Below are 115,343 nucleotides of genomic sequence, written 5' to 3'. Positions count from 1 at the left end.
ACGGCGTTACGCGGCCGACGCGGCTGTGTCACTCGGTCCGTGCCCCGTTCCATGGCCGGCTCGGCCGGTCCGCGTGGTGCAGCCGCCTCGGCCGGCCCCTCAGCCCGTACGGCGTTCCGTGGCCGTCGCGACGAGGCCCGGGGGCCCGACGGGGGCGGGCGGTGGCCAAGCGGACACAGCGGGCGGAAACCCGACCTTCACGCTCAGCCCGCCCTCGGGTCGCGGCCACACCTCGACCGTGCCGCCGTGCGCGGTGGCGACCGCCTCGACGATGGAAAGGCCGAGGCCGAGGCCGTCGCACTTGCGTACGCGTTCGGCTCCGAGGCGGCGGAACGGCTGGAAGAGCCAGGCCACCTGGTCCGGCGGGATCACCGGACCGCTGTTGGCGATCCGCAGGACGGGCCGCCCGCCGTCCATCCCGGTCCACAGGCGGATCCAACTCTCCTCGCCCTCCGGGTGGTTGTGCCGTACGGCGTTGTCGGCGAGGTTGACCACAAGGCGCTCGATCAGCTGCGGGTCCCCGAGCACGGGCGCGGGCGCGAGCTCGGCCACCACTCGCGGCCCACCCTCCGGCACCCGCGCCCGAACGATCGCCGCCAGATCCACCAACTCCCGCCGCTGGAGCCCCCGTTGACTGCGCGCCAGCGTCAGCAGCGCGTCGATCAGCCGCTCCTGCTCCTGCCCCGCGGCACGCACCCGCAGACATGCGGCACGCAGGCTCTCCAGGGAGGCGTCCGGATCGGCGAGCGCGACATCCACGATCGCCTGCTGGAGGGTGAGCGGAGTGCGCAGCTCGTGCGAGGCGTTGGCGACGAACTGCTTCTGCGCCTCGAACGCGCCCTCGACCCGGCCCAGTACGGCGTCGAAGGTGTCGGCCATGGCTTTCAGCTCGTCGTCGGGGCCGGGCACGGCGAGCCGCTCGTGCAGGTTGTCGGCCGAGATACGGCGGGCGGCGGCCGTCATCGTGCGGAGCGGCGCGAGCACCCGTCCGGCCATCAGCCAGCCAAGGGCCACCGAGACCACGGTCATCACCCCGAGCGCTACCCCCGACTCGACGAGGAACTGGTGCAGTTGCTCGGCGCGCAGCAGCGAAAGACGCTCCGCGACGTACGCGGCGACCTTCGGCGGGGCGGGGCCTGCGGGCTCATCGACCCCGCCCAGCGACGGCTGCCCGTACGCGCTCCCCGCGAGCGACGGCTCGGTGGTGGCCACGAGTACGTAGGTGAAGGCCAGCAGGGCCGCGCCGGCCACGGCGAACAGCGCGCTGTAGAGCAGGGTGAGCCGCCACCGGATGCTGTGCGGCCCACGCAGGCCACCGGAGAACACGGAGCGCAATCGGTCGGGAATCCCGCCGGCAGTCGCTCGCACTCGGTCGGAAACCCCGCCGTCAGCCGCGCGCACTCGGTCGGGAATCCCGCCGGCAGTCGCCTTCATCGGATCCGGTACCCCGCCCTCTCGACCGTCTCGATGACCGCGGGCTCCCCCAGCTTCCGCCGCAGCCGGCTCACCGTGACCTTCACGGTCTGGCTGAACGGATCGGCCGCCTCGTCCCAGGCCCGCTCCAGCAGTTCCTCCGTCGAGACGACGGCGCCCCCGGCACCCAGCAGCATCTCCAGCACGGCGAACTCCTTGGGACTGAGCGCGAGTCCGGTGCCGCCGCGGGTCGCCTGCCGTCGCGCAGGGTCGAGCCGCAGCTCGCCGCGGACCAGGACCGGCGGCAGCGCGGGCTGCGAGCGGCGCGCCAACGCCCGTATGCGCGCCACGAGTTCGGTGAACGCGAACGGCTTGGGAAGGTAGTCGTCCGCCCCGAGGCCAAGGCCCGCGACCCGGTCGGCGACCGTCCCGGCCGCCGTCAGCATCAGTACCCGCGCCCTGCTGCCCCCGGCGGCCAGCGTCCGGCACACCTGGTCGCCGTGGACCCCGGGCAGGTCGCGGTCGAGTACGACGACGTCGTAGCCGTTGACCTGGGCGCGCTCCAGCGCCGTAGGACCGTCGAACGCGAGGTCGACCGCCATCCCCTCACGGCGCAGCCCCCCGGCGACGGTCTCGGCGAGCTCTTCGTGGTCCTCGACCACCAGCACACGCATGCCGGTCAGTGTGCACGCGCGGCGGTTACACAGGCATAAGCCCGGCCGTTCCCGTGCCGTAACCGCCCGCGGGGTTGTGTGGACCAGGCAAAGCACCCGGACCACGACAGGAGAAACCCCATGCCCGCACTGGCGACCCCGCCCCGGCGTCTCGCCCTGGCCTGCGCCCTGATCACGGCCGTCACACTCGGCACGGTCAGCGCGTCGGCGGCCACGGCGACCGAACCGTCCACCCCGCCCAGCGCCTCGCCCGGCACCGAACGGCCCCCCGCCGGAGCCGGGAGCGTCGGGGTCGCGTACACCCCGACCGACAACGCCCCGGGCGACGTCGACGAGGCCAACCTCGCGTTCGCCGACTGCATGCGCGACGAGGGTCAGAAGCAGTTCCCCGACTTCCACGCGTTCAAGGCCAAGGACGGCTCGATCGGCCTCCAAGTCAAGATGGAGCACGGCGAGTTCCCCGCGGCCGCGAAGGAGTACCGCGCCGCGATCAAGAAGTGCGCACCGCTCCTGAAGGAAGCGGGCATCACCTTCCCGGCCTCGCCCGGCCTGCCCGGTGTCCCCGACCTGCCCGAGCGCCCGGGCGCCCCCGAGAAAGGCGAACGCAAGCACGTCGAGCCCGGTACTCCCGGAGACCTCCCGTCACTCACCGGCTCGGTCGAGAACGCCTGACCATCACTGAGGGGGAAAGGGGTGTGGCCCCGGACGGATCAACTCCCGTCCGGGGCCACACCATTGACGTACAAGCGCCTCAATTGACGTACAAGCGCCGCGAAGGACTACGCGTCCAGCGACGTCATCACGTGCTTGATGCGCGTGTAGTCGTCGAACCCGTACGCCGAAAGGTCCTTGCCGTAGCCGGACTTCTTGAACCCGCCGTGCGGCATCTCGGCGACCAGCGGGATGTGGGTGTTGATCCACACGCAGCCGAAGTCGAGGGACTTGGACAGGCGCATCGCGCGCGAGTGGTCCTTGGTCCACACCGAGGAGGCGAGGGCGTAGTCCACGCCGTTGGCCCACTCGATGGCCTGCGCCTCGTCCGTGAAGGACTGGACGGTGATGACCGGGCCGAAGACCTCGTTCTGGATGATCTCGTCGTCCTGCTTCAGGCCCGACACGACGGTCGGCGCGTAGAAGTAGCCGACCTCGCCGACCCGGTGGCCGCCCGCCTCGACCTTGGCGTGGGCGGGGAGGCGCTCGATGAACCCGGAGACCTGCTTGAGCTGGTTCGGGTTGTTCAGCGGGCCGTACAGCACGTCCTCGTCGTCCGGCTGCCCGGTCTTCGTGTCGGCGGCGGCCTTGGCGAGCGCGGCCACGAACTCGTCGTGGATGCCCTCCTGGACCAGCACGCGGGTGGCGGCCGTACAGTCCTGGCCCGCGTTGAAGAAGCCCGCCACCGAGATGTCCTCGACGGCCTTGGCGATGTCGGTGTCCTCGAAGACGACGACGGGGGCCTTGCCGCCGAGCTCCAGGTGGACCCGCTTGACGTCCTTGGACGCCGACTCGGCGACCGAGATGCCCGCGCGCACGGAACCGGTGATGGAGGCCATCGCCGGCGTCGGGTGCTCGACCATCGCGCGGCCGGTGTCGCGGTCGCCGCAGATGACGTTGAAGACGCCCTTGGGGACGATGGAGCCGATGATCTCGGCGATCAGGACGGTGGAGGCAGGGGTCGTGTCCGACGGCTTCAGGACGACGGTGTTGCCTGCCGCGAGCGCGGGGGCGAACTTCCACACCGCCATCATCATCGGGTAGTTCCACGGCGCGACCTGCGCGCAGACACCGATGGGCTCGCGGCGCACGATGGAGGTCAGACCCTCCATGTACTCGCCGGCGCTGCGCCCCTCCAGCATGCGGGCGGCGCCCGCGAAGAAGCGGATCTGGTCCACCATCGGCGGGATTTCCTCGGACCGGGTCAGCCCGATCGGCTTGCCGGTGTTCTCCACCTCGGCCGCGATCAGCTCCTCGGCCCGCTCCTCGAACGCGTCCGCGATCTTGAGGAGCGCCCGCTGACGCTCGGAGGGGGTCTGGTCGCGCCAGGCCGGGAAGGCCGCGGCGGCGGCTGCCATCGCGGCGTCCACGTCCGGCTGACCGGACAGCGGCGCCGTCGCGTACGCCTCGCCGGTCACGGGGTTGACGACCTCGGTGGTCCGCCCGTCGGCGGCGTCCCGGAACTCACCATCGATGTAGTTGCGCAGACGACGCAGCTCGGTGCTCACTGCCGGCCCTCCAAGTTCAGATGTCCATCGGCTTCGGCTTCAGGTGTCCATTCGCTGAGACACCCACCCTAATCCGTGCACCCACGTTTTCAACACCCCTGACGCCGCCAGAACTGCGAAATCCGCAAGACACGTACCCGTAAACAACGAATTTCATCGCAGCGGCCTTGCGGAACTGTCGAGACGTCGTGCACAGTGAAGCCGTGGCCAGTCGAAGCGCAGACCCCAGGGACTCCCGCGAGTCCAGGAACGGCAGTCCCTCGTTGGACACCGTCTCCCTCGCCATCATCGAGCAGCTCCAGCAGGACGGACGCCGCCCGTACGCCGCGATCGGCAAGGCCGTCGGCCTCTCCGAGGCGGCCGTGCGCCAGCGCGTCCAGAAGCTGCTCGACCAGGGCGTGATGCAGATCGTCGCCGTCACGGACCCGCTCACCGTGGGTTTCCGGCGGCAGGCGATGGTCGGCATCAACGTGGAAGGTGATCTGGAGCCTGTGGCCGACGCCCTGGCCGAGATGCCGGAAGTCGAGTACGTGGTGATGACCGCGGGCTCGTTCGACCTCCTCGTAGAAGTCGTCTGCGAGGACGACGACCACCTGCTGGACGTCATCAACAAACGCATCCGGGCCCTCCCCGGCGTGCGCTCCACCGAGAGCTTCGTCTATCTGAAGCTCAAGAAACAGACCTACATGTGGGGAACCCGATAGCCGTGAGCACCAAGGACCTCAGCAAGACCGCGTACGACCACCTGTGGATGCACTTCACCCGCATGTCCTCGTACGAGAACGCGCCCGTTCCCACCATCGTGCGTGGTGAGGGCACCTACATCTACGACGACAAGGGAAAGCGCTACCTCGACGGTCTCGCGGGTCTGTTCGTGGTCCAGGCGGGCCACGGCCGCACGGAACTCGCGGAGACGGCGTTCAAGCAGGCGCAGGAACTGGCCTTCTTCCCGATCTGGTCCTACGCCCACCCCAAGGCCGTCGAGCTCGCCGAGCGTCTCGCGCACTACGCGCCCGGCGACCTGAACAAGGTCTTCTTCTCCACGGGCGGCGGCGAGGCCGTCGAGACCGCCTGGAAGCTGGCGAAGCAGTACCACAAGCTCACCGGCAACCACACGAAGTACAAGGTCATCTCGCGCGCGGTCGCCTACCACGGCACCCCGCAGGGCGCCCTGTCCATCACCGGCCTGCCGGCCCTCAAGGCCCCCTTCGAGCCGCTGGTCCCCGGCGCGCACAAGGTCCCGAACACCAACATCTACCGCGCCTCGATCCACGGCGACGACCCGGTGGCGTTCGGCCGCTGGGCCGCCGACCAGATCGAGCAGGAGATCCTCTTCGAGGGCCCGGAGACCGTCGCCGCGGTCTTCCTGGAGCCGGTGCAGAACGCGGGCGGCTGCTTCCCGCCGCCCCCCGGCTACTTCCAGCGCGTGCGCGAGATCTGCGACAAGTACGACGTGCTGCTCGTCTCCGACGAGGTCATCTGCGCCTTCGGCCGCCTCGGCACGATGTTCGCCTGCGACAAGTTCGACTACATCCCGGACATCATCACCTGCGCCAAGGGCATGACCTCGGGCTACTCCCCGATCGGCGCCACCATCGTCTCGGACCGCATCGCCGAGCCGTTCTACAAGGGCGACAACACCTTCCTGCACGGCTACACCTTCGGCGGCCACCCGGTCTCCGCGGCCGTGGCACTCACCAACCTCGACATCTTCGAGCGCGAGGGCCTCAACCAGCACGTGCTGGACAACGAGGCGAACTTCCTGCAGACCCTGCAGAAGCTGCACGACCTGCCGATCGTCGGCGACGTCCGCGGCAACGGCTTCTTCTACGGCATCGAGCTCGTGAAGGACAAGGCCACCAAGGAGACCTTCACGGACGAGGAGTCGGAGCGCGTGCTCTACGGCTTCGTCTCCAAGAAGCTCTTCGAGTACGGCCTCTACTGCCGCGCCGACGACCGCGGTGACCCGGTCATCCAGCTGTCGCCGCCGCTGATCTCCGACCAGTCGACCTTCGACGAGATCGAGGGGATCATCCGTCAGGTGCTGACGGAGGCGTGGACGAAGCTGTAAACGCCGCACAACTGATCAGCTGATCAACATCGGCCCCGGTGCCGTCCGTTCGAGTGAGAAACGGCGGCCCGGGGCCGTGTGCTGTCCGGCCTCCCGCCGCCGAATACCTAGCGTGCCCAGTGACCGATCGGCCCTGCCTTCGTTCCCCCGTCCGGGGGACTTGGCACGGTATTCAGATCTGAACCGAGGTGTACGCGATGGTGGCCCCGCCGGACAACGACGTGCTCTGGGCACGCGCCCTGCACGTCAAGCACAACGGCTCGCCCGCGCTCAGCGGTGTCTCGCTCGGCGTCCGGGAGGGCGAGATCCTCGCCGTCGGCGGCCCGCGCGGCAGCGGCAAGACGACGTTGCTGCAGTGCCTGTCGGGCCAACTGCTGCCGGAGCAGGGCGAGGTCTGGTTCAACAGCACGCCCGTGCACACCATGGGCCCGCTCACCCGCGAACGGCTGCGCCGCGACCGCTTCGGCTGGATCGACCCGGCGCCGGTCCTCGTCCCCGAGCTGAACGCCTGGGAGAACGCCGCGCTGCCCCTGATGCTCCGCGGCTGCGGACGCCGGGCCGCCAAGACCGCCGCCCTGGAGTGGCTGGAACGCCTCGACATCGGCGGCTGCGCCCGCAAGCGCCCCCACGACCTGCTCCAGGCCGAGCGCCAGCGCGTCGCCGTCGCCCGCGCGCTCGTCCCCTCGCCCACCGTGCTCTTCGCCGACGAGCCGACCGCCCCACTGCACCGCGCCGACCGCGCCCATGTGCTGCGTACGCTCACGACGGCGGCCCGCTCGCACGGCATCACCGTGGTCCTGGCCACGCACGACGCGGACACCGCGGCGCTCGCCGACCGCACGGTCTCGCTGCTCGACGGACGGCGCGTGAACACCGTCCATCTGCCCCCGGTCACCGAGACGGAAGGCCGGGCCGCGTGCTCGCTCTCCGTCTAGCCCGCGGGGCCCACCCCCTGGTCCAGCTGCGCCGGCTCCTGGTCACCGCCGCGTCGGCGGGCACCGGCTTCCTGCTGCTGTGCACGCTGGGGTACGCGATGGCGCATCCGGACGCCTCGGCCGCCTCGGTGCTCCGCCTGATCTGGTGCGTCGCTCCGCTGGCCGCCACGGTCTACTTCGCGGTCGCGGTCGCCCGCACCGACCCCGGCACCCGGCCGCGCCCGGGCCTCTCGGCGATCGGCCTCGGCCCGGGCCGCCTGATGGCCATCTCGGCGGTCACCACGGCCCTGTCCACCACCCTCGGCTCCATGCTCGCCCTGCTGTTCTTCCTGCACCTGCGCGGCGACCTGACGGGGATGCCCTTCGACGGCGCGGCGGCGGAGTTCCTCGCCGCGGACCGGCCCCTCCCGCTGCCTGGCGCGCTGACCCTCCTCGCGCTGGTGCCGCTGGCCGCTTCGGTGGCGAGCGCGGTGGTACTGCGTCCGCAGGGCGCGACGGCGGGCCGCGGAATCGCGTGGCTCACCGCACGCGCCGGCGTGGTGGGCAGCGCTCCGGCACGCGGCGCCAGACGCACGCCCCGGCACGCGGGTGGCGCCCGCGCGACGCTCCGCACGCCCGGCGCGCACGACGGCTCCAGCGCTGAGGAAGGCGCGGAGGCATACGACCAGAACGGGGGCGGGTACGACGGTTCCAGCACCCCCGGGACCGTCGCAGCCGCCTTCGAACACTCCGCCACCCACGGCGACCTGAGCCCGTACGACGGAGACGGCCCGGACTCACACGAGGCGCCGCACGGTTCCGGCCGGCCCGCCCGCCTGGGTCACCAGGGCACCCCGACCCACGACCTGTCCCTCCCCCAGCTCCCTCCCGTTCCCCAGACCGCCCCCGGCGGCCTCCCCTGGGGCGCCGCCACGCTCGCGGCGGGCCTCGCCGTGGAGACGTACGCGAGCCGTTCGGGTCCCGCCCCCGGTCTCGCCCTGCCCGGCGCTTTCGCGGGCGGCCCCGTCGGAGTGCTGGTCGGCTGGGCGATGACCGCGGTCGGCCTGGCGCTGGCCGGGCCGGCGATCACGTACGCGTGCGGGCGGCTGCTCCAGGCCGTACGGCCGGGCGCGCTGCGGCTGCTCGCCGGGCGGGTGCTGCAGGCGGAGGCGCGGCGCATCGGGCAGCCGCTCGGCGTGGTGTGCGCGGTGGCGTCGGGCGGCTACGCCATGGCGACGCTGTACACGGGCGCGCGCCCCGACTTCGGGCCGCTGACCACCCTCGGCGTGCTGGTGGTCGCGGGATGCACCGTCCTGACCCTGGCGACGGCCGCCGTAGAGGCGAGGCAGGCGCGCGCGGACACCACGGCGGCGCTGCTGCGGATGGGGGCGCCCGTCACCATGCTCCGGAGCGCCGCGGCCCTGCGCGTCGGCGCGCTGCTCGCCGCGTTCGGCCCGTTGACCTGGGCGGTCACCGAACTCGCCGCGCTCCCCCTGGTCCACTGACCGTCCGCGAGCCGGCCCACCGGCCGTCCGCGGGAGAAAAAGTTCGCGCCGAGCGATGAGTTCCGCGCGGACCCCCGGTCTATCCCTGCGAACGACACCGCAGCGCCGTACCGCACCGATGGGAGACCTGGACATGTACCAGCAGATGATCTTCGTGAACCTCGCCGTGAACGACGTCGACACCTCGAAGAAGTTCTTCACGGAGATCGGCTACACGATCAACCCGCAGTTCTCCACCGACGACTGCGCCTGCGTGGTGATCAGCGACACGATCGTCGCGATGATGCTGAGCAAGCAGCGCTACGCCGACTTCACGAAGAAGCAGATCGCGGACTCCACCAAGACCAGCGAGGTCCTGCTGTGTCTGAGCGCCGAGAGCCGCGAGAAGGTCGACGAGCTCGTCGACGGCGCGATCGCGGCGGGCGGCTCGGCCTCGGGCGAGACGCAGGACCACGGATTCATGTACGGCCGCGCCTTCGACGACCCGGACGGCCACACCTGGGAGGTCATGTGGATGGACCCGGCGGCGGTCCAGGGCTGAACCTCGTCACGTCGCACCAGGTCCGGCACGCAGCACGGGGGTCTGCGTGCCCGGTGACGGGGCGATGCCTAACATGGCGGCGTGCAGCCGACCCCCTTCCATGCTTCCCACGACCGTGAGATCGAGTCCCTCGCCGAGTTCGACGAGGTCGTCTCGATCCACGGTTCACTCGCCCAATTCCGTGTCCAGGCAGTCGATCTGACGGACCGTACGACGGAACTGCTGTCCCTGGACGCCGCGGGCGCCGTCTTCCTCGGCTGCCCGATGGACCCCGACGCGGCGGCGAAGGTGCGCGCCGCGGGCGCGCTGGTCTTCCCGCCCGTCCCCGGGCTGCCCTTCGACCCGTACCGGGGCCTGCTCCACTCCCCCGACGAGCTCTTCGAGAGGCTCGACGCGGGCTACGAGGAGACACCGGACGCCCGCGCGTACGCCTGGTTCCAGCAGACCAAGGCCGACGGCGACATATTCGCGTCGATGCTGCGCTCGATCCACGACGACTCGGTCTCGGACGCGCTCGACGAACTCCTCGTCGGCGCACGGGTGGTGGGGGTGATGGGCGGCCACGCGATGGCGCGCGGCACGGAGGCGTACGAGGGGGCGGCGCGCCTCGGCCGTGAGCTGGCGCGCGCCGGTTTCACGGTCGCCACCGGCGGCGGCCCCGGCGCGATGGAGGCGGCGAACCTGGGCGCGTACGCGGCCCCCTTCGACGACCGGATGCTCTCCGAGGCCCTCGAACTCCTCGCGCGGGCGCCGTCGTTCACCCCCTCGATCACCGACTGGGCGCGCGCGGCCTTCGCCGTACGCGAACGCTGGCCCTCCGGTGGCCCCTCGGTGGGCATCCCCACCTGGTTCTACGGCCACGAGCCACCGAACGCCTTCGCCGCGCACATCGCCAAGTACTTCGCCAACGCGACCCGCGAGGACGGCCTGCTGGCCCGCTCGAACGCGGGCGTCGTCTTCCTGCCGGGCGCCGCCGGGACCGTACAGGAGATCTTCGACAACGCGACCCCGAACTACTACGAGTCCCGTGGCGAGCCGACACCCATGGTGCTCGTGAACCGCGCCCACTGGACCGAGAAACACCCCACCTGGCCGCTCCTCCAGTCGCTGGCACGGGAGCGCGCGATGGAGTCCCGAATCGCCCTTGTTGACCGTATCGAGGAGGCTCCGGACGCCCTCAAACGTCTCGGTGGTTAACGACAAGGTAAAGGCAACGCCTTGGCAGGGCATATGCATTGACAGCACTTAGCTGGCGCTTATAAACCAGTGAGGCTACTGGGGGCGAAGTTGTCGCAGCAAAACAACAGAACGCCCCTCTAACCCCCCGCAGTTGCGCATCCCGTGAAGGGCAATCGTGTCCATATCTCGCCGTACCGCACGTTCTGTGCGAATCCTCGGTGTTGCTTCAGCGACGGCCGCGCTCGCGCTCGGTGTCGCCGGCAACGCAATGGCCTGCAACATTAAGGACTTCTCCGCCGTCGCCGAGTGCGACGACAACGGGAAGGGCATCATCACCGTCACCGACGTGGACCCCTCGGGCGTCAAGGCCACCGTGTCGGTCTACCTCGAGTCGAACGGCGCCGACGCGAAGCTCGTCGGCGAGGAGACTGTGGTCGGCACCCGCGAGGGCGCCACCGTCTCGTTCTCGGAGGACTGGCTGCCCAAGGCCGAGTACCGCGTCCACATCAAGGCCGAGAACAACTCTGTCGACGAGGACATCGAGCCGAACCTGGTCGCGCCGGCCGAGGCCTGCACGACCACGGAGACTCCTCCGGCGTCGGAGACCCCGGAGCCGTCGGACACACCTTCCCCGTCCGACGAGCCCTCGGACTCGGCGACCCCGTCGCCCGCCGAGAGCACCACCCCCGCGACGACGGGCAGCAACGCCCCGTCCCCCGCGGCCGGTGAGTCCAACCTCGCCGAGACCGGTGCGAACTCCAACACCCCGGTGATCGCCGGTGTCGCCGGTGCGTTCGTCCTGATCGGTGGCGGAGCAGTGTTCTTCGGTATGCGCCGCCGTGGCGCGACGAAGGCCTGATCCTCACATCGCACGAACGTGTGGCCCGTCCCCTCTCCGAGGAGGCGGGCCACACGCCTGTCGTCGTGCGGGCGCTACCCGAACGTCGCCCGCTCCAGCCAGAACTCCAGCAGCTCCCGCTCCCCCAGCACCTCCAACCGCCCGCCCTCCAGCGGCAGTCGGCGGTAGAAGCCCAGCAGTACGTCGGTCAGCGGCCCCCGCAGCGCGACAGTCGCCTTCTCGTGACCCCGCCGCCAGACGACCCCCTTCTCGGTGAGCTCGACGACCCACTCGGCATTCAGCTCGGGGTTCGTGTCGGTGGCGTGGAGGTGAATGCTGCGACCGGGGCCGCGCAGCTCCGCCGCCGCGTCGTGCGGCTGAGTCCGCTGCACGTACTCCACGATCCCCAGCCATTCGTCGATCGCGTCGGCGGCCACATCCGGTTCGACCTCGTACGGCAGCCCGGCGGCCAGCGTGGCGTCGGCGCGGTGGATCGCCAGCTCGTGCGTCATCCGGCGCGCCCAGAAGCCGGAGTCGTGCACCCCGGCCCACGCCCACACACGCGTGTCGGACCCCGCCTCCCGCAACGTGCGGACGAGCATCTCGCCGGTCTCCGCGAGCCAGGCGTCCAGAGCGGCGGGATCACCCTCGGCCTCCGGGCCCCCGGCCAAAGGCACGCCCCCCTCGGGGACGTTCTCCTGCGCCCTTGTACGGACGAGGAGTTCGACCCAGCGCAGCGCCCCGCCCGTATGCCGCAGGAGCTGCTCCAACGACCAGTCGGGGCAGGTCGGCACGGTCGCGGACAGCTCGACACCGTCCGAGGTCACCACGTCCCTCAACTGCCGCACCTGTAGCTCGATCGCATCGCAGTAGCGGTCATGCCCGAGTGGTCCGAGTAGCGTCATGAGCCGCACCTTATGCGGCGGGTGACTCCTCGAGTACGGCAATTTCGGCGGCGCCGGGCGGTCAGCCCAGGACGACGATCTCAGCCGCGTCGAACTCGACCCCGACCCGGTCACCGGGCTCCGGCGCGTCCCTGAGCGTGCACGCCGCTTCGAGCCGGGGCGCGCCCTCCGGCTGCAGCTGTACGGCGACATGGGTGCCCCGGAAGGTGCGTGCGGCGACGGTGCAGCGCAGCCCCTCCGCCGCGTCCACCAGCCGTACTCCCGCGGGCCGTACGAGCAGCGTGCCCGGCCCCTGCGGGGTGTCCTCCGGCACCGGGACCTTCCCCCACGGAGTGTCCGCCACCTCCCCGCTCACCCGTGCGTCCACCACGTTGTCGAAGCCGAGGAAGCGCGCCACGAACTCGTCCGCGGGGTGCTGCCAGACCTCAAGTGGCGTACCGGACTGGGCGATTCGTCCGTCGCGCATCACCACGACCCGGTCGGCGAGCGCGAAGGCCTCGCCCTGGTCGTGCGTGACGGCGAGCACGGTCGTACCCAACTCGCCGAACAGCTCCCGCAGTTCGACGACGAGACGTTCACGCAGCGAGCGGTCGAGCTGGCCGAGCGGTTCGTCGAGCATCAGCAGCCGGGGACGCGGCGCGAGGGCACGCGCGAGCGCGACCCGCTGCTGCTCACCACCGGAGAGCGCGGCGACGGCCCGGTGTCCGGCGCCCGGCAACCCGACGAGCTCCAGCAACTCCCGTACGCGTACGGCCTGTTCGGCCTTGCTCGCGCCATGCATCCGGAGCCCGAACCCGACATTGCCGCCCACGTCCCGCTGCGGGAAGAGCTGGTGGTCCTGGAACATCAGACCGACGCCCCGCTTGTGTGCGGGCACCCCCGCCTGGTCGCGGCCGTCGAGGAGCACCCGGCCGGCGTCGAGCGCCTGGAGCCCGGCCACCGCCCGCAGCAGCGTCGACTTGCCGCTGCCGCTCGGCCCCAGCACACACACGATCTCGTGCTCGGCGACCCCGAGATCGACGGCGTCGAGCACCGCCCGCCCGCCGAAGCGCACGGTCGCGGTCTCAAGGCTCAGCAGCATCTAGAACTCCCCGGTCCGGTCGGTCCGTACCCGCTCCAACAGCAGCAGCGACACCGCGCACACCACCATCAAGATCGTCGAAAGGGCCATCGCCTGGCCGTAGTTGAGGTCACCCGCCCGCCCGAGCAGCCGGGCCACGGCGACCGGCAGCGTCGGGTTGTCGGGCCGCGCGATGAAGACGGTCGCCCCGAACTCGCCAAGGGACACCGCGAAGGCGAACCCGGCCGCGACCAGCAGTGCCCGCCGCACCATCGGCAGATCGACCTCGCGCCACACCCGCCACGGCGACGCCCCGAGCACCGCCGCCGCCTCCCGCAGCCGCCCGTCCACCGCCCGCAGCACGGGCAGCATGGTCCGTACGACGAAGGGGACACCGACAAGGGCCTGCGCCAGCGGCACCAGGATCCAGCTGCTTCTGAGGTCGAGCGGCGGTTCGTCGAGCGCGATCAGGAACCCGAACCCGACGGTCACCGCCGACACCCCCAGCGGCAGCATCAGCAGCGCGTCGAAGCCGCGCACGAGCCGGCCCGCACGCCGGGTGAGCGCGGCGGCCGCCAGACCGCCGATGAATACGGCGATGGCGGTGGCGGCGAGCGCGTACTGCAGCGAGTTGCCGATCGCCTCGATCGGCGCGACCAGGAAGATGCCGCTGTCGTCGGAGGTGAGCGCTCGGTAGTACCCGAAGTCGGGTGCGTCCAGGGACCGTTGGACCAGCACGCCGAGCGGCAGCACGAGCAGCACGGCGATGCTCGCGAGCACCCCGGCGAGCAGTGCCCACTGCCCGGCCCCGCGCGGCCGGCGGGCGGTCGTCTCCGGGGCCACCAGGCGCAGGGCGGTCTCCCGGCGCCGTACGGTCCTGGCGTGCATGGCGAGGATCGCGCCCACCGCCACGAACTGGATGATCGTCAGCACCGCCGCCGTGGAGAGGTCGAAGATCTCCGAGGTCTGCCGGTAGATCTCGACTTCGAGCGTCGAGAAGGTGGGGCCGCCGAGGATCTGCACCACACCGAAGGAGGTGAAGGTGAAGAGGAAGACCATCAGCGCGGCGGCGGCCACGGCCGGGCTCAGCGCCGGCAGCGTCACCTTCCGCCAGGCCGCGAACCGGGAGGCGCCGAGCATCCGCGCGGCCTCCTCCTGACGCGGGTCGAGCTGCGACCAGAGCCCGCCGACGGTGCGGACGACGACCGCGTAGTTGAAGAAGACGTGCGCGAGCAGGATCGCCCAGACGGTGGTGTCCAGTCGTACGCCCCACAGCTCGTCCAGGAGCCCGCCCCGGCCGACCAGCGCCAGGAACGCCGTACCGACGACGACCGTCGGCAGCACGAACGGGACGGTCACCACCGCGCGCAGGACCTGCTTGCCCCTGAAATCGAAGCGCGCGAAGACGTACGCGCCGGGGAGCGCGATCAGCAGCGTGAGAGCCGTCGACGCGAGCGCCTGCCAGGTGGTGAACCACAGGACGTGCCGGATGTCGGACTGCGCAAGCACGTCCCAGATCCGGCCGAGCTGCCAGACCCCGTCCACCTTGAGACCGCGGGCCACGATCGCCGCGACGGGGTAGGCGAAGAAGACGCCGAAGAACGCGACGGGCAGGGCCATGAGCCCGAACCGCGCCGCGTCTCCGCGACGGGACTTCCTACGCGCGCGGGGCGCTACTTCAGTACGAGCGAGGTCCACGACTTGACCCACTGGTCACGGTTGGCGGCGATCTTGGCGGGGTCCATGGTCTCGGGGTCCTTGGCCTGCGGACCGAACTCGGTGAATTCGGCCGGCACCGTGGCCCCCTCGACCACCGGGTACACGAACATGTTCAGCGGCATGTCCTCCTGAAACTTCTTGGTGATCAGGAAGTCGATGAGCGCCTCGCCGCCCTTGGTGTTCTTCGCGTTGCTCAGCAGCCCCGCGTACTCGACCTGCCGGAAGCAGGTGCCGGTCGCGACGCCGGTCGGCGCGGTCGTCGGCTTCGGGTCGGCGTAGATGACCTCGGCGGGCGGCGAGGAGGCGTACGAGACGACGAGCGGCCGGTCCGCCTTGGCCTTCTTGCCCCCGGCCGAGCCGGAGAACTCCTCGTTGTACGCCTGCTCCCAGCCGTCGACGACCTTGACGCCGTTGGCCTTGAGCTTCGTCCAGTAGTCCTCCCAGCCGTCGTCCCCGTACTTGGCAGCGGTCCCGAGCAGGAAGCCGAGGCCGGGCGAGGACGTGGAGGCGTTCTCGGTGACGAGGAGGTTCTTGTACTCGGGCTTGACGAGATCGTCGAAGGACTGCGGCGGCGTCAGCTTGTGCTCGCTGAAATAGGCCTTGTCGTAGTTGACGCAGATGTCGCCGGTGTCGATGGGCGTGACCCGGTGCTCGTCCTCGTCGACCCGGTACTCCGGGAGGATCAGGTCCGAGCCCTTGGCCTCGTACGACTGGAACAGCCCGTTGTCGAGCGCGCGGGACAGCAGGGTGTTGTCGACGCCGAAGAAGACGTCGCCCTGCGGATTGTCCTTGGTGAGGATCGCCTTGTTGACGGCCTGCCCGGCGTCGCCGTCCTTGAGGACCTTGACCGTGTACCCGGACTCCTTCTCGAAGGCGCTCAGCACGTCCTTGGAGTAGGTGAAGGAGTCATGGCTGACGACGGTCACGGTCTTGGAGTCACCGCCGCTACCGGAACCGGACTCGGTCGAGCCGCACGCGGAGAGCGTGACGAGCCCCAGACCGACCACGACGGCCGTGATCGTCTTCTTCTTGCTCACTGAAATTCCTCCTGGGATGACCAGGAAGAGACGCGGCCCTGCCCGGGAACCCCTGAGAGTTCCCGGGCAGGGCGCAACAGCTTGAGTATTGACCGAACTTCCTACCCAGAATGACCTGGGCAAGGTTCTGAGGGTCTGCGGCCCACCGGTTACCCGGCTACCGCACTCTCAGCGCTGTGGCGCTCCCCTGTCGGAATATGAAGATGTGGATTCTGCGGTTGTTCCCAGCCAGGTTACCGCTCGGTGGCCGCGAGCTGACCGCACGCCCCGTCGATCTCCTGACCGCGGGTGTCCCGGACGGTGACCGGCACCCCGTGGGCAGCGATCGCCTCGACGAACGCCTTCTCGTCCTCGGGCCGCGAGGCGGTCCACTTCGAGCCCGGCGTCGGGTTCAGCGGGATGAGATTGACATGCACGGGCTTGCCCTTGAGCATCCGCCCGAGCCGGTCACCACGCCAGGCCTGGTCGTTGATGTCCCTGATCAGCGCGTACTCGATGGACAGCCGGCGCCCCGACTTCGCCGCGTACTCCCAGCCGGCGTCCAGCACCTCCCGCACCTGCCACCGTGTGTTCACGGGTACGAGGGTGTCGCGCAGCTCGTCGTCGGGCGCGTGCAGGGAGATGGCGAGGCGGCACTTGAAGCCCTCGTCGGAGAAACGGTTGATCGCCGGGACAAGCCCGACGGTCGACACGGTGATGCCACGCTGCGAGAGGCCGAGCCCGTCGGGCTCGGGGTCGGTCAGCGCGCGGATCGCGCCGACCACCCTCTTGTAGTTGGCGAGCGGCTCACCCATGCCCATGAAGACGATGTTGCTGAGCCGCGACGGACCACCCGGGATCTCGCCGTCCCTGAGCGCCCGCATACCGTCCACGATCTGGTGCACGATCTCACCGGTGGAGAGATTCCGGTCGAGCCCGGCCTGCCCGGTCGCACAGAACGGGCAGTTCATCCCGCACCCGGCCTGCGAGCTGATGCACATGGTCACCCGGTCCGGGTACCGCATCAGCACGGACTCGACGAGCGTGCCGTCGAAGAGCCGCCACAGCGTCTTGCGCGTGGTCTCCTGGTCGGTCGACAGATGACGCACGACCGTCATCAGCTCAGGAAGCAACGCCTCCTGAAGCTTCCCGCGCGAGGCGGCCGGGATGTCCGTCCACTCCTCGGGGTCGTGCGCGAACCGCGCGAAGTAGTGCTGCGACAGCTGCTTGGCACGAAACGGCTTCTCACCGATCGCGGCAACCGCCTCTTTACGCTCGGCAGGCGTGAGATCGGCGAGATGCCGCGGCGGCTTCTTGGCTCCGCGCGGGGCGACGAATGTGAGTTCTCCGGGCTTAGGCATGGCTGTACCAGTGTCGCAGACATACGGAGAGGGACTCGCCGCCCTGTGGACGACGAGCCCCCAACCGATAAAACCGCAGGTCAGCCGGACCCGACGAAGATCACCAACAACAGCCACACCACCGGAGCCGTGGGCAGGAGCGAGTCCAGCCGGTCCATGATGCCGCCGTGGCCCGGCAGCAGCGTGCCCATGTCCTTGATGCCCAGGTCGCGCTTGATCATGGACTCGCCGAGGTCACCCAGCGTGGCGCTGGCCGCGACCGCGAGGCCGAGGAGCAGGCCCTGCCACCAGGTGCCGTCGTCGATCAGGAACTCCATGCACAGCGCACCCGCCGCCATCGCGAAGGTGACCGCTCCGAGCAGGCCCTCGCGGGTCTTGCCGGGGCTGATGCGCGGCGCCAGCTTGTGCTTGCCGAAGCGCCAGCCGATCGCGTACGCGCCCGTGTCGCTGACCACGGCGAGGAGCAGGAACGTGAGCACCCGCCGCGAACCGTCGTCGGCCGTGAGCATCAACGCGACGAACGTGGCCAGGAACGGGATGTAGAAGGCCGCGAAGACCCCGGCGGTGACGTCCTTCAGGTAGCCCTCGGGGGGCTCCGTCATACGCCAGACCAGGACCGCGAGCGCGGTGAGCGCCATCGCCACCCATGCGCCCTCGGCACCCCGGACGTAGCCGGAGACGACCATCGCGGCACCGCCGAGCGCCAGCGGCACGAGAGGCGCCTTGATGCCCTTGCGCTCCTCGAGCCGTGACGTGAGCTCCCACAGCCCCACCACCACGGCGACCGCTATCACGCCGATGAACACGGCCTTGACGATGAACAACGATGCGACGATCACCGCACCGAGCCCGACGCCTACGCCTATGGCCGCGCCCAAGTCGCGTCCCGCGCTCTTCTTCTGCGGTGCGGGGGCGGGCTGTGGGGCGCTGGGCATGGGCTCCTGCGGCTTCTGCGACGAGTCCCCGTGGGGCGCCGTCGCCGGTGTGTCGTCGCGGAACAGGGGACCGCTCAGCCGAGCGGCCCCCCGGTCGTCATCCTGGTCTCCGCCGTGTGCGGGTACGTCGGGCACGATGGGCATGGGGCGAGTGTGCTGCGCGTCATACGCATCGTACGTGGGACCCGCCGGGGCAGCCCCCTGGACAGGCCCCTGGTCGGACGGCCCCCAGTACCCGGCTTGTGGCGGCGCCCCCCAGGAAGAGTCGTTCATCAGACCTCGAGCAGCTCCGCTTCCTTGTGCTTGAGGAGCTCGTCCACCTGGGCGGCGTACTTCGCCGTGGTGTCGTCGAGTTCCTTCTCCGCACGGCGGCCCTCGTCCTCGCCGACCTCGCCGTCCTTGACCAGCTTGTCGATGGTCTCCTTCGCCTTGCGGCGCACGGAGCGGATCGAGATCTTGGCGTCCTCACCCTTGGTCTTGGCGACCTTGATGTACTCCTTGCGGCGCTCCTGGGTCAGCTCCGGGAACACCACCCGGATGATGTTGCCGTCGTTGCTCGGGTTGACACCCAGGTCGGAATCGCGGATCGCCTGCTCGATGTTGCGCATCGCGCTCTTGTCGAACGGGGTCACCACCGCCATACGCGGCTCGGGCACCGAGAACGAGGCCAGCTGGTTGATCGGCGTCAGCGCGCCGTAGTAGTCGGCCACGATCTTGTTGAACATCGCCGGGTGCGCACGGCCGGTGCGGATCGCGGCGAAGTCCTCCTTGGCGACCACGACGGCCTTCTCCATCTTCTCCTCGGCCTCGAGGAGGGTCTCTTCGATCACCACTTGCTCCTGCGTGTCTTGAGTAGGCCCGGCAGCTGTTCCTCGTAGGGGTGGCAGCCGGCTGCGTCGCGTCTTATTCCTGCACGGTTCCGGACCGGCAGGACATTGTCCATCCCCCGGTCAGGGCTCGTCCCCGGTCAGGCCCGGCTGCTGTGTTCACCCACGAGTGTGCCGATCTTCTCACCCTTGACGGCCCGTGCGATATTGCCCTCCGCCAGAAGCTCGAAGACCAGGATGGGCAGCTTGTTGTCCCGGCACAGCGTGATGGCGGTCATGTCGGCGACCTTGAGGTCGCGGGTGATGACCTCGCCGTAGCTGAGCGAGTCGAACTTGACCGCTTCGGGGTTGGTCTTCGGGTCGGAGTCGTAGACCCCGTCGACACCGTTCTTGCCCATCAGCAGGGCCTCGGCGTCGATCTCCAGGGCGCGCTGCGCGGCGGTGGTGTCGGTGGAGAAGTACGGCATGCCCATACCGGCGCCGAAGATGACCACACGGCCCTTCTCCAGGTGCCGTACGGCGCGCAGCGGGATGTACGGCTCGGCGACCTGCCCCATGGTGATGGCGGTCTGCACACGGCTGTCGATGCCTTCCTTCTCCAGGAAGTCCTGGAGGGCCAGGCAGTTCATGACCGTGCCGAGCATGCCCATGTAGTCGGAGCGCGCCCGGTCCATGCCGCGCTGCTGGAGTTCGGCGCCGCGGAAGAAGTTGCCGCCGCCGATGACGACCGCGATCTGGGCGCCGTCGCGCACGACGGCCGCGATCTCGCGAGCGATCTTGTGCACCACGTCGGGGTCGACGCCCAGTCCTCCGCCCCCGGCGAACGCCTCGCCGGAAAGCTTCAGCATGAAGCGTCCCGTGCCTTTGCCGTCGTCGGTCTTCTCGCCCTTGTCGGCCTGCGTGGTGGTCATGGATCTCTCGCCTCTTTACGTGTCACACATACAAAGAAGGCCATTGCCGGTGGGGTGTTGTTCGCATCCCATGCTCGGCAATGGCCTCCTCGTCAGATCTGCTGTCGTCCGACACACGCGCGCGCGTGCCCACGTCCGCGGACGACTGCTGTCGACCCTAGCAGCGGGGTCGGGCGTCGATCGCGGTACGGACTCAGATGCCGACCTTGATGCGCACGAAGCGCTTCAGGGTGACACCGGCCTCGTCCAGAACCTTCTGGACGGACTTCTTCGGGTCCAGCGCGTACGGCTGACCGAGAAGGGTGGCGTCCTTGAAGAAACCGTTGACGCGACCCTCGACGATCTTCGGCAGGGCGGCCTCGGGCTTGCCCTCGGCGCGGGTGGTCTCCTCGGCGACGCGGCGCTCGGTCTCGACGACCTCGGCCGGAACGTCCTCCTTGGAGAGGTACTTCGGCGCGAAGGCGGCGATGTGCTGCGCGACACCCCTGGCGAGCTCGGCGTTGGCCTTGTCCAGCTCGACCAGGACACCGATCTGCGGGGGCAGGTCGGGCATGGTGCGGTGCATGTACGAGGTGACGTACGCGCCGGCGAACTGGGCGAAGCGGTCCAGGACGATCTTCTCGCCCAGGTTGGCGTTGGCCTCGTCGACGAACGCCTGGACCGTCTTGCCGGCCTCGATCTCGGAGGCGAGCAGCGCCTCGATGTCGGCCGGGGAGGTCTTGACGACGTGCTCGGCGATCTGGTTCGCGACGGCCTGGAACCTCTCGCCCTTGGCGACGAAGTCCGTCTCGCACTTCAGCTCGACCAGGACACCGGAGGAGTTGTCGTCGGCGATGATGGAGACCACAGCGCCATTCTCGGCGGAGCGGCCCTCGCGCTTGGCGACGCCCTTCTGGCCCTTGATGCGCAGCGCCTCGACGGCCTTGTCGACGTTGCCGTCGGCCTCGTCCAGCGCCTTCTTGCAGTCCATCATGCCTGCGCCGGTGAGCTCACGGAGCTTCTTGACGTCGGCGGCGGTGTAGTTCGCCATGATTCCTGGAATCTCTCTCGAAGTCTGAAGATCTACGGGCCGAACGGCGGGGGCTTGGTGTGCCCCCGCCGTTCAGAACCCGAAGGGGTGAGGGGTCAGGCCTGCTCGGCGTCCGCGGCGGGGGCCTCGTCGGCGACCGGGGCGTCGGCGGCGGGCGCCTCGGCGACCGGAGCCTCGGCAGCGGCCTCGGCCGGCTTCTCGGCCTCGGCCTCAGCGGCGGGGGCCTCGGCAGCGGCGGCCTCAGCGGCCGGAGCCTCGGCGTCGTCCGCCTTCTTCTCGCCCTCGAGCAGGTCGCGCTCCCACGCGGCGAGCGGCTCGCCCGCGGCCTTGTCACCCTCGGCGGCCTTGCCGGCACCGGAACGGGAGATGAGGCCCTCGGCGACGGCGTCGGCGATCACGCGGGTGAGCAGGGTGACGGAGCGGATCGCGTCGTCGTTGCCCGGGATCTTGTAGTCGACCTCGTCGGGGTCGCAGTTGGTGTCGAGGATGGCGACGACCGGGATGTTGAGCTTCCGGGCCTCACCGACCGCGATGTGCTCCTTCTTGGTGTCCACGATCCAGACGGCGCTGGGCACCTTCTGCATCTCGCGGATACCACCGAGGGTCTTCTCCAGCTTGGCCTTCTCGCGCGAGAGCACGAGAAGCTCCTTCTTGGTGAGACCCGACGCGGCGACGTCCTCGAAGTCGATCTGCTCGAGCTCCTTGAGGCGCTGCAGACGCTTGTAGACGGTCGAGAAGTTGGTGAGCATGCCGCCCAGCCAGCGCTGGTTGACGTAGGGCATGCCGACGCGGGTGGCCTGCTCGGCGATGGCCTCCTGCGCCTGCTTCTTCGTGCCGACGAACATGACCGTGCCGCCGTGGGCGACGGTCTCCTTGACGAACTCGTAGGCGCGGTCGATGTACGACAGCGACTGGAGCAGGTCGATGATGTAGATGCCGTTGCGCTCCGTGAAGATGAAGCGCTTCATCTTCGGGTTCCAACGACGGGTCTGGTGACCGAAGTGGACGCCGCTTTCCAGCAGCTCCCGCATCGTGACGACGGCCATGGCCGTTCTCCTTGGTGTTCTCGGTTGTGCCGCGCGTGCCGGACGGCACTCGCGCCTGACGCCCGCTTGCGCCTTGCCACTAGGGACCGAGAGGCGCTGACACCGGCTGTTTGATGGCCTGCGTGTCGGGGCGTGCGAAGTCGACCCGGTCACCCGGATCGCCACCAGAAGTGTACGGGACCTGAGAGGCACCGGGTGACGCCGCTGTCCACAACCGGCCGGTGCTCCACAGATCCCGGCCATGATCCGCCCGATGCGGGACGGTTCTCGCATGCGAGCGAAACGATGTCTGCGTACGTGGCTGGGCCTGCTGCTGGGTTTGACGGTGACCGTCCTGGGATCCCTGACCCCGTCCGCCCTGGCACGTACGACCGGACCCGCACCACCGGGCCCCACCGGACCACGGGAACCTTCAGTCCCTCCGGCAGCCGATCCGGCGGTCCCGGCCGTGGCCCGCGCCTGGCCCGTGGGCATACGTCCCTCGGTCGTACGGGGCTGGGAACCGCCGGCGACGGCATACGGCCGCGGTCACCGGGGCGTGGACCTCGCGGCGGCTCCCGGCACACCGGTACGGGCCGTCGCACCGGGCCGGGTGTCGTTCGCGGGCAGGGTCGCGGGACACGGAGTGGTCTCGGTGGAACTGACGGCCACGGGCACACCGCCGCTGCGCACGACATACGGTCCGGTCCGGGCAACGGTGGAGAAGGGCACCGAAGTCGCGGCGGGCGAGGTACTGGGCACCGTGGAGCCAGGCAGCCCCCACTGCCCGACATCGTGCCTGCACTGGGGCTTGCTCAGAGGAAAGACGTACCTGGATCCACTGTCACTGCTCCCACCTTGGCTATTGAGCAGGGGCCCGTCGCGCTTGCTGCCGGTGGCTGGGGTGAAGCTGTAACCGCTCTAGCTGTGGGCATGCGTGCCCATCAACCGTCCCCGCTGTGGGCATGCGTGCCGCTAGGGGCGGCGCCCATCCCAAGGGAGCGGCACCCCGCAAGCGCCGGGCTGCGCGACCCACCCCGACCCCAGCCCCCACCCCGGGTGCGCAGAAACAGCGACTCAGCCCCGAACGCCCCGCAGAGCCATGGCAACCGCCGCGTCAGTAATGGAGCCCGGATCCTCCGCCGCCCCCAGCTCAATCCGCCGCACAGCGGCATCCACCACACCCTGGAGAAGCATCGCCGCCAGCCGAGGCTCCGCATGCCCCAGCTCTCCGAGCGCCTCGACGATCATCGCGACAAGCCCACCATGCGCAGCCCGGATCTTCTCCCGGGCCCCGGCATCGAGCTCGCTCGCGGAGATGGCCACCACGGCCCGGTGCCGCCGGTCCCCGACAAGGGCCAGCTGCTGCCGGACATAGGCCTCGACCTTGGCCTCCGAGGTCTCCGCCCGCTGCATCGCGTCAGACACCTCCGCCGCCCAGACCGGAAAGTCGACCTCGCACAGCTCTTCGACAACGGCGGCCCGCGACCGGAAGTACTCATACACGGAAGACCGCGCAAGCCCCGTGCGCTCGGCGAGAGCGGGGAAGGTCAGCGCCTCCGTCCCACCCTCGGACAGCAGGGACCGCGCCGCGTCCAGCAGGGCGGCTCGCTGCATCGACCGGTGCTCGGCCACGGAGGCCGCTCGAATCCTTGGCACGACCACCACTTTACGGACGGACCGCCCCGGACGGCAGCCACTCCGATGACCCGACGATCCGAAGCGACGACGAAAGAGGGACAAGACAACGCGAAGCCGCAGCCGAAAAGGGACAGGAAGGGAGCCGGACGAGGGCGGAAACTGGCCACCCCAAAGACGCGACAAAGGCGAAGTAAGGGCGACAGCGAGGGCGACGGCAAGGGCAAGGGCAAGGGCAAGGCAGAGACGATTCAGCGCCCTCCCCCGTCGACGTCAGCGCCCGAAACTGGCCAGCTTCGCCCGCAGCTGAAGCACCGACTTCGTGTGAATCTGACTCACCCGGCTCTCGGTCACACCCAGCACATTGCCGATCTCCGCGAGCGTGAGTCCCTCGTAGTAGTAGAGCGTGACCACGGTCTTCTCCCGGTCGGGCAGCGTGTTGATCGCCCGCGCCAGAAACCTCCGCAGTTCCCGGTCCTCCGCGACCTCCACCGGATTGTCCGCCGCGGTGTCCTCAAGGGTGTCCATCAGACTCAGCCGGTCGCCACCCTCGCCACCGACGTGCAGCAACTCCTCCAGAGCCACCACGTTCGCCAGCGACAACTGGCTGAAGACCGCGTGGAGTTCCTCCACCCCGATCCCCATTTCGGAGGCCACCTCACCCTCCGACGGGGTGCGCCGCAACCGCGCCTCCAACGTCGCGTAGGCCCGCTCCACATTGCGCGCCTTCTGCCGCACCGACCGCGGAATCCAGTCCAGCGCCCGCAGTTCGTCGATCATCGCGCCCCGGATCCGCGTGATCGCGTACGTCTCGAACTTGATCTCCCGCTCGATGTCGAACTTCTCGATCGCGTCGATCAGCCCGAACACCCCCGAGGACACGAAGTCCGCCTGCTCCACATTGGCCGGCAGACCGACACTCACCCGCCCCGCGACGTACTTCACCAACGGCGAGTAGTGCAGGATCAACTGCTCCCGCAGCCGCTCGTCGCCCGTCGACTTGTACGACCGCCACAGCTCGTCGAGCGTCGAGGGAGCGGGCGGGCGCACGCTGCGGCCTTCACGGGCGGCTGGGGGGATCGCCGCCCGGTCGGACCCGGAGGTGTGCTGGGGCATTCGTCGCCTTGTGCCGTTCTGCCGTGAACTGGGGATGCCTGGGTGAGCTGTCGGTCTGATGTCGAGTTGCCTGTCTGCGCCGGAAACCCCGTGAGCGTAGCGTGACTGGAGCGTCGCAGTGCGCGAAGGGCGGGGGATCACCCCTGCGCAGATACGTTCCGCTGGGCGCCACCCGGTGTCCCGATGATCGCCCTGCGTAACCATCGGGAAACGCCAACTGCGGGAATTGCCAAGGCTGTCGGCGTTCGCCCGGACGGCCGAACACGCTCGGTCAGCACCCGCTCCGATCACCGCGGACGGAGATCATTGCCTGGCGTGTCAACTTCCAGCCGTCGCCGGTTCGTTCGACGAATCCAAGTGCTCGGAGTTCGTACAGTCTCCCGACCGCCTCGTCCGTCGTGATCCCCGCGCCCCGGGCGACCTCCTGCGCTCCCACCAGGCCGCGAGCCGGCAGCGCGGCCAGCACCCGCCCCGCGCCCGGGTCGAGCAGGTCGCGCGGCAGCACGGGCCCTCGCCGGTCCGGTGCCAGCTCTCCTATGTCGCCCACCAGCTCGGCGACTTCCGCAGCGTCGGAAACCAGGACCGCCTCCCCACGCAACAGTTCGTGCACCCCTGCCGACAGCCCGCTGGTGACGGGGCCAGGCACCCCCATCGTGAACCGTCCGAGCCGCTGCGCCGCACGTGCCGTGACCAGCGCGCCGCTGCGGTACGCGGCCTCGACGACCACGGTCCCCCGGGTGAGCGCGGCGATGACCCTGTTCCTGAGGATGAACCTGCTCGGAGTGGGGTGATCACCAGGCGGCAACTCCCCCACCACCAGCCCCTGTTCGGCGATTCTGGTGATCAACTGGGTGTGCCCGCGCGGGTAGGGCCGGTCGACACCGCAGGCCAGCACGGCGACGGTGGCGCCGCCCGCTCCGAGGGCCCCCCGATGGGCGGCGCCGTCCACGCCGTAGGCGCCGCCCGACACCACCACCCAGCCCCGCTCCGCGAGCCCCGCGCCCAGCATGGCCGCCATGTGCGCGCCGTACTCGGTGCAGGCGCGCGCTCCGACGACGGCGACGGACCGCAGTGCCCATATCCGCAGACTGGGCAGCCCTCGCACCCAGAGCCCGGTGGGCCGGGCATCGCCCAGATCGTCGAGCTGCACCGGCCACTGCGGTTCACCAGGGCAGATGAATCTCACCCCGGCGTCCTGCGCCTGGGCCAGATCCCGCTCGGGCCGCATCCCCGCGGCCCGCCCCCGCAGCCCCTCCCACCGCCTGACACTCGCCCCGGGCAGCGGCTCCCGTTCCGCCACGAGCCGCCGCGCCACCTCTACGGCTCCGAACTCCCGCAGCCACCGGCCTCCGAGCTCGTCACCGGGTTCGATGACCCGCGCGAGGGCGACGCGGGCCATACGGTCGTCGTAGGTCATGCCGGTGAACCGATCATCATTGGCACCCCTCGGGGGATCCCGGTGCGCAGTTGCAGGGCCAGGGCCACGTCCCCGGCGTCAGGCCGGTCGTGTCCCGAGAGGTCGGCGACGGTCCAGGCGACACGGAGCACTCGGTCCAGGCCGCGCGCGGTCAGCATCCCTCGCTCCAGGCCGCGCTCGGCTTCGTCCATCGCTCCCGGCAGTGCCTGCCAGCGACTGCGCAGCTCGCGTCCCGGCACCTCGCTGTTCGTGTGCCACGGAGTCCCGGCCAATCGCGCGGCGGAACGCTCGCGGGCGGCGCTCACCCGGTCGGCCACGGTCCGCGTCGACTCGCCCACGGCGCCGACCGCCGTCAGTTCGGCGCGGGTGACCGGCTCGACCTCGACCCGCAGGTCGATCCTGTCGATCAGCGGCCCGGAGAGCCTGGCCTGATACCGGCGGACGGAAGAGGGCGGGCACTCGCACATGTCGTTCGCCACGCTGAAGCGCCCGCAGGGGCAGGGGTTGGCCGCGAGGTTATGGGGGTCCTTCATCTCTGTCCGTTGTCCATCTTGAATGGTGCCCCCACCCAGACGTACCCCCACCAGGCAAGCCCCATCAAGAGCCAGTGCGAGGTGCTCCGTCCTCACTCCTGTCACTTACTGTGATCAATATCAGGTGGGTCCGATGGACGTCCGGAACAGGCCTGCCACGGTCAGTGCCAGCTCAGGCCCTCTCCCGCTGTGTCATCGCGGGGCGTTAGCATCCGCAGGTTCTGACACTCGGGGGAAGGGTGATGAATGCTTCCGTTATGGACACATACGTGGCTTGATGCCTGGTGGGCGAGGATTATCGACTTCCTCGAACCCGACAAGACACTGATCTACCAGCGGTGCGTGCTGATCTCGCTTGAAGATCCGGAGACGGCCCGGATGCTGGGCAAGCGCGAAGGCGTCACGCGGGATGCCGTCACAGAGCGGATGTACACAGACGCGTACGTCACCTTCACCACCAGCCGGTGCATCGGCGAGGCCCAGACTGAGTTCGACAAGGCACTCACCGACTTGGCGGACATCAGGGACAAGCATCGCGCCGCAGCATCCGAGACGGAATGGAGTTGGTGGGCGGCCTGTCTGCTGGTGATTTGCCCCAGCATCGTGATGCTTGCCATCGGGGGGCTGTTGGCGCTGGCCGTGGCGGTTGCGGTAGCGGCGGCCGTGCTGTTCACCTTGTTCTGGCGGGGTTCGACGGTGTGGTTCAACCTGCGGCAGTCGCTGGTCGCGGCGGCCTGGGGCGCGGTCTGGCTGGCACAGAGGGTGGAACTCGGGGTCAACGCCGCGGGCTGGGGTGAAGTGCTGGAGGCGCAGGGGACCCGGCCGGTGGTTGCCCAGGTGGTCCGCCAAATGCTCGGTGACGACCCAGACTCGCTCTTCATTCCGGGCAGCTACGAGGGCCTGCGGGCGCTCCGGGCCCCCGGATACTTCGTCGACAACGAGGCCCTCCAGCAGCTGCAGCGCAAGGTCGCGCACATCGAGTACGGCACCATCGCCATCTGCGGCCCTCGGGGCGCAGGCAAGACAACGCTGCTGGAACGGTGCGTCGACGAGGCCGACTTCGGTGTACTCGCCCAGGCGCCCGCCACGTACACCCCGCATGACTTCCTGCTCTCGCTGTCAGTTCGCCTGTGTGCGACTTACATACGTAGCGAAGGCTACGAAGTCCCCGAGTTCACGCGGCTGTCGAACGCGCGTCGGCTGCTGCGCCGGGTCATCTCGCGGGTGAGGCGGTTGGGACGGTGGGGAGCCTTCGCCCTCCCCTCCACCGCGCTGGTGGTGTTGGGGCTGTCGACCTCCGCCCGTTCCCTGTACTCGCAGTACGCCAACTCGGTAGCAGACTTCGTTCGGACGCACGTCGACCCGCTCCGTTCGTATTCTGTTCAGACCTGGCAGGGGCATGGTGCTATCGCAAGTGTGCTGGCCATCCTCGCGGGGCTTGCATGGTGGAAGTCGCGGCATAGTTCGTGGCTACCAAGCCTATTAGGGGGTCTATGGACGCTCGCCGGTACCCCTGTCGGAATGCTCTTGGCGCTCGGGTCCATCGGAAGCATCCTCCTAGATAAGCAGGTCCAGCAGCAGGTGCGCTACATACAGCCGGGGACCATGGTCAGCGCCGGACTGTTGATGGTGGCGTGGATTTATTTCCTGAGGTTCCGCGATTCAGGCAAGGCGTTTCAATCGGGCAGATGGCGCGTCTACCTGGAAACAATTTTCGGTCCTCTGGCCTTCGCCAGCGGAATCGCCCTCCTGCTGTACCTCGTTCGCAACCCGCAAACGTACCCAATCCTGGCGGACACTGAGAATCCCTTGCGGCTCGCAGGCGCGATAGCTGGCGTGCTCCTAGCGAGAGCGGGCGGCTGGCGCCCTCGGCCGACGGAACCCGAACTGGTGACCCGATGCCGTAACCACCTCTACCGTCTACAGACGATCCAGACGTCTTCGAATGGGCTGTCCACCGGGACCTCGCAGGTACTGAGCCTGGGTACCTCGCACACCACGTCCGTCTCCACGGTCCCGCCAAACTTTCCGGAACTCGTCGAGGAATTCCGCGATGTACTTAACCGCATCGCGAAACACAAGGCTGCACAGAATAGAGTCGTGGTGATTGCCATTGACGAGCTGGACCGTCTGGGTTCTTCCGCGCAGGCGCTGGCCTTCCTCGGTGAGATCAAGGCAATTCTGGGCGTGCCTCACGTTTACTATCTGATATCGGTGGCTGAGGATGTCGGGGCTTCCTTCGTCCGCCGGGGCTTGCCTCACCGGGACGTAACGGATAGCTCTCTTGACGACATCATCCACGTGCAGCCAAGCCTGCTTAAAGATTCACGTGCCATTCTCGCCAAGCGGTGCGACACGCTGACTACCCCTTACGTGATCCTGGCTCATTCTCTGTCCGGTGGCGTATTGCGTGATCTCCTTCGATACGGGCTCCAGATCCGAGAAATGCAAGAAAAGACACAGTCTTTTGAACTGACCGAAATCTCGCGGCACGTCATCCTGGATGAACTGTCTGAAACCCTCGCGGGTTTCCGAACTCTGCTGAGCAAACAACAGTGGACCCGGGATACGAGCGGCGTACTTGGCGCCTTCCGTACACTGGGGGGTTACCTGCGCGAACCGTGTCCCTGCACGGAGTTCGACCTCCAACTGGCCCTGGAGCAGTTCGCCTTCTATGCCGCCGGGGACAGGCCGGGTCCCATCGCCCATCATGAACTGGGCGATGGTGCACGCCAACTCATCGATGAGGCCTCCGCGTACGCCCATTTCTCTCTCACCTTGCTCGACATCTTCAGCACCGAGGGGCTCAGACGCCGCACTCACCAGGCCGCGGAGCAGGGGCCGGACGGAGACCCGGAACGGCTGGCCGAAGCACGTCAGGAACTCGGGATATCCCCCTACAGCGCCCGCCCGCTGATCGACAGCATCCGAAAGGCCTGGTCGTTGCCCCTGGGACCGTCCGCCAGCAGTCGCCGGCCACGATCACGAGCGAGGAACTGCCCGCTTCATCCCGAGCGGGATGACCGCCCGCAGGCGCCCGGCCGTGGGGAGCACACATGAGGAATGCGCTGTTCGGGTGTGACCGAGCGCTTCAGTTGGCCAGTTGAGCGCCTACTACAAGGAGCTGACGCCCCTGCTCGACCCCCCACGCCAACCGACTCGCGCCACGATCGACACCACACGCCCAACTCGCGCTGAAGCGCTCAGTCAAGAGCTGCGAGTCTGGGCCCTTACGGGCGGATGGGGTCTGCGGTCACGGCTTCCTTGACGTAGGAGGGCAGCACCAGGCTGGTGCGCAGGGCCTCCGCGACCACAGCGTGCAGGTCTTCACCCTCGACGCCGGCCGGGGCGGCGTTGCGGATCCGGGTCCATGCCTGCGTCGCCCGCACTGCGAGCGCGAGGACCGTGTCCGGGGAGACAAGGTAGAGATGGGACTCCGCCGCGGGAACGGCCAGGTCGCTCACCATCCCGCGAGGGGAGACGACGAGGCTGATACTGTCGCTCGGCGCCTCGTCGACCTGCTTGTCGCTGGCCAGCTGACGGAGCTGGCTGTTCGACTGCCTGATGTACTTCAGGCTGACGCCTCCTTCGGACTTCTGCTCGCTCTTAGCCTCGACCGTGAGCCACCAAGATGGCCACAGCCACGCCGCGTCCGTACGTCCCTGACCTGTCGGCTTAAACGAGCGGGCCCCCAGCAGTTCCCCGAGGGAGACCAGCCCCGCCTCGTACTTCACGGAGTACTGCTCGCGTAGGTTGGCCAGCATCTCGTTGGCGAACAAGTCGAACTTGGCGGCCGTCTTTAGCTTCGAGGACGACCGGTAGGCCTCGGCTACGGCTGCTACGGCCTCGGTGTCCAGGGCGCCGAGTTCTGGCGCGGCGACCGCGTGCCCCTCGATCTCCCGCAGCCACGTGGTGCCGAAGGCGGCCTTGCGTGCCCGCTCCAGCAGTTGCTCGGCCCGCGCTGTCGCGCCCGGGGCGTCTGCTGCCAGCCGGGCCCAGACTGATCCGAGGTAGGCCCACATCGCCTGGTAGGGGCGCAGCTCTCTGCTGGTCAGGAGATCGAGGACCTGCACCGCGCTGCGGGAGGCAGTGTCCCAGTCCTCTTGCCAGGCGGCCTGCCAGGCGTTGACCTCATGTTCGGCGCTTGCGGCCAACATGCCCACGTAGGCAGGGGCTTGTTTGGCGCACTCGGAGCGGCGCTCGACGATGTCCGGCTCGGCGTCCTGCTGCCACATCTGGTCACGATCGAGGGCGCTGCGTGCTAGGGCGATGAGATCAGACGGGGGTACTTCACTGTTGTCGCGGCCGAAGGCGATCTCGGCCTGGAGCTCGGGCGGCAGTCCCTCGCGGACGTCGAGGCGGGAGAGAAAGCGCTGGAGTTCGCGTCCAGTGACGATGACAAGTGCGAAGTCGCGGGGTCCGCGGGTGCAGCGGCCGGCGCCCTGGATGACGCGGGTGCGGACCCGCTCCAGGGCCACGCGGCCGGCGCGCAGTCGGGACTGAAGGAACTTGTCCTGGAGGTGAAGGGCATCGGGGAGGTCGTGCATCAGGATGATGTTGCACGACTCGTCGGGGAGGTCCATGCCGTCGAACCGGCTCGGGGCGAGCAGCATGCCCCGGTCGGCGGTCTTGAACGGTTGGAGGCCGTCCAGGGTGTCGCCGGGTCGGAATCGTTCCGCCTGTGGCACCCCCAGGGTGTCGGCGATCATCGTGGCCGACTTTCCGTCGGGTGTTAGCACCACGCATTTACCGCGCAGGCCGATCAACCGGCCGACCAGGCCACCCTTGTCCGCTGGATTGGCCGGCGCCTCGCCAGGACCGGATTGCGCGGCGGGCTGGTGGGTGTCGGCCGAGTGCAGACCGCCGGGGCCGAAGGGGTCGTTGGTCGACTCCGCCAGGTCGGGGAAGACGAAGAAGCGTCGGCCGCTGCCGATGCTCTCCCACTCCGGGGGCGCCGCGATCCGGGTGATCGTCGGGCGGCCGAAGGCCCGCTCCAGCTCGCCGCCTTCACCGAGGGTCGCCGAGAGGTAGATCCGCTGCTGCGGGCCCATGAACGGGGTGTGGGCGAAGGTCGGCGGGATCATCGGCCGGATGTACCAGCCCTGCGGGCTGACGTAGAACAGGCAGGCACGCAGCTGCGAGCGGACCATCTTGAACCGGTACCAGGAGTTGCCGACCAGGGTCGACAGGACCCTGTCCAGCTCGACGGCGTGCTTGGCGACGGTCGGCACCGGCACAAGCCGTACTTCCGTGCCGCCGTACGGGTCGGTCAGCCGGGACACGAGGTGGGGGTCGAGGTCGTCGCCGAACACATCCAACAGCGAGGTGAACTGGCTGGCGGTGGCCGGGATGTCCACTGCCCAGGCATCCGCTACGAAGCCTTCGGCAGCGTGCGCGTCGTCGAACAGCAGGCTCTGCGCGTCCGGAAAAGCCGGGTTGGTGTTGAACACGTGGCTGTAGACGGTCACGGCCACAACCTCGGCGCCCGCGTAGCGCGCCAGGTCCCGATCGTCAAAGTCGGAGCGCGAGCCGATAAACAGGGCGGCGGGGATGCCTTGGGCCCGGGCGGCAGCCCAGACCTGGTGGGCGAGCTGCTTGGTCGGGCAGGCGTAGACCGAGCGATGCTTGTAGTAGCGCCGCCTCCAGTCAGCGATCAGCAGGCCAACCAAGGTCTTCCCGGAGCCGGTCGGGAGCTCCAGGGCGACGTCGGACTTGTTCAAGAGTGAGGGCGAGGCGTAGGCGCGCAGCATGTCGGCCTGGTGCGACCACAGAGCGCCGTGGCTGGTGGTCGTTCGCGGGAGCACTCCGAACAGTGCCTCCGGCGTCGGCGGCGCCGTCACCTGCTTCGTCCGCTGCCGGAACCGGACCGGCTGCTTGCTGTCGTCCACGCTGACCCCCTCAACGCCGGATGGCCGACGCACACGTACTGCTCGACACAGTGATCGTAGTCCTGTATCCCTCAGCCACCGGCGAAACGTACCGACCGATCAGGGCAGTCAGTCGACGGCAAATCGAAACTTGGTGTCCGTGCGCCTCTTCAACACCGCAGCCACGACGGGTGCTTGACTGCGGCGGCGGGCACGCGAGGGCTGGGAGCAAAACCGAACGCTCAACCGGCCAACTCAACAGCTCACTGGCCAACTGAAGTACTCAGTCACATCGGGCTACGGACCCAGCGGCGCCTCCGACGTCCGGTGAGCCGTCCGGCAATCGATCGATTGCCGGACTTCCCGGACGAGGGGCCACGGGTGTCCGTTTCGCCCCAGCACGTTCGTCCGGAAACCCGTCCGGGAAAGGTGCCGACTCTCCGCGGTTCCCGGACACGATTGGCGGAAGATCAGCAGGTGACGAACAGCGCTACTGCCACGTACGAGGACGCCGAGGCGGTTCAGCGGCACGCGTGCCCCCGGTGCGGTGTCTCGGCCGGGTCTCCCTGCCGTACGAACAACGACACGGTTGCCCCGACCTATCACACAGCCCGGCATGTACTCGTGCCGTCGCTCCGCAAGGGCCTGGGGGTGAAGACTCCGAGGGACCGCCGCCCCGGCAAGCCGTGGATGCCCGGCCCCGAGGTGGATGCGCCGGTACTCGCCCCGGTCCGCGAGCGCGGCGACGCGCTGCGAATCGGGTACGCGAGGTGCAGCACTCGCGGCCAGGAGCTCGGTTCGCAGCTGGACGCGCTTAATCCGGTCTGCAACAAGGTGTTCTCGGAGAAGGTCAGCACCCGGCAGAAGACCCTGCCGGAGCAGGAGACCGCCATGGCCTACGCGGCCGACCTGCACCAGACCACCGGTCAGACGGTCATCTTCGCGGTGACCGAGCTGGACCGGCTCGGCCGCGACGCTGCCGAGCTGATCGCCTCGGCGGACCGGATCGAGCACAGCGGCCTGATGCTGGAATTCCTCGACGGCCCACTGAAGGGCGTCTACGACCCGAGCGGGCCCGGCAAGATGCTGTTCCTGCTGTTCGCGGGCATCTCGGAGTCCGTACGCGAAGGCATCCGGGAGAAGACCCTCGAAGGGCTGGACACGGCCGTACGCAAGGGGAAGTTCGGGGGCCGGCCGTCAGTGGTCACCGGGGACATGCTGGTCATCGCCCTGCACCGCCGAGACGTGAAATCCGAGAGCGTCACCGAGATCGCGCGGACGCTGCTCCAGACGGAGGGCAAGAACAAGGGCAAGCCGGTCGGCCGTACCGCGCTGTACCAGGCGTTCAAGTCCCATGACGATGCCATGCACGAAGGAGCGTCGAAACCTTAAAACCGCAGGTCAGGCACGTGTCGGTGGGCACATTAGTTTAACCGGTCCGGGTGAAACCTGGTAATGTACTTCATGCAGGTGGTCAGGGAGGAATCTCTGTTCGCCCGCCCAGCCTTAGGCCCCGCCGCGCGCGGGGCCTTCGTGCGTTTAGGGCCACCACGTTCTTTGGTGCACGACCTTGTGTTCGACGCGGGCCCACAGGCGTTCGTTAGCCCGCTTCGCCCGTGCGTCTGTATCCGCTCCGCTCTGAATGCGGTGGTAGAGGAAGGCGACGAGGTCCGCGGCCTGCAGGAGCCGGCTTGCCTCCGAGGACGCGAAGTGCATGGTGTCGACCACTGTGGTGATCTTCCGGGCCTTGTAGCCCCAGGTGCCGAAGGTCCGGTAGTGGCGGAGTTCGCGGCGGTACTGCTCCTGCCCGTCGCACTCGTCCGCGATGATCAGTGCGCGTTCGTCATGCCTAACGGCGTACTCGTCCACGCGTTCCAGAAGATGGGTGAGGACGATCGAGTGCGGGTGGTCGTGGCCGCTGCCATAACGTCGCTTCAGGCGCGCGAGGTCAACTCCAGAGACGATGATCTTCACGTCGTGATCGGCGATGGCCTGCAGTGCGTTGTTGTAGATGCCGATGCGCGCCCGGGGTTTGGAGGCGAGGCGTTCCCATGCATTCTTGCCCTGGAATATGTCGTAGCCGTGGAGTTCGGTCTCGGCCCGGATCCCGCCGAAATCGTCTCCGGCTGTGAGGACAACCTCGTCGAGGGCTTCCGCCAGGGAATTCGCTTCGGCGTCGGGGCACAGCAGTGCGGCGAGGAAGTACAGGCCGCGCGAATGGCTCTCATCGACGTAGGTCAACAGCACTCAGCAAGGTTAAAGGTTCTCCGAGGGTTCCCCGGACGTAATTTCCTGGCAGCGGTGTGGCCTTCGGCGTTTGCCGAAGGCCACGGGTGTGCGATGTGTGCCGGGTGGATGCGGTCAGGCTGCGAGTACTTCCTGCAGTTGGCGGACGGCGGGCTCGCGGTGGTGCTGGGCCGGGATGGAGCGGTACAGGTCCATGGCCCGGCTGTGGGTCAGGCCGGTGCGGTAGTCGGGGGGCAGGGCGGCCAGGGCGGCGGTGGCCCGGCGGCATGCCTGGTCGGTGTCGCCGTCGCGTTGGGCGCACGCTGCTGCGTCGATCTTGAGCAGGGTGCGGGTCATGCTGCTGGTCGGGGCGGACAGTACGAGCGCCCGGTCCTGGCTCTCCCGGGCCCGCCCGGTGTCGCCCAGGGCGGTCCATGCGTGGCTGAGGTGGACGTGGTGCTTCTGTTCGCAGTGCCCGAACCAGGTGTCTGCGAGCTGGCCGCCGTCGAGGCGGTCCATGAGGCGGTCGGCGTCGGCGAGGGCGCCGCGCGCCTGGTCGGTCTGCCCGGACAGGGCGTAGGCGCGGGCGGCGACGGCGGCGGCAAGGGTCGCCGCGGCGGTGGGTGCGGTGCCGGCGGTCTGGCGGGCGCGTTCTGCGAGGTCGGCTGCGGCTTTGGGGGCACCGTAGTTGAGCGGCACCATCGCTTCCCGGGCCAGCACCCAGGCGTGCAGCTGCTGGTCGCCGGATTCGGTGGCCGCGCGGGCAGCGGTGTGGAACCAGCTGCGGGCTTCTCTGCGGCCTCCGAGGTCATGGAGCACGATGGCGGCCATGCCCGCCATCTGACCGGCCGTCCGGCACAGCCGGGTACGGGTGGCCACGGGCTGGGGCATGTCAAGGAGCGGGCGGATTTCGGCGAAGTCCGCGACCAGGTCGGCGAGGACGCGGGTCGGGGCCTGGCCCTGGTAGCCGTAGCCGTAGCTCTCGGCGGCAGCCTCCAGATCGGATATGTCAGCCGGGGTGAAGCCGGTGAGTGCCTGGTCGAAGGACTGGCGGGTGTCGGACAGGGCGGCGATCGCCGATCCGGTGAGACCGGCAGCGAGGGCGCCGCGCAGGAGCTGGCGGCGCTTCATAGGGTCGTCTCCATCATCGGGCTCCGTGCTGGTGGTCCTGGCGGTGTCCTCCCAGGGTCGCGCAGCAAGGCCCAAGAGGACACCGGGAATCCGAAGACCGTCGGCAATCCGCTCGATGGTTTCGAACGCGGCCACCGTAGCGTCAGCGCGGGCGACCTTGCTGACCCTCTCGGCTTTCATGCCGCACGCCTCGGCTAACCGGTTGAAGCTGATCTTGGCTTCGTTGGCCATGGTGAAGACCACCGCGAAGTTGCGCTCGCTCAGCGCACGCCGGAACACCGCATCGGTCAGCAGGTGGCGGGGCAGTTCGGCCGGCGACGGCGGATAGGCCACGGTGTCCCCCGACTCTCCTGATGTGACGGCCTGTCGGCTCAAACGGTACCCACGGTGGGGGTCCCACCGTGGGGTTACTGCGGGCCCCGCTGATCGGTTCACTCAACGGGTGTCCTGCGGGAGTAAGGCGATCCCCTCGGGGGGTCTTCCCTTTCCCGCATGGACTCAACCGGCGTGGCCCACGGGCGTCGTTCCCCCGTGGCGCCTGGCGGGCCGCGCCGGCCCTTGTTGTCGTCCCCCTGGTGACGGTCCTGGCGGTCCGTAGCGCCAGGGGGGCGGCTTCCTCCCCCTCGTGCCATCTGGGAGTTGAGCCGTCGTCATGAACTGTGGTCGTCCCCTCTCTGTCGTTCCGGCAAGCGTGTCCATCCCGGTGGCCGCCCGGACCGTGCTGGGGGACGCGCCGCCCAGGCCGGTGTCACCCGTTCGGGCGATGGCCATAGACATCGCCGCTGATCCGGCCCTGGTGATCCGTATCCGGCACGACGTGCGGGCCGCGCTGCGGGCCTGGGGCCTGGCCGAGCTCGCGGACGACATGGCGCTGATGGCCAGTGAACTGGTGGGCAACGCCCTGCGGTACGCGGCTTCGTCCGGTGTCGGTGTCCTTTTGAAGGTGCAGGGCGGCTTCGTGCTGCTGGAGGTCACCGACGCCGCCGACCAGGAGCCCGCCGTGCGCGCGGCGAGTGCCGTCGACGAGAACGGCCGTGGGGTGTTCCTCGTCGATGCGCTCGCCGAGGCGTGGGGCAGTCGGCCGAGGCCGGGCGGGGGCAAGGTCGTGTGGGCGAGGCTGGCCGTGCCGGTGCGCGTGCGGCCGGGTTTCTGGTGCGAGCTGACTGCCGCCGAGGGTGGCCGGTCCTGGCTGGTGGGGTCCTTCGACGCCTCCGGTCACCGGGCGGCCGAGGGGTGGATCCGGGTCTCCGCGTACGCCTATCTGTCCGCGCTCGGACCGCGCAACCCCGCTGACCTGGACGGCTGGCTGGCGGTCATCGAACGGGACGCCGCCGGCGCGCTCACCGGCGGCCACGGCTACGAGTGCACGATCGAGTACGCCGAGACCACGGTGGCGTGGACGGCGCGTCCGGTGCGGTTCCTGCCGCTGGCGGACCGCTCGGCCGGATCGCTGCCGCCGTGCGCCGAGATGTTCCCGCCCTTCACGCGGCCCCGGCCCGGTTCCGAAGGGGCGTCGTGATGGCGGCCGTTGAGTGCCCCGGCCGCCGCTCGATATTGCTGCCGACCGGCTACGGGGTGCGGTGCACCGCTCGCTGGGGCGACGGCCGCGGCTTCGGCCTGGGCGGGCACACCGCCGCCACGGCGGAGGGGGCGTTGGAGTGGATGCGCCGCCGCGTGCGCGAGGCCGCCGAGCAACTGGACACGCCCGCCCCGGCCTTGGCCGAGCGGTGGCTGGCCGACCGCGTGGAACAGGACCACGCGGTCGATGTTCTCAAGGCCGGCGCCGGGTACGACCTGGACCTGGTCAGCGATGGCGTGCGCTACGCGTTCCGGGCCCGGGTCGAGTACTGGCCCGAGGTGACCGTCGCCGCCGACGGGCCATAGACGGCCGCCCCGGCGGGAGGCGGAGTGTTCCGTTCCCCGCTCCCTCCCGCCGGGGTGGCTTCCAAATCTGCGGCCTGTTGGCCGTGCACGTCCCAGAGCAAGCCGACCAAGGAGGGGTTCGTGAGCACTGCCGCAGTGAGCACACCATCCGGTGCCGTCCCGGGCATCGGTGAGGTCTTCGGCTTCGCACAACAGGAAATCCGGCATGCAGCCGCCGAGCTGTGGCCGCACGCCGTGGTGGACCTCGACGAGCACGTGCCGAGCGTCACCGGCTACGTGAGGCGCGTCCGCGTGGACGACCGTCCCCTGTTCGCCAAGCACTCCTTCCTGGGGGTGTCGCTGGTCTCGCTGCTGCGGGGAGCGTGCGGCGACTGGGTAGAAGTCCGCGCGGCCCAGCAGGTGTATGTGTCCCAGCCGGGTTCGCTGATGGAGCGGGAGGCCGCGCAGCTGCGGCTGCTGGCCGAGGTGGGTCGGCCGCGGGTGTGCGCGGTCGCCGGGGTCAGGCGCGGGGTGCTGTTCACCGAGCCGGTGAGCGGCCCCACCCTGGCCGGCCTGCTGCTGGACCGGTCGCAGGAGGCGGCCGACCTGCTGGGCCGTACGTTCGCCGAGCTCCGTCGGCTGCACCAGCCGCTCACTGCCCAGAGTCTTGGCCCGTCCGGGGTGATCGGTGAACGCAGCATCGCGGGGACCTTCCAGCGCAAGTTCAACGGCATCAGCGGCCGGACCTATCTGGACCGGCTCGGTGCCGAGCGGTGCGAGCCCGGCCAGCGCGAGGAGGTGGCCGGGGTGCTGCGGCAGGTGGTGGCCCGGCTGCACCGGCTGCGGGCCACAGTGCTGCCCCAGGCCCGCCAGGTGCTGGCGTACGGAGACCTCAAGCCGGAGCATGTGGCCTTCCCCGACGGCACCGCCGGGAGGCCGGTGTTCATCGACCCCGGCCTGTTGCTCGCCGGAACCTCGGTGGACGCGGCGAAGCTGATCAGCCGCACCGTGCTGCTGCTGGCCGCCGCCCGGCCCGGCCCGCAGGTCGGCAGTGAGGCGGCCGACGGCATCCACGGCTTCGCCGAGAGCAGGATGCGTGGGCTGTCCACCAAGTCCCGCCGGGGCTGGCTGCGGGAACTGCTGGCGCTGTGGCTGATGGACAGCGTCAACATCCTGACCACCTACCTGTCGGCCCCGGCCGCGCTGCCGCTGCCCGGCCAGGGCACCGCACTGATCGGGCGTGCGGTGGAACTGTGCCGGATGGCCGACCGGATCAGCACCGAGCTGGCCGACCGCAGCGACGCGCGCAAGGTGTGGGAGCAGGCGCTGGCCGAGGCACAGGCGGTGATGTCATGACCCCGGACCGGGTGGGGTCGGTGGGCGTCGTCGGGGCGGGGGCGGTCGGTCAGGCCGTGGCCGCCGCGCTCGTGGCTTCCAGCTTCTCCCGCCGTCTGCTGGTCGCCTCCCGCACCCGCGACCAGGCCGCCGCCATGGCCGCCGACCTGGAGGACATGCGCCAAAGCAGCGGCTCGCCGGTGCAGCCCTCGGCCCACGAGGCGGCGGACCTGGTGAGCTGCCACGCGATCGTCATCGCGGTCCGTACCGCCTTCACCAACACCCGCACCACCGACGTGCGGATGGGCGGCGCTGCGGCCAACGCCCCGGCGATCCGGGCCCTGGGCGAGGTTCTGTGGGGCTACGAAGGCACTGTGCTGGTGGTGACCAACCCCGTCGACCTGATGACCCGGCTGTTCGCCGAGACCTCCCACTGTCCGCGCGTGTTCGGGATCGGCTCGAACCTGGACTCCGCCCGCTACCGGCTGACCCTGGCCCGGCTCCTGCAGGTCGAGGCCGAAGCCGTGGACGGGCACGTGATCGGCGAGCACGGTGAGGGCGCCGTGGTGTGCGCGTCATCGACCACCGTCAACGGCCAGCCCGTCGCCGTCCCCCTTGCGGAGGTACGTGCAGAACTGCGTACCCGGCCCGGCCGGATCAGCGCCGGCGTCGGCCGGACCCGCTCCGGACCCGCCGGGGCGGTGCTGTCCACCCTGCGCAAATCCCTCGGCCTGGCCGACGGCATCGAGGAGCTGACCGCGCCTCACCGCGGCGACTGGCTGGGAATTCCGTTGCGGTTCACCGCCGGGGAGCCCATAGCGTGCCTGCCTGCTCTCGATTCCGGCGAGGACCGTCAGCTGAGCGCTGCCGGTATCAAGCTCCGTACCGCCTACCAGGCGTTACGGCTGTCCTGACCCACCCACTCAACATGGAGAAGACCTTGTGAGTACCCCAACCGCCACCCGGCTGCACGCCGCTGACGCGAGCGTGACCGTCCTGAGCAACACCGCGTCCGTCTCCGACTGGTCCCGCCGCTACTTCGGCCCGTGGTGGAACGCGTTCGAGGTGCCCGCCGAGAGCATCTGCACCGGCCCCCTGGTCGTCGCCGACGTCGACAGCTCCGCCTACGTCGACCTGGCCACGCTGGTGGACGCCTGCCCGCATGAGGAGGTCACCTACGCCAGGGCCAAGACGCTCCTGGCCCGCGACGGGGCCGGCACCATCACCGCGATCTCGCCCGAGGAGGGGCTGGCCTACCGCTCCGAGCCTGAGTCCGGCCGTCTGGCCATCGCCGGACGGGCTGCCGAGCCCGTGGCGCTGGCCGCCGCGCGGATCGCCCGCGAGATGATCCGGGCGACGCTGCTGCGGGAGGGGTGGACGCTGCTGCACTCCTCCGCCGTCGTCCGCGACGGCAAAACGCTGCTGACGTTCGGTTCCAAGGGGGCCGGGAAGACCACGACCGCGCTGCTGCTGGCCTCTCACGGCTTCGAGTTGCTGGCCAACGACCGGGTGTTCGTCCGCCCCGACGGCGGCGGCGAACTGCAGGTGCTGCCGTGGCCGTCGGCGGCTGCCATCGGGCTGGGCCTGCTGGACGCCCTCGGCCTGTACGACGTCGTCCGTGACCGGCTCAAGGCCGGAGAGCACCTGCACCCCACCCAGCACCAGGACGTCACCGACGCCCTTCTCGACGGACGGCGCGAGCCGCTGTGGGAGCCCGGCGGCAAGCGGGAGAAGAAGGTCCAGGTCTTCCCCGACCAGTTCACCACCTGGTTCGGGATGACCCTCGCCACCGGAGGCCGGGCTGCCGGTCTGCTGTTCCCGCGCATCGACCCCGCCGCCGTACCGGCGCTGGTCGACGGGGACCGGGCCCTGGGCGAGGGCGACTTCATGAGCGGCGCCACCGAGGACCGCTACCCGGACATCTTCGGCCTGGCCCAGGGCATCGACGGCGGCGGCAACAAGCTGGCCCGCGCCACCGTCGCCGACCGTCTCGCCCAGCTGCCGCACCACCAAGTGGTCCTGGGCCACGACACCGCGGCCAACGCCGACTTCCTCGCCAAACTCGCCGACCACCTGTAGCCCCGACGCACGACAGCATGTGACGGGCCCCAGCGGATTCCTGCTGGGGCCCGCCGCATGTTCGCCCACCACCTTTGGCGCCGTGTATCAGCGGACGTAGTCGGCCGCGTCGTGGGCTTTGCGGAGCTGGTTGCTGAGCTGGGTCGCGGTGGCCGCCGCCTCTGCGATGCTCTGCCCGGCGGTGGGAGCGTCGGAGTCGCGGGTCATCCGGGGCAGCGCTCCGGCCTGCTGGATGAGGATCTTCGACGCGTCGTCAACCAGTTCCTGCAGCCAGGCGAGGGACTTCGTCAGATCGCGCGGCCGGTCCCATTCCGCCCTGCCCTCGGCCAGGTCCTCCGCCACCGTACGTAAGGACTTGGCGGCGTCCTTGAGCAGGTGCGTCGGATCGTAAGTGCCCACCGGCTTCCCCTCGTTCGTGATCGTCAGATACCCAGGGTGCCCCATCAGACTTCGTCATGGATGGGATTCCGGCCGCCCAGGCGTGGGCTGGCCAGCCGGTTACGGACGCCCCGGGCGCGGCGAGAAGAATCCTTGATCGCTGCTAGGACGCGTCTCCAAATGATCTTTAGTGGTGGATCATGGTCAGGTTGTGATAGCTCTCCATGAACTGTCCGATGCTGAGTGGGAGTTCGTCCGGCCGCTGCTGCCCGCATCCGTCATACGGACTGGGGTGTCTTGTTGAGGTTGCTCTGGGGTTCAGAGTTCGAAGCTGGCGGGTCGGCCGTCGAGTTCGCCGTAGGGCAGAACGACGCGGTCCGGAGCTCGTGATCACGCCAACTGACGCGACTCCGCCCGTTGCACAAGGCCGTGGCCCTATCGTGCGGGTACGTGGATGAAGACGATCTGCCGCGGTCTCGCCGAGCTGAAGATGAAACCCGAGGCGAGACCGGGATGAGCAGAGCAGAAGGGGGAATGGGTGTCCGCCCCGCCGTCGCTCGGGCCTGTCGCACGCCTGCGGGAACATAACGAACGGGTCCTGAAGCTGCGTCAGCACATCCGGGAGGTGAACCTCCGGCAGCGCCTGATGCACGGCTTCGGTGCTGGTGTCGTGCTCTGTGTGCTCGGCGTCGCCGTCCCTACAGCGCTGACGTGGCGGCGCTTCGACATGGCACCCTTCAACACGGTGCTCATTCTCCTGGGCGTTGTATTTGTTGTTGGGTTCTTTGCGTCCTCATGGATAGAAACAGTCAGACACGAAGGCCCACGGCCTGGGACCTCTGGGGGTCGGCTGACTCGCGAGGAGCTGGAGCTGAGTCTCGAGATCGCAATCGAGAACCGGCTCATCGACGCGACCCCGCTAGACATCCCCATCCGCAACAGGCAGTTCGCCTACAGCGAGTCCATACCCGAGGAACTGGATCAACTCCGCAAAGAGAGCCACCGTTACCGTCGGCGGCACAACTTCTTCCAGCTCCTGATCATCATCGGTTCGATCGCTAACGCTGGGGCGCAGTCCTTCAGTGACACCACCGAGCCACTCAAATCGATCATCATCGGCCTGACCATGCTGGTCGCCGTCTGCGCGGGCATCACCGGGTACTACAAGTTCCGCGAACGCAGCTTCAACCTGCAACAGACGGCGGACTCGATCGAAGAACACGCCAACGCTTTCCACCTCGCTCTGCCGCCCTACGACAGCGCCGACCCTGCGGCCAACCTTGCACTCCTCACTGCCAAGGTCGAAACCCTCCGGGTGGAACAAAGACGCCGAGAACAACAACTTGACCAACCGCCGGAAACGCGCGACCCGTCCGGCTGATCCCCAGCCTCAGCAAAGCCCACCAGGGAAGGCCATCGAACGGTGTCGGCGGCCAGCCTAGGCAGCTTGTCGGTGTTGTCGCTTGGCGGCACTGCCACGTGAGAACCTCTCGCCGCACCAGGCGAAAGCCCAAGTACGGCCAGAAGGAGGGCCCGCCCGACGCGCCGAGACCACGCTCCCCCGCACTCGGCCCCGCGGCTCCACGTCACCCGAGCGAGCAACACCGGGGCCGACCATCTGACTTACCGCACGTGCGAGTGAGCCGACGGCGGAGCGCCGGACCGTCAATACGCAATGCGGCTACGAAGATCACTGACAGTTCGTGATCTTCGAAGGGAAGCGCCTTGCGCCTCACCCCCACCGCTCTGACCGCCGCCGTCGCCCTCGCCGCACTCGGTTCGCTGATCGCCCCCACCGCCTACGCCTCCGCAGCCGAGCCTGGGGACACCGTGGCCATGCCTGTACGCGACGCCCTCAAGGCCCTGCCGATCAGGAGCGAGGACCGCACTGGCTACCAGCGCAGCAAGTTCCGCCACTGGGTCGATGCCGATCGCGACTCATGCAACACGCGGCAGGAAGTGCTTCTCGAAGAAGCAGTCACTGCCCCGGAACACGGTGTGAACTGTGCGCTGACCGGGGGGTCTTGGTACTCCCCATACGACGACAAGTACTTCACCGACGCCCGCGCACTCGACATCGACCACCTCGTTCCGCTTGCCGAAGCCTGGGACTCGGGAGCTTCCGCCTGGAGCGCGGCCGAGCGGCAGGAGTACGCCAACGACTTGGACGACAGCAGAGCGTTGATCGCGGTCTCCGCGACCAGCAACCGCAGCAAAGCCGATCAAGACCCTTCGACCTGGCAGCCGCCCGCAGAAGGCTACCGCTGCCAGTACGCCACGGACTGGGTGGCGGACAAGACCAGGTGGCGCCTCTCCATCGATCGCACCGAGGAAGCCGCACTCTCCGAAACATTGAGCCACTGCCCAGACGTGCCGGTGGAAGTCACACTCGCGCGGTAGCTCCAGGCATGCCGGGCCCCTTGCCCAACAAGGCAAGGGGCCTCGGAACGCACCGAATTACTCCTCGATGTTCGACTTTGGTCCTTCCTGACGCTGGAGCGCGTACGGCACGAGGCCACAGAACCGTGGCACCGCGGGAATTGTGCGCACTGATGCATCCGGTCAGTTCAACGGCCACCGCAGCTAGTGGGTGGCCAAGGGCTCCGATTCGGCGTCGGAGCCGTTGTAGCGCCGCCAGCCCATCTTCGGCACGGTGGACATCAGGACAGTCCGCACACTGCTCATCCCGGTGTCCCAGTCGATCTCCTGGCCTTTGTGGTCCTTCTCCGGCCAGAGCTCTTGCGGGATCACGGGCTGCGCCTCGCCGTCGGTGTCCACGATCCACGCGATGACGGGGATGGGCCACACGGCTTGCGGGGCCTCTTTCTCCTGAGCCAGGCACCACTCCTGTACCCACCCCTGGCCCGGCACGACTCCGACCTGCTGGGCGCAGCTCCGGAGGCTGACGAAGCCCTCGACGGAGCACGCGTCCCGCAGCCGTTTGTTGTGCACGACTTGCGGCTCGCCCTCGGGACTCCACGACTGCACCAGCCGGTCCACCAGGCGACCGTTCTCCCCCTTGTACGTCGCCTTGTAACCGGTTGGGCTGATCTGGTCGGCCACCGTTCCCCTCCCACGCTCACGCCCTCGCACCGAGTGAAGGCTCGGGGAACATCATGTCCACGCTCGGACGACCGCTACGCCCGTACGCCAGATCCGGCCGGTTCCCGACCTGCGGCGAAGCGAGAAGCCGCAAGCCCCATCAGCAGTCCTGAGGCGGCGGAATCGGCCGGAACGGGGGGGGAGATGATCGGCCTGCGTGGCCTGTCGCCGCAGGTCAGAACCTGTACGGCGGCCTGTCGGCGGCCTGCCGGGAACGTACCAGTCCGGCAGGCCGCGGGGCAGGTCAGGAAAAGGCGTCCAGAGCCCGGTTCACGTCGGCCAGGCGGTAGCCGGTCGGCTCGCCGGGCAGGTTGCGCAGCCGGGTCGACGACAGGTCGACGCCGGCCTCCGTGAGGGCCTTGCGCAGGTTGCGGCCGATCATGGCCAGCCGGTCGTCGCGGGCGTCCCATTTCCCCCACCGGGCGGGGTCGTCGGCGTTCAGGTGGTCGGCGAGCTGGGCCACCGTCAGGGCCTCGGGGTTGCCTTCGGCGCGGAACGCTTCCCGGACGGTGAGCAGGATGCCGGGTACGGGCTCGGGGCTGGTGTCGGTGGTGCACAGGTCCACCAGGTCCCGGTACTGGTTGATCAGTCCGGCCTCGGTGAGGGTGTGGGTGAGGTCGGGCAGTCCGGCGGCGGCGCGTTCGGCACCGACCGTGTTCGCGTATGCGTCGGTGACCTCGCGGACCTGGTAGCGGATGGGCCGGTTGGGCATGCCCGGCAGGCCCTGTGCGTAGATCTGTCCGGCGTCGTTGACCTCGGTGTGGGTGGCGGCCTGGATGAGGTCGGCACGGTAGCCCTCGGCGACGGCGCCGCCACCGAGCAGTTCGGTCACATCGACGCGGCGGCAGGCGCCGAGCAGTTTGGCGGACAGCTTGGGGCCGATGGCCTGGCTGAGGTAGTCCTTGGTGCCGAACTGGCTTCCGGCGTAGAACCAGATGGCCTCCTTGCGGCCGAGCAGGAGCCCGCGGATGAGCAGGGCCTTGTTCTCGTCGCTGAGCTGGGGCCACTCGTCGACGAACACGCAGATCGCCGGGTGCTCCGGCGAGACGCGCCACTTGTTGCCCCAGCCGTAGCGGGCGCGCTGGCGGGCGCGGGCCGAGCACCACTTCAGGAGGAACTGCAGGACGGCGTTGATCTGCTTGTCGTCCATGCAGGCGCTGAGCGTGATGGCCGGCCCCAGGGCTCCGACGCCGGTCCCGGCCGGGTCCAGGTTGAATGCGACGGCGTCGCGGCAGGCGGTGACGACCTCGGCCAGGGCGAGCATGACGCCGGACTTGCCGCCGCCGGAGTCGGCGACCATCAGCAGCATGAGCCCGGCGAGGCTGAAGACGAGCGGGGTGCCGTCCATGGCCACCCCGAGGTCGGCGGTGTCCACGACGGACTTCGACAGCGGCGGCCGGTACGGCAGCGGGCCGACCACCTCCGGCGAGAACGGGTTACGCAGGATCGCGCGGACGAACGCGCTGTCCCCGGCCTCCGGGTCGCCTTCGACCAGCAGGCCGTTGCGCCGCAACCGCAGCCGGGTGATGAGTCCCTTGTAGGTGTCGTCGCGGTTGAGCTCGTCCGGGCTGCCGGTGTCGAACTGGATGTAGAACGACCAGCCCCAGGGTTCCTCGGCGGTCTTGACGACCTCGGCCAGGTCCCCGCCCTCGTCGCGGATGGCCGCCGCGAGGACGGCGGCGGCCATCCGCTCGGAACGGGCCTCGCGCAGCGACCGCACCGGCGTCTCGTCGTCGTCCAGGCCGTCGTCGGTGCTCTCCTCGTCGTCCGCCATGGTCGGCTCCGTGTGGCCCTGACGGGGGGATGGTTCTTCGAGGTGGTAGTCGGCGGGCGGGTCGAGTTCCGGGATCTGCAGGTCGGCGGGGACGGTGCGGGCGGTGAGCGGGACGGGATGGCGGGTGAGCCACCATCCGGCGCCCAGCAGGGCGGGGCCGGTGACCACGGCGGTGACCGGTGCCATGACGGTGACGGTGGCCAGCACGCCGAGGGCGGGCACCACCACGAACGTGAACCGCACGGCGCCCTGGGTGCCTCGCCACCGGTCGATCTGCTCAGGCGTGGGCTGGTCCGGGCGGAACGGCATCGCGTGCAGGACGACCAGGCCGTTGCGGCGGCGGTCGGCCTCGGCTCCCAGGTCCCGCAGCCGCGACTTCTCCGGGCTGCTCAGCCCGTCGTCCACGGCCTTGTTCACCAGCTTGTTCATCCGTTTCAGGGTGTGGTCCCGGGCGTCGCGGGCTTCGTCGCGGCGCTCGGTGTAGTGGTCGTACTGCTTCTTGACGATGCGGCGGCGGATCTCGTCGCGGCTCATGTAGCGCACGGCGGCCCAGTGGACGGTCAGGGCCCACACGTGCCGGACGCCGGGCAGGGTGTGGCCTGCGATGACGCGGGCGGCGGTGGCGGCGGCGTGGGCGATCCGGTGGGCGGCCTGGCGGCGTCCCCGGCCACAGGCCCGGGTGTCGCCGCCCTCGGCCCCGGGAGCGTCGGCCCGCTCTCCGTCTGCGTGGGAGCCGGGTTCGTCGTCGACGAACTCGCCCTCGTACACGATGACGTCGGGCAGCAGCTCGCTCTCGTCGTGGTGGTCGGTCATGGTCGTGCTCCAGAGAGGTTGCGGCAGGCAGGGGGGCGGGGGCGCCCGCGGCCGAGGGCCGGCCGCGGGCGCGGGGCGGGAGTTACCCGCCGAAGATCCACAGGCCGACGTTGTTGCCGGTCAGGGTGGCGGCGCCGACGACGACGCCCATGAAGCCGAGGGTGGTGCCGTAGCAGACGGCGACCAGCGAGCCGCCGGCCATTTCCTTCCAGTCCTTCGGCTTGCCACGGGCGGCGAAGAGCTTGATGACGTACCAGGTCAGGCCGCACAGGCCGATGCCGGCGCCTCCAGCGGAGACCGGGGTGACGGTCGAACGCGGCGGGTTCGGGGTGGCCTTGGCGCCGGCGACGCCTTCTGCGGCCCGCTCACCGGCGACATTCATGCCGTGCCGCAGGGCCCCGGCGATCTCGCCGAGGATGCCGGTGGAGTTGACGGTGACCAGCAGCATGAAGAAGAAGACCAGCGCGAACGTCTTCTTGTTCTTGAGGATCTTGTACTTGAACCCGGCGACCACCGCGACGGTGGCCATCGCGCCGAACAGCAGGGCGCCGAAGGAGGCGTTGGCGGTGGTGTTGTCGAAAATGTTCACGGTCAGGCTCCGGTGAGGGTGTGGACGATGGCGTCCCAGGAGACGATCAGGACGCCGCAGACAGCGGCCCAGATCGCAGGGCGGGTGAGGATCCAGCCGAGGCCGGAGCGGGCGAACTTCCACAAAGCCCGGCTGACGGCGGTCGCCACGGACAGGCACAGGCGGCACAGGTCGCCGAGCAAGCCCCCGGCACAGCTTCCGAGCCAGAGGGATCCGGCCACGCACAGCACCACCCCGGCCGGGGCGAAGACGGCATAGGCGACGCCGCCGGCGCTCAGGGCATTCGCGACCCAGCGGGCGGGGGTGGTGCCGTCAATGGGCACCAGCGTGGCCAGGCCGATGCACAGCAGGTTCCGCTTGATCTGCAGGCGCCCCCAGTCCACGGGGTTGCCGTCGGCGTCGAAGCGGTTGGTGCGCTCGATGACCAAGGCGGCCATGTCGGCCCAGCCGAAGCCGAACAGCCCGGAGATGGCGCTCTCCACCCCGCGGCTGGCGACCTCGGTGACGTCCCACCCGATCGGGGCCGGGTCGGTCGGCGGAGGAGGAGGAGGCGGCTGATGACCGGTCACCGCGCACTTGTCGGCCGCGTCGTTGGCCACCCCGCACCCGGTGCGGACCGGGCAGCCCGAGCAGCATCCGCCGGTGCCTCCCGCCAGCGGGTCCTGCGGTTCCTTGCGCAGCCACCACGGCTCGCTCTGGTCAGTCCCGTCCGGGCTGGTCGTCTTGTGCGGACCGGGCATCACCGGTCACCTCCGGGTGTCTCACCGAGGGCGGCCAGCAGCGCGGCACGGACGTCCAGTTCGTCGGCGCTGCGCTGGTCGCACGCGTCACTGTCGGCGTCGCCGGAGCCGTCGTCGGCGGTCCTGGCCGTCCGGGGCAGGAGGATCACCACCAGGTCGAGGTGGATGTCGTCGCGGTGGGTGCGGCGAAGGCGCCACCACCGGAGGATGCGCGAGAGCATGGGGATTCCTCTTCCGAGAGGGGCGCGGGGCCGGTCGCTGTAGGAGGTGGAGCGGCCCCGCGCGCTGGAGGGGGAGAGCACGGGCGGGAGTACTCACCGGCCTATTCGTGCTCACGTTCGATTCTGGTGGGTGGGGTGATGTTTTACCAGCCGTTTCGGTTCACGGGGTCGGCGGCCTGAGCCGTCCGAGGGCTTCCAGGGCGGCCTTGGCGCGCTTGTCGTCGCAGCCGACCTGGCGGGCGGTGTAGCGGGCGGAGAGCAGGGGCTCGTCCGGGTCCAAGGCCCGTACGCGCTCAAGGAGTTCGTCGTCCGTCAGCGTCGGGCGCCGGGTGCGGCCGGCCTTCGCCACCGCCGCCTTCGCGCTCGTCCTGCGCTTGGTGGCCGCCGCCGTCCGGGCGGGCTTACGCGCATGCTCGGCTGCTGGCTCGGGGGCTCCCGGCGGTGCCGGTTCGGCCTCCGGCTCCGGCTCCTTACCGGCGGCGGCGGGCGGTCCGGCGGGTGCAGGTGCGGCGGCGCTTACGGGCGTCTGCTGCGGTGCGGGTACGGCGTCGGAACGGGCGCCGTCACTCTGGTGGTCGGGGGCCGGTGCGGGCGCGGGTACCGGCGCGGGTTCGGGTGCGGTCCCGGGGCTCTTACCGGTGGGGCGGGCAGCGCGTTCGTATCCGGCGGGCCGGCCGGGCACGGCGACCGGTCCGGGCGCCGCTTCGGCCTCCGGCTCCGCCTGCTGGCCCGCTGCGGCGGTCGCCTCGCCGCGTGCGGGTACCGGGGTGTTCACCGGCGTCTGCGGCGTTGCGGGTACGGCGTCGTCGTCGGGGTGGCCGTGGAGGTTGTGGGGTGCGGGTACCGGCGCCTGCTGCGGCGCCGGTGCGGCACCGGTCCCGGCGCTGTGCTCGGTACCGGCGGGGAGTGCGGGGACGGGGTCGGGGGTGGCGATGCTGAGGGCGTCGGCGGCGTAGTCGTCGAACGTCTCCTCGCGCTCCAGCTCGACCACGGGGGCCGGGGTCGAGTCGGCCGGTGCGGAGGCCGGGGCGAGGGGGACGCCGAACTTGGTGAGGCGGAGCGGGAGGAGCTTGTCCATGGGGGCCTTGCGGCGCCAGCCGCGGCCGTAGTCGGCCCGGAGCCGTGCCCGGTAGATCAGGCGGTCGGCCTCCAGGCTGAGGGCCTGGCGGTAGTCGCCGATCTCCCAGAGCTTCATCCGCCGCCACACGGAGAAGGTGGCGATGGGAGCCAGCAGCCAGCGGGCCAGGCGTACGGACTCCATGTGCCGGTTGGCGGTGAGGTCGGCGATCCGGCCGACAGCGTGCCGGGCGGCCTCGATGATCACCACGAAGAGGACCGGGATGGTGGCGTGCATCCCGGTGCCGACCGGGTCCGGCCACGCGGTGGCCGCGTTGAAGGCGATGGTGGCGCCGGTCAGCAGCCAGGCGCCGTGCCGCAGCAGCGGGAACGGCATCCGCAACCAGGTGAACAGCAGGTCCAGGGCGAGCAGGACGACGATCCCGGCGTCGATGCCGACCGGAAAAACGGTGGCGATCTCGCCGAAACCTTTGGCCTCGGCGAGGTTGCGGACGGCGGCGTATGAGCCGACGAAGCCGATCCCGGCCACGGCGAGAGTGCCGAGGCCGATGACCGCGCCGACGGCGAGGGCGGCCTTGCGGCGGGCGCCGGTCAGTTCGGACAGGGCGGCCCGCCCGGCGGCCGAAGCCGCCGGGACGGACGCGGGGGAACTGGGTGCGTGGGTGGTGGTGTTCACCGGGTCGTGTCTCCTGCGGTGGTCCAGGTGCCGGCGAGTCGGCCGGCGGCTTCTTCGGCGGCGGCCGGGTCGAGGGCTTCGGTGATGCGGGCGGCGGTCTGCTGGGCGGCGGTGGCGCCGTGGCGGGCGGTTTCGGCCTCGGCGACGTGGTGCTGCCAGGCGCGGGCGGGGCGAGGGGTCATCAGCCGCGCCCGTCCTGGCGGCGGCGCTCGGCGTCGGCCCACTTCCAGCCGGCGCGGTCGGCGCGCTCGGCGCCGCCGCGGTGGTGCCGCTCACGGCGGCGGGCGGAGCGGACGGCCTCGCGGCGGACGGCCTTGTCCGACGCGCTCTCCTTGCCGCTGTACTTGTCGGCGGCCAGCTGGCGGTCGTTGCCGCCGCTCAGCCATGAGAACGACAGCGCCATCACGCACCTCCGGCGGTCAGCGCGGTGAGGTGGATGGTGGCGCTGCCGCAGAAGCCGGTGGCCTCCAGGTAGGCGCCGGTCGGCCGCAGCCCGGGGGCGTTGATGGCCCGGGCCAGAGAGGTGATGAGGTCGGCGGGCAGGGGCTGGGCAACGTGCACGGCGACGTCGGCCTGCAGGGGGGCGGCGTCGCTGATCAGGTCCATCAGGTGGGCGACCAGGTCGGCGTCGTCCAGCGCGGGGCCGGAATCCGGGACGGGCGGTACGGCGGTGGGGATGGTGGCGACCACCATCCGGGCCAGCCCGGCCCGCAGGTACAGCAGAGCGTGCACCAGGCCGTCGGTGTCCATCTCGTCGAGCGGAAGGCCGATCAGCCAGGCCAGCAGATCGCGGCCGGATTCGACGGCCTCGACGCGGCGGGCGGCCGGGGTGGTGGCGGACAGGCCGTTCCAGGCCAGCCGCAGGTACTCGTCCAGGGAGGGGAGGTCGGGTTGCGGCAGACGGCTGACGGTTGTCTGGCGTTCGGTCAGCTCGCGGCCGGGAGTCGAAATAGGCTGGGACACAGCTCGTCTCCTCGTTGCATGAGGAACGGGTCAGGCCCTCGACCGGCGGTTGCATCGCTGTGGTCGGGGGCCGCTGCCGTTGTTCGGGCATCACGGGCACCACCCCCTCAGAAATTCCCTCGGGGGATTGGCGCTCCCTCAGTAAAGCCCCATCCCCCTCGTGGGGTCAATAGATCCCCTCGGGGGATTGCTTGGGGTGACGAGGGGGCCTAATGTCTCCCTCATGAAGAAGCCCGATCCCCTCGCCAACGCCGAGTTCCGGCGTGTGGCGCAGGCCATCCGCGGCCGCATCCGCGATGGCACCTACCAGCCGGGGCAGCGTCTGCCTGCGGCCCCGGCCCTGGCTCAGGAGCTGGACAGCAACCGCAGCGCCGTGGAACGCGCGGTGCGGGTGGTGGCCGCTGAGGGCCTGCTGACCACGCGGCAGGGGTCGGGCGCGTACGTGTCCCGGATCATCCAGACGATCACCCGCGACGGCACCGCCCGCTACCAGAAGGCCAAGCGCGAGGAGGCCAGCGGGCCCGACGGCGCCCCGGCCCGCGGCGCGTTCGAGGCCGAGCTGCGGCGGATGGGCCTGGTGCCTCGCAACGTGCCCAGCGTGCGGCGCGAAGTCCCGCCGGCGGAGGTCGCCGAGATCCTGGGCGTCTCGGCGGACGAGGTGAGCGTCGTGGTCCGGGACCGGCGGATGTACGCCGCCCCGGCCGAGGCGGCACACAACGACCTCGGCACTCCGGTACAGATCGCGACCACGTACATTCCGCTGGACATCGCCGGGGGGACGGTCCTGGAGGACCACGACACCGGCGCCGGCGGCATGATCAGCCGACTCGCCGAGATGGGCCACGAACAGACCAGGATCAGCGAGCGGATCAGGACCCGCACCCCGACCCCGGAGGAGGCGGAGTTCCTGACGCTCGACCTGGACAACCGTGTCTACCAGCTCACCCACATCGCCTGGACCGCTGCGGGCCGGGCAGTAGAGGTGACGCTCCACATCCTTCCGGCCAGCCTGTGGGAACTCAGCTACAGCTGGGACATCGACAGCTGACCGGATCGCCTCCGGCCAGCCGGAGGCAGGCCGGGCCCCGCCCGGTGCCGCGCTTCAGCAAGAGGAGCGCGACCAGCGCCGGGGAGGCAACTGCGGCCCGACACCATTTGAGCCACCACGCTTCGGCGCGGTGAATGGTGAGTACCGAGTCGAGAACCACCGAGTCTCAAGGAGAACGGCACATGCCGAGCACCACTACCAGCGGCGGCGCGATCCTGCGCGACGCCACCGACCGCTACCGAAGGGCCAGCCGGGAAGAAGCCGGCGCCCACGGTGCGTACGACGCCGAGACCAAGCGGGCCGGTGGCGCCCCCCGCTCCGAGGTCGACGTCCGCCGGGACGCCGCTCCGGCCGACGTCGCCGCCGTTCTGGGCATCGAGCCCGGCACCACGGTGGCCGTGCGGGCCCGCAAGATGTTCAAGGACGACGAGCTCGTGCAGCTGGCCGACACCTTCGTCCCCACCGACGTGGCCGAGGCCGCAGGCATCGAGCAGCTGGACACCGGCGTCGGCGGAATCATCAGCCGCATGGCCGAGGCGGGCTTCGCCCAGGCCGAGGTCACCGAGGACGTCACCCAGATCGCGGCCGACGCCGACCAGGCAGCCGCCCTCGGGGTCGACGCGGGCACGCTGCTGCTGCAGATCACACACGTCGGGCGTACGGCCGAGGGCCGCGCGGTGGAGGTCACCAAGCACGTCCTGGGCCCGAATTGGACCCTGCGTTTCTCTGTTCCCGTCGCCTGAGCGAGTGGCCCACGCCACTACGCCCGCGGCTCCTCGGCTGCTACCGGGGAATCGCAGGGGGCGGGTGCACAGACAAAGAAACGTGCACACCAACTGAACACCAAAGAAGCGGGCCCCCATCCTCGACAGATTCGGGCCCGCTTCTCGTGAAATAACGGCGCTGCAACACCATCGCGAACCTGTTGCGGGACGGCAGGCTGCTACCCGCCGTCCCGCGCCGCGATGGGCTTGCCTCGCCGGGAGAGCGCCATGCCCAGCCAGGAAGAACCTGCCCGCGCCCCACGCTTCCGCTCCAACGGTAGCAACCGCCAACCGGCCGTCCGTACCGCTCTGCCTCGTGGTCACACAGCCTTGCCACCGACCGCCCGGAGATGACTGCCCATCTTCGGGGCGACCAGGTCGGCCAACGCGTTTACCGAATCCTGGAGTTCAGAGACTTCCCGAATCATTTCCTCATCAGCGATGTCCGCTAGGGGGACCTCACTCACCGAAGCGATGCTCTTGAAGGTGCTCATCAGCACCTTCCGCACACGCGCTCGCTGCTCATCTGCCTGGGACTTCGGGTCAGCCTCGATGGTCGCCTCGATGAGCCGCTGGACTCCCTCATACGCTTCAGCGACTGCTTCGGGTGTGGCTTGGGGGTCCTGGGCCACGGCGAGATGTTCGACGGCCTTGGCCTTAACCTCTTCGGGAAGTTCAACGACCCGGCCGGCGGCAGTCTTAGCCTTCCCGCCCTCGGCGACATGGCGTACGTACTCGGTTCGCTCAGCACGGCGGCTCTCGTTCGCCACGACCTTCTTCAGCTCGGGATCCGAGGCAACCGTGCGAGCCAGGTTCGCTCGCAGGTCCACATCGTCCTCCATACGATCCACCAGCGCCTTGCGGGCAGCATCAGCTGTCTTGGCATCGCCAAGGATGGCGGTCCGCAGCGCAGCGGGATTGTGTGCCACCTTCACGGCCTCGGTGTAGCTGGTGCCTGCCGCCTCCGCCTGCTGTGCGATGCTCTCGCGCCTGCCAGTGGTTTGCTCGAACCTCGTGAAGTACTCCCCCCAGAGTTCGGCAGCGGGGAGTTCGACATCGAGGCCCGGGACAAGCTGATCAAATGCAGGGACCACTCCGGCCGTCGCTGCACGTTCCCATGCCCGGTAGAAGCGCATGACTCGTGGCGCGCTGGTACCAGCCAGGACAGCGAACCTGTTGGCCGACACCTTCCCTTGATCATCCTGACCGGTGCGCTCGTTGCGATCAGAATGATCTTGCTTGTCCCGGTACCCGCCAGTACTGGCACCCGGCCTGACGCTGCGCGCGACCATCAAGCCGAAGGTCCAGCCACCTGATCGGGCATAGGCACCGAAGTGCCGGGCGTCGCGGGCAACCGGGCCCTCCTCGGGGTCCGCACCAAGAAGCCGCCCCACCTCCGCGCGCATCGTGTCCATCTGCTCCCGGATGCGCGCAACGCCCTCATGAGGATGGCGGATCTGGAGCAGGATGCGCACGTTCTCGGTTTTGGCTCCCAGACCAAAGGGTGGTTTGGCCTCGATGAACTCGGCGAATTCCGTGAATGGTTCGTCCTTGTTGACGCCGGAGGGGACCTTCTGCCACGTCCCGTCCGTCACCACCGCGGCAAGCAGTTCCAGGAACCCAACCGGCGTGCCACCATTGCGCTCCAAAGACTCCCGGAGCTGGTAGACCTGCTGCTGCTCGTCGGTGAGGTAGTTGTTCGAATCGATGCGGACGGTCATGGTCCTCTCCTACTGAAGGGCAAGAGCAGCGCGGAACCGCCTGCTGGCCTTCTCCACGGTATTGGCTTCTCCGGCGGCACAAGACACTTCGTTCACGCGCGCCGTCGCCTTCATCACCGCGTCCTGGTAGCCGGAGGACCCCGGCTTCACTCCGCTGCGGTACAGGTACTGGTTGATCGCCTCGGAAGTCTTGGCGTTGAAGTCGGCGATCTCCTGGCGCTCCGTCTTCGGGGCTCCGGCGACGGCTTCCGCGTCGGATTGAGGGCGCGGTGCCGGGACAGGGGGGTTCTGCTTGAGCATGACGCCGGCCAGCTCGATGGCCCGCTTCAGCGTGGTCACGGTTTCGGCCGAGTCGACGGCGCGCTTGATGTGCTCGACCATCAGCGTCTCGTCCGCGTCCATGTCCACTTCGTTGCTGGCTGCCCTGGTGTCCGTGGCGACGGCGGATTCGATGAACGAGAGTTCTTCCTGAACCGGCTCGCTTCCTTCGGACTTCTCCTGTTCCTCGCGCTCCTCGAAGATCTTCACGCCTTCGTCGTTCTGTTCGCGCAGCAGATCCAGGAAGCCCTGCATCTTCGGGTCGTCCGGCGCAACGATCACGCACGATTGCTCACGCGGCGGCATGTCCTTCCAGACACGCAGGCCTCGGCCGACGAGCTGGCTCAGGTGGCCGCCGTCACGATAGTTCGTGAGGATGCCGACCACGGTGATTTGTGGGCAGTCATACCCGATGAACGCCATCCTGACGGTCACGAGAAGGTCCATCTGCTTGACCTTGAAGTCGGCCAGCTCTTGCGGGGCGTTGGCGTCCGAGGACACTGCGAGGGCTACGCGGAGGTCCGGGTAGCGCTGCTGAAGGTACTTCTGGACCTTCTTGGCGTCGGCCTGCTGCATGCATGAGATCAGTCCGCGGTACGCAGTATTGAACTTCTGCTTGTCCCGGACGGCCCTCACCACGTCGTCGACAAGGGGCTTCCAAACCTTCTCGTCCCGTAGGACAGGAATCAGTTCGCTGCCGTCGTCTGACAGGTTGTATTCGAGGAGGGTGTCACCGGCACCCGTGTCCGGGGCTCCGAGGGTGCGCTTGGCCACCCGCGCATTGGTGCGCTGCATCTCGAACTTCCGGAGGTAGCCTTCCGCGATGCCGTTGGCGTAGCTGGCCTCTGCATGGTGGATGAGCACCCGGCGCCGGGGGTTGGTCAGGTGCGGCTCGTAGTCGGCCAGGATGAGGGGCTGGTTGTCCGCCCGGTTGGGTGTGCCCGTCAGCAGCAGTGCGTGGCGCGAGAACTCATGCATCTGTTTGATGAGTTCTCCGGCCTTCGTGCCGCCGCCCTCTTCGTCCTTCGAGTCGCCGCAGAATTGCGCTTCATCGGCCACGAGGAGAAAGCGCCCCTCGTGCCGGCGTGCCCATTCCAGGAATACCGATGCGTTGGTGACCAGGGCGCTGTACGTCGAGACGAAGCCGCTTCCCGGCTCGCTCAGTGGCGTCAGCGGCTTCTCTTTGACCTTGTGGCGGATCTTGCCGAGGCGCTTGGTGGCATCGAACAGTGTGCACAGGCCGTGCATGCTGCCGGTGCGCTGGTACATCCAGCCCGTTTCGCACTGCTCGGCGAGGGAGACACGGGGGACGAAGATGGCCACGTGGTCGATCAGGTCCGCACGGAACAGACGAGTGCCCGTTCCCTGGTAGGCGAGGGTCTTTCCCGATCCCGGGGAAGCGAGGACGACCGTCAGCTTCTCGTTGGCGTGGATGCGATCGAAGACCTGGTCGCTCACTTCCCGCTGGAACGGCCGCGGGTCGAACTCGTCGGTGTAATGCACCTGACGTCCTTTTCTCCTGTTGCACAGCTCGCACAGAGCCTGCCCGTTTTCGATCTCGGTCCGGCCGCCATCCGCCCAGGGGACCATGTGATCGGCTTGCCATCCGTCGCCCAGGGCAGCGCTGCACCGCTGGCACCGCCCCTCGGCGAGGTCGAACAGGATGTTGCGCTGGGACTGGCTGAAGAGTCTCTGCGGATCGCGCTCGACCACGTACCCCTACCTTCCGTATGGAGTAACGGACCTGACGGTTCGAAGGATATCGGCGGGGTCTGACAGTCCCCGGCCGTTAGCAAGAAGTCGAGCCTGTCGACACCGCAGGACTGCAGCCCTACAGCGCAGGAGCGCGTTGAGGCCCGCGCCGAAGAAGTGACACGGCCGCGAGACTGCGGGGGCGGTCAGGCCATGAGGCAGCACACGAAAACCCGGGGCACAGCCCCTGGCACATGACGCGGAACGCAAGACCCCACAGCGAAGTCCGGGAGGTCCGACTTTGCCGGTCGGCCCGCCGCCGGAGCCGCATCCGAAATGGCCGATCCAGGGTTGTCCGTTGTCCGCACAGCTAACGCCACCGCTTCGTAGGCACAGCCACACCCAACTGGACCTGCGGCAACGCGGCCTGGCGAGCCCTCAGCAAGTCGTCTAGACGATTCCCCGAGGGGATCACTTGACCCACACGGGGGAACCCTCTTTACTGGGGAAGCACCGATTCCCCGGGGGGATTTACACCTCGGGTGACGTTGACTGGCATGCCCTCATCCGGGCCGGTCAGAGTGACGTAGTGCCCGAGACGGCCGACGAGTTTGGCGACGAGACGGCCGTCCCGGGCCCCGCATCCCGCTTCACGAGACAGGGAGAGCTCCATCATGCCCGAGCATCGGAGGAGTCCGGCACGGCTTGCCACCGAGGCAGCCGACCGGATCCGCTCGTTCAACCACGGCACCCAAGACGCCGCCGCCTACCCCTACCCGGGCGATGTCGACGACGCCGTCCAGGCCCTGGTCCTGCTCGCCGTCCGGCTGCCGCAGGCCATCGAGCAGACCGGCGGCGCCCTGGCCCGCATGCACCGGGCCGGGAACGTCCGCCTGGACGTCATGGGCGACGCGGTGCCGCTGGACGAGCACATGGACGCGTCGGCCCAGGTCACCGCCGAGGCGGCCCGGGCCGCGTCGGCTCTGGAGGCCGCGCTGAAGAAGCTCGGCGCCCGCACCTGCCGCCTGGCCTGGTCTGAGCCTGCGGACTCGGTCGCGTGAGCTACGACGACGACTGGTATACGCCCCACCTCGACGGGCCCGAGTGGGTCGCTCCGCAGCCCGCCGACTGCCCCGGCTGCCCCTGTCACACCGCCCGGGTCTGCCAGGACAAGCTGTGGCAACGGGCCTCGCCGCAGCACAAGGGCTGCCCGTGCGAGGCTGCGGCCGTCGCCGCCGACACCACGCACGCCACGCGCACAGTGGCCATCACCGTCGCGGGCATCGCCCGCACCGTGACCGCCCAGGCCCCCACCGTGGGCATCGGCGCCGGCCTGCTCCTCACCCCGCCGCTGTTCGCCGCCACCGGCGGCCACCTCGACGCTCCCGCGGCGGTACCGATGGTGCTGACTGCGGCGGCCGAGGACACCCCGGCCGAGCTGATCGCCGTCGACGAGCACGGCACACGCTGGCAGATCCGGCTGACCGCCTCCTGGGGCGGCGCCGAGGTCACCATCCAGGACTGGCACGCCAACTAGCGCACCGCCAGCACCAGTTCCCATCTTCTCCTTCTTCCTCGCTACCCCCGTCCCTGGCCCCGGCCCCCGCCTCGTCGGCGGCCTGTGCGGCCGGGCGGCAGCCCCTACCCCTGCGGCCCCAGCGGCCGTACAGGAAGGCATCGACATGTCCAGCAACGACTCCTCGGGCATCAGCCGCGACGAGACCCTGATCTTCACCGTGTCCCAGGACGGCCGCTCCCGCATCTACGACTTCGCCGATCTGCCCTGCCCCGAGCTCCACCGCTACTTCGCCGAGGGGTTCCGCGGCGTGATCCGGGGTGGCCGGGTGCTGACCGTCCCCACCACCGATGCGTACTGGGCGACGATGCGGCGGTTCCTGGGGTTCCTGGACTCCTTCAACGCGGCTCCCGCGTCCCTGGCTGAGCTGAAGCGCACGCACCTGCATGAGTACACGGCCAACCAGCGCGGTGCCCGCAGCGCCGAGAGCGTCGGCCTCGACCTGCAGCGGCTGTGCCGGGTACTGGGCGAGACCCCCTACGGGGTCCTCGACCCTTCCGTCGGCGAGTTCGTCAAGCGCCCCGCCCGGCTGGCTCCGCGCCGCTCTGCACTGAGCACCACGCCCGTCTACTCGGTCACGGAGTTCGCCGCTCTGCTGGAGGCCGCCCGCAAGGACGTGGCCGCCATCCAGCGGCGGATCGCCGCGTGCGAACAGCAGTTGACCGTCTTCCGGGCCGCCCCGCCGTCCCCGCCTGCCGGGGTCGAGTCGTCCGCCGACCTGGAGGAGCACACCGCCATCGCCCAGGGCGCCGTGCTGGATGCGGCCGCCCGGACAGGGAAGATCCCGCGGTCTCTGCACGGCACCGCGCTCGCCACCCTCGCGCAGGGGCTGTTCCTCGGCGGCAGCGATCTGGCCCCGCTCCTGGTCCTGGCCGGCGCTCTGACCGGACTGCGATCCAGCGAGATCACCTCACTGCCCGCCCGGCATGCGGTGGACGGCCAGGCCGTCACCATCGCCGTCGATGACGCCCGCGCCCGCAGGACTCACGCGGTCCGCTGGCCGTTGCACGGCGGCCAGGACAGCCATCTGCACCACCCCGGCGACTTCTACCTGATGCTCCACCAGCTCACCGCCCGGGGAAGGGAGTTCACCGGCTCGCCCGTGATCTGGAGCGTGTGGCGCGGTGGCAAGCCTGCCGCCCCGTCCTTCTCTTCGACGTCCGCCCTGCTGACGGTCTGGGCCCGCAGGCACGGGCTGACCAGCGACAGCGGCGAGCCGCTGGCCGTACGTCTGAACGCTATCCGCGCCACCGTGCGCCGCCGCCAGGGCTGACCACGCCGCTTCCCGGCCTCCCCGTTCGCCCGCCGGACGGCCCCGCGCCGTCCGGCCGCCGCACCAGATGACAGGAACCATGACCGAATCTGCCTGGCGGGTGTTCTACACCCGCCACGACCTGCCCCGGCCGCAGGCCCCGGACCCGCTGATCTCCACGCTGTGGGACCTGGACGAGTGGCTGGATGAGCACGGCATCCTCGACGGCACGCCGTACCTGATCGGTCCCGACGGCCGGTACGACGTGGAACTGAACTCGTACTTCACGCAGCTGGCCGCCGCCCCCGAGGGCACGCAGCGCGCGCACGCCTCGGACCTGAAGATGTGGCTGTCCTTCCTGTGGAAGAGCCGGCACCGCAAGGACTGGCGCCACGCCACCCCGGAGGACCGGGCCGCCTACAAGCAGTGGCGTACGGCGGACCCGCGCGGGCCGCACGTCGACTGGTCCACCTGGGACCGTGAGGTCGCAACCGTCAATTCCTTCTACACCTGGGCGATCCACCCCCGCAGGAAGTACGCGGCGGAGAACCCGATCCTGCAGCGCGAGAGCCGGGCCCGTGACACCCACGGCCGCCGCCGCGGCGGCACCACGCCGGCCGAGGCCTCCCACACCGGGCCCCGCAACCAGATCGTGTGGCTGACCCCGGAGATGTACCGGGCCTGGCGGGATATCGGGCTGCGCGGCTACACCCCCGACGGGTTGCGCGACCGCTCGTTTCGGGGCCGCTTCGGCGCTCGCAACGCCACCTATTCCGATCTGATGATCCGCACCGGACTGCGGCTGTGCGAGCAGACCTCACTGTCGCTGTTCGAGGTCCCGCACCAGGTGCCGGGCAAGGCCAACGTCCGCAGCTGGCTGCCCTGGAGGCTCGCCAAGTACGGCTCCGCCCGCTGGGTGTACTTCCCTGCCTCCTCACTGAAAGCCGTGTGGGACTACATCGAGGAGGAGCGGGCCGAGGCCGTCGAAGACGCCCGCGACGCGGGGGTGTACGAGCGCATCCGCAACCCGCTGATCATCACCAACCGGGCCGACCCGAGGGTCATCGTCGACGGTGAGGATCTGACCGTCGACCAGCTCGGTCACGCCGAGCGGCGACGGCTGCTGATCGACACCCCGGACGGGCTGGAACCGGCCGCGCTGTGGATCAACGAGCGCGGGCTGCCCAGCGGCCGTTCCTGCTGGCAGGAGGTCTTCAAGGCCGCCAACCGGCGCTGCGAGCGCCACCGGCAGCAGCTGAGGGCTCACCCCCATGCTCTGCGCCACAGCTTTGCCGTGATCACCCTGGAACAGCTCTGGCGCGGCCACATCGAGGACATGGCCGCGATGAATCGCGGTCAGCGGATGACCCATCAGATGGTCTTCGGCGACCCGCTGAACTGGGTCCGTATCCGGCTGGGTCACCAAAGCGTGGTCACCACCATGCGCTACCTCCACACCCTGGAGGAGCTGGAGATGGAGACCCGCCTGGCCCTGATCCCCAGCGCCTGGGAGCCCGCCGCCGTCGACTCGTCCGAAACCAAGAAGCCCGTTGTGGAGGCGATCCCCGCATGACCGCGCCCCTGATTCGCACCCATGATGCCGCTCAGACCGTGAGCGCGCTCGGTCCGCTCGACGTGCCGTTCACCGCCCCCGACGGCGCCCAGGAAGTCTTCTCGTTCGCCTCACTGCCACTGCCCGGCCTCCGTACCGACCTGGCCGCCGCCTTCCGGGCCCGGTGCACGGTGCTGAACTCGGTCAAGTCGGCCGACAGCCTGTTCCGGTCGGCCGTACGGTTCCTGGCCTTCCTCTCCGAGCTCGACCAGCCCCCGACGTCCGTCGGCGATCTGACGCCCGAGCACATGAGAGAGCTCCTGTACTTCCGCATCGAGAGCACGACCCTCACCACGGCCCGCACCGTCCTGTGGGACGTCTGCCGCCTACTGCGGCACATCCACCCGAGCGAGCGACTCACCTCCGAACTGCGCGGCTACCTGACTCTGTCCCGGGACGCGTCCGACTTCGGCGCGGGCGAGGCATGGCCGGGCCTGCCGGAGGACCGCCGGAGCAAGTACGCGTACCGGCGGCACGAGGAAGACCCGGACAACCCATTGATCGTGCCGTTCATCGCCTCGGACGGCGCCCGGCGCGCGTTCGACTTCACGCCGTTGCCACTGCCCGGACTGCACCTGGACCTGGCGGCAGCCTTCCGCGCCGAACTCGGGCCCGCGGGCAAGGGGGTATCGCTCACCGTCGGCTCCACGCTGTTCGCAGCCGTGCAGTACTTCCTGACGCACCTGGCCAAGCAGGACCGGCCGCCGCGCTCGGTGACCGAGCTGGTTCCCGCCCACCTCGATGAGTTCCGCTCCAGTCTGCGGCTGGCGCACGCCCGCAAGTGGGCGGACCGTCACGTCGCGCTGGTCCGCCAGCTGCTGCAGCACGTCACCCCGTATGAGCAGCTCTCCGCTGTGCTGAGGGCCTTCCTCGAAGGCATCCCCGCTACCCCCACTGGGGTAGCGCCGGCGGCGGGCTCCGCCCCCGCGAGGCCGGGCAAGGGCCGCGCCTCCGCAATGCCCGACGGAGCTTACGAGCCGGAAGTGGCCCGGGCCAGCATCCCCGTGACGCTGACCGTGGCGTTCACCGGCGAGGACGGCCGCCGCTGGGAGTCCTCGTTCGCCGAACTGCCCTTCCCTGCCTTCCACGCCGACTTCGCCTCCGCGTTTGCGGTCCGCGTCGGCCCGACCGGCACTTTGCGCACCAAGAGCAGCGCGGACAACGACTTCGGCGCGATCAGGCGCTTCCTTGCCTTCCTGGACGCCCTCCCGCGGCCCCCGAAGTCCCTGGGCGACCTGACGGTGCGGCACCTGGAGCGTTACCGCCTCCACCGGTTGGAGTCCACCAAGGAAAACGCGGTGATGTCCGAGCTGTCCAGCCTGCGCCGGCTTCTGCAGGAGGTGACACCGTCGAGCCTCCTGTCTCCGGAAATGCGCGACTACATCCGGCGCCCAGGCCACACGCGCCGCAAGGCCGGTAAGAGTGTGCCCGGCTACTCCGACCGTGAGTTCCGCGACCTGATGGCCGCCGCCCGAAGTGACGTCGTGGCCATCAGGGACCGCATCCGCAAGGCCGAGCGGCTGCTGGAGTCCTTCCGGACCACACCGGAGGCGCTCAGCCCGGAGGAGCGCCTCCTGGCCGAGCACCTGGACACCATGGACCGCACCGGGAAGGTGCCAGCGGTCCGCACCCATCTGCGGCAGCACATCATCGAAGGGCGCATGGACCTGGCCCGGCGGTTGTTTCTCACCGATGCCGACCTGGCGCCGCTGACCCTGCTCGCCGTAGGCCTGACCGGCCGCAACACTGAGACGATCAAGGAGCTTCCGCACGCCCACCGCATGCTGGACGACCGGGCGGTCGCCGTGAACCTGATCAAGCGGCGCCGCTCCAAGGCCATCACCCGGGAGACCGTGCACTGGGAGACCGGCGGCAACAACAGCCGCCAGCTCCATACCCCCGGCGGCTACTACCTGCTGCTGCACCAGCTCACCGCCCGCGGGCGGCGCTACTCCGACGGCCAGCGGATCTGGAGCATCTGGACCGGGGCCAGTGGCACCAAGGGCGTCGACTGGGAGACCAAAGCCGCCGCGTTCGGCCACATCGACCCCTACGCCAACCGGCTCGGCCGCGTCATGCGACTCAAGCAGTGGGGCCAGCGCCACGGCCTGCTCGACGACTCCGGCAACCCGCTGCCGATCGACATGAACCGGCTGAAGACCACCGTTGAGGTACGCACCACCAAGGCAATGGGCGGGCACCTGCCGTCCGCATCCCGCACCAACACCCTGGACGTCTCCTTCGCCAACTACCTCAAGGGCGACCCCACGGTAAGGGAATGGGCCGACGAGATCCTCACCACCGCCATCAACGAGGCCGAGGACAACGCCCGCGGCTTCCGGCCCCACGTCCTGAACGCCGTCCAGACACAGGCCCTCGCCCACGACCCCGAGCAGTCCGCCGCAGCCCTCGGCACCACACCGCAGACCCTGCGCCAGGCCCTGGGCGGGCAGCTCGACACCGTCGCCAGCTCCTGCCTGGACATCGAGCACAGCCCGTTCAGCGACGGCCGCTGCGACGTGTCGTTCCTGACCTGCCTGCGCTGCCCCAACGCGCTGATCACCCACGACCACCTTCCCGCGCTCCTGACCCTCGTCGACACCCTCGACGCAGCCCGGCAGTCCATGGACATCGACACATGGGTGAACGAGCACGGCCGGACCTGGCTCGCGCTGACCCGCCTGATCCTGCCGCAGTTCACCGACGCCGAACGCGAGCAGACCGCCAAGGCCGATCCGCAGGACCTCGGCCTTGACCTGCTCGACGTACCCAAGGAAAACTGATGACCACCGCAACCGCCCGCGCCCTCATCCGGGGCATCGCCGACGACGCCCTCGTCCTGGCCAAGCGCCCGCTGACCGCCGGCGTCCGGCTCGCCGACACCGCACGGTTCGGCGACGACAAGTGGGACCTGACCCCGGCCGTACACCAGCAGCACCAGCAGGCCCTCAGCCTGAACTTCCTCACCCTGCCCGCCCAGTTCCGGCACACCGCCAAGGAGTTCTTCTTCGCGCTCCTGCGCCACAACCACCCCGACGGCCAGCCCGAGCTGAGCATCATCACCATCCGCGGACGCTTCAGCCAGCTCAAGGAGTTCTTCCGCTGGGCCGACCAGCGGGGCGTGACGGCGCTCAGTGCCCTCACCCTGGAGGACTTCGAGGCCTACCGCGCCTTCATCGACGCCACCCGGCGCTCGCTGCTCAACAAGTCCAACAAGCGCGGCACGGTACGCCAGCTGTGGGTGTACCGGACGAAGCTGACCGGCGACACCCTCACCGTCGACCCGTACATCGTGTGGGACGACCCCACCACGTACGGAAACCGCGGACGCACCCGCCGCGGCTCCGGGGAGAACGCCACCGACCGCATCCCCGAGGAGGTCCTCGGCCCGCTGCTCACCTGGGCCCTGCGCTGGGTGGAAGACTTCGCCGAAGACATCCTGCGCGGTCTCAAGGACTGGCAGGAGGCCCGCTCCGCGCCCCTGTTCAAGGGCACGGTCAACGGCGAGACACCGCACGAACGGCTGCTCACCGTCCTGGCCCGCTACCGCCGCGAGGGTCGGCCGCTCCCCCGCACCACCTACGGCCCCACGGCCGTCAAAGTGCCGGTGACCGTGAACCTCAAGCAGCTCGCCCGCGAGGCCCGCGTGCATGTCAGCACCCTCAACAAGCAGCCCGAGCACCGGCAGCTCATCGACGCCACCGTGAACGAACTCGGCCTGGACGACACGACCTACCTGCGGACCCCCGTCCGCGGCACGCTCGGCGGGCAGCCCTGGCTGCCCGCGATGCGCTGGGACTCCACCGAGAACTACGCCCGGCTCCTGCAGGCCGCCTGCTACATCGTGATCGCCTACCTGTCCGGGATGCGCGACAGCGAGGTCAAGCACATGAAGCGCGGCTGCCTGAGCATCTGGCGCGACGAAGAGGACCGCCCCGTCCGGTACCGGATCACCAGCCATGCCTTCAAGGGCGAAGGCACCCCCGAGGGCGTCGAGGCCACCTGGATCGTCAACGCCTCCGTGGCCAAGGCCATCAAGATCCTCGAAGCCCTCCAGCCCGCCGAACAGGCGTTCCTGTTCGCCGTGCCGCCCTCGTCCCGCGCCCACCCGAAAACCAAGGCCAACCCCGCCCAGACGAGCGGGACTACCCGGAGGAATCTCGCCTACTTCATCGAGTGGACCAACTCCTACTGCGCCCGCCTCGGCCGCCCCGACGGCATCCCGGACGTCAACGAACGCCCTTGGAACCTCCTGACCCGGCAATTCCGCCGCACGCTGGCCTGGTGCATCGCACGCCAGCCCGGCGGCACGATCGCCGGCGCCATCCAGTACCGCCACCACTCGATCCAAATGTTCGAGGGATATGCCGGCACCTCCACCTCTGGCTTCCGCCCCGAGGTCGAGGCCGAGGAGGCCATCGCCCGCGGCGAAAAGCTCGGCGACATCATCCTTAGCCCATCCCCGCAGCGGCTCGCCGGTCCGGCCGCCGAGGAAGCCGAGGCCCGCCTCGCGGCCCTGGAGAGCGAGGTCCAGTTCCTCGGCAAGGTCATCACCGACGACAAGCGGCTGGCCCGCCACATGAATCGACATGACCCGCACATCTATCCCGGCAAGTTCGTCACCTGCGTCTACAACCCCGACCGCGCCCTGTGCCGACGGGGCGACTCCGACGGGCCGTCCCTCGCGGACTGCCAGCCGTTCAAGTGCCGCAACGTCGCACTGACCGCCGAGAACGCCGACGCCTTCCTCGCCTGGCTCCAGCGGCTCGAACGCGCGCTTGCCAACGGCGTCATCCTCGCGCCGTACGTGCGGGACCGCATGGAACAGCGCCGCGCCGAACTCAGCGAGTTCCTCGACGCCAACAACATCCCGACGAGCACGACCAAGGAGACCGTACGGTGACCGGGCCGACCCTCACCGACGACGAAGTACAGCTCGCCATGAACCTGGTGCTCCGCGAGGCCCAAGAGACCGGCCGACGCGCCACCATCACAGCCGTAGAGCGGCGGCTGGACGTCAAGCACGCCACCTTTTACCGGAACTTCCCCCACCTCATCACCTGGTTCCAGGAACAGGCCGACGCCCACCGCAACCTCCCCAAGCCGGAACAGGACACTAAGCGCAAGAAGGCCCCGGAAGACGCCATGGCCGACCTGCGCCGCGAGAACGCTCAACTCCGCCGCATCCTCGCCATCTACGCCGAGGCACTGCGCCAGCTCACCCTCGACTACGAGGAAGTACGCAGCCGGGTCCAGCAGTCTGCGCACGTGACCGACCTCGTGGCCCACCGCAGCCGTCGGCCCTGAAACCGAGCCAAGACGAATAGCGCGGAGGCGCCGCCCAACGGTTGGGCGGCGCCTCCGCGCTATCGAGATCCGCGAGAACTGCTGACGGTGGCCGAGGACCGCCTTGTTCGCCGGGCACTTGAGGCGAAAAGATCAGAAGCCAGTGATCACACCATCAAGGGGGAAGAGTTCGGTGAGCACCTCACTGCTGTCACCGGCGGGCTGGCTCGTGCTGGGGCTGCCCTGGCCAGCGGAGACCCGCGACGGCTGGGGAGAGTGCGCGGTCGCCATCGCGCCGCCGATGATCCCCCGCTCTCTCGTCAGCCAGGGCGCCGGCATCGCGCTCGACCTCGCCACCGGCCTGGCCCGCGACCCGAACGACGGCCCGGGCAAGGCCGTGTTCTTCTCCGACGTCACCCTGTGGCTCGACAAGCAGGGCAAGACCTGGCCAGACCTCGGCATCGACTACGACGCCGTCATCGACGAACTCCTGAGCGCGCAGGTCCCTCAGCTCTACCTCACGCTCACGCAGAAGGCCCACGCCATCCTCTGTGACGCCAGCCGCGAAGGCCTGCGCCTGCACTACCCAGGCGGCGACGTCGAACACGTCACCCCGCAGATGCGCCAGGACGTCCACGACGGCGTCGCCCAGAGCCTCACCCGGGACTGGCCGCCCTACATCCAGGGCCTCATCGACAGCGGCGCCTTGCAGACCCGGTGAACCTCATACACGCGGGCGGTCCCATTCTGGCCTTCCTGAGTGACGATCCCCGGCTTCGCTGGCATGCCTGCGGTTTCCCGGGCGACCGCGGCAACTGCTTCGGCGTGCCGTGGGAGCCGTACGACCGGTGCCTGGCCCATTTGGAACCGGAGGAACGCAGGCAGGCGCTCGGGGCGTTATCGCCCGGCGCTGCGGTGGACTGCCGAGGCGTGCCCTTCACCCGCGAACTGCTGGAAGAGCTCAAAGCAGCGGTCGGCAACACCTTCGGTGAGGCAGACTTCGGCCGCGCCCGCTTTCCCGAGCTGGCCGACTTCACGGGTGTCACGTTCACCGGCGAGGCCTTCTTCTGGCTCGCCCACTTCGCCGATGACGCCCTGTTCTACGAGGTCACCTTCAACCGCGACGCTGTCTTCGAGGAAGCCGTCTTCGAGATGGGAGGCGCTTTCGAACACGCGGACTTCCAAGGCTCTGCGTGGTTCCAGGACACCCTCTTCGGCTCGGACGCCGACTTCGAGCACGCCAGGTTCTCCGGCGGGGCCCTGTTCTCCCGCGCCCAGATGTTCGGCGAGGCTTCCTTCCTCGCCGTGACGTTCACCGACGGGATCGTCTTCGTCTCGGTACAGGTCGAAGAGAGGGCACGGTTCAACGAGGTGACGTTCGGCCGTGACGCCGTCTTCGCCGGGGCCCGCTTCAAAGGCGATGTCGACTTCCCCGACACGACGTTCACCGGGCCCTTGGTGGGCCCCATCGTCTGCGGCGGCGTGCTGGATCTGAGCCAGGCCGTCCTGACCTGCCCGATCCGCATCCGGATCGCCGCCGCGCAAGTTCTCCTTCAGGCGGCGCAGATCAACACGGCGCTCACCCTCGACGTCCGCTACGCCGACGTCAATCTGCAGGACGCCGTGCTCTCCCAGCCCGTCGCCATCAATTTCCACCCCCGGCCGTTCTCCTTCAACGACGACCCGCTCCCCGAAGACCCGCTGACCGGGCAAGACCCACGGCCACTGATCGTCATGCTGGCGGGCGTGGACGCCGCCTTCCTGGCGCTGTCCGGAGTGGACTTGTCGGCCTGCCTGTTCACCGGCGCCCATCACCTCGACCAGCTTCGCTTCGAAGGACACGTCCCCTTCGACGAACCGCCGGCCCCTTGGACCCGCCGCCGGACCATCGCCGAAGAGCACCACTGGCGCGCCCTGCCCCTGCCCGGCCGCCGTACCGCACAGACCCGGGGCTGGCAGCCCGGACCAGCCCACCCCGACCCGGCCGTGACCCCCGGGCCCAAGGAGTTGGCCGCCACTTACCGGCAGCTGCGCAAGGCCCTGGAGGACGGCAAGAACGAGCCCGGCGCGGCGGACTTCTATAACGGCGAGATGGAGATGCGCCGCCTGGACCACGACACCCCCTTCGGCGAACGCATCCTGCTGCACGCCTACTGGCTGATCTCCGGCTACGGCCTGCGCGCCTCCCGGGCCCTGGCCGCCCTCGGGGTGGCGATGGCCCTGACCGTGGTGCTGATGATGCTGTGGGGCCTGCCCAATCCGACTCCGAAGCAGACAGCGACCGGAACCATGCCCACCCCTGGCAGCCGACTCCACCTGGTGATCGACAAGGACGACCCCAACCTGTCCGGACCCCTCGGCCAGCGGTGGACCGCCGACCGCGCGAAGGACGCCGGGCACGTCGTGCTCAACTCCGTCATCTTCCGCTCCAGCGACCAGGACCTCACCACCGCTGGCACTTGGATCGAGATGTTCAGCCGATTCAGCGAACCAGTCCTCCTTGGGCTGGCCGCACTGGCGGCACGCGGCCGGATCAAACGCTGATGCCGGCGGCCCCGCGCGCCCGGCACAATCGAGGTGTAGTAACCCAGAGAGTCAGGCGCTGTCGTCTTCCCGGGGTGCAAGAAGAGGAACGACATCGGCGTCCGAGTGAACGCGTTGGGCGTACTCGATTGTGTGTGTCTGGTCGGAGGCGTAGTCCAGCCGTTCCCGCTGCTTGCGCAGCCGCTCCTCGCAGGCGTCAATGATTGCGCCCCAGGTGATGATGCGGATGGTCACCCGGTCGTCGTTCTTCACGTAGCCGTCGGGGTGCTGCCACTGCACCACGCCATCAATGGAGTTGCCGACCAGCCAGAACTCCCAATGAGTTTGATCATCGTGTCGGTAACGCTCGTCTGTGGTGACGGCGTAGGCATAGCTGTTGATCTGAGCGACTTCCGTCTCGGACAGCACAGTGCGGGGGCGCTTGAGTTCGACGACCAAGTGTTGCTTCGTACGGCCAGCACCGGAAACGCAGGAGAGCAAGAGATCGAGTCGTCCGCTCGTTCCGTTGTGAAGCTGGACTCTTTGCTGGGGCACGGTCCTGCCATCCAGGCGTGGAAGGTGCCGGTTGAGCGCCTTCGTCAGCCCGATCTCGGAAACGGCGTGGCCATACTCGTCTCCGAAGATCCACAGCTCTTTTTCCAGCATGCGGTGCAGCTGGTCCTTCTCCCGCATGGTGTACCGGGACTCGAACTCGAACAGCAGTGTGCGCAACGCACTGAGGGCGTCGATCCGGTCGATCGTCTCAGCGTTCGCGGCGATCAGGTTCGCCATCGGGGTGCGATCAACGAGGTCCTCCAGCCGCTCCTTCTGCGGCCCCGACAACGCGAAGAGCTCATCGAGGACCTTCGGCATCGCGGTGGGCTGACGCCGCAGCGCTTCGCGTAGCAGCACCATCTGCGTACGGCGCGCCGACTTCGGTCCCTTCAGCTGGCGGCTGACGAGGCTGGCCACCTCGTTGAAAGTGTCCCGCTCAGCTACCTCCACCGGGCCGCTTGGCTGTCCGCTGTAGGGGTACACGCCTTCCTCGATCCACTGTTGCACCAGCTTCCGCGTTCGCTCCCGCTCCTGTTCGCGGAAGTGGGTGCGCAGCCGATTCCGCGCGGCTTTCACTGTGCTGCCGAGCAGGGAGTCCGAGTGCTCGAACTCTCCTTCTAGTAGGTCATGGTCGGTCAGATTGGCGAACTTGTCCCACAGCACGTAGGCGGTGAAGTCGTAGTCGGGTGCCTGGATCTGCGCCAGTAACGTCACACGGTGCACGCCGACGTCATCGCAGATGAGCAGCTCCCGTCGCGGGGGTTTTGTCTTCCACTCGACGATGCGCAGAAGTGGTCCCGGGCCTCCGGTGTCGATCCCGATGTCCAGCACTTCCTCGAAAGGCTGTCCCTCGATCGCTTCGCTGGGATCCAGAGCAGTGCCGCACCACCACACGGTTGCGGCAGGGTACTTGCTTAGGTACATCGCCAGTCGGCTGGTCAGCTCTTCGCGGGCTCTCTCGGCAGTAAGACGTTGCTTACGCTGAGCTTCGCCGGTGACGCGCACGATGGTGCCGGGCTTTTGCGGCGACGTCGGCGTGCGTTCGTCGACGTCGAAGTCACTGTCCCCGTCCTGGAAGCGAATGACGACCTCGGTCATGTCACTGGGACTCTCCGACACAGACGTCCAGGTGGCATTTGAGCCGAGCGCGAGAACCCGGAAGCGTCCGTAGCCGTGGCGGCCGTGCAACTGCCGACCGCTCTCGGTGCCCGGCGCGGTCCGCTTCCATGATCCGCCCATTCCCTTGAAGGCCGATTCCACGGTCGCTGACGGAATGCCGTGGCCGTTGTCCTTGACGACAACCGCTTGGACACCGCCGAAGTCATCGAGTTCCAACTCGACATAAACGTCGGTGGCGTCAGCGTCCAGACTGTTCCAGACCAGCTCCTCTACGGCTCCCAGAGGGTCCGTGCGACGGGCAACCTTCTCGATGAAGTCGGGGCGCACTTCCACAGGAATCCGCATACACGAAGCATGTCACCCACTCCAGGCAGTCATCTACCGTGCAACCTCAGCGAAGTGAGGCTTCGGCAGCGTCTACCGATGAGCCGCCGACTTGGCGGATCACCCACTGGTGTTCCCGCTGCGCCGCCTAATTCAGCAGACCACGAAGAGCCGGCACCGCCGAGGCGGTGCCAGCTCCCGGGCTCAGTTTCACGGGCCAACGTGACCGTGCCGATTCTCCCTGTCCAACCAGGAGCAGTCACAGACTTACCGCAAGGCCCCACTCGAAGGCCTCCCAGAGACGTCTCCAGCGGCGTTCTGCGGCGCCTTCCCTCCCTGGGCAGGGAAGGGCTATACGCCGAGCTGAGCGAGACGCTCACGCTTCGGGCATCAGCCCTGCCACACGACGTGCGTTCGTTACCGATGCAGCCAATGCCCGCGCACTGTGACGCCAGGCACCAGGTCCGATAACTGCACCCCGCCCGGCTCACCCCGGCGTAGTGGCGCTGCCAGTCCAGCCGCCACTGCGGGGTTCCATTCCGGGCCGATCGCTGCCAAGGCCTCCGCCCGATCCTGGTAGTCGGCCAGCGCCCCGGGACACAGCTGGTTGGACAGCCCGTGCCCCACCGGCCGTCCGACCGCGCACGCCTTCCGATACTCACTTATCCGTGCCCAGCGGGTACGCCTTGCCCGCTGGCCCCTCCGCATGATCGGACGGCGCCCGCAGATCGGCCATCGCTCCGACGGAAATTCTTCGCCGCGGCGTACCCCCGCGCCGGTATCCGCACATCACAGAACGTTACCGAGGGCCAGGCTGCAAGCCCTCCTGTAGCGGATCGAGCCCGTATCCCTCAGCCAAGCGGACAACTCCTTCACCCCGGGTTGAACATGTCCGCACCCGCATAATCGCCGACCATCAGGAACTTCGCCGGAAAACGCACGACACCGGCGCTGCGTGCGATCACGACATGCCCCGCCTCCAAAGGCTGCCGCAGGGCATCGAGCACGAAGCTGCTGAACTCCGGCGCCTCGTCCAGAAAGAGCACACCTCGATGCGAAAGAGACACTGCGCCGGGCCGGGCAAGCCCCTTGCCGCCTCCGACGAGCGACTGCATCGTCGCCGAATGATGGGGCGCGCAGTACGGCGGGATGTCGACCATCGGTTTGCCCGGTGGCAGCAGACCTGCCACGGAGTGGATCGCCGTCACCTCCAGGGATTCCTGCCTGGTGAGGCGAGGCAGCAGCGAAGGCATCCGCTCGGCGAGCATGGTCTTGCCCGCACCGGGCGGCCCTTGAAGAAAGACGTGGTGTCCTCCGGCGGCCGCGACTTCCATGGCGGTGCGCGCCGACATCTGGCCGACCACGTCGGCGAGGTCGTGCCCCTGGTCGTGTTCCGGCACAGCCATACCGCACAGGCCGGTCGCCTCTCCCGTGCCCGGCATACAGAGTCCCGCCAGCAGCGGATCCGGCCGCCCATGCTCGTCCGGATCCTCCTCGGGCACCGGTTCGTCCGTGAGCACGGCGATCAGCTGGCGCAGGCTGCGGACCCCGAGCACCGAGATCCCCGGCACGAGAGAGGCCTCGGCGGCAGCGCACTCCGGCACCACCACCTGCTCATAGCCCGCGTCGGCAGCGGCAAGGACCGCCGGCAGGACACCGCGCACCGGCCGGACCCGTCCGTCGAGCCCCAGCTCGCCGATCATCACGATGTCGGCGAGCACCCGCGGATCGATCCGCTCGGACGCACCCAGCACGGCGCAGGCGACCGCGAGGTCGAACCCGGACCCGCCCTTCGGGACGGAGGCCGGGCTCAGCCCGACCGTCAGCTTCTTCTGCGGCCACGACGCCCCGGAATTCACCACGGCAGCCCGGACCCGGTCCTTGCTCTCCGTCAGGCTCTTGTCCGGCAGTCCCACCAGGGTGAACGCCGCGACACCGGGTTCCAGGTCCGCCTGGACCTCCACGACGACGCCCTCGACGCCGACCAGGGCCACTGAGCACGTACGGGCGAATCCCATCAGGCCACCCCCCGCGCATGCTCGACCACGGGCGCGCCGCGGTCGGGGAGTACGACGCCGATCAGGTCGATGCGGACGCCGCCCGGTGGTGCTCCACCGTGTTCCTGGAGCCAGCGTTCGGCCAGGCCGCGCAGGCGTTGTGCCTTGGTCGGCGTGACTGCCGCCATCGGGTGTTCGAAGGCTCCCGCCTTGCGGGTCTTGACCTCGCAGACGACCAGCGCGTCGCCGTCGCGGGCCACGATGTCGATCTCGCCGGCCCTGCCGGAGCGCCAGTTGCGCGCCAGGATCGTCATCCCGGTCTCGGTCAGCCGCCGCGCGGCCAGATCCTCGCCGTACCTGCCGAGTGCACTGCGTTGTGCGTTGCGTGTATTCATGTCGGCACCACCTCCGGCGCCAACATTGCGGCCATTTCAGCCCGCTATTGGATCTTGGTTGACGAGCGCCCGACTGTGGACAAGTCCGTCACTCACACGAGCGGGCGCCCGCCTCACGAGCGGACGCCCGACGAACAGTCACCCCGCGTCATCAGCCGCCCGGCAGCTCCAGATCGCTCTTGTTCAGCTCCTCGATATTCACGTCCTTGAACGTGAGCACCCTTACCTGCTTCACAAAGCGAGCGGGCCGGTACATGTCCCACACCCAGGCATCCGCCATGGATACCTCGAAAAACACCTCACCCTGGACCGAGTGCACCTGCATCTCGTAGTCATTGGTGAGGTAGAAGCGCCGTTCGGTCTCGATCACATATTTGAACAGACCGACGACATCGCGGTACTCCCGATAGAGCTTCAGCTCCATCTCGGTCTCGTACTTCTCGAGGTCCTCGGCGCTCATGGCATGTTCCCCTTCAGCCGTGCGTCCCCCTATTGTGCGCCAGCCCCGCGAGCCCCTAGACGATTTCGGTGTCGAGGATCTCGGGTGTGGCCGGGGGACCTTCGTCGAGCACCCTGCGCAGCAGCTCGGCGAGTCTGGTCGGATACACCGTCTCATGTGCCTGGTTAAGTTCCTGGCACGTCCACCAACGCGCTCCGGCGACACTGCGCCGCTCCAGCTCGGTCAGCCCGGCGGCGACCGGCGTCGGCTGGGCCGTACTGGCCGTACGGGCCAGGTAGTACCACTCGTCCTGGTCCCAGCGACGCCCCGCGAACGGGAAGGAACACCTCCGCCGCCACAGCACCGGGCCCAGCTCGACCTCGGTGATACCGGTCTCCTCCGCGAGTTCCCGCAGTGCGGCCTCCTCGCGCGTCTCCTCGCCCTCCAGACCGCCGCCGGGCGTGAACCACCAGTCGTCCGAGGGGTCGTCCGGTTCATGCCCGTGCAGCAGCAGAATCCGTTCGTCGGGGTCGAGCAGCACCACCCGGGCGACCTTCCGCAGCCCGCCCTGGTACTCGTCCGGGGCCCCGGTCCCGGACTCGTGGGGACTCCCGTCGTACGACACCTCAGCCGGCACCGGCGAGCTCCGTCCGGGCCCGGCCGCGCCGACCGACCCGCTTGGCGATCGGACCGTACGCCGCACCGCCCATGACGAACACCGCGCCCGCAACCACCGCGCCGACGATCAGGCGCAGCGGCCCCGGCTCGGAGAGGCCGCCGAGCGTCTCGAAGCCGGTCGGCTTCTTGAGCATGCCGTTCATGGGCCAGACGACGGCGTCGACCCGCCCCTCGACGGCGCTGCTGGGGACGGTCCCACTGGCGGCGTCCGTCAGGTGGGCGGTGGAGTCCAGGGAGCCGCTGCGCTCGTCACCGAGCAGGAACAGGTTGCCGTCCGGAACCGTGACGGTCGGGATGCTCGTGATCTCGGCCGCCGAGCCCTTGGGGAGATACGGTTCTTCGATTTGCTTCCCGTTGACGGTCAGCTTCCCGTCCGTGCAGCAGGAGACCTCGTCGCCGCCGACGGCGACCACGCGCTTGACCATCGGTACGTCGCCCCAGCTGGCCTGCTTGAAGACGACGACATCGCCGCGCCGGATCTCACCGCCGTCGATACGCTGCGCCAGCACACGGTCTCCCGCGTTGATCGTCGGCGTCATCGATCCGGTGGGCACGGTGTACGGCCGGTAGACCACCGCCCCCCAGACGAACCCGCCGAGGAACAGCACAAGGCCCAGCGCGACGGCGACACCGGACAGCACTTCTCCGGTCCGGCCGCCCGCCGGGGTACTGCGTGTGCCGCCGCGCGCGGCCGTATCTGTCGAGCTCTCGCCACCCATGGATCCGCACCCTACCCGGGGGTACGGGCCGAGGTCAGCCCATGGTTCGGATCACGCACACGGGCCTTACCGACTCCTCACCGCCCCGCAGAACGCCCGTACAGCCGAAAAGGCCGGTGCGTCCGGACGAATCCGAACACACCGGCCCCAAGAGGACGCTTCAGAGCGTTACTTGGACGCCTTCCGCCGACGCCGCACCAGGACCAACGGCACAGCCCCCACGAGCGCCGCGGCACCCGGCGAGGTGATGGCGGCTGCCGCCTTGCTGTTGAGGCCCGACTGGTCGAAGGTGTCCGGAACCGGGAGGGTGCCCCAGCGGTTGATGGGCCACGCCTTCACGATGGCGCGCCCGACGACCTCGTCGACCGGGACCATGCCGTGGTTCTTGTCCGTCTGGTTGTAGCGCGAGTCCCGCGAGTTCTGGCGGTGGTCACCCATGACCCAGATTTTGCCCTCGGGAACGGTGACCTTGAACTGACCGCCGTCCTCGTCGACCGTGCACGGGGTGTTCCCGGGGTACACGTACGGCTCGTTCAGCGCCTTGCCGTTGACCGTCAGCGGTCCGGTGCCCTTGCACTCGATGGTGTCGCCGCCGACCCCGACGACCCGCTTGATGAGGTCCTTCTCCTCCGCGGACGGCATGAGGCCGATCCAGCTGAGGACCGTCTGCAAGGCGTTCGGGTCGGCCACAGGCTCGCCCGCCAGCCAGTTGTCGGGGTCGTGGAAGACGACGACCTCGCCACGCTCCGGCTCGGAGCCGAACCACGGGGTCAGCTTGTCCACCAGGACGCGGTCACCCTGCTGGAGGGTGTTCTGCATCGAGTCCGAGGGGATCGAGAACGCCTGGACCAGGAAGGTCTTGATGAGCAGCGCGAGCACCAGGGCGATGCCGATCAGGATCGGCAGTTCCTTCCAGAAGGAGCGCTGCTTGGCCGACTTGGCGTCCTGCTCGGCGCGCTCCTGCTCAGCGCTGTCGTCCGCGGACCCACTCTCGGAGTTTTCGGCGTCTACAGCTGAGGCAGCCGAGTCGTCGGGCCGCTCCGGCCGCCCTTCGGGACCCTCGTGTCCGGACCGTGCGCCGACCGCCACATCCCCCACATCCACTCCTCACTCCGTGCCGCAGCCCGCGTCGGATTCGTCGCAGGCCCACCACTCCCATAACGAGCGGGAGTTCCGCAGGGCTCGGGAGCGGGATCAATCCGTCTGGATCCGCAGGGGCCACCCTATGCGACGCAAGGAGAGCGGATGTCGACCCACTTGGCGCGTCGGCGACGGACGCGTAGGTCCCCGGCTCCTTCAGGCGCGTCCAGTTCCCGATGGGCCAGGCGATGATCATGGCCCGGCCGACGATGGAGTCCTCGGAAACGGTGCCTTTGTACTTGTCGGAGCGGTGATAACGGGAGTCCGCGGAGTTGGACCGGTGGTCGCCCATGACCCACAGCCGCCCCTCGGGCACCTTCACCTCGAACGCGAAGTCGGAGGGCTTGTCGCCGGCGAGGATGTACGGCTCACTCAGCGGCGTTCCGTTGACGGTCACCCGGCCTTGCGCGTCACAGCACTTGACCGTGTCGCCGCCGACGCCGACGACCCGCTTGATGAGGTCCTTCTCGTTGTCCGAAGGCAACAGGCCGATGAAGGTGAGCCCTTGCTTGACCTGCTTGACGACAATGGGATCGTCCGCCTTCTTGGTCTCCTCCGCCGTGAGCCAGCCGCCCGGGTCCTGGAAGACGACGACATCGCCTCGCTGCGGCTTGGAGCCGAACCACGGAGTGAACTTGTCGACCAGGACACGGTCGCCGATCTGGATCGTGTTCTCCATGGAGCCCGACGGGATCACGAAGGCCTGGACGAGGAAGGTCTTCAGGACCAGGGCTATGAGCACCGCGACGCCTACGAGGAGGGGTATCTCCTTGACCGTCGAACGCCGCCTGCGCCGCTTGATCTTGCGGGCGAGCTTGCGCCGCTCCACACGGCTCGGGCGGCCCGCACTGCCGGAGGCGCGCCGGGTTCCGGTGGGCAGCAGGTTGTCGGCGGGGTGGCTGGAAACTCCGCGCGGCCTGCCGCGGTTACCCATGGGCACCGTCCGCGGCGGGCACGCGCGCGTAGGCGCCGGGGCGCGTCAGCCGGGTCCAGTGGTCCGAGGGCCAGGCGATCCAGTCGGCTCTGCCGATGACTTCGCCGACGGGGATCATGCCGCCTCCGGGGGAGCCCAGGTGGTCGCGGGAATCGCTGGAGTCGCTGCGGTGGTCCCCGAGCAGGAAGAGGGTGCCGTCGGGCACGACGACGTCGAAGGGCACGTCGGACGGGCTGTCCCCCGGGTACAGAAACGCCGACTCGTCGACCGACCGGCCGTTCACGTCGAGCCTCCCCTCCTTGTCGCAACAGACCACGTGGTCTCCCCCCACACCGACAACGCGCTTGATGTAGTCGGCGTTTCCGAAATACCCAGTGCCGTCGAAGACAACGACGTCGCCCCGCTGCGGCTCAGCACCGAAACGGTACGCCAACTTATTTACGAGAACGCGGTCCCCGATCCTCAATCCCTGCTCCATGGAACCGCTGGGAATCTGGAACGGCTGCATCACGAAACTGCTGAAAAGGAGCAGAAAGAGCAGGCAGACCAGCGCGGTGAGGGTGATCCGCCCGCCGGGGAGCCAGTCGGCGGCGCGGGCCACCAACGCGAAACGCGACCGACCCTCCCGTCCCTCTGTGTCCGAGATCTCCTCGGACTCACAAGGGCGGGAGGAGCGGTCGCGCTCCGTGTGCTGTGCTTCGGTGTTCATCGGAGCCAGATGTTATCCGGCTCCGATATGAGCACCTCCGCGAGCTCAGTTGTCGCGCTTCTCCTTGATCTTCGCGGCCTTGCCGCGCAGGTCACGGAGGTAGTAAAGCTTGGCGCGACGCACGTCACCGCGGGTGACGAGCTCGATCTTCTCGACGATCGGAGTGTGCACCGGGAAGGTGCGCTCGACGCCCACGGAGAAGGAGACCTTGCGGACCGTGAAGGTCTCGCGGACACCCGAGCCCTGACGGCGGATGACTACGCCCTTGAACTGCTGCACACGGGAGCGGTTGCCCTCGATGACGCGGACGTGGACGTTGACGGTGTCACCCGGGCGGAAGGCCGGGACGTCGGTGCGCAGCGACGCGCTGTCGACGGAGTCGAGCAGGTGAGTCATTTCGTCTGCTTTCTTCGCTGATGCCACAGGTCATCAACGGAAGTCGTTTCCAAAAGAGGTGCTGTCTTCGTCGGGGCGGGCGTCGTGTCCCCCTGTGGCAGGGGCGCACGCCGGACGACGCACAACAGCCCCCTATTGTTCCACGGCCTCCGGGCTGCGCCCAAATCGGCCGTCGGGCCCCGGCGCCCAGCCCAGGATCGAGAGCATTTCGCGGTCCTTCTTGTCGAAGGCCGAGGGGTCGCAGCGCTCGATGAGGTCGGGCCGGTTCACCGTCGTACGCCGCAGCGCCTCGTCCCGGCGCCAACGGGCGATCTTCCCGTGATGGCCGCTGACCAGCACCTCGGGGATGTCACGGCCACGCCACTGAGGGGGCTTGGTGTAGATCGGCCCCTCCAGGAGGTTGGCCATGGCCCCGGGCGCGAAGGAGTCGTCCCGGTGCGACTCCGCGTTGCCGAGGACTCCCGGCAGCAGCCGCGCCACGGCCTCCGTGATGACGAGTACGGCCGCCTCACCGCCGGCCAGTACGTAGTCGCCGATGGACACCTCGTAGACGGGCATCCGGGTCGCGTACTCGTCGATGACGCGGCGGTCGATGCCCTCGTAGCGGGCGGGCGTGAAGACCAGCCAGGGTCGCTCAGAGAGCTCGACGGCGAGTTCCTGGGTGAAGGGGCGTCCACTGGGGGTGGGGACGACAAGGACGGGCCCGTGCGAGCCCGTCTCGTAGCCGTCCGTCAGCACGGAGTCGAGGGCGTCGCCCCACGGATCGGTCTTCATGACCATGCCGGGGCCGCCGCCGTACGGGGTGTCGTCGACGGTGTTGTGGCGGTCGTACGCCCAGTCCCGCAGATCATGCACGTGCACATTCAGCTGTCCACGCGCGCGTGCCTTGCCGACCAGGGAGACGTTCAGGGGTTCCAGGTACTCGGGGAAGATCGTGACGACGTCGAGCCTCATTCGCTCTCGCCCTCCGACGAGGCGGCGATCTCGGCCTGGTCGTCGATGAGCCCCGGCGGCGGGTCGATGACCGCCCGCTGCTCCTCCAGGTCGATCTCGGTGACGATCTCCTCGACGAAGGGGATCAGCACCTCGGTCCCGTCCGGCCGCTCGACCACGAAGAGGTCCTGCGACGGCAGGTGGGAGATCTCGGTGATCCGCCCGACCTCGGTGCCGTCGACCGTGACGACGTCCAGGTCCATCAGCTGGTGGTCGTAGTACTCGTCCGGGTCCTCGGGCTTGTCGTCCGGGTCGATCTCGGCGATGAGCAGGGTGTTGCGCAGCGCCTCGGCGCCGGTCCGGTCGCGGACTCCTTCGAAGCGCAGCAGGAGACGGCCGCTGTGGACGCGGCCCGTCTCGATGGTCAGCGGTCCGGCGGAGGCCGGGTCGGTGAGCAGGACGGCGCCGGGCCCGAGCCTGAGTTCCGGCTCGTCCGTACGTACCTCCACGGTGACCTCGCCCTTGATGCCATGGGCGCGGCCGACGCGAGCGACTACCAGCTGCACTGTGCTTGATCTCCTGTCGGTACGACTACGGGCCGGGGACGGCCCGATAGGCCCTCCCCGGCCCGAGCCGGTGCTGCGTGTACGTCAGCGGACGTGATCCACGTCGACAAGGTCGACGCGGACACCGCGACCGCCGATAGCACCCACGACGGTGCGCAGAGCGCGCGCGGTGCGGCCATTGCGGCCGATCACCTTACCGAGGTCGTCGGGATGAACCCGGACCTCGAGAACGCGCCCGCGGCGCAGGTCGCGCGAAGCCACCTGCACATCGTCGGGGTTGTCGACAATGCCCTTCACGAGGTGCTCGAGAGCCTCCTCGAGCATGCTCAGGCCTCGGTCGACGCGGACTCGGCGGCGGCCTCGTCCTTCTTCTCAGCCTTCTTCTTCTGGGTGATGGCCTCACCCTTGCCCGTGTCGTCGCCACCGAGGGCTTCGAACAGCGGGCGCGCGGCCTTCGGCTCGGCCACGAGCAGCGGAGCCGGGGCGGGCAGACCCTTGAACTTCTGCCAGTCGCCGGTCAGCTTAAGGATGGCGAGAACCGGCTCGGTCGGCTGCGCGCCGACACCCAGCCAGTACTGCGCACGCTCGGTGTCGACCTCGATGCGCGAGGGGTTCTGCACCGGGTGGTACAGGCCGATCTCCTCGATGGCCCGACCATCACGGCGGGTACGGGAGTCGGCGACGACGATGCGGTAGTGAGGCGAACGGATCTTGCCCAGACGCTTCAGCTTGATCTTGACTGCCACGGAAGTGGTGTCTCCTGGTCTTGACGTGGTTGGGCACGGCGAGATTGCCGCGTGGGGTTGCGGTACCCGAGTGCCCGATGGACGCGTCAGCCGGAGGAGAGAGGGGTCCTATGCGACTGTCGAGTACAGCTAGCCATTCTGCCACACCCTGACGGGAGACCGGACCCCGGTCGCGCCCCTTACCTGGGCACAACGGCTCCCGGCGCCGGGACGAGCCCTGCATCGACTGTGCGGCCGTGCGTTCCGGCACCCACGAGGTGCCGCCGCTCACCGCCGAAGCCGACCGGGCCAACCACGCAACCCGACGCCTACGGGATACCGCCTCAGCCCGCTGCCGCGCCCACCACCTCAGGGATCCGGAAGGGTTTGCCGCACCCCCCGCACACGATCGGCGCCTGCGCCAGCACCGACGGGACGACCCGTACGTTGCGGCCGCAGTCGCACACCGCCTTCACGCGCACGCCTCCTCCGGAGGAGCCGTGCCGAGCGGCCGGCCCCCGGAAGCTGCGGGTCGTGTCCGCGGCGGTCGCGACGGTGTGTGCCTTGAGGGCGCGCTGCAACCGCTCCATGGTCGGGCGGTAGCGGCGCTTCGCCTCGGGGTTGAGCGTGACCAAGGAGAAGCCGCTGCTGGGATGCGGCTCCTCGGGGTGGTCCAGGCCCAACTCCTCGGCGATCGCGAGGAATCTGCGGTTGTGGTATCGGCCGGCGCGCGAGGTGTCGCGGACTCCGCGGGCGGCGGCGATGCCGTGGACTGCCTCATGAAGCAGTCGCTCGAAAGAGAGCTCGTGTCCGCAGGCGGACGACGACTCTCCGATCAGGGACTCTGGCGCGGCAAGATCGGGCAGTTCGGGGTGGTGCCGCTGAATATCGGCCCACGCCCCTGCCAGCTCTGCGGCGAGAACAGGTGGTGTCGTGCTCACGTAATGACAACGAGCCGGGGTGCCTCTGTGTTCCTATTCCGGGGCATCCCAAATAATTTGCACGTACCCGTCAGTTGCCGCTGATGCGTCCGGACGAGGGCGGGTGCGCTGATCTGCGGAGAAGCCTCACAGTTCATACCTAGCCGGTACGTAGAGACCCGTACGCCCCGCCGCTAGACGAGGTCCGCACGCCGGGGCACCTGTGGTCATCAGATGCGCAAGAGGCGTTTCGGCCGCCCTTGGGGCAAACCTAGTACGCGCGCGCCACGACAGCGACGTTACCGGGTGAATCGTCGGCCTCGGGCACCGACCCGTCCTCGGCGATCAGACACCGTACGGTCACCGAGTGCTCGGCCAGTCTGGCCTCGCCTTCTTCACCGAGGTCGGCCCACGGGATACGCGCCCAACCGCCGGCGACGGCGGCCTCGACGGCCTCCTCGATCGTCGACACCTCAGCCGTCCGGGACTCACGCCGCGCCCGCGACTGCTGGAGAAGCAGCGCCTGATCCTCTTCGAGGACGGTCGGCAGCAGGGCGACGAGGCCCTCGATCGCCACCGGCTCCTTGCCGCCGCGGATACGGCGGACCAGCATCGCGGTGCCGTTCTCCAGGTCACGGGGCCCGACCTCGATGCGTACGGGCACGCCCTTGAGCTCCCAGTCGACGGCACGGCGCCCGAAAGGCGTGTCCGTGCGGTCGTCCACGTGCACCCGCACACCCGCCGCCTTCAACTGCGCACCGATCTCGCGGACCTTGGCCAGAACCGCATCGTCGCCCTTGATGGCCAGTACAACGGCCTGAACAGCCGCAAGGCGCGGCGGCACCCGCAACCCGCTGTCATCACCGTGCGACATGATCAGGCCACCCACCATGCGAGTCGAGGACCCCCAGGAGGTCTGCCAGACGAGCTCCTGCTTGCCCTCCTTGGACAGGTACTGGGTGTGGAAGGCCTTCGCGAAGTTCTGCCCGAGCTCGTGACTCGTGCCCATCTGAAGGGCCTTGCCGTCGCCCATCATGGATTCGAGCGTCAGGGTGTTGATGGCCCCCGCGAACCGCTCACTCGCCGTCTTGCGGCCGAGTACGACATCGATCCCGAGGACGTTGACCATGAAGTCGGCGTACACCTTCTCGTGGATGTACGCCGCGTACTCCCGGGCCTCCTCGTACGTGGCGTGAGCCGTGTGCCCTTCCTGCCACAGGAACTCGGTCGTACGGAGGAACACGCGCGGACGCATCTCCCAACGGACCACGTTCGCCCACTGGTTGATCAGCAGCGGCAGGTCGCGGTAGCTCTGCACCCACTTGGAGAAGTAGTCGTTGATGATCGTCTCCGAGGTGGGACGGACGACGATCGGCTCCTCCAGCTCCTTGCCGCCGCCGTGCGTGACGACCGCGAGCTCCGGGGCGAAACCCTCGACGTGCTCGGCCTCCCTCGTCAGGTACGACTGCGGGATGAAGAGCGGGAAGTACGCATTCTGGGCACCCGCTTCCTTGATGCGGGCGTCCATCTCCTGCTGCATCCGCTCCCACAGCCCGTACCCGTACGGCCGGATGACCATGGTGCCGCGCACCGGACCGTTGTCGGCCAGCTCGGCCTTGTTGATCAGGTCCTGGTACCAGCGCGGGAAATCGTCCGCCTGGGGCGTGAGAACAGGTGCCTTAGCCATGGCGCGATGGTACGGGCACACGTTGCCGGGATGTGAATTCTTACCGAGCGCACAACCGACGCACAAACCGGGCGCCGAAACCCCTGGACGACACGTCGAGCGCGGAGTTTCCTGGCATACGGGGGGGAGTGCGGGGCGCACTGCTACGGGGGCCAGGGGAAACGGGGAACAGCGGCAACTCTCGGCGGATTGGGGCGCTTTCGATGACACCTACGCTCGTGCGGCAGCACCTACCTCACGCGGGGCCGACGCCCCGGGTGGACCCGTGTGCACGCGCGCGTGACTGGGCCGAGATCCAGGAGCGGATGTTGGTGCCGCTCCACGAGGCCGTCTACGAGCGACTCGAAGTGGGCACCGGCACGCGGCTGCTCGGCCTCGGCTGCGGTTCCGGGCTCGCCCTCCTGATGGCGGCCTCCCGCGGCGCCGCCGTCACCGGTGTCGACTCCAGGTCGCCCGAACGAGTGGCTCTCGCACGGGAGCGGTTGCTGCCGCAGACGTGGGGCACGCGCGCGCGTGCCGACACCCGGCTCGTCGACGGCACCCCCGAAGACGTGGCCGACGCGGGAGCGCCCGCCTTCAACCTGGTCACCGCGTTCGAGCCCATCGGGTGTGTGGCCGGGGACTCCGAAGGGCTCGCGGAGCTGCTGGACTCGGCGACACCGCTCGCCGAGCGGGGGGCTCCCGTGGTGCTCGCCGGGTGGGGACCGCCGGAGCGCTGCGCCACGTCGTCCGTGCTCCGGGTCGCCACCAAGTTGGCCGACCCCCTGCGGAAGGCGGCCAGTTGGCGGGCCGCCCGTCGTGACGACCTCGAGGAGGTCGCGCAGCGGGCCGGGCTCAAGCCGGACGGGTCGGGGCGGGTGGCCTGTCCGTTCGGGTATCCCGGTGTGGACAGTGCGGTTCGGGGGTTGTTGTCGACGGGGCTGTTCGACGCGGCGGTCGGTGCCACGGACGAGGTCCAGGTCGACAAGGAGCTCCGGGAGGCGCTCCATCCTCATCAGCGGCGGGACGGGACCGTGTGGATGGCGAATGTGTTCCGGTATCTGATCGCTCGTACGGGGTGAGGTCGCAGGCGTTTGTTCGCCCCCTCCGCCCCTGCCCGTCCCGTACCTGGGGGCTCTGCCCCCAGACCCCCGTATCGCGCTGACGCGCTCGTCCTCAAACGCCGGACGGGCTGAAACGCCTCAGCCCTCCTTCCTCAAGCGCGTGACCCCCGCGATCCGGTACGCGTCCGCCTCCTCCAGTGTCTCGCTCGCCAGCAGCGCCTCCGCGAGGGCGTTCAACTGGCCCCGGTGATCGCGGAGTTTCTGGCATGCCTCCTCGTAGCACTCGTCGACGATGCGGCGCATCTCGTGGTCGATCGAGTCGAGGGTCGCAGGGGCGGCCGAGAGGCCGTAGGCCTGCTGGGCGTCGTTCGGGAGGGCGGAGAGGCGGCCGACGCGTTCGCTCATGCCCCAGCGGGCGACCATGCCGCGCGCGAGGTTCGTGACCTGTTCCAGGTCGTTCTCCGAACCCGTCGTGACGACTCCGTAGACGACGTGTTCGGCAGCCATGCCTCCCAGGGCGCCGATGATGCGACCGCGCAGGTACTCCTCCGTGTACGCGTACCGGTCCGCGTCCGGGGTGGACAGCGTGACGCCGAGAGCGCGCCCGCGCGGGACGATGGTGATCTTGCGAACCGGGTCGGCGCCGGGCTGGAGCATGCCGAGCAGGGCGTGGCCGCTCTCGTGGTAGGCGGTGCGGCGGCGTTCCTCGGCGGGCATCACCAGCGGGCGTTCGGCACCCAGTTGCACCTTTTCGAGCGCTTCGGAGAGGTCCGTCTGTGTGACCTGGTCCTGCTTGCGCTTGACCGCGAGAAGAGCGGCCTCGTTGGCGAGGTTGGCCAGATCGGCACCGGTCATACCCGGAGTCGTACGGGCCACCTGGGTCAGATCCACGTCCGGGGCCAGCGGAATCCCCCGGGTGTGGATCTCCAGGATCGCCGCGCGGCCGCCACGGTCGGGCGGCGAGACAGTGACGACGCGGTCGAAGCGGCCCGGGCGGGTGAGCGCCGGGTCCAGGATGTCCGCGCGGTTCGTCGCCGCGATGACGATCACGCCCTCGGAGCCGGAGAAGCCGTCCATCTCGGTGAGGATCTGGTTCAGGGTCTGCTCGCGCTCGTCGTGGCCACCCATGCCGGAGCCGCCGGCCCGCGCCCGCCCGATCGTGTCGATCTCGTCGATGAAGATGATGGAGGGGGCCACTTTGCGGGCCTCCGCGAACAGTTCGCGGACCCGGGACGCGCCCACGCCCACGATCATCTCGATGAACTCCGACGCCGAGGCCGAGAAGAACGGCACCCCCGCCTCCCCCGCGACCGCCCGCGCAAGCAACGTCTTGCCGGTACCGGGCGGACCCGCAAGGAGCACACCGCGGGGCATCTTGGCGCCCATCTTCCGGTACTCGTCGGGGTTCTTGAGGAAGTCCACGACGTCGTTCAGCTCGCCCTCGACCTCGTCGATCCCGGCCACGTCCGCGAACGTCGTGCGCGTGGCTCCGGGCTGCAGTTCGACGGGTTTCGGCGGCGCCTTGCGGCCCAGCATGCCGCCCGCGCCGCCCATGCCCGCGCTCATCCGCCGCGCGATGAAGATCCACAGGACGACGAGCAGCAGCATCGGCGCGAGCGAGATCAACAGATTGGAGAGGAAACTGCGCTGCTGGACGACCGGCTCGGCGGTCACCGTGACGTTGTGCTTGTCCAGGTTCTCCCAGAGCTGGTCGTCCGCGAAGGACGGCCGCTGGGTCTTGAACTTGGTGTACTTCCCGTCGCCCTCCGGGTTGTCCTGGGCGTTCTTGAGCTGGCCCTGGATCGCGTCGCCCTTGGAGTAGATCTTCGTGACGTTGCCGCCGTCGACCTGCTTGCTGAACTCCGTGTACGAGATCGTCGGCTCGTCGCCCTCATTGAAGAAGGACAGCACCAGGTTGGCGATCAGGTACACCACCAGGGCGGTGAGGATCAGACCACCCCAGCCGCCCGGCATCTTCCTCTTCCCGGAAGGCGGCGGCGTCGGCTCGGGCGGAGTGCCCTCGGTACGCCACGGCTGGTCAGGGGCCTTGCGTGGCGGCACAGGGTTGCTCATATCCGGACGTTACGACAGGAAAACGGCGCCAGCACCCGCAGGGAACGCGTTGGGGGCGCCCCTCGAACACGAGGGGCGCCCCCAGCGTCGTACGAGATCAGAGCCCGTACGTGAAGCACCGTACGAGGAGACAGCCCCGTACGCGACGAACCGTCAGCCCATGAACTTCTTGAACTCGTCCGGCAGCTCGAAGTCCTTGGCGCCCTGCTGGGGCAGTCCGAAGGCGCCGCCCGGCTGGGGGCCGGCCTCGCGGCGCGCCTGGGCCTCGGCCTCCTCCTGCTTGCGCTTCATCGGGTTGCCGGAGCGCTGCTTGCCCTTGGCCTGCTTCTGCTTCTTCTTGGTGCGGCCGGGGCCGCCACCCATGCCCGGCATCCCGGGCATCCCCGGCATGCCGCCGCCCTGGGCCATGCGGGACATCATCTTGCGGGCCTCGAAGAAGCGCTCGACCAGGCCCTTGACCGCGCTGACATCGACGCCGGAGCCCTTGGCGATACGGGCACGGCGCGAGCCGTTGATGATCGTCGGCTCGTGGCGCTCGCCCGGGGTCATCGACTTGATGATCGCGGCCGTGCGGTCGACGTCGCGCTCATCGAGGTTGGCGATCTGGTCCTTGATCTGGCCCATGCCCGGGAGCATTCCGAGCAGCTTGCTGATGCTGCCCATCTTCCGGACCTGTTCCATCTGGGCCAGGAAGTCGTCGAGCGTGAAGTCCTGGCCCTTCTTGGACGCCAGCTTGGAGGCCATCTGCTCGGCCTCTTCTTGGCTGAACGTCTTCTCCGCCTGCTCGATCAGGGTGAGCAGGTCACCCATGTCGAGGATGCGGGAGGCCATCCGGTCCGGGTGGAAGGCGTCGAAGTCGTCGAGCTTCTCGCCGTTCGACGCGAACATGATCGGCTTGCCGGTGACCGAGGCGATGGAGAGGGCCGCGCCGCCTCGGGCGTCGCCGTCCAGCTTCGAGAGCACGACACCGTCGAAGCCGACGCCGTCACGGAAGGACTCCGCGGTGTTGACCGCGTCCTGGCCGATCATCGCGTCGACGACGAACAGGATCTCGTCCGGGCTGACGGCATCCCTGATGTCCGCGGCCTGCTGCATCAGCTCCTGGTCGATACCCAGGCGGCCGGCGGTGTCCACGATCACGATGTCGTGGACCTTCGTCTTGGCGAACTCGATGGAGTCCTTGGCGACCTTGACCGGGTCACCGACGCCGTTGCCCGGCTCGGGCGCGTAGACGGCGACGCCGGCGCGCTCGGCGACGACGCTGAGCTGGGTCACGGCGTTCGGGCGCTGGAGGTCGGCGGCGACGAGGAGCGGGGAGTGACCCTGGTCCTTCAGCCACTTGCCGAGCTTTCCGGCGAGCGTGGTCTTACCGGCACCCTGCAGACCCGCCAGCATGATCACGGTGGGCGGGTTCTTGGCGAACCGGAGGCGACGGGTCTCGCCGCCGAGGATCGTGACGAGTTCCTCGTTCACGATCTTCAGAACCTGCTGGGCCGGGTTCAGCGCCTTGGAGACCTCGGCACCAAGCGCGCGCTCCTTGACGTTCTTGATGAAGGTCCGCACGACCGGCAGGGCGACGTCGGCTTCGAGGAGCGCGATACGGATCTCGCGGGCCGTGGCGTCGATGTCCGCCTCGGAGAGCCGGCCTTTCCCGCGGAGGTTTTTGAAAGTCGCGCTGAGGCGGTCGGAGAGGGTATCGAACACGGCGCTCGTCGGTCCTCAAGGTTGGGGGCAGTCTAGGTTGCCCTCCAGGGTATCCGGCCGTTGCAACAAGTCGGCCCCTGCCCGCCAAGAACTGTCGGACAGAGGCCGGAACCCCCACGTGCGTGGGGAGCAGTTAGCGCCAGTCAGGTAGAACGCGTCGACCGCTGGACCATCCCCGCACAAACGGGGAACAAAAGCCCCAACGGCTGACCCGGCCATGGAGTCACGCACTCAACGCAGGCATTCCTCGAGCGCACGTGCCAGCCCAGCCGCCTCCGGGCCCGGCAAGGGCTGGCCTTTCGGAGACGTGACGTAAAAGGCGTCCACCGCATTGGACCCCAGCGTCGACACATGCATGCTCCGCACCCGTACGTTCGCCTCCTCGAAGGCCCGCCCGATGCGGTGCAGCAGGCCGGGGGCGTCATGGGCGCGGACCTCGATGACCGTGGCGTGACGTGATGCCGCAGGGGCGACCGTCACACGGGCAGGCGGCGCGATCGTGCCCCGGCGCCGGGGGTAGGCGGCGTCCCGCTCGGCGAGACGGCCCGCGATGTCGAGGGAGCCGTCCAGGGCGCGGACGAGGTCGGCACGGAGGCGGGCGGCCTGCGGCAGGGAGCCGTACTCGGCGGCGACCCGCCAGTCGAGCAGCAGCACCGAGCCCTCGACGCCGTCGGGCAGGTCGAGGGCGCGCAGCCCGGCCGTGCGGACGGTCAGCCGGTGCATGGCGAGGACGCCCGCGACGGCGGGGAGGACGCCGGGCTGGTCGGGTACGGCGATGAGGAGCTCCACGCCCAGCGGCTCCGGGTCCTCCGGCACTGAGGCGGAGGCGGTCTCGGAGTCGACCGGTTCGGTCTGCGCGCGCAGCGAGAGGACGGGGCCGCCGGTCCGGAACGACTCGATCGCGAGCCGTTCCTGTTCGGCCGTGGGTGCCGCGGCCTCGGGCTCCTCGGGGGCGTCCCCTGCGAGCACGGCCGAGACCCGTTTGACCAGGTCGGTGACGAGGGAGCCGCGCCACGAGGACCAGGCGGCGGGCCCGGTGGCCAGCGCGTCCGCCTCGGTGAGCGCGTGCAGCAGTTCGAGGGTGCCCTGCGAGCCGACCGCCTCGGCGACGGAGCGGACGGTGGCCGGGTCCTCCAGGTCGCGCCGGGTCGCGGTGTCGATGAGCAGCAGATGGTGGCGTACGAGGGTGGCGAGCACCGCCACGTCCGCGCGGTCGAAGCCGATCCGGGCGGCGACGTCCCGCGCGATGATCTCGCCCGCGACGGAGTGGTCGCCCGGCCAGCCCTTGCCGATGTCGTGCAGCAGGGAGGCGACGAGGAGCAGGTCGGGGCGGCCCACGCGGCGGGCCAGTTCGGAGGCGCGGACGGCCGTCTCGATGAGGTGGCGGTCGACGGTCCAGATGTGTACGGCGTTGCGCTGCGGCCGGCAGCGTACGCGCTCCCAGTCGGGCAGCAGCCTGGTGATCAGGCCCTCCGCTTCGAGCGCCTCCCAGACCTCGATGGTGGGGCGGCCGGAGCCAAGGAGCGTGACGAGCTGTTCGCGTGCCTCGGCGGGCCAGGGCGTGGGGAGGGGGCGCGCGGCGGCTGCCATGCGCCGTACGGCGTGCAGGGAGAGCGGAAGTCCCGACTGTGCCGCCGCGGCCGCCGCGCGCAACGGGAGTACGGGGTCGCGTTCGGGGCGCGCGGCGCGGGCGAGCACCACCTCGCCGTCCTGCTCGACGACGCCCTCGGCGAGCGGTGAGCGCTCCGCGGCGGGCTTGGCGCCGCCGCCGAGCATGGCGCGCAGGCGCGGGCGTACGGCGCGCGACCGCAGTACGCGCCCCACCTCGCGCCATGTCACGTCACTCGCGTACGAAACGACGCGCGCCGCCTCGTACACCTGGCGCAGCAGTGTGTCGGCGTCCAGGAGTCCGAGTTCCGCGGCGACCTGGTCCTGTTCCTGCAGGGCGAGGCGGTCGGTGGCGCGCCCGGTGGTGAGGTGGAGTGCGTCGCGGACGTCCAGGAGGCGCCTTCGCGCGTCGGTGAGGCCCTCGCGGGGCGCGTCCGCGAGCCAGGAGGCGGCTACGGCGCGCAGGGCGGTGGCGTCGCGCAACCCGCCGCGCGCCTCCTTCAGGTCCGGTTCGAGGAGGTATTGGAGCTCGCCCTGGCGCTCGGCCCGTTCGGCGCACAGCTCCTGGAGTTCGGGGAGACGTTTCGGCGCCTGGTTGCGCCAGTCGGCGAGGACGGTCGTACGCAGTCCGGCGGTGAGGCCGAGGTCTCCGGCGATGTGCCGGGCGTCCAGCAGACCGAGCTGGACCTTGAGGTCCTCGCTCGCGGTCTTGCGGGCCTCGGCCGGCGTACGGACGGAGTGGTCGAGGGCGAGGCCGAGGTCCCAGACGGGGTACCAGATGCGGTCGGCCAGGGCGGCGACGGCGCCGGAGTCGCTGCCGTCGTGCAGGAGGAGCAGGTCGAGGTCGCTGCGTGGGGAGAGTTCGCCGCGTCCGTAGCCGCCGACGGCGACGAGGGAGACGCCGCGCAGCGCCTCGGAGCCGGCGTCGAAGAGGCCGGTGAGCCAGTCGTCGGTGAGTTCGGCGAGGGCGGTACGGCGCGGCGGCCCGGACTGCGCCTCTCTTTGGAGAAGGCGCAGCCGGGCCGCCGCATAGCCGCTGGGTCCGGAGTCCTCTGCTTCGGAACGCATGTCCGTACTCGTCACCCAGCGACTCCTGTCTTTCTTTTTCTTTTAGAGCGCGTCCGGGCCGCGCTCGCCGGTCCGGACCCGGACGGCGGTCTCGACCGGGATCGACCAGACCTTGCCGTCACCGATCTTGCCGGTGCGGGCCGCCTTGACGATGACGTCGATCAGGCCTTCGGCGTCGTCGTCCTCGGCCAGCACCTCGATGCGGATCTTGGGCACCAGGTCGACCGTGTACTCGGCACCACGGTAGACCTCGGTGTGGCCACGCTGCCGACCGTAGCCGCTGGCCTCGGTGACCGTCAGTCCGTGTACCCCGAAGGCCTGCAGGGCCTCCTTGATCTCGTCGAGCCGGTGAGGCTTCACGACGGCGGTGATGAGCTTCATGCGTCCACCTTCTTGGCTGTGCCCTCAGCGGGGGTCGGCGAGGAAGTGAAGCCGGCGCCACCGCCGGTGCCGCTGAAGTCGTATGCGGTCTCGGCGTGCTCGGCCTGGTCGATGCCCGCGACCTCCTCGTCCTCGCTGACCCGCATCCCGATCGTCTTGTCGATCAGGAAGGCGAGGATCGCGGAGGCGACGAGGGAGTAGCCGAGGACGGCGAAGACGCCGGCGCACTGCTTCCAGAACTGGTCGAGGCCGCCGCCGTAGAAGAGGCCCTCGACGTCGGACTGGCCCTTGCCGGAGGCGAAGAAGCCGATGAGCAGGGAGCCGACGACACCGCCGACGAGGTGGACACCGACGACGTCGAGCGAGTCGTCGTAGCCGAACTTGTACTTGAGGCCCACGGCCATGGCGCACAGCACACCGGCGATGACGCCGACGGCGATCGCGCCGAGCGGGGAGACCGCACCGCCGGACGGGGTGATCGCGACCAGACCGGCGACCGCGCCGGAGGCGGCACCGAGGGTGGTGAACGCGCCGTGGCGGATCTTCTCGTAGGCGAGCCAGGCGAGCATCGCAGCGGCGGTGGCGATCTGCGTGTTGAGGAACATCAGCGCGCCGACACCGTCGTCGTTGCCGAGCCACGAGCCTGCGTTGAATCCGAACCAGCCGAACCAGAGGAGACCGGCGCCGAGCATGACCAGCGGGAGGCTGTGCGGGCGCATCGGGTCCTTCTTGAAGCCCACGCGCTTGCCGATGACGAGGATCACGCCGAGCGCCGCGGCACCCGCGTTGATGTGGACCGCCGTACCACCGGCGAAGTCGATCACGCCGAGTTCGAACGCCCAGCCGCCGGTGCCCCATACCCAGTGCGCGACCGGGAAGTACACGACCGTGACCCACAGGGCGATGAAGAGGGACCAGGCGGTGAACTTCACGCGGTCCGCGAGCGCGCCGCTGATCAGGGCGGGCGTGATGATGGCGAACATCAGCTGGAAGGCGGCGAACACCGTGATCGGGATGGTGTAGCCGTCCCACAGGTCCGTGATGCCGACGCCGCCGAATCCGACGTAGTCGGAGGTCCAGCCGATGAGCGAGCCCTTGTCGGTGCCGAAGGCGAGGGAGAAGCCGTACACCACCCACAGGATGGTGACTATGCCCATGCTGATGAAGCTCATCATCAGCATGTTCAAGGTGCTCTTGACGCGGACCATGCCTCCGTAGAAGAAGGCCAGGCCGGGCGTCATGATCAGCACCAGGGCGGAACAGATGAGCATGAACCCTGTGTTGGCAGCAGACAGCGTGGGTGCATCTGCGGCAAGGGTGATGGCTGGTGCCATCGGCGTCTCCTCGTCGATTGGTACGGCCCCGTGCGGGCGAAGCCTGAAGTGGGCGTGAGGGGTGGGCCGGTTATGCGCCATGAGATTGGCGCAGCGCGGTTTCGGTCGGCACCCCTCGATGTTTCGCCGCAGTGACGAAGGCGCCTTGTGTGTTACGCGTCGATGAACTGCCTGAGACCGGGCCGAGCGATCGTTATCGTGGCGCAACCTTCTCCGAAGGGAGAAAGGCCGGCCGCGGTCGGCCGTCCGATGACCTGGCATGGGGGAGCCGAGTCGGGCAGTTCGGGACGGCCGGCCACGGCCGGGGTACTGGGGTGTGGCCGCTCACGCGGCCCGGGTCAGACCGCCTCGGCGGTCTCGGGCAGGTCGACGGCGAGCTGGTCGGTGAGGTCGACGACCTCGGCGAGGTCCCCGAAGTCGCGGGCCGCCGTGTCGACCGTCTTTCGGATACGAGTGTTGACGCGCTCCGAGCGCACTTTCTTCGCGTACGACATGGCTTCCTTGGCTCGGACCGCACTCTGCGCGGGCTCCCGCTGGAGGAGGTGCACGGTGGCCATGCCGATGAGGTTCAGTGCGTACGAACGCTGGTGTTCGGGGTCCTTGGCGAAGAGGTCGACGGCCTGCTGCATCAGGGGCTCCGCCATGGAGGCGTAGGTGGGGCTGCGGCCCGCGACATAGGCGAGGTCGCGGTAGGAGTGCGAGTTCTCGCCGTACAGCTCGGCCTTGGAGAAGAAGCGGATCCAGTCGGGGTCCGGGTCGTCCCATTCATGCACGTCGGCGAAGGTGTCCTCGGCCATCCGGACGGCGCGCTTGCACTTTCCGGGCTGGCCCATGTTGGCGTACGCGCGGGCCTCCATCGCATACAGCATGGACTGGGTGCGGGGGCTCGCGCAGTCGCGGCTTCCGTACTGCGCGAGGTGGATGAGTTCCAGCGCGTCCTCGGGCCGGCCCAGGTGGATCATCTGGCGGCTCATGCTGGACAGGACGTACGAGCCGAGCGGCTTGTCGCCCGCTTCCTTGGCGGCGTGCAGGGCGAGGACGAAGTACTTCTGCGCGGTGGGCTGGAGCCCCACGTCGTAGCTCATCCAGCCGGCCAGCTCGGCCAGCTCGGCGGCGACCTTGAACAGGCGCCTGTTCGTCGCGGCGGGCTGGGGTTCCTGGAGCAGGTCCGTCACCTCGTGCAGCTGTCCGACGACCGCTTTGCGGCGCAGGCCGCCACCGCACTGGGCGTCCCACTGCCGGAACATCACGGTGGTGGACTCAAGGAGGTCCAGCTCCGGTTTGGAGAGCCGGCCGCGGCGCGCCGAGGCGGGGGGCTCGGGCTCCTCCGGTGCAGCCATGGGCGAGGGGACGAGCCAGCGCTGCATGGGTTCGATGAGGGCCGGGCCCGCGGCGAGGGCGAGCGAGCTGCCGAGGAAGCCGCGCCGCGCCAGCATCAGGTCGCTGCGCGAATACTCGCTGATCAGCGCCACGGTCCCCGGGCCCGTCCAGGGCAGGTCGACGCCGGACACCGACGGTGACTGGTGGGCGGCCCGCAGGCCGAGATCCTCGACGGCGACGACACAGCCGAAGCGCTCGGAGAACAGCTCGGACAGGATCCGCGGGATCGGCTCGCGCGGGTTCTCCCCGTCCAGCCAGCGACGCACCCGCGAGGTGTCCGTGGAGATGTGGTTGGCCCCCAACTGGCGGGCCCTGCGGTTCACTTGCCGTGCGAGCTCGCCCTTGGACCAGCCGCTGCGCACGAACCACGAGCCGAGCAGCTCGTTGGGGCGCTTGTCCGTGCCGGTCGCGGTCATCCCGCCTCCGCCGTTGCCGCCCACTGGAACGCCCCCATCCCTGAGACCACTTGTACGCTGCGTGCGCCAAGCCCTATCAGAATGCCGGTAAATACGGCCGCACGTCCGGTAGTTCTCACCCTTCGAACGGGAAGCCGACTTGCCCTTGGCATACCCACGAGTGCACACGTCCCCAGGACTCGTGCACTCAAAGTAATCCTACGATCACCCGTCCAGCCATGGCGATCCCGGAAACGCCACCATTCGCCACCCCTTCGAATGAACTCCGCATCGCCTACGCGCGATTGACTTGACACTGGATGGCCGGGAGTGGGCGGAGCGGTGTGCGCTGGGGCGCACGATGCAGAGCGCACTACCCGGGGCACTACTGGGCGCCGTCTGAACCGGGCGGCACAGGGGAAGTCGGGAACACAGGGTCACGTTCCGATTCCGTCACGTAACCACCGCCACGTCGGACCCGTTGGAGGGGGCATGGGCTTCACGATCGGCAGTAGTCGGGGGACGCGCGAACTCCGGCCCGGCTCACGGCGCCGCGGCCGTTCGTCGGAATGCACCGCGGTGGCGGAGTTCACCGGGCTGTGGGGATGGGACGTGGTCCCCGGTGCACGAGCCGCCGCGGGGGCGTGCTCGTGCGGCAGGGCCGACTGCCCCGCGCCGGGTGCGCATCCGCTGGACTTCGCTCCGCCGATCCCGGCCGGCGCCACGCTCGACGAAGTGACCGAGGCCTGGGCCGAGTTCCCCGGGGCCGCCATGATGCTGCCGGTCGGCCGCGCCTTCGACGTGATCGAGGTCGCCGAGCCCGCCGGGCGCCGCGCGCTCGTCCGTCTCGAACGCATGGGGCTCCCCCTCGGCCCCGTGGCGGCGACCCCGGACGGCCGCGCCCACTTCTTCGTCGCCCCCGGCTCCGCGCCCGAACTCCCCGAGCTGCTCTACCGCATGGGCTGGGACGACGCCTCCCTCGACCTGCACGGCCTGGGCCCGGGTACGCACATCACCGCCCCGCCCTCCGACCGCTCGGGCCTCGGCCCGGTCCGCTGGCTCCGCTCCCCCGCACTGGACTCGGCGACGAAGCCACCACAGGCGCGGCTGCTGCTGGGGACGCTGGCGTATGTGGCACACCGGTCGCGCGCGTAGCCGTCACCACCATGGGCTCACATGACGAAGCGCCCGCCTCCAACTGCACCTTGGGGGCGGGCGCTTCTTCGAGCACCGGCTGATTCCGCTTCACATACCAATTTTGGTAGGTGACACCTACTCCCCGATAAGGGCGTCAACGAACGCCTCCGGCTCGAACGGCGCCAGATCGTCCGCCCCCTCCCCCAGCCCCACCAGCTTGACCGGCACACCCAGCTCGCGCTGCACCGCGATCACGATGCCGCCCTTGGCCGTCCCGTCGAGCTTGGTCAGCACGATGCCGGTGATGTCGACGACCTCGGCGAAGACGCGGGCCTGGACGAGACCGTTCTGCCCGGTGGTGGCGTCGAGGACGAGCAGGATCTCGTCCAGCGGCGCGTGCTTCTCGACGACGCGCTTGACCTTGCCGAGCTCGTCCATGAGCCCGGTCTTCGTGTGCAGCCGGCCCGCGGTGTCGATGAGGACGACGTCGGCGCCCTCCTCGATGCCCTCCTTGACCGCGTCGAAGGCGATCGAGGCCGGGTCGCCGCCCTCGGGACCGCGCACGGTACGGGCGCCCACCCGCTCGCCCCAGGTCTGCAGCTGGTCGGCGGCGGCGGCACGGAAGGTGTCGGCGGCGCCCAGGAGGACGTGCTTGCCGTCGGCGACGAGCACGCGGGCGAGCTTGCCCGTGGTGGTCGTCTTGCCGGTTCCGTTGACCCCGACGACCATCACGATGCCCGGGGTGTCGAGGTTGGAGTCGGTCTTCACCGTGCGGTCGAACTCGGGCACGAGCAGCTGGAGCAGCTCCTCGCGCAGCAGGGCACGCAGCTCGTCCGGCGTACGGGTGCCGAGCACCTTCACGCGCTCACGCAGCCGGTCGACCAGCTCCGTGGTGGGCTGTACGCCGACATCGGCGGTGAGCAGCGTGTCCTCGATCTCCTCCCAGGTGTCCTCGTCGAGGTGCTCGCGCGAGAGCAGCGTGAGCAGCCCCTTGCCGAGCGCGTTCTGCGAGCGGGAGAGCCGGGCGCGCAGACGCACCAGGCGCCCCGCGGACGGCTCCGGGACCTCGATCTCGGGAAGGGCCGGGGGCTCCTCGACCGCGACGGGAGCCGAGGCGGCCTCCGGGAGGTCCACCTCTTCTATCGTGCGGCGCGGTTCCTCCCGCGGCGTCTCGGCCTCGTCGCCGACGTGCGGCTCGGCCGGAGGGGCGGTGATGTCGGGCGTCGAGGGCGGCGGCGGGGGCAGCTGCTTCTTCCGGCGGCTGCCGACGACAAGCCCGCCGAGCGCGCCGAGCACGATCACGGCGATGACTACAGCAAGGATGATTTCCATAACCCACCCAGTATCCATCCCTCCCAGGGAGGCAGCCTTCCCTCCCTGAGAAGCCGCGCTCCACGTTTCAAAATAGAACTGCTGTACGACACTGACGTAACCCGCCCGCCGCCTCTATGGCCGTCTGACGAACCGTCAGCTACCGTCCCCCTCCACACACGAAGGGGGGCTCCCCATGCCCGTAACGGTCGTACGCTTCAACCTCGTCGACCCCCACGCCACCCCCGCGTCGCTGAGTGCCCGCTACAAGGCGGCGATCGAGATGGCCGCGTACGCCGACGACCGCGGCATCACCACCGTGCAGACCGAGGAGCACCACGGCGTCGCCAACAACTGGCTGCCCTCGCCGTTCGCCTTCGCGGGCGCGGTCTTCGGCGCGACCCGCCACATCGCGGTCACCGTGTCGGCGGTCATCGGCCCGCTGCACGACCCGCTCCGGCTCGCCGAGGACATCGCCGTGCTCGATCTACTCAGCGGCGGACGTCTCATCACCGTCGCGGGAATCGGCTACCGGCCCGAGGAGTACGCCCTCTTCGACGTCGACTGGAAGCGGCGCGGCAAGCTCCAGGACGAGCTGCTGGAAACGGTGCTGAAGGCGTGGACCGGCGAGGAGTTCGAGTACCGGGGCCGGACCGTACGGGTCACTCCGCGGCCGTTCTCGGATCCGCACCCCCTGCTGCTGGTCGGCGGCTCGTCGAAGGCGGCGGCGCGGCGGGCGGCCCGCCTGGGCCTTCCCTTCTTCCCCAGCGCCCACCTGCCCGAGCTGGAGGCGTACTACAAGGAGCGGCTCATCGAGTACGGCACCGAGGGCTGGACCATGATGCCCTCGGCCGAGACCCCGCTCCTGCACATCGCCGAGGACCCCGACCGGGCCTGGGCCGAGTACGGCACGCACTTCCTGCACGAGGCACGGACGTACGCCTCCTGGCAGTCCGGCGACATCCGCTCGGCGGTGAAGTCGGCGGCCACGACGGTCGACGAGCTGCGCGCCGAGGGTGTCTACCGGATCCTCACGCCCGACGCGTGCGTGGCACACGGCCTCGACAACTACGTCCTGCACCCGCTGTCCGGCGGGATGCCCGTCGACGAGGGCTGGCGCAGCCTGCACCTGTTCTGTGAGAGCGTCCTGCCCCGCCTCAAGGACTGAAAGGGCTCAAGGGACCGGAGGAACCGAGAAGACGCACTGCCCCGGTTCAGGGCCTCGAAGGCCGAGCCGGGGCAGTGCGTCCTCTTACGAGTACGGGGAGAAGGGCAGCGGGGGTTTGGCCCGTCTCCCCGAGTTCCGGGGGCCGTTCCTGCGAGAGGCCTAGCCCATCTCTTCCAGCGCCTTGCCCTTGGTCTCCTTCACGTACTTGAGCACGAAGGGGATGGAGAGCGCGGCGAAGAACGTATAGATCACGTAGGTCGCGGAGAGGTTCCAGTCGGCCAGCGACGGGAAGCTCGCGGTGATGGCCCAGTTGGCGATCCACTGCGCGGAGGCGGCGACGCCGAGCGCGGCGGCGCGGATCTTGTTCGGGAACATCTCGCCGAGGAAGACCCAGACCACGACACCCCAGGAGAGGGCGAAGAAGAGGACGAAGACGTGGGCGGCGATCAGGGCGACCCAGCCCTGGGTGGCCGGCAGCTTGCCGTCCACGAGGTCGAAGGAGAAGGCCCAGGCCTCCAGGCCGAGCCCGATGACCATGCCCACGGAGCCGATGAGCGCGAGCGGCTTACGGCCGATCCGGTCGACGAAGATCATGGCGATCACGGTGCCGATGATGTTGATGATCGAGGTCGTGAACGAGTAGAAGAACGACTCGGACGGGTCGACGCCGACCGACTGCCACAGCGTCGAGGAGTAGTAGAACGCGACGTTGATGCCGACGAACTGCTGGAAGACCGAGAGACCGATACCGACCCAGACGATCGGCTTGAAGAAGAAGCTGCCGCCGAGCAGGTCCTTGAAGACCGACTTGTGCTCGCTCTTCATGGCGTGCTCGATCTCGGCGACGCGGACGTCCAGGTCGATCTTGTCGCCCTCGACCTCCTTGAGCACCTCACGGGCTCGCTCGTCCCGGCCCACGGAGATCAGGAAGCGCGGCGACTCGGGGATCGCGAAGGAGAGCAGACCGTAGAGGACGGCCGGGACGACCATGACGCCGAGCATGACCTGCCAGGCTTCGAGGCCCATGATCTGGCCGCGCTGGTCACCGTCGGCGGCGTTCAGGATGCCCCAGTTGACCAGCTGCGAGATGGCGATGCCGATGACGATGGCGGCCTGCTGGAAGGAGCCGAGGCGTCCGCGGTACGCGGCCGGGGCGACCTCGGCGATGTAGGCGGGGCCGATGACGGAGGCCATACCGATGGCGAAACCGCCGATGACGCGCCAGAAGGCCAGGTCGTACAGGGAGAAGGGCAGCGCGGACCCGACGGCGCTGACCGTGAACATGACGGCCGAGATCTGCATACAGCGGATGCGGCCGATGCGGTCGGCTATGCGGCCCGCGGTCGCCGCGCCGATGGCACAGCCGATCAGTGCGATGGCGATGACCTGGGCCAGCGCCGCCGAGCCGATGTCGTACCGGCTTCGGATGGCCTCGACGGCGCCGTTGATCACGGCACTGTCGTAGCCGAAGAGGAACCCGCCCATCGCGGCCGCCGCCGCGATGAAGATGACGTGCCCGAGATGCTCGGGATGAGCCTCTCGGGCTCCTGACTTGGGGGGCGCTGTGCTGGTCACGTGTAACTCCTCGGGCCACCGGCCTCACTGCCGGGGGTGTGGGGCGAGCCCTTCAGTGGTCATACAAGTGGCGCACAACATCACGCCGCCCACCAGCTGAAGGTAAAAGCAACGTTGCAGAGACTATGCCTTCAAGTTTCGAAGTCAACAGTCCGCTTGCTGTGAATTTTAGGCGCAGGGATGACCATGACTCGTTCAATACTTGAACTCAAGCGGAAGCCCAGGTCACGACCCGTGTGGGCTACACGCATCCACTAGCGGAGTCGCTGGCTGATGACCTTTGACACACCGTCGCCCTGCATCGAGACGCCGTACAACGCGTCGGCGACCTCCATCGTGCGCTTCTGGTGCGTGATCACGATCAACTGCGAGGCCTCCTGCAGCTCCTGCATGATCCGGATCAGCCGCTGGAGGTTGGTGTCGTCGAGCGCCGCCTCGACCTCGTCCATCACATAGAACGGACTGGGCCGCGCCTTGAAGATCGACACGAGCAGCGCCACGGCGGTCAGGGACCGTTCGCCACCGGAGAGCAGGCTCAGCCGCTTGACCTTCTTGCCCGGAGGGCGGGCCTCCACATCGACACCCGTGGTGAGCATGTTGTCGGGATCGGTCAGGATCAGCCGTCCCTCCCCTCCCGGGAACAACCGGCTGAAGACCCCCTCGAACTGCAGGGCGGTGTCCCGGTACGCCTCGGTGAAGACCTGCTCGACGCGCTCGTCGACCTCCTTCACCACTTGAAGCAGGTCCGTACGCGTCTTCTTGAGGTCCTCCAACTGCTCGCTGAGGAACTTGTGGCGCTCCTCCAGCGCGGCGAACTCCTCAAGGGCGAGCGGGTTGACCTTCCCGAGCTGCTGGTACGCCCGTTCGGCTGACTTGAGCCGCCGCTCCTGCTCGGCACGGTGGAAGGGCCGGGGCTGGTTGCGCGGATGCTCCGGGTCCTCGGGCAGTTCCTCACCCTCGGCGGGGAGCGAGGGCGGTACCGGCTGCTGCGGGCCGTAGTCGGCCACAAGACCCGCCGGTTCGACGCCCATCTCCTCCAGCGCCTTCGACTCCAGCTGCTCGATGCGCATCCGCTTCTCGGCGCCGAGTACCTCGCCGCGGTGAACCGAATCCGTGAGTTTGTCGAGCTCGCCCTTGAGGTCGCGTCCTTCGTTGCGGGCGAGGCCGAGCGCCTGTTCCCTGTGGGCCTTGGCGTTCTCGGCGGCGGCCCGTTCCTCCTGGGCCCTGGTCAGCGAGACCTCGACGTGCGCGAGCAGCTGCCGCGCGCCGGAGGCGACCGCCTCGGCGACCGCTGCTTCGTGCCGCAGCCTGGCCCGCCGCTGCTCGGCACGCGCGCGTGCCTCGCGTTCGGCACGCGCGGCCTTGTCGAGTCCGTCGGCCCGCCCGGCGAGCCCCTTGACCCGCTCCTCGTGCGTACGCACCTGGAGCCGGGCCTCCATCTCGGTCTGCCGCGCGTTGGCGCCGTCGGCGGCCAGCCGGTCCCGTACGCCGGTGTCGGGCTCCTCCTCCACCGGCATCTCCTCGGCGACGGTGAGCCGCTCGGCCAGCTCCTCCGCCTCCTCCACGGCCCGGTCGAGCGCGTCCTGCGCCCGCGCGGCGGCGGCGGTACTCCGCTCGGCCTCCCCCGCGGCGCCCCGCGCCTGCCCGGCCAGCCGCCCCAGCTGCTGCGCCACGGACGACTTCTCCCGCTCGGCGGCCCGCCGCCGCTCCCCCAACTCCTCGACGAGCGCTGCACATTCCTTCCGCCGCCCGGTGGCCTCGTGCTGCGCCTCGCCGAGCGACTCGCACCGCACAGCCAGCTCTTCGAGCTCCGCCGCCGCCTCGTCGACGGACGCCTGCACCTCCAGCAGACTCGGCGCCCCGGCCGACCCGCCGTGCGCGAAGTGCGCCCCCAGCAGGTCCCCTTCAGCGGTGACCGCGGTCAGCTCCGGCCGCCCGTAGACCAGTTCCTCGGCGTCCTCAAGGGTGCCCACCACCACGATCCCGCGCAGCAGCCGCCGTACGGCGGGCATGAGCTCGGCGGGACCACGGACGAGATCGGCGGCGTACGCAGGTCCCTCGCCGCGCTCCTGACGGGGTACGCCGCCCTCCGCCGCGTTGGCACCCCGTTCCTCCGGTGCCCCCGCCAGCAGCAACGCCGCCCGCCCCGCGTCCTGCTTGCGGAGCATACGGATGGCGTCCGCCGCCGAGGCGGGGGTGGTGACGGCGATGGCGTCGGCCGCGGCGCCGAAGGCGGCGGCCAGCGGGACCTCGAAGCCGGGGGTGACCGAGAGGAGTTCGGCCGCCGGGCCGAGAAGTCCGGTGAGGCGGTCCTTCGCGCCGAGCAGCGCTCCTGTGCCGTCCTTGCGGCGCAGTCCGAGGGCGAGGGCCTCTCGGCGGGCCTGGGTCGCGGCGCGCTTGCGTTCCGCTGCCGTGGCCGCCTCGCGCGCTGCTGTGAGCGCTGTTTCCGCGTCGGCCAGCGCCCGTTTGGCCGCCTCGTGCTGCTCCGTCAGCTCGGCGTCGTCCGCGTCGAGGCCGTCGACCTCCGCCTTCAGCTGCTCGTACTCCTCCTGGGCGGCGAACGCGCGCTCCTGGGCCTCGTCGCGCGAGGCGGCAAGGCGGTCGATCTCGGCCTGGGCGGAGGCGGCCCGGGAACGGGCGGCGTTGACCTGGCCGTTGAGGCGGGCGAGGCCCTCGCGGCGGTCGGCGATCGCGCGGGCGACGTCCTTGAGCCGGCGTTCCTCGACGGCGAGCTCGCGCTCCAGCTCGGCCCGGTGCGCGACGGTGTCCTCAAGGGCGTGCTCGGCGGCCTCCAGGGCAGCTTCGAGCTCGGCCTCCTGCTCCCGGATCCGCGCGGCCTCGCGCTCCATGTCCTCGGGGTCGCGCCCGCGCCGCTCCTCGGGAGGTGTCGAAGTCGCGCTCTTCACACGCGCGTCGGCCAGCGAGATCGTGCCGCGCACCCGCTCGGCGAGCTGCGACAGCTCGTACCAGGTCTGCTGGGCGCGCTGCAGACGAGGAGCGAGCTGGCGGACCTCGTCCTCCAGGAGCGCTTCGCGCTGCTGCGCCTTCTTCAGTTCGGCCTCGGCGGCTTCCTTGCGTTCCTTGAGCGCGGCCTCGTCGGCGACCTCGGTCTGGAGTGCCTGCCGCAGCCGTACGAGATCGTCGGCGAGGAGACGGAGCCGGGCGTCGCGCAGGTCGGCCTGGATGACGGCGGCGCGGCGCGCGACCGCGGCCTGCCGGCCCAGCGGCTTCAACTGCCGCCGCAGTTCGTCGGTCAGGTCCTGGACCCGCGCCAGGTTCGCCTGCATGGCGTCCAGCTTCCGCAGCGCCTTCTCCTTGCGCTTGCGGTGCTTGAGAACGCCCGCGGCCTCCTCGATGAAGGCGCGGCGGCCCATCGGGTCGGCGTGGAGTACGGAGTCGAGCTGGCCCTGTCCGACGATGACGTGCATCTCGCGGCCGATGCCGGAGTCACTCAGCAGTTCCTGGATGTCGAGCAGCCGACACGTGTCGCCGTTGAGCTGGTACTCGCTGCCGCCGTTGCGGAACATGATCCGCGTGATGGTGACTTCGGCGTACTCGATGGGCAGCGCGCCGTCGGAGTTGTCGATGGTGAGGGACACCTCGGCCCGGCCGAGCGGCGGACGCCCGGTGGTGCCGGCAAAGATGACGTCCTCCATCTTGCCGCCGCGCAGCGACTTGGCGCCCTGCTCGCCCATGACCCAGCTCAGCGCGTCCACGACATTGGACTTGCCCGAACCATTGGGGCCCACGACACAGGTGATGCCCGGCTCGAACCGCAGCGTGGTCGCCGAGGCGAACGATTTGAACCCGCGCAGGGTAAGGGCCTTGAGGTGCACGCCGCTGGACTCTACCTTTCGGACCGGTGTCACTCCATGAACGCGCGGTTTCACCCATGAACGTGCAGGGCACACCAGACGTTAAAGAGAGTGAAAGAGTGCACGGGGGAAAGAAGAAGGGACGCCGAAGAGGCGTCCCTTGCAATTCTGACAACTTAGCGGTTGATGTGGGCTGCCCAACCACTGCTGTCGTGGTGCGATGCAGTGATCAGGTGAGCGCAGGCTCCGCCTGGGGTACGTCGAGATCAAGAAGCGAGTCGTGAGAAGCGGCAGCCGCGAGCGCGTCGTTCTCGGCCTGGATCCGTACGAGTTCGGATTCCAGGTCCTGTACGCGCTGCTGGAGCCGTCGCATCTCGGCAATGAGTCGCGGGTCGGAACCGCCGACGTAACCGAGAAGCGCCTTTGCCATGATGGATGGTCCTCCACACTGAGTGACCGACCGAAACGGTGTGGGTCGATGGGTCGTGAGGGAATCGCACCCGCGATGCTTGACACTTTTAAGTTCTTGCTGCTGTTCCACATGCCAAACAGCTAAGGTGCGCGGGGCTTTCAGCGTCTCACCAAAAAGTTTGACGGTCAACACGATCACGCCCCGTACTGGCGGACAACCCGGGGGTGCGCGGCCCTGGAAGGGCGGCGCTGCGACTCCTGCGGGCCCTGGGGGCATGGAGATCATCCGTACTCGCGGAGCCTGCCACTACGAGCCGTCCTTGGCAACCACCTGGGCCTTTCCGCTTCTGGCAGGTGCCATTGGTATGTCCGGTCGCTCCGGCCCGGCCCGTCGCACCGTCCCCGTCAGCGGATGAGGAAGCCGTCGTAGATCCCGCGGGGCGTGTCCCAGATCTCAGTGACTCCGTCCACGCGCCCGGGTGTGTCGTCGCCCTGGAGCCAGTCGAGCAGACTCTGGCAGCCGGCCCGAGGGCCCTCCGCGACCACTTGGACCCGTCCGTCGTCCAAATTGAGAGCAAAACCACTCAGCCCCCCGATCTCCAGCGCCTTGGCCCGCGTGAACCAGCGGAAACCCACGCCCTGGACCCGCCCGCGTACCCAGACGACGACCCGTACAACCTCGTTCATGGGTGCACGCTAACCGGACAATGTCTCTCGGAGCACTTCCTCCCCTTGCGCCATGGGGTACCGTCCCGACCCAATGAGTCTCATATGAAACTCACTCTTTCGAGTGAGGTTCACTGACTGCAAGATCGAGGAAGGCCAGGAGATGGGACGCCACCGACGCTCAGCCGCCGGCCGCGCCGCCACAGGTCGCGCCACCGGGGGCACGGACACCCGCACGGACCGCACGGTCATCGACGGTCCCTACGGGCCGGAGAACCTGTACGGCTACGCGGCTGTCGCCGACTTCCCGAGCGGCGCCCGCGCCCGCTCGCACCGCAAGAGGAAGGGTGCGACCCCCGTACGTACGGGGCTGCTCGGCGTGTCCGCCGCCGTGGCCCTGGGCACCGTCGCCGTCGCGGCCGGTGTGCTGCCCGGCAGCGAGAACTACTCGCTCGGCGGTGGCGGCAACGCCGACAACGTGCAGGCCGCGGGCTCCCCGTCCAGCGTGGAGACCCAGCAGGGCGGCACCTCGGGCAGCGCGGAGGACGAGCGCGACGACACGGGGACGAGCCGTGACGCCGAGCGCTCCGCCTCGCCCTCGGCCGCCCCCTCCACGCCGTCGGCCGCTCCGACGACCGAGCCGGCGAAGAAGCCCACGACCAAGCCCACCAAGACGAAGACTCCTTCGAAGCCTGCCGAGAAGGAAACGAAGGCTCCGAAGACCACCGCCCCCGTGACGGTGTCCGCCGAGACCGCAGCCGAGGCCGCGGTGCTCGAGCTGGTCAACACGGAGCGGGCCAAGGTGGGTTGCAGCCCGGTGGCGGCGAACAGCGCCCTCTCCGAGCTGGCCTCGGTCTTCAGCGAGGACATGGCCGCGCGCGGCTTCTTCGACCACACCGACCCGGACGGCGCCACCCCCTGGGACCGTGCGGCGACCGCCGGGATCACCAACCTGGGCGGCGAGAACATAGCCCGCGGTCAGTCCACCGCCGAGGCCGTGATGGAAGCCTGGATGAACAGCCCCGGCCACCGCGCCAACATCCTGAACTGCGACTTCAAGACCCTGGGCGTGGGCGTGCACATCGCCTCCGGCGGCCCCTGGTGGACGCAGGACTTCGGCTACTGAGGCCAGTCACTAACCCGCAGTTAGTGCAACCTGTCGGTTAGCGCTGTGCCGGAGTATCGTGCGTGCATGGAATCAGCTGTGCGGAACACCGAGTGCGGTGAGTCCCAGGACTTCGCGTACAACGTGTTCGCCCGGAACTGCCCGTCCCGGGGCACGCTGGAGCACGTCACCGGCCGCTGGGGCGCACTCACCCTCGGGGCACTGCACGAGGGCACGCTCCGTTTCAACGAGCTGCGCCGCCGTGTCGACGGCGTCAGCGAGAAGATGCTCTCCCAGACGCTCCAGGCGCTGGAGCGCGACGGCCTGGTGCACCGCGACGCGCAGCCGACCAATCCACCACGCGTCGACTACACGCTCACACCGCTGGGCCGGGAGGTCGCCGAGCGTCTGCTGACCCTCATCCACTTCATGGAGGGCCGCATGGACGACGTGCTCGAGTCCCGCACGCGCTACGACGAGACGCGCCAGGCCTAAGCCTTGGACGGGCTCTATGCGCTCGCGCGCGGCGGCCGCTGGCATCGCGGGCAGAAGTAGCTGGACCGGTTCATCCAGGCGCGCCGCCGTATCGGTGTCCCGCACCGCCCGCAGGGCTCGCCCTCACGGCCGTACGCGTCGAGCGAGCGGTCGAAGTAGCCCGATTCCCCGTTGACGTTGACGTAGAGGCTGTCGAAGCTGGTGCCGCCGGCGGCGAGGGCGTCGTTCATGACGTCGCGGATGTGGCCGAGCAGCTCGGCGGTGCGCGGCCGGGTGAAGGTTCCCGTGGGGCGTTCGTAGTGCAGCTTGGAGCGCCAGAGCGCCTCGTCCGCGTAGATGTTGCCGACCCCGCTGATCAGCGACTGGTCGAGCAGCGCGCGTTTGATCGTCGTACGTCGGGCACGCAGCGCCGTGTGGAAAGCGTCGTCGTCGAAGAGGGGGTCGAGCGGGTCGCGTGCGATGTGCGCGATGACGTCCGGAAGGCCGTCCGAGGTGTTCTCGTGCAGGGAGAGTCCACCGAAGGTGCGCTGGTCGACGAAGCGGAGCTCGGTGCCCCGGCCGTCCTCGAAGCGGATGCGGACGCGCAGGTGCTTCTCGTCCGGGGCGTCCTCGGGCTGGACCAGGAGCTGGCCGCTCATGCCGAGGTGCGCGAGCACGGAGTACGGGGAGTCGGCGAGGGGCAGCCACAGGTACTTGCCCCGGCGCCTGGCCTCGCCCACGCGATGGCCTGCGAGGGCCTTCGCGAAACCGTCGGGCCCGGCCAAGTGCCGTCGCACGGCCCGCGGATGCCGTACCTCCACGGTCTTCACGACCCGGCCGCTGACCCAGCGCTCCAGGCCGCGCCGCACGACTTCGACCTCGGGCAACTCAGGCACGGTGCTCCTCCGGGGGATGCGATACGAACCCCGCCGCTGCGCGAGCGCTGCGACGGGGTTCGGATACTGCGGGTACCTCAGTTACTGCGGGTGCTGCGGTTGTGAAGGAATCAGGCCGTGGCCGAATCGCTCGTCGGAGCCGAGGGGGTGTCGGCGTTCCCCTCGGTGACCTGGGCTGCCGCTTCTTCTGCGGCGGCCCTGGCCGACTTCGCGCGTTCGTCCGCGTCGGAACGGATCGCACGCCACGCGGACTCCGCGGCCTGCTGTTCCGCTTCCTTCTTGCTGCGGCCGGTGCCGGTGCCGTACGAGACGCCTCCGACGCGGGCGGCAGCAGTAAAGGTCTTCTCGTGGTCCGGTCCTGTCTCCGAGACCAGGTACTCGGGAACCCCGAGCCCTTCGGTCGCGGTGAGCTCCTGGAGACTGGTCTTCCAGTCCAGGCCGGCACCGAGATTCGAGGACTTCTCGATCAGCGGGTCGAAGAGCCGGTGGACGAGCTCGCCCGCCGCTTCCAGACCCTGGTCGAGATAGACCGCGCCGATCACCGCTTCAAGGGTGTCGGCGAGGATGGATGCCTTGTCCCGGCCTCCCGTGCCTTCCTCGCCCCGGCCGAGCCGGATGAAGGAGCCGAGTTCGAGCCCGCGGCCCACCTCCGCCAGCGCACGAGAATTGACCACCGCGGCCCGCAGCTTGGCCAGTTGGCCTTCTGGGAGGTCGGGGTGGGTCGTGTACAGCGTGTCCGTGACCACGAGGCCGAGCACGGAGTCCCCGAGGAACTCCAGGCGTTCGTTGGTCGGCAGACCGCCGTTCTCGTACGCGTACGAACGGTGGGTCAGCGCACGCACCAGAAGGGCGGACTCGAGCTTGTAGCCGAGCCGCCCTTCCAGAAGCGTGTGGGACGAGGCTGTGTTGTCCGCCTTTTTCTTGGCGTTTGAATCCGCCTGGGCGTCAGACATCAGACCTCTCACCAGCCGCTCAGACCTCGAGGACCTGGCGCTTGTTATAGGTGCCGCAAGCGGGGCACGCGATGTGCTGCAGCTTGGGCTCGTGGCAGCGCTCACACGCAACCAGGGTGGGGACCGCAGCCTTCCACTGCGACCGGCGGTGGCGCGTGTTGCTGCGCGACATCTTCCGCTTCGGAACAGCCACGGCTACTTCTCCTGCTTCTCGTCGGCGTGCGCAGATGAAAGCGCGCCGCCGCCCAACTCGTCCTTCTCGCCATCTTCGAGTGAACCGGCGAGTCCCTGCAGTGCCGCCCAACGGATGTCGACGGCGTCGTGTTGGTGGTCCGGGGCGTCCGCGAGCCGGGCTCCGCATTCGGAGCACAGGCCGGGGCAGTCGTCCTGGCACACCGGCTGCATCGGCAGTGCGAGCACCACCGCATCACGCAGCACGACTTCGAGGTCGAACAGGCCGTCCTCGAGGAAGAGCGTGTCCTCGTCGTCCTCGGCGTCGTCGGCCGGCTCCGCTTTGGGGCGGCCCCGGTCGTCGGCGTCAGGGTACGAGAACATCTCCTGGAATTCCGCTTCGAGCTCCAGCTCGAGCGGCTCCAGACACCTTACGCACTCCCCCTTGGCCAGTGCACGGGCGGTGCCTGTGACAAGCACACCTTCCATGACCGACTCAAGCCGGAGTTCGAGCTCCACCGGGGCGCCTTCCGGCACTCCGATGACTCCCTGGATCCCGAGGTCCTTGGGAGCGTCGATCGTGCGGGAAAGGCGCTGCAGCGCGCCAGGACGCCGCCCCAGCTCATGTGTGTCGAACACGAGCGGGTTGCGGTGGTCGAGGCGGGCGTTCAGAGCCATTCCTGCTTTCGATCTTCGAAGCTCAAGGGGGTGCTGCCCATGATGTTCCGGGCAGCGGTGATCGCGGACGTACACGCGACCGAAGAGCCAGGATACTGGACCTTTCGCTCTCGGCCCAATCCGGTGTCAGCGCCCCTGTTCGTACGCCCGCAGCTGCTCCGCACTGATCATGCTCGTGTCGAAGAGGCTGGTCTCGTCGAGCGCCTGCGCGTGCGGGTCCTGGGCGTGCCCCTGCGGCTGCGCGTAGGCCTGCTGCTGGCTCTGGTCGTACGCCGGCTGCTGGTCGTAGCCCTGCTGCTGCGGGTAGGCGGCGTACGGGTCGGCGGTCTGCTGCTGGTAGCCGTACGCGTCCTGCTGGGCATACTGCTGCTGGTAGCCGTACGGATCCGGGGCCTGCTGCTGGTAGGCGTACGCGTCCTGCTGGACGTAGCCCTGCTGCTGGGCCGGGATCTCCGGGGCCTGGGGCTCCGCGGGCTGCTCGGGGGCCTCCGTGCCCGCGAGGCCCGCCAGGTAGTCGTTGTCGTTCGTGTGGTGCACGGGTGTCCCGTCCTCCGTGAGGAGGCCGAGGTCGTCGCTGGCGATCCGGCCGTGCAGCTTCTGGCGGCCGCGGCCGACGGCGTCCAGGGTCTTGGCGAGGACGGCCTCGAAGGCGCCGAGCTTGACGTCGACGTACTCGTCGGCGCTCCGGCGCAGGGTCTCCGGGTCGTGGCTGCGCTCGGGGGCGTCCTCGTCCTCGTAGCCCTGGTCGTCGACCCCGGGGCCGGTACCGAGTAGCTTCTCGCGGCCGCGGCCGACGGAGCCGAGGGTCTTGGTGAGGACGACCTCGAAGTTGGCGAGCTTGGAGTCGACGTAGTCGTCGGCCTCCGCGCGGACCTCCTCGGCCTCCTGGCGGGCCTCGGCGAGGATGCGGTCGCCTTCGGCCTGGGAGCGCCGGGCGACCTCCGTGTCGGAGATCAGTGAGCCTCGCTCGGCGTGCGCGGTCTCGATGATCCGCTCGGCCTCCTGGCGGGCGTGCTCGACCAGCTGCTCGCGGCCGCCGATCAGCTCCTCGGCCTGCGCGAGGGAGCCGGGCAGCGCCTGACGCACCTCTTCGAGCATGGCGAGCAGCTCGGCGCGGTTGACCACGCACGAGGCCGACATGGGCATGGAACGGGCGCTGCCGACCGACGCGACGATCTCATCGAGCTTCTTCTGCACGTCCACCGTGTGCTCGCCACTCTCTACAGCTGTGATGGAGACGGACGGGTCGACTGTACGACCACTCCCGCCCCGCCCGACACCGGGTGACGGACTGTCAGGTCCCCGGGGCGGACTCAGTCATGGCTGAGACGCTCCTTGAGCGCCTCCAGGACCAGCGGAGGCACCAGGTGGGAGACGTCGCCGCCCCAGGTCGCGACCTCCTTGACGAGCGAGGAGGACAGGAAACTGTAGGTCGGGTTGGTGGGGACGAAGAGGGTCTCCACGCCCGACAGCCCGATGTTCATCTGGGCCATCTGCAGCTCGTAGTCGAAGTCGCTCACGGCGCGCAGGCCCTTGACGATCGCGGGGATGTCGCGCTGCTTGCAGAAGTCGACGAGGAGGCCGTGGAACGCCTCCACCTCGACGTTGCCGAACTCGGCGGTGACCTCGCGGATCAGCTCGATCCGCTCGTCGATCTCGAAGAGACCCTTCTTGGACTGGTTGATCATCACCGCGACGTGTACGACGTCGTACAGCTTGGAGGCTCTGGCGATGATGTCGAGATGTCCATTGGTGATCGGGTCGAACGACCCGGGACAGACGGCGCGGCGCAACTGAGGTCCCTCGCTCTCCAGTCCGGTCATCGTGCGTCTTCGCACGTAGAGGCGGCGCGACCGTACCAAAACGTCCCCTCGCCGTAACGACGGGCCCTGATCGCCGCGAAACCGTCCGGCCACCCGAATTCGCCGCCTCTGGTGCTGCGCTCCACGGTGACGAGGGCATCGGCCGCGAGCCAGCCCCCCGTCCGGAGTGTGAGCAGAATCTCGCGAAGATCGTCGTCGGAGACGGCGTACGGAGGGTCGAGGAAGACCAGGTCGTACGGGTCCGCCGGCGCGGGCGCCTGGACGATCTGTTCCGCTTTGCCCGGTCTGACCTCGGCGCCGGGCAGGCCCAGTGACTTCACGTTCTCGCGGATGACGCGGGCCGCGCGGGCGTCGGCCTCCACGAGCAGGGTGTGCCCGGCACCCCGGCTGAGCGCCTCCAGGCCCACGGCACCCGACCCGGCGTACAGGTCGAGGACGCGCTCGCCCTCCAGGGGGCCGCCGAGCAGCGACTGCCAGGTGGAGAAGAGGCCCTCGCGCGCCCGGTCGGAGGTGGGCCGGGTGCGGGTTCCCGGCGGGACGGCTAGGCGGCGTCCGCCGGCTGCGCCGGCGATCACGCGGGTCATCTCGGGTCCTTGTTCGACGGGATGGTTACGGATCCAGTTTGGCAGGCGGGGGTAGGGGGTGCTTTGCGTCGGGGCCGCCGCGGGTTCGTTCTGGTTGCTCGCGCCCACGCGGCGGAGCCGCATATCGGCACGGCCCCGCGCCCCTAAAAGGGCGCTGCCATCACCCCTTGTCCAAGAACTGCTCCCTCTCCTCGTCCAGCAGGGCCTGGAGAGCCGTGCGCAGGCCGGGGAACCCTTCGAGCTCAGGGTCGGCGGCGACGACCGTGGTGGCCTCCTCGCGGGCCTCGGCGATGATGTCCTCGTCCTCGATGACGGCCAGCATGCGCAGCGAGGAGCGGACGCCGGACTGGGCCTGGCCGAGGACATCGCCCTCGCGGCGCTGTTCGAGGTCGATGCGGGAGAGTTCGAAGCCGTCGAGCGTGGACGCCACCGCGTTCAGCCGCTGGCGTGCCGGGCTCGCCTCCGGCATCTCGGTGACCAGCAGGCACAGGCCGGGGGCCGAGCCACGGCCGACACGGCCGCGGAGCTGGTGGAGCTGCGATACGCCGAACCGGTCGGCGTCCATGATCACCATCGCCGTGGCGTTCGGCACGTTCACGCCGACCTCGATGACGGTCGTCGCGACCAGGACGTCGGTCTCGCCCGCGGCGAAGCGGCGCATGACGGCGTCCTTGTCGTCGGGCTGCATCCTGCCGTGCAGGACTTCGACCTTGAGGCCCTGGAGCGGGCCGTTGGCCAGGTGGTCCGCGATGTCGAGGACGGCGAGCGGCGGGCGCTTCTCGGCTTCGTCCTCCGGCGACTTCTTCTTGCTCTTGGCCTTGCTCGGGTCGTCCTCCTCGTCGCCGATGCGGGGGCAGACGACGTACGCCTGATGGCCGTTCTCCACTTCCTCGCGCACGCGCTCCCACGCACGCGACAGGAAGTGCGGTTTGTCGGCGGCGGGGACGACATGGGTGGCGATCGGCGAGCGCCCGGCGGGGAGCTGGTCGAGGACCGAGGTCTCCAGGTCGCCGAAGACGGTCATCGCGACGGTGCGCGGGATGGGTGTGGCGGTCATGACGAGCAGGTGCGGGGGCTGCTTGCCCTTGCCGCGCAGGGCGTCGCGCTGCTCGACACCGAAGCGGTGCTGCTCGTCGACGACGACCAGGCCCAGGTCGTGGAACTGCACCTTGTCCTCGATCAGCGCATGGGTGCCGATGACGATCCCGGCCTCACCCGTGACGAGGTCGAGGAGCGCCTTCCGTCGGGCGGCGGCCCCCATGGACCCAGTGAGCAGCACGATCTTCGTGGAGTGCTCGACGCCTCCGAGCATCCCGCCCTCGGCCAGCTCGCCCATCATCTCCGTGATCGAACGGTGGTGCTGCTGGGCGAGCACTTCGGTGGGCGCGAGCATGGCGGCCTGCCCGCCCGAGTCGACGACGGCGAGCATGGCGCGCAGGGCCACCATCGTCTTCCCGGAACCGACCTCTCCCTGGAGCAGCCGGTGCATCGGATGCTCGGTCGCGAGGTCGTCGAAGATCTCCTTGGAGACCTTCTGCTGGCCCTCGGTGAGGGTGAAGGGAAGTTTGGCGTCGAAGGCGGTGAGGAGGCCGGACGGCTTGGGTTCGCGGGCCACGGCGGGGAGTTGGGCGTCGGCGTACCGGCGGCGGGCCAGGGCTACCTGGAGGACGAAGGCCTCGTCCCACTTGAGCCGGGCGCGGGCGTCCAGGACGTCCGCCTTGGTCTGCGGACGGTGGATCTTCAGAAGTGCCTCGGGTAGAGCGACGAGACCACGGCCGTCCCGCAGTGAGTCCGGGAGCGGGTCGACGGCCTCCTGGGCGTTCGGCAGGACCGTCTGCACGGACTTGGCGATCTTCCAGGACTCCAGCTTGGCGGTGGCCGGGTAGAGCGGGATGAGGGCGCCGGCCCAGGAGCCGACGGTCTCGGTCGCCTCGTCGTCGTCGCCGCGCAGCAGCTCGTACGCCGGATGGGCCAGCTGGAGGCGGTGGTTGAAGACGGAGACCTTGCCGGAGAACATCGCGCGCGTGCCGGGCAGCAGGTCCTTGTGGGGCTTGTGCACGCCGTGGCCGAAGAAGACCAGCTGGAGGCGGCCGCTGCCGTCCGTGATGGTCACTTCGAGGCGCTGGCCCTTGCCGCGGGGGGCCTTGGACGAGGCGAAGCTGTGCAGGCGCGCGTCGGCGACCTGGGCGACCACCGTCACATGCTCGTCCATGGGCAGGTCGGCGAGGTGGGTGAGCTGGCCGCGCTCCTCGTATCTGCGGGGATAGTGGTGCAGCAGATCACCGACGGTGTGCAGGCCGAGGTGCTCGGCCATCACCTTCGCGGTGGCGGGACCGAGCGCATTTTTCAGTGGTTCTTCGAGCGCGGACACGAGATCCATTGCACACCACCGCACTGACAATGCCGTATACGTCCTGGAAATCCGCTGGTCAGGCGGGTCGTTCCGGGCCTAGGATGACGCGCTCCGGCCCTCTTCGCGGTCACCGTCCCCCGGGACCGCCCGACCCCGCGCCGTCGCCCGTCCCCCCACCGGCGCTGCGACGATGGATTCTCAGACCTCACAGTCATCCCAGGCATCCCAGTCACCTCATACGTTCCAGGTCGACCTGCGCGGTTTGGTGGACCTGCTCTCCCATCACCTCTACTCGAGTCCCAAGGTCTATCTGCGCGAGCTGCTGCAGAACGCCGTGGACGCGATCACCGCCCGGCGCGCGGAACAGCCGGACGCTCCTGCCACCGTGCGCCTGTACGCCCAGGACGGCACCCTGCGCGTCGAGGACTCCGGGATCGGGCTCACCGAGTCCGACGTGCACAGCCTCCTCGCGACCATCGGCCGCAGCTCCAAGCGGAACGACGGTCTGGAGTCGGCGCGTTCGGACTTCCTGGGCCAGTTCGGCATCGGGTTGCTCGCGTGCTTCGTGGTGGCCGAGCGGATCCGGGTCGTCAGCCGCAGCGCGCGTACGCCCGAGGCGCCGCCCGTGGAGTGGACGGCGGCCGACGACGGCTCGTACACCGTGCGCACGCTGCCGCACGAGGCGCGCACCGAACCGGGCACCACCGTGCACCTGGTGGCGCGGGCCGGGGCCGGCGAGTGGCTCACGGAGGAGAAGGTCCGGTCGCTGGCCCGGGACTTCGGCGCGCTGCTGCCGTACGACGTCCGCGTCGGCGACGAAGCGATCACGGACCTTCCGGCGCCCTGGGACCGCGCGTACCCGAGCCCCGCCACCCGAAGGGTGGCCCTGGCGCGGCACTGCCACGACCTGTTCGGGTTCACGCCGCTGGACTCGATCGACCTGGACGTGCCGCTCGCCGGGATCCGGGGGGTGGCGTACGTCCTGCCGTCCTCGGTCAGCCCGGCCCAGCGCGCGAGCCATCGCGTGCACCTGAAGGGCATGCTGCTCACCGAGCGGGCCGAACAGCTGCTGCCCGACTGGGCGTTCTTCGTGCGCTGCGTCCTGGACACGGACAGTCTGCGGCCCACGGCATCGCGCGAGTCGCTGTACGAGGACGAGACCCTGGCCGCCGTACGCGAGGCGCTGGGCGAGCGGATCCGGTCCTGGCTGACCGGGCTCGCGGCCGGCGACCCGGAGCGGCTGGAGGCCTTCCTCTCCGTGCACCACCTGGGCGTGAAGTCCCTTGCCCGGCACGACACCGAGATGCTGCGCACGATGCTGCCGTGGCTGCCGTTCGAGACGACCGACGGGCGGCTCTCCCTGGAGGAGTTCGCCCAGCGGCACCCGGTCGTGCACTTCACGCGGACCGTGGAGGAGTACCGGCAGGTCGCGCCGATCGCCTCCGCGCAGGGCGTCGGGGTCGTCAACGGCGGCTACACGTACGACAGCGAACTGGTGGAGGCGCTGCCGTCGGTGCGTCCCGGGACG

General features: G+C 69.3%; 99 protein-coding genes, 3 pseudogenes and 1 riboswitch (1 of these 103 cut by a window edge). Of the genes and pseudogenes, 35 read left to right on the top strand and 67 right to left on the bottom strand.

Annotated features, from left to right (window positions below; genetic code table 11):
* Nucleotides 1–99: 99 nt before the first annotated feature.
* The gene (locus tag OG219_RS34730; RefSeq protein WP_266833274.1) at nt 100–1,368 is read right to left on the bottom strand and encodes a cell wall metabolism sensor histidine kinase WalK; all 1,269 of its coding nucleotides are present in this window, start codon (nt 1,366–1,368) and stop codon (nt 100–102) included.
* Between the two features lie 62 nt (nt 1,369–1,430).
* Nucleotides 1,431–2,087 (bottom strand): response regulator transcription factor, encoded by a 657-nt coding sequence (locus OG219_RS34725; RefSeq protein ID WP_266833272.1) that lies wholly within the window; start codon nt 2,085–2,087, stop codon nt 1,431–1,433.
* A gap of 120 nt (nt 2,088–2,207) precedes the next feature.
* Here OG219_RS34725 and OG219_RS34720 point away from each other — a divergent pair, with 120 nt between their 5' ends.
* Nucleotides 2,208–2,759 (top strand): hypothetical protein, encoded by a 552-nt coding sequence (locus OG219_RS34720; protein ID WP_266833270.1) that lies wholly within the window; start codon nt 2,208–2,210, stop codon nt 2,757–2,759.
* A gap of 107 nt (nt 2,760–2,866) precedes the next feature.
* Here OG219_RS34720 and OG219_RS34715 read toward each other — a convergent pair whose 3' ends face one another.
* Entirely contained in the window at nt 2,867–4,306 is a 1,440-nt protein-coding gene (locus OG219_RS34715) for a gamma-aminobutyraldehyde dehydrogenase (RefSeq protein ID WP_266833268.1), read from the bottom strand.
* Nucleotides 4,307–4,494: 188 nt separating this feature from the next.
* On the opposite strand from OG219_RS34715, the gene OG219_RS34710 reads away from it, so the two are divergent.
* The 7 genes from OG219_RS34710 (at nt 4,495) to OG219_RS34680 (ending at nt 11,375) form a co-directional block, all read left to right on the top strand.
* Entirely contained in the window at nt 4,495–5,010 is a 516-nt protein-coding gene (locus OG219_RS34710; RefSeq protein ID WP_266833266.1) for an Lrp/AsnC family transcriptional regulator, read from the top strand.
* Entirely contained in the window at nt 4,995–6,377 is a 1,383-nt protein-coding gene (locus tag OG219_RS34705; protein WP_266833264.1) for an aspartate aminotransferase family protein, read from the top strand. Before OG219_RS34710 ends, OG219_RS34705 begins: the two co-directional genes overlap by 16 nt.
* Before the next feature lie 197 nt (nt 6,378–6,574).
* On the top strand, nt 6,575–7,312 hold the full coding sequence (locus OG219_RS34700; protein WP_266833262.1) for an ABC transporter ATP-binding protein: 738 nt from the start codon (nt 6,575–6,577) through the stop codon (nt 7,310–7,312).
* Nucleotides 7,294–8,796, top strand: a complete 1,503-nt coding sequence (locus tag OG219_RS34695) for a hypothetical protein (protein ID WP_266833248.1) — start codon at nt 7,294–7,296, stop codon at nt 8,794–8,796. Before OG219_RS34700 ends, OG219_RS34695 begins: the two co-directional genes overlap by 19 nt.
* A 133-nt stretch (nt 8,797–8,929) precedes the next feature.
* On the top strand, nt 8,930–9,337 hold the full coding sequence (locus tag OG219_RS34690; RefSeq protein ID WP_266474576.1) for a VOC family protein: 408 nt from the start codon (nt 8,930–8,932) through the stop codon (nt 9,335–9,337).
* An 81-nt stretch (nt 9,338–9,418) separates the two neighbouring features.
* Nucleotides 9,419–10,534: an LOG family protein gene (locus OG219_RS34685; RefSeq protein WP_266833246.1), complete on the top strand. Its 1,116-nt coding sequence runs from the start codon at nt 9,419–9,421 to the stop codon at nt 10,532–10,534.
* A 187-nt stretch (nt 10,535–10,721) separates the two neighbouring features.
* Nucleotides 10,722–11,375, top strand: a complete 654-nt coding sequence (locus tag OG219_RS34680) for an LAETG motif-containing sortase-dependent surface protein (protein WP_266833244.1) — start codon at nt 10,722–10,724, stop codon at nt 11,373–11,375.
* A 74-nt stretch (nt 11,376–11,449) separates the two neighbouring features.
* Here the strand turns inward: OG219_RS34680 and OG219_RS34675 are convergent, their stop codons facing one another.
* The 10 genes from OG219_RS34675 to rpsB all read right to left on the bottom strand — a co-directional run bounded on the left by OG219_RS34675 (nt 11,450) and on the right by rpsB (nt 22,164).
* Entirely contained in the window at nt 11,450–12,259 is an 810-nt protein-coding gene (locus tag OG219_RS34675) for a maleylpyruvate isomerase family mycothiol-dependent enzyme (protein ID WP_266833242.1), read from the bottom strand.
* Between the two features lie 61 nt (nt 12,260–12,320).
* On the bottom strand, nt 12,321–13,340 hold the full coding sequence (locus OG219_RS34670; RefSeq protein ID WP_266833240.1) for an ABC transporter ATP-binding protein: 1,020 nt from the start codon (nt 13,338–13,340) through the stop codon (nt 12,321–12,323).
* The gene (locus OG219_RS34665) at nt 13,341–15,017 is read right to left on the bottom strand and encodes an iron ABC transporter permease (RefSeq protein WP_266833238.1); all 1,677 of its coding nucleotides are present in this window, start codon (nt 15,015–15,017) and stop codon (nt 13,341–13,343) included.
* Nucleotides 14,993–16,081: a thiamine ABC transporter substrate binding subunit gene (locus OG219_RS34660; RefSeq protein WP_266836335.1), complete on the bottom strand. Its 1,089-nt coding sequence runs from the start codon at nt 16,079–16,081 to the stop codon at nt 14,993–14,995. The genes OG219_RS34665 and OG219_RS34660 overlap by 25 nt, the downstream gene beginning before the upstream one ends.
* 74 nt (nt 16,082–16,155) lie before the next feature.
* Nucleotides 16,156–16,274, bottom strand: a riboswitch (TPP riboswitch).
* 34 nt (nt 16,275–16,308) lie between these two features.
* Nucleotides 16,309–17,415: a 23S rRNA (adenine(2503)-C(2))-methyltransferase RlmN gene (gene rlmN, locus OG219_RS34655; RefSeq protein WP_266833236.1), complete on the bottom strand. Its 1,107-nt coding sequence runs from the start codon at nt 17,413–17,415 to the stop codon at nt 16,309–16,311.
* An 80-nt stretch (nt 17,416–17,495) separates the two neighbouring features.
* Nucleotides 17,496–18,623, bottom strand: a complete 1,128-nt coding sequence (locus tag OG219_RS34650) for a phosphatidate cytidylyltransferase (RefSeq protein WP_266833234.1) — start codon at nt 18,621–18,623, stop codon at nt 17,496–17,498.
* The gene (gene frr / locus OG219_RS34645) at nt 18,623–19,180 is read right to left on the bottom strand and encodes a ribosome recycling factor (protein WP_266474589.1); all 558 of its coding nucleotides are present in this window, start codon (nt 19,178–19,180) and stop codon (nt 18,623–18,625) included. The genes OG219_RS34650 and frr overlap by 1 nt, the downstream gene beginning before the upstream one ends.
* A 137-nt stretch (nt 19,181–19,317) precedes the next feature.
* Nucleotides 19,318–20,088, bottom strand: coding sequence for a UMP kinase (pyrH, locus tag OG219_RS34640; RefSeq protein WP_266833231.1), 771 nt, complete (start codon nt 20,086–20,088; stop codon nt 19,318–19,320).
* A gap of 193 nt (nt 20,089–20,281) precedes the next feature.
* Nucleotides 20,282–21,118, bottom strand: a complete 837-nt coding sequence (gene tsf / locus OG219_RS34635) for a translation elongation factor Ts (RefSeq protein ID WP_266833229.1) — start codon at nt 21,116–21,118, stop codon at nt 20,282–20,284.
* 95 nt (nt 21,119–21,213) lie between these two features.
* Nucleotides 21,214–22,164 carry a 30S ribosomal protein S2 gene (gene rpsB, locus OG219_RS34630; protein WP_266833227.1) on the bottom strand — a complete coding sequence of 317 codons (951 nt, stop codon included), beginning with the start codon at nt 22,162–22,164 and terminating at the stop codon, nt 21,214–21,216.
* Between the two features lie 253 nt (nt 22,165–22,417).
* Here rpsB and OG219_RS34625 point away from each other — a divergent pair, with 253 nt between their 5' ends.
* A complete protein-coding gene (locus OG219_RS34625) occupies nt 22,418–23,059 on the top strand; it encodes a murein hydrolase activator EnvC (RefSeq protein ID WP_266833225.1) in 642 nt (213 codons plus the stop codon).
* A gap of 161 nt (nt 23,060–23,220) precedes the next feature.
* On the opposite strand, the gene OG219_RS34620 is transcribed toward OG219_RS34625, so the two are convergent.
* The 4 genes and pseudogenes from OG219_RS34620 to OG219_RS34605 form a co-directional block, all read right to left on the bottom strand.
* Nucleotides 23,221–23,778, bottom strand: a complete 558-nt coding sequence (locus OG219_RS34620; RefSeq protein WP_266475062.1) for a TetR/AcrR family transcriptional regulator — start codon at nt 23,776–23,778, stop codon at nt 23,221–23,223.
* A gap of 276 nt (nt 23,779–24,054) precedes the next feature.
* Nucleotides 24,055–24,897 (bottom strand): RNA polymerase sigma factor WhiG, encoded by an 843-nt coding sequence (whiG, locus tag OG219_RS34615; RefSeq protein WP_266474600.1) that lies wholly within the window; start codon nt 24,895–24,897, stop codon nt 24,055–24,057.
* Between the two features lie 271 nt (nt 24,898–25,168).
* Nucleotides 25,169–26,314, bottom strand: coding sequence for a DNA-processing protein DprA (gene dprA, locus OG219_RS34610; protein WP_266833222.1), 1,146 nt, complete (start codon nt 26,312–26,314; stop codon nt 25,169–25,171).
* A pseudogene (locus OG219_RS34605) lies at nt 26,311–26,829 on the bottom strand (ATP-binding protein); the annotation flags it as partial. The pseudogene OG219_RS34605 and the gene dprA, both read right to left, overlap by 4 nt.
* 264 nt (nt 26,830–27,093) lie before the next feature.
* Between OG219_RS34605 and OG219_RS34600 the strand changes: the two are divergent.
* Entirely contained in the window at nt 27,094–29,907 is a 2,814-nt protein-coding gene (locus tag OG219_RS34600) for a P-loop NTPase fold protein (RefSeq protein WP_266833220.1), read from the top strand.
* A 170-nt stretch (nt 29,908–30,077) separates the two neighbouring features.
* Here OG219_RS34600 and OG219_RS34595 read toward each other — a convergent pair whose 3' ends face one another.
* Nucleotides 30,078–32,735: a DEAD/DEAH box helicase gene (locus OG219_RS34595; protein WP_266833218.1), complete on the bottom strand. Its 2,658-nt coding sequence runs from the start codon at nt 32,733–32,735 to the stop codon at nt 30,078–30,080.
* A 456-nt stretch (nt 32,736–33,191) separates the two neighbouring features.
* Here OG219_RS34595 and OG219_RS34590 point away from each other — a divergent pair, with 456 nt between their 5' ends.
* The gene (locus OG219_RS34590; protein ID WP_266833216.1) at nt 33,192–34,106 is read left to right on the top strand and encodes a recombinase family protein; all 915 of its coding nucleotides are present in this window, start codon (nt 33,192–33,194) and stop codon (nt 34,104–34,106) included.
* A 147-nt stretch (nt 34,107–34,253) separates the two neighbouring features.
* Here the strand turns inward: OG219_RS34590 and OG219_RS34585 are convergent, their stop codons facing one another.
* The gene (locus OG219_RS34585) at nt 34,254–34,961 is read right to left on the bottom strand and encodes a DUF3800 domain-containing protein (protein ID WP_266833214.1); all 708 of its coding nucleotides are present in this window, start codon (nt 34,959–34,961) and stop codon (nt 34,254–34,256) included.
* A 114-nt stretch (nt 34,962–35,075) separates the two neighbouring features.
* Nucleotides 35,076–36,404: a hypothetical protein gene (locus tag OG219_RS34580; protein WP_266833212.1), complete on the bottom strand. Its 1,329-nt coding sequence runs from the start codon at nt 36,402–36,404 to the stop codon at nt 35,076–35,078.
* A gap of 358 nt (nt 36,405–36,762) precedes the next feature.
* Between OG219_RS34580 and OG219_RS34575 the strand changes: the two genes are divergently transcribed.
* The 5 genes from OG219_RS34575 to OG219_RS34555 all read left to right on the top strand — a co-directional run bounded on the left by OG219_RS34575 (nt 36,763) and on the right by OG219_RS34555 (nt 41,348).
* Nucleotides 36,763–37,590, top strand: coding sequence for an ATP-binding protein (locus OG219_RS34575; protein ID WP_266833210.1), 828 nt, complete (start codon nt 36,763–36,765; stop codon nt 37,588–37,590).
* Nucleotides 37,590–37,955: a hypothetical protein gene (locus tag OG219_RS34570; protein WP_266833208.1), complete on the top strand. Its 366-nt coding sequence runs from the start codon at nt 37,590–37,592 to the stop codon at nt 37,953–37,955. Before OG219_RS34575 ends, OG219_RS34570 begins: the two co-directional genes overlap by 1 nt.
* Nucleotides 37,956–38,075: 120 nt before the next feature.
* Entirely contained in the window at nt 38,076–39,290 is a 1,215-nt protein-coding gene (locus tag OG219_RS34565; protein WP_266833206.1) for a phosphotransferase, read from the top strand.
* Nucleotides 39,287–40,183 carry an NAD(P)-binding domain-containing protein gene (locus tag OG219_RS34560; RefSeq protein ID WP_266833204.1) on the top strand — a complete coding sequence of 299 codons (897 nt, stop codon included), beginning with the start codon at nt 39,287–39,289 and terminating at the stop codon, nt 40,181–40,183. The genes OG219_RS34565 and OG219_RS34560 overlap by 4 nt, the downstream gene beginning before the upstream one ends.
* A gap of 28 nt (nt 40,184–40,211) precedes the next feature.
* The gene (locus OG219_RS34555) at nt 40,212–41,348 is read left to right on the top strand and encodes a hypothetical protein (RefSeq protein WP_266833202.1); all 1,137 of its coding nucleotides are present in this window, start codon (nt 40,212–40,214) and stop codon (nt 41,346–41,348) included.
* A gap of 87 nt (nt 41,349–41,435) precedes the next feature.
* Here OG219_RS34555 and OG219_RS34550 read toward each other — a convergent pair whose 3' ends face one another.
* Entirely contained in the window at nt 41,436–41,747 is a 312-nt protein-coding gene (locus OG219_RS34550; RefSeq protein WP_266833200.1) for a hypothetical protein, read from the bottom strand.
* A 517-nt stretch (nt 41,748–42,264) separates the two neighbouring features.
* On the opposite strand from OG219_RS34550, the gene OG219_RS34545 reads away from it, so the two are divergent.
* Complete coding sequence (locus OG219_RS34545; RefSeq protein ID WP_266833198.1) at nt 42,265–43,107, top strand: DUF4231 domain-containing protein; 843 nt, start codon at nt 42,265–42,267, stop codon at nt 43,105–43,107.
* Between the two features lie 344 nt (nt 43,108–43,451).
* Nucleotides 43,452–44,126, top strand: a complete 675-nt coding sequence (locus OG219_RS34540) for an HNH endonuclease family protein (protein WP_266833196.1) — start codon at nt 43,452–43,454, stop codon at nt 44,124–44,126.
* A 183-nt stretch (nt 44,127–44,309) separates the two neighbouring features.
* Here the strand turns inward: OG219_RS34540 and OG219_RS34535 are convergent, their stop codons facing one another.
* From OG219_RS34535 to OG219_RS34495, 9 genes are all read right to left on the bottom strand, one after another.
* Nucleotides 44,310–44,789, bottom strand: a complete 480-nt coding sequence (locus tag OG219_RS34535; protein ID WP_266833194.1) for a hypothetical protein — start codon at nt 44,787–44,789, stop codon at nt 44,310–44,312.
* Nucleotides 44,790–45,072: 283 nt separating this feature from the next.
* On the bottom strand, nt 45,073–47,415 hold the full coding sequence (locus tag OG219_RS34530; RefSeq protein ID WP_266833192.1) for a hypothetical protein: 2,343 nt from the start codon (nt 47,413–47,415) through the stop codon (nt 45,073–45,075).
* Between the two features lie 82 nt (nt 47,416–47,497).
* Nucleotides 47,498–48,004, bottom strand: coding sequence for a hypothetical protein (locus OG219_RS34525; RefSeq protein ID WP_266833190.1), 507 nt, complete (start codon nt 48,002–48,004; stop codon nt 47,498–47,500).
* A 2-nt stretch (nt 48,005–48,006) separates the two neighbouring features.
* On the bottom strand, nt 48,007–48,744 hold the full coding sequence (locus OG219_RS34520; RefSeq protein WP_266833188.1) for a hypothetical protein: 738 nt from the start codon (nt 48,742–48,744) through the stop codon (nt 48,007–48,009).
* Nucleotides 48,744–48,965, bottom strand: a complete 222-nt coding sequence (locus OG219_RS34515) for a hypothetical protein (protein WP_266833186.1) — start codon at nt 48,963–48,965, stop codon at nt 48,744–48,746. The genes OG219_RS34520 and OG219_RS34515 overlap by 1 nt, the downstream gene beginning before the upstream one ends.
* Nucleotides 48,966–49,125: 160 nt before the next feature.
* Nucleotides 49,126–50,718, bottom strand: coding sequence for a DUF2637 domain-containing protein (locus tag OG219_RS34510; RefSeq protein WP_323183315.1), 1,593 nt, complete (start codon nt 50,716–50,718; stop codon nt 49,126–49,128).
* Complete coding sequence (locus tag OG219_RS34505) at nt 50,715–50,900, bottom strand: hypothetical protein (protein ID WP_266833184.1); 186 nt, start codon at nt 50,898–50,900, stop codon at nt 50,715–50,717. The genes OG219_RS34510 and OG219_RS34505 overlap by 4 nt, the downstream gene beginning before the upstream one ends.
* The gene (locus OG219_RS34500; RefSeq protein WP_266833182.1) at nt 50,900–51,121 is read right to left on the bottom strand and encodes a hypothetical protein; all 222 of its coding nucleotides are present in this window, start codon (nt 51,119–51,121) and stop codon (nt 50,900–50,902) included. Before OG219_RS34500 ends, OG219_RS34505 begins: the two co-directional genes overlap by 1 nt.
* A complete protein-coding gene (locus OG219_RS34495; RefSeq protein ID WP_266833180.1) occupies nt 51,121–51,681 on the bottom strand; it encodes a hypothetical protein in 561 nt (186 codons plus the stop codon). The genes OG219_RS34500 and OG219_RS34495 overlap by 1 nt, the downstream gene beginning before the upstream one ends.
* Nucleotides 51,682–51,904: 223 nt before the next feature.
* Between OG219_RS34495 and OG219_RS34490 the strand changes: the two genes are divergently transcribed.
* Together OG219_RS34490 and OG219_RS34485 are read left to right on the top strand one after the other, a co-directional pair.
* The gene (locus OG219_RS34490) at nt 51,905–52,729 is read left to right on the top strand and encodes a GntR family transcriptional regulator (RefSeq protein ID WP_266833178.1); all 825 of its coding nucleotides are present in this window, start codon (nt 51,905–51,907) and stop codon (nt 52,727–52,729) included.
* 182 nt (nt 52,730–52,911) lie between these two features.
* Nucleotides 52,912–53,472, top strand: coding sequence for a UTRA domain-containing protein (locus OG219_RS34485; RefSeq protein WP_266833176.1), 561 nt, complete (start codon nt 52,912–52,914; stop codon nt 53,470–53,472).
* A 341-nt stretch (nt 53,473–53,813) separates the two neighbouring features.
* On the opposite strand, the gene OG219_RS34480 is transcribed toward OG219_RS34485, so the two are convergent.
* Both OG219_RS34480 and OG219_RS34475 read right to left on the bottom strand, forming a co-directional pair.
* Nucleotides 53,814–55,214 (bottom strand): hypothetical protein, encoded by a 1,401-nt coding sequence (locus tag OG219_RS34480; protein ID WP_266833174.1) that lies wholly within the window; start codon nt 55,212–55,214, stop codon nt 53,814–53,816.
* 9 nt (nt 55,215–55,223) lie between these two features.
* Nucleotides 55,224–57,245 (bottom strand): HNH endonuclease, encoded by a 2,022-nt coding sequence (locus tag OG219_RS34475; RefSeq protein WP_266833172.1) that lies wholly within the window; start codon nt 57,243–57,245, stop codon nt 55,224–55,226.
* A gap of 653 nt (nt 57,246–57,898) precedes the next feature.
* Here OG219_RS34475 and OG219_RS34470 point away from each other — a divergent pair.
* From OG219_RS34470 to OG219_RS34430, 9 genes are all read left to right on the top strand, one after another.
* Nucleotides 57,899–58,285 carry a hypothetical protein gene (locus OG219_RS34470; protein ID WP_266833170.1) on the top strand — a complete coding sequence of 129 codons (387 nt, stop codon included), beginning with the start codon at nt 57,899–57,901 and terminating at the stop codon, nt 58,283–58,285.
* Nucleotides 58,282–58,761, top strand: coding sequence for a hypothetical protein (locus OG219_RS34465; RefSeq protein ID WP_266833168.1), 480 nt, complete (start codon nt 58,282–58,284; stop codon nt 58,759–58,761). Before OG219_RS34470 ends, OG219_RS34465 begins: the two co-directional genes overlap by 4 nt.
* 145 nt (nt 58,762–58,906) lie before the next feature.
* Nucleotides 58,907–60,073: a hypothetical protein gene (locus tag OG219_RS34460; RefSeq protein WP_266833166.1), complete on the top strand. Its 1,167-nt coding sequence runs from the start codon at nt 58,907–58,909 to the stop codon at nt 60,071–60,073.
* A 79-nt stretch (nt 60,074–60,152) separates the two neighbouring features.
* Complete coding sequence (locus OG219_RS34455) at nt 60,153–61,625, top strand: site-specific integrase (RefSeq protein ID WP_266833164.1); 1,473 nt, start codon at nt 60,153–60,155, stop codon at nt 61,623–61,625.
* Nucleotides 61,622–64,447 (top strand): hypothetical protein, encoded by a 2,826-nt coding sequence (locus OG219_RS34450; protein WP_266833162.1) that lies wholly within the window; start codon nt 61,622–61,624, stop codon nt 64,445–64,447. The genes OG219_RS34455 and OG219_RS34450 overlap by 4 nt, the downstream gene beginning before the upstream one ends.
* Nucleotides 64,447–66,567, top strand: a complete 2,121-nt coding sequence (locus OG219_RS34445) for a hypothetical protein (protein WP_266833160.1) — start codon at nt 64,447–64,449, stop codon at nt 66,565–66,567. Before OG219_RS34450 ends, OG219_RS34445 begins: the two co-directional genes overlap by 1 nt.
* The gene (locus tag OG219_RS34440) at nt 66,564–66,971 is read left to right on the top strand and encodes a hypothetical protein (RefSeq protein WP_266833158.1); all 408 of its coding nucleotides are present in this window, start codon (nt 66,564–66,566) and stop codon (nt 66,969–66,971) included. The genes OG219_RS34445 and OG219_RS34440 overlap by 4 nt, the downstream gene beginning before the upstream one ends.
* A 172-nt stretch (nt 66,972–67,143) precedes the next feature.
* Nucleotides 67,144–67,671 (top strand): hypothetical protein, encoded by a 528-nt coding sequence (locus tag OG219_RS34435; protein WP_266833156.1) that lies wholly within the window; start codon nt 67,144–67,146, stop codon nt 67,669–67,671.
* Nucleotides 67,668–69,494 carry a pentapeptide repeat-containing protein gene (locus OG219_RS34430; RefSeq protein WP_266833154.1) on the top strand — a complete coding sequence of 609 codons (1,827 nt, stop codon included), beginning with the start codon at nt 67,668–67,670 and terminating at the stop codon, nt 69,492–69,494. Before OG219_RS34435 ends, OG219_RS34430 begins: the two co-directional genes overlap by 4 nt.
* Before the next feature lie 51 nt (nt 69,495–69,545).
* Here the strand turns inward: OG219_RS34430 and OG219_RS34425 are convergent, their stop codons facing one another.
* The 16 genes and pseudogenes from OG219_RS34425 to proS all read right to left on the bottom strand — a co-directional run bounded on the left by OG219_RS34425 (nt 69,546) and on the right by proS (nt 83,709).
* Nucleotides 69,546–71,492, bottom strand: coding sequence for an ATP-binding protein (locus tag OG219_RS34425; RefSeq protein ID WP_266833152.1), 1,947 nt, complete (start codon nt 71,490–71,492; stop codon nt 69,546–69,548).
* Between the two features lie 890 nt (nt 71,493–72,382).
* Nucleotides 72,383–73,489 (bottom strand): annotated as a pseudogene (locus tag OG219_RS34420) (YifB family Mg chelatase-like AAA ATPase); the annotation flags it as partial.
* Complete coding sequence (locus OG219_RS34415; protein ID WP_266833150.1) at nt 73,489–73,863, bottom strand: YraN family protein; 375 nt, start codon at nt 73,861–73,863, stop codon at nt 73,489–73,491. The gene OG219_RS34415 and the pseudogene OG219_RS34420, both read right to left, overlap by 1 nt.
* A 151-nt stretch (nt 73,864–74,014) precedes the next feature.
* Entirely contained in the window at nt 74,015–74,323 is a 309-nt protein-coding gene (locus OG219_RS34410) for a DUF2469 domain-containing protein (protein WP_003965949.1), read from the bottom strand.
* Nucleotides 74,324–74,378: 55 nt separating this feature from the next.
* Nucleotides 74,379–74,864 (bottom strand): NUDIX hydrolase, encoded by a 486-nt coding sequence (locus OG219_RS34405; protein WP_266836333.1) that lies wholly within the window; start codon nt 74,862–74,864, stop codon nt 74,379–74,381.
* Nucleotides 74,865–74,928: 64 nt separating this feature from the next.
* Nucleotides 74,929–75,699 carry a signal peptidase I gene (lepB, locus tag OG219_RS34400; RefSeq protein WP_266833149.1) on the bottom strand — a complete coding sequence of 257 codons (771 nt, stop codon included), beginning with the start codon at nt 75,697–75,699 and terminating at the stop codon, nt 74,929–74,931.
* A 168-nt stretch (nt 75,700–75,867) separates the two neighbouring features.
* Nucleotides 75,868–76,797: a signal peptidase I gene (gene lepB / locus OG219_RS34395; protein ID WP_266833148.1), complete on the bottom strand. Its 930-nt coding sequence runs from the start codon at nt 76,795–76,797 to the stop codon at nt 75,868–75,870.
* Nucleotides 76,721–77,773, bottom strand: a pseudogene (gene lepB / locus OG219_RS34390) (signal peptidase I); the annotation flags it as partial. The pseudogene lepB (OG219_RS34390) and the gene lepB (OG219_RS34395), both read right to left, overlap by 77 nt.
* Entirely contained in the window at nt 77,766–78,482 is a 717-nt protein-coding gene (gene lepB, locus OG219_RS34385) for a signal peptidase I (RefSeq protein ID WP_266833146.1), read from the bottom strand. The pseudogene lepB (OG219_RS34390) and the gene lepB (OG219_RS34385), both read right to left, overlap by 8 nt.
* A 45-nt stretch (nt 78,483–78,527) precedes the next feature.
* Nucleotides 78,528–78,878, bottom strand: a complete 351-nt coding sequence (gene rplS / locus OG219_RS34380) for a 50S ribosomal protein L19 (protein WP_266474611.1) — start codon at nt 78,876–78,878, stop codon at nt 78,528–78,530.
* A gap of 132 nt (nt 78,879–79,010) precedes the next feature.
* On the bottom strand, nt 79,011–79,832 hold the full coding sequence (gene trmD / locus OG219_RS34375; protein WP_266833144.1) for a tRNA (guanosine(37)-N1)-methyltransferase TrmD: 822 nt from the start codon (nt 79,830–79,832) through the stop codon (nt 79,011–79,013).
* Nucleotides 79,829–80,377 carry a ribosome maturation factor RimM gene (rimM, locus tag OG219_RS34370; RefSeq protein ID WP_266833142.1) on the bottom strand — a complete coding sequence of 183 codons (549 nt, stop codon included), beginning with the start codon at nt 80,375–80,377 and terminating at the stop codon, nt 79,829–79,831. The genes trmD and rimM overlap by 4 nt, the downstream gene beginning before the upstream one ends.
* Before the next feature lie 84 nt (nt 80,378–80,461).
* The gene (locus OG219_RS34365; RefSeq protein ID WP_005479813.1) at nt 80,462–80,701 is read right to left on the bottom strand and encodes an RNA-binding protein; all 240 of its coding nucleotides are present in this window, start codon (nt 80,699–80,701) and stop codon (nt 80,462–80,464) included.
* A 2-nt stretch (nt 80,702–80,703) separates the two neighbouring features.
* Nucleotides 80,704–81,123 carry a 30S ribosomal protein S16 gene (rpsP, locus tag OG219_RS34360; RefSeq protein ID WP_266474615.1) on the bottom strand — a complete coding sequence of 140 codons (420 nt, stop codon included), beginning with the start codon at nt 81,121–81,123 and terminating at the stop codon, nt 80,704–80,706.
* A 323-nt stretch (nt 81,124–81,446) separates the two neighbouring features.
* The gene (locus OG219_RS34355; protein WP_266474616.1) at nt 81,447–82,043 is read right to left on the bottom strand and encodes a hypothetical protein; all 597 of its coding nucleotides are present in this window, start codon (nt 82,041–82,043) and stop codon (nt 81,447–81,449) included.
* A gap of 250 nt (nt 82,044–82,293) precedes the next feature.
* A complete protein-coding gene (gene proS, locus OG219_RS34350) occupies nt 82,294–83,709 on the bottom strand; it encodes a proline--tRNA ligase (RefSeq protein WP_266833139.1) in 1,416 nt (471 codons plus the stop codon).
* 203 nt (nt 83,710–83,912) lie between these two features.
* Between proS and OG219_RS34345 the strand changes: the two genes are divergently transcribed.
* The gene (locus OG219_RS34345; protein WP_266833137.1) at nt 83,913–84,770 is read left to right on the top strand and encodes an SAM-dependent methyltransferase; all 858 of its coding nucleotides are present in this window, start codon (nt 83,913–83,915) and stop codon (nt 84,768–84,770) included.
* Nucleotides 84,771–84,890: 120 nt separating this feature from the next.
* Here the strand turns inward: OG219_RS34345 and ftsH are convergent, their stop codons facing one another.
* From ftsH to OG219_RS34315, 6 genes are all read right to left on the bottom strand, one after another.
* Nucleotides 84,891–86,825 (bottom strand): ATP-dependent zinc metalloprotease FtsH, encoded by a 1,935-nt coding sequence (ftsH, locus tag OG219_RS34340; protein WP_266833135.1) that lies wholly within the window; start codon nt 86,823–86,825, stop codon nt 84,891–84,893.
* Between the two features lie 153 nt (nt 86,826–86,978).
* The gene (ffh, locus tag OG219_RS34335) at nt 86,979–88,529 is read right to left on the bottom strand and encodes a signal recognition particle protein (RefSeq protein WP_266833133.1); all 1,551 of its coding nucleotides are present in this window, start codon (nt 88,527–88,529) and stop codon (nt 86,979–86,981) included.
* A gap of 231 nt (nt 88,530–88,760) precedes the next feature.
* Nucleotides 88,761–91,220: a [protein-PII] uridylyltransferase gene (locus tag OG219_RS34330; protein ID WP_266833131.1), complete on the bottom strand. Its 2,460-nt coding sequence runs from the start codon at nt 91,218–91,220 to the stop codon at nt 88,761–88,763.
* A 27-nt stretch (nt 91,221–91,247) separates the two neighbouring features.
* Nucleotides 91,248–91,586, bottom strand: coding sequence for a P-II family nitrogen regulator (locus OG219_RS34325; protein WP_164411711.1), 339 nt, complete (start codon nt 91,584–91,586; stop codon nt 91,248–91,250).
* A complete protein-coding gene (locus tag OG219_RS34320; RefSeq protein ID WP_266833129.1) occupies nt 91,583–92,920 on the bottom strand; it encodes an ammonium transporter in 1,338 nt (445 codons plus the stop codon). The genes OG219_RS34325 and OG219_RS34320 overlap by 4 nt, the downstream gene beginning before the upstream one ends.
* A 338-nt stretch (nt 92,921–93,258) precedes the next feature.
* A complete protein-coding gene (locus OG219_RS34315; protein ID WP_266833127.1) occupies nt 93,259–94,740 on the bottom strand; it encodes a hypothetical protein in 1,482 nt (493 codons plus the stop codon).
* Between the two features lie 447 nt (nt 94,741–95,187).
* On the opposite strand from OG219_RS34315, the gene OG219_RS34310 reads away from it, so the two are divergent.
* Complete coding sequence (locus OG219_RS34310; RefSeq protein WP_266833125.1) at nt 95,188–95,850, top strand: bifunctional DNA primase/polymerase; 663 nt, start codon at nt 95,188–95,190, stop codon at nt 95,848–95,850.
* 117 nt (nt 95,851–95,967) lie between these two features.
* Here the strand turns inward: OG219_RS34310 and ftsY are convergent, their stop codons facing one another.
* On the bottom strand, nt 95,968–97,164 hold the full coding sequence (ftsY, locus tag OG219_RS34305; protein WP_266833123.1) for a signal recognition particle-docking protein FtsY: 1,197 nt from the start codon (nt 97,162–97,164) through the stop codon (nt 95,968–95,970).
* Nucleotides 97,165–97,339: 175 nt separating this feature from the next.
* Between ftsY and OG219_RS34300 the strand changes: the two genes are divergently transcribed.
* Complete coding sequence (locus OG219_RS34300) at nt 97,340–98,311, top strand: LLM class flavin-dependent oxidoreductase (protein ID WP_266833121.1); 972 nt, start codon at nt 97,340–97,342, stop codon at nt 98,309–98,311.
* A 159-nt stretch (nt 98,312–98,470) separates the two neighbouring features.
* Here the strand turns inward: OG219_RS34300 and OG219_RS34295 are convergent, their stop codons facing one another.
* From OG219_RS34295 to OG219_RS34280, 4 genes are all read right to left on the bottom strand, one after another.
* A complete protein-coding gene (locus OG219_RS34295) occupies nt 98,471–99,886 on the bottom strand; it encodes a sugar porter family MFS transporter (RefSeq protein ID WP_266833119.1) in 1,416 nt (471 codons plus the stop codon).
* Nucleotides 99,887–100,140: 254 nt separating this feature from the next.
* Complete coding sequence (smc, locus tag OG219_RS34290) at nt 100,141–103,722, bottom strand: chromosome segregation protein SMC (RefSeq protein WP_266833117.1); 3,582 nt, start codon at nt 103,720–103,722, stop codon at nt 100,141–100,143.
* A gap of 208 nt (nt 103,723–103,930) precedes the next feature.
* Entirely contained in the window at nt 103,931–104,131 is a 201-nt protein-coding gene (locus OG219_RS34285) for a hypothetical protein (RefSeq protein ID WP_266474634.1), read from the bottom strand.
* Between the two features lie 386 nt (nt 104,132–104,517).
* The gene (locus OG219_RS34280; RefSeq protein WP_266474636.1) at nt 104,518–104,799 is read right to left on the bottom strand and encodes an acylphosphatase; all 282 of its coding nucleotides are present in this window, start codon (nt 104,797–104,799) and stop codon (nt 104,518–104,520) included.
* A 142-nt stretch (nt 104,800–104,941) separates the two neighbouring features.
* Here OG219_RS34280 and OG219_RS34275 point away from each other — a divergent pair, with 142 nt between their 5' ends.
* Both OG219_RS34275 and OG219_RS34270 read left to right on the top strand, forming a co-directional pair.
* Nucleotides 104,942–105,904 carry a CAP domain-containing protein gene (locus OG219_RS34275; protein ID WP_266833114.1) on the top strand — a complete coding sequence of 321 codons (963 nt, stop codon included), beginning with the start codon at nt 104,942–104,944 and terminating at the stop codon, nt 105,902–105,904.
* 66 nt (nt 105,905–105,970) lie between these two features.
* The gene (locus OG219_RS34270; RefSeq protein WP_266833112.1) at nt 105,971–106,378 is read left to right on the top strand and encodes a helix-turn-helix domain-containing protein; all 408 of its coding nucleotides are present in this window, start codon (nt 105,971–105,973) and stop codon (nt 106,376–106,378) included.
* A 14-nt stretch (nt 106,379–106,392) separates the two neighbouring features.
* Here OG219_RS34270 and mutM read toward each other — a convergent pair whose 3' ends face one another.
* From mutM to recG, 8 genes are all read right to left on the bottom strand, one after another.
* Nucleotides 106,393–107,253, bottom strand: a complete 861-nt coding sequence (gene mutM, locus OG219_RS34265; protein ID WP_266833110.1) for a bifunctional DNA-formamidopyrimidine glycosylase/DNA-(apurinic or apyrimidinic site) lyase — start codon at nt 107,251–107,253, stop codon at nt 106,393–106,395.
* Between the two features lie 110 nt (nt 107,254–107,363).
* Nucleotides 107,364–108,206, bottom strand: a complete 843-nt coding sequence (gene rnc, locus OG219_RS34260; RefSeq protein ID WP_266833108.1) for a ribonuclease III — start codon at nt 108,204–108,206, stop codon at nt 107,364–107,366.
* Between the two features lie 19 nt (nt 108,207–108,225).
* Nucleotides 108,226–108,399, bottom strand: a complete 174-nt coding sequence (gene rpmF, locus OG219_RS34255) for a 50S ribosomal protein L32 (protein WP_006139588.1) — start codon at nt 108,397–108,399, stop codon at nt 108,226–108,228.
* Between the two features lie 2 nt (nt 108,400–108,401).
* Entirely contained in the window at nt 108,402–109,055 is a 654-nt protein-coding gene (locus OG219_RS34250; protein WP_266833106.1) for a DUF177 domain-containing protein, read from the bottom strand.
* A 126-nt stretch (nt 109,056–109,181) separates the two neighbouring features.
* The gene (locus OG219_RS34245) at nt 109,182–110,258 is read right to left on the bottom strand and encodes an ATP synthase F0 subunit B (RefSeq protein WP_266833104.1); all 1,077 of its coding nucleotides are present in this window, start codon (nt 110,256–110,258) and stop codon (nt 109,182–109,184) included.
* Between the two features lie 110 nt (nt 110,259–110,368).
* The gene (gene coaD / locus OG219_RS34240) at nt 110,369–110,848 is read right to left on the bottom strand and encodes a pantetheine-phosphate adenylyltransferase (protein ID WP_266836332.1); all 480 of its coding nucleotides are present in this window, start codon (nt 110,846–110,848) and stop codon (nt 110,369–110,371) included.
* Nucleotides 110,849–110,874: 26 nt separating this feature from the next.
* The gene (gene rsmD, locus OG219_RS34235; RefSeq protein ID WP_266833102.1) at nt 110,875–111,585 is read right to left on the bottom strand and encodes a 16S rRNA (guanine(966)-N(2))-methyltransferase RsmD; all 711 of its coding nucleotides are present in this window, start codon (nt 111,583–111,585) and stop codon (nt 110,875–110,877) included.
* Nucleotides 111,586–111,622: 37 nt separating this feature from the next.
* Nucleotides 111,623–113,842: an ATP-dependent DNA helicase RecG gene (gene recG, locus OG219_RS34230; RefSeq protein WP_266833100.1), complete on the bottom strand. Its 2,220-nt coding sequence runs from the start codon at nt 113,840–113,842 to the stop codon at nt 111,623–111,625.
* A gap of 163 nt (nt 113,843–114,005) precedes the next feature.
* Between recG and OG219_RS34225 the strand changes: the two genes are divergently transcribed.
* A protein-coding gene (locus OG219_RS34225; RefSeq protein WP_266833098.1) for an HSP90 family protein crosses the window boundary here: on the top strand, nt 114,006–115,343 show its 5' portion. The gene runs 501 nt beyond the window's last position; 1,338 of the gene's 1,839 nt are visible here — the first part of the coding sequence; it begins with the start codon at nt 114,006–114,008; the stop codon falls past the right edge of the window.

The organism is Streptomyces sp. NBC_00038 (assembly GCF_026343635.1).
Lineage (GTDB): Bacteria > Actinomycetota > Actinomycetes > Streptomycetales > Streptomycetaceae > Streptomyces.
Note: the sequence above shows the minus strand (reverse complement) of the source record. Positions and strands in the feature narration are given on the sequence as shown.

What these genes read in the sequence shown, in the direction of transcription:
- OG219_RS34725 (WP_266833272.1), bottom strand. Translation starts at nt 2,087, where the DNA reads ATGCGTGTGCTGGTGGTCGAGGACCACGAAGAGCTCGCCGAGACCGTC.
- OG219_RS34720 (WP_266833270.1), top strand. Translation starts at nt 2,208, where the DNA reads ATGCCCGCACTGGCGACCCCGCCCCGGCGTCTCGCCCTGGCCTGCGCC.
- OG219_RS34700 (WP_266833262.1), top strand. Translation starts at nt 6,575, where the DNA reads ATGGTGGCCCCGCCGGACAACGACGTGCTCTGGGCACGCGCCCTGCAC.
- OG219_RS34690 (WP_266474576.1), top strand. Translation starts at nt 8,930, where the DNA reads ATGTACCAGCAGATGATCTTCGTGAACCTCGCCGTGAACGACGTCGAC.
- OG219_RS34675 (WP_266833242.1), bottom strand. Translation starts at nt 12,259, where the DNA reads ATGACGCTACTCGGACCACTCGGGCATGACCGCTACTGCGATGCGATC.
- OG219_RS34670 (WP_266833240.1), bottom strand. Translation starts at nt 13,340, where the DNA reads ATGCTGCTGAGCCTTGAGACCGCGACCGTGCGCTTCGGCGGGCGGGCG.
- rlmN (WP_266833236.1), bottom strand. Translation starts at nt 17,415, where the DNA reads ATGCCTAAGCCCGGAGAACTCACATTCGTCGCCCCGCGCGGAGCCAAG.
- OG219_RS34650 (WP_266833234.1), bottom strand. Translation starts at nt 18,623, where the DNA reads ATGAACGACTCTTCCTGGGGGGCGCCGCCACAAGCCGGGTACTGGGGG.
- pyrH (WP_266833231.1), bottom strand. Translation starts at nt 20,088, where the DNA reads ATGACCACCACGCAGGCCGACAAGGGCGAGAAGACCGACGACGGCAAA.
- tsf (WP_266833229.1), bottom strand. Translation starts at nt 21,118, where the DNA reads ATGGCGAACTACACCGCCGCCGACGTCAAGAAGCTCCGTGAGCTCACC.
- rpsB (WP_266833227.1), bottom strand. Translation starts at nt 22,164, where the DNA reads ATGGCCGTCGTCACGATGCGGGAGCTGCTGGAAAGCGGCGTCCACTTC.
- OG219_RS34625 (WP_266833225.1), top strand. Translation starts at nt 22,418, where the DNA reads ATGCGGGACGGTTCTCGCATGCGAGCGAAACGATGTCTGCGTACGTGG.
- whiG (WP_266474600.1), bottom strand. Translation starts at nt 24,897, where the DNA reads ATGCCCCAGCACACCTCCGGGTCCGACCGGGCGGCGATCCCCCCAGCC.
- dprA (WP_266833222.1), bottom strand. Translation starts at nt 26,314, where the DNA reads ATGACCTACGACGACCGTATGGCCCGCGTCGCCCTCGCGCGGGTCATC.
- OG219_RS34600 (WP_266833220.1), top strand. Translation starts at nt 27,094, where the DNA reads ATGCTTCCGTTATGGACACATACGTGGCTTGATGCCTGGTGGGCGAGG.
- OG219_RS34570 (WP_266833208.1), top strand. Translation starts at nt 37,590, where the DNA reads ATGGCGGCCGTTGAGTGCCCCGGCCGCCGCTCGATATTGCTGCCGACC.
- OG219_RS34560 (WP_266833204.1), top strand. Translation starts at nt 39,287, where the DNA reads ATGACCCCGGACCGGGTGGGGTCGGTGGGCGTCGTCGGGGCGGGGGCG.
- OG219_RS34530 (WP_266833192.1), bottom strand. Translation starts at nt 47,415, where the DNA reads ATGACCGACCACCACGACGAGAGCGAGCTGCTGCCCGACGTCATCGTG.
- OG219_RS34520 (WP_266833188.1), bottom strand. Translation starts at nt 48,744, where the DNA reads ATGCCCGGTCCGCACAAGACGACCAGCCCGGACGGGACTGACCAGAGC.
- OG219_RS34515 (WP_266833186.1), bottom strand. Translation starts at nt 48,965, where the DNA reads ATGCTCTCGCGCATCCTCCGGTGGTGGCGCCTTCGCCGCACCCACCGC.
- OG219_RS34505 (WP_266833184.1), bottom strand. Translation starts at nt 50,900, where the DNA reads ATGACCCCTCGCCCCGCCCGCGCCTGGCAGCACCACGTCGCCGAGGCC.
- OG219_RS34500 (WP_266833182.1), bottom strand. Translation starts at nt 51,121, where the DNA reads ATGGCGCTGTCGTTCTCATGGCTGAGCGGCGGCAACGACCGCCAGCTG.
- OG219_RS34490 (WP_266833178.1), top strand. Translation starts at nt 51,905, where the DNA reads ATGAAGAAGCCCGATCCCCTCGCCAACGCCGAGTTCCGGCGTGTGGCG.
- OG219_RS34485 (WP_266833176.1), top strand. Translation starts at nt 52,912, where the DNA reads ATGCCGAGCACCACTACCAGCGGCGGCGCGATCCTGCGCGACGCCACC.
- OG219_RS34480 (WP_266833174.1), bottom strand. Translation starts at nt 55,214, where the DNA reads ATGACCGTCCGCATCGATTCGAACAACTACCTCACCGACGAGCAGCAG.
- OG219_RS34470 (WP_266833170.1), top strand. Translation starts at nt 57,899, where the DNA reads ATGCCCGAGCATCGGAGGAGTCCGGCACGGCTTGCCACCGAGGCAGCC.
- OG219_RS34460 (WP_266833166.1), top strand. Translation starts at nt 58,907, where the DNA reads ATGTCCAGCAACGACTCCTCGGGCATCAGCCGCGACGAGACCCTGATC.
- OG219_RS34455 (WP_266833164.1), top strand. Translation starts at nt 60,153, where the DNA reads ATGACCGAATCTGCCTGGCGGGTGTTCTACACCCGCCACGACCTGCCC.
- OG219_RS34450 (WP_266833162.1), top strand. Translation starts at nt 61,622, where the DNA reads ATGACCGCGCCCCTGATTCGCACCCATGATGCCGCTCAGACCGTGAGC.
- OG219_RS34445 (WP_266833160.1), top strand. Translation starts at nt 64,447, where the DNA reads ATGACCACCGCAACCGCCCGCGCCCTCATCCGGGGCATCGCCGACGAC.
- OG219_RS34425 (WP_266833152.1), bottom strand. Translation starts at nt 71,492, where the DNA reads ATGCGGATTCCTGTGGAAGTGCGCCCCGACTTCATCGAGAAGGTTGCC.
- OG219_RS34415 (WP_266833150.1), bottom strand. Translation starts at nt 73,863, where the DNA reads ATGAATACACGCAACGCACAACGCAGTGCACTCGGCAGGTACGGCGAG.
- OG219_RS34410 (WP_003965949.1), bottom strand. Translation starts at nt 74,323, where the DNA reads ATGAGCGCCGAGGACCTCGAGAAGTACGAGACCGAGATGGAGCTGAAG.
- lepB (WP_266833149.1), bottom strand. Translation starts at nt 75,699, where the DNA reads ATGGGTGGCGAGAGCTCGACAGATACGGCCGCGCGCGGCGGCACACGC.
- lepB (WP_266833146.1), bottom strand. Translation starts at nt 78,482, where the DNA reads ATGAACACCGAAGCACAGCACACGGAGCGCGACCGCTCCTCCCGCCCT.
- rplS (WP_266474611.1), bottom strand. Translation starts at nt 78,878, where the DNA reads ATGACTCACCTGCTCGACTCCGTCGACAGCGCGTCGCTGCGCACCGAC.
- trmD (WP_266833144.1), bottom strand. Translation starts at nt 79,832, where the DNA reads ATGAGGCTCGACGTCGTCACGATCTTCCCCGAGTACCTGGAACCCCTG.
- OG219_RS34365 (WP_005479813.1), bottom strand. Translation starts at nt 80,701, where the DNA reads ATGCTCGAGGAGGCTCTCGAGCACCTCGTGAAGGGCATTGTCGACAAC.
- proS (WP_266833139.1), bottom strand. Translation starts at nt 83,709, where the DNA reads ATGGCTAAGGCACCTGTTCTCACGCCCCAGGCGGACGATTTCCCGCGC.
- OG219_RS34345 (WP_266833137.1), top strand. Translation starts at nt 83,913, where the DNA reads ATGACACCTACGCTCGTGCGGCAGCACCTACCTCACGCGGGGCCGACG.
- ftsH (WP_266833135.1), bottom strand. Translation starts at nt 86,825, where the DNA reads ATGAGCAACCCTGTGCCGCCACGCAAGGCCCCTGACCAGCCGTGGCGT.
- OG219_RS34325 (WP_164411711.1), bottom strand. Translation starts at nt 91,586, where the DNA reads ATGAAGCTCATCACCGCCGTCGTGAAGCCTCACCGGCTCGACGAGATC.
- OG219_RS34320 (WP_266833129.1), bottom strand. Translation starts at nt 92,920, where the DNA reads ATGGCACCAGCCATCACCCTTGCCGCAGATGCACCCACGCTGTCTGCT.
- OG219_RS34310 (WP_266833125.1), top strand. Translation starts at nt 95,188, where the DNA reads ATGGGCTTCACGATCGGCAGTAGTCGGGGGACGCGCGAACTCCGGCCC.
- ftsY (WP_266833123.1), bottom strand. Translation starts at nt 97,164, where the DNA reads ATGGAAATCATCCTTGCTGTAGTCATCGCCGTGATCGTGCTCGGCGCG.
- OG219_RS34300 (WP_266833121.1), top strand. Translation starts at nt 97,340, where the DNA reads ATGCCCGTAACGGTCGTACGCTTCAACCTCGTCGACCCCCACGCCACC.
- OG219_RS34285 (WP_266474634.1), bottom strand. Translation starts at nt 104,131, where the DNA reads ATGGCAAAGGCGCTTCTCGGTTACGTCGGCGGTTCCGACCCGCGACTC.
- OG219_RS34280 (WP_266474636.1), bottom strand. Translation starts at nt 104,799, where the DNA reads ATGAACGAGGTTGTACGGGTCGTCGTCTGGGTACGCGGGCGGGTCCAG.
- OG219_RS34275 (WP_266833114.1), top strand. Translation starts at nt 104,942, where the DNA reads ATGGGACGCCACCGACGCTCAGCCGCCGGCCGCGCCGCCACAGGTCGC.
- OG219_RS34270 (WP_266833112.1), top strand. Translation starts at nt 105,971, where the DNA reads ATGGAATCAGCTGTGCGGAACACCGAGTGCGGTGAGTCCCAGGACTTC.
- rnc (WP_266833108.1), bottom strand. Translation starts at nt 108,206, where the DNA reads ATGTCTGACGCCCAGGCGGATTCAAACGCCAAGAAAAAGGCGGACAAC.
- OG219_RS34250 (WP_266833106.1), bottom strand. Translation starts at nt 109,055, where the DNA reads ATGGCTCTGAACGCCCGCCTCGACCACCGCAACCCGCTCGTGTTCGAC.
- rsmD (WP_266833102.1), bottom strand. Translation starts at nt 111,585, where the DNA reads ATGCGGCTCCGCCGCGTGGGCGCGAGCAACCAGAACGAACCCGCGGCG.
- recG (WP_266833100.1), bottom strand. Translation starts at nt 113,842, where the DNA reads ATGGATCTCGTGTCCGCGCTCGAAGAACCACTGAAAAATGCGCTCGGT.